97 protein-coding genes, 1 pseudogene and 1 CRISPR repeat array are annotated in these 115343 nt (G+C 66.5%); of the genes and pseudogenes, 50 read left to right on the forward strand and 48 right to left on the reverse strand.

Features of this window, described 5'->3' with window-relative positions:
• Positions 1 to 165 precede the first annotated feature (165 nt).
• The gene (locus E0E18_RS08945; protein ID WP_237559711.1) at positions 166 to 1323 is read left to right on the forward strand and encodes an ROK family transcriptional regulator; all 1158 of its coding nucleotides are present in this window, start codon (positions 166 to 168) and stop codon (positions 1321 to 1323) included.
• Between the two features lie 91 nt (positions 1324 to 1414).
• On the opposite strand, the gene E0E18_RS08950 is transcribed toward E0E18_RS08945, so the two are convergent.
• From E0E18_RS08950 to dnaA, 6 genes are all read right to left on the reverse strand, one after another.
• Positions 1415 to 2386 carry an alpha/beta fold hydrolase gene (locus tag E0E18_RS08950; protein ID WP_066587268.1) on the reverse strand — a complete coding sequence of 324 codons (972 nt, stop codon included), beginning with the start codon at positions 2384 to 2386 and terminating at the stop codon, positions 1415 to 1417.
• Positions 2379 to 4421 carry a DNA topoisomerase (ATP-hydrolyzing) subunit B gene (gene gyrB / locus E0E18_RS08955; protein WP_202616711.1) on the reverse strand — a complete coding sequence of 681 codons (2043 nt, stop codon included), beginning with the start codon at positions 4419 to 4421 and terminating at the stop codon, positions 2379 to 2381. Before gyrB ends, E0E18_RS08950 begins: the two co-directional genes overlap by 8 nt.
• Before the next feature lie 85 nt (positions 4422 to 4506).
• Positions 4507 to 5097 carry a DciA family protein gene (locus E0E18_RS08960; RefSeq protein WP_066587260.1) on the reverse strand — a complete coding sequence of 197 codons (591 nt, stop codon included), beginning with the start codon at positions 5095 to 5097 and terminating at the stop codon, positions 4507 to 4509.
• Entirely contained in the window at positions 5090 to 6376 is a 1287-nt protein-coding gene (gene recF, locus E0E18_RS08965; RefSeq protein ID WP_130840370.1) for a DNA replication/repair protein RecF, read from the reverse strand. The genes E0E18_RS08960 and recF overlap by 8 nt, the downstream gene beginning before the upstream one ends.
• A 16-nt stretch (positions 6377 to 6392) precedes the next feature.
• Positions 6393 to 7592, reverse strand: a complete 1200-nt coding sequence (gene dnaN, locus E0E18_RS08970; RefSeq protein ID WP_078057313.1) for a DNA polymerase III subunit beta — start codon at positions 7590 to 7592, stop codon at positions 6393 to 6395.
• 911 nt (positions 7593 to 8503) lie between these two features.
• Entirely contained in the window at positions 8504 to 10303 is a 1800-nt protein-coding gene (gene dnaA, locus E0E18_RS08975; RefSeq protein ID WP_130840372.1) for a chromosomal replication initiator protein DnaA, read from the reverse strand.
• Positions 10304 to 11265: 962 nt separating this feature from the next.
• On the opposite strand from dnaA, the gene rpmH reads away from it, so the two are divergent.
• The 8 genes from rpmH to E0E18_RS09015 all read left to right on the forward strand — a co-directional run bounded on the left by rpmH (position 11266) and on the right by E0E18_RS09015 (position 17680).
• Entirely contained in the window at positions 11266 to 11409 is a 144-nt protein-coding gene (gene rpmH, locus E0E18_RS08980) for a 50S ribosomal protein L34 (RefSeq protein ID WP_014011503.1), read from the forward strand.
• Positions 11410 to 11446: 37 nt separating this feature from the next.
• Positions 11447 to 11830 (forward strand): ribonuclease P protein component, encoded by a 384-nt coding sequence (gene rnpA, locus E0E18_RS08985; RefSeq protein ID WP_130840374.1) that lies wholly within the window; start codon positions 11447 to 11449, stop codon positions 11828 to 11830.
• Positions 11831 to 11888: 58 nt separating this feature from the next.
• Positions 11889 to 12113 (forward strand): membrane protein insertion efficiency factor YidD, encoded by a 225-nt coding sequence (gene yidD / locus E0E18_RS08990; RefSeq protein ID WP_078057474.1) that lies wholly within the window; start codon positions 11889 to 11891, stop codon positions 12111 to 12113.
• A gap of 89 nt (positions 12114 to 12202) precedes the next feature.
• A complete protein-coding gene (gene yidC, locus E0E18_RS08995; protein ID WP_066587250.1) occupies positions 12203 to 13522 on the forward strand; it encodes a membrane protein insertase YidC in 1320 nt (439 codons plus the stop codon).
• 125 nt (positions 13523 to 13647) lie between these two features.
• Positions 13648 to 14313: a 16S rRNA (guanine(527)-N(7))-methyltransferase RsmG gene (gene rsmG / locus E0E18_RS09000; RefSeq protein ID WP_066587248.1), complete on the forward strand. Its 666-nt coding sequence runs from the start codon at positions 13648 to 13650 to the stop codon at positions 14311 to 14313.
• Between the two features lie 252 nt (positions 14314 to 14565).
• Entirely contained in the window at positions 14566 to 15510 is a 945-nt protein-coding gene (locus E0E18_RS09005; RefSeq protein WP_066587246.1) for a ParA family protein, read from the forward strand.
• A 146-nt stretch (positions 15511 to 15656) separates the two neighbouring features.
• Positions 15657 to 16880 (forward strand): ParB/RepB/Spo0J family partition protein, encoded by a 1224-nt coding sequence (locus tag E0E18_RS09010; protein WP_237559805.1) that lies wholly within the window; start codon positions 15657 to 15659, stop codon positions 16878 to 16880.
• Between the two features lie 101 nt (positions 16881 to 16981).
• Positions 16982 to 17680 (forward strand): hypothetical protein, encoded by a 699-nt coding sequence (locus E0E18_RS09015; protein ID WP_130840379.1) that lies wholly within the window; start codon positions 16982 to 16984, stop codon positions 17678 to 17680.
• A 70-nt stretch (positions 17681 to 17750) separates the two neighbouring features.
• Here the strand turns inward: E0E18_RS09015 and E0E18_RS09020 are convergent, their stop codons facing one another.
• From E0E18_RS09020 to E0E18_RS09055, 8 genes and pseudogenes are all read right to left on the reverse strand, one after another.
• On the reverse strand, positions 17751 to 18941 hold the full coding sequence (locus tag E0E18_RS09020) for an N-acetylmuramoyl-L-alanine amidase (protein ID WP_066587240.1): 1191 nt from the start codon (positions 18939 to 18941) through the stop codon (positions 17751 to 17753).
• Positions 18942 to 18959: 18 nt separating this feature from the next.
• Positions 18960 to 19283, reverse strand: a complete 324-nt coding sequence (gene trxA, locus E0E18_RS09025) for a thioredoxin (protein WP_066587237.1) — start codon at positions 19281 to 19283, stop codon at positions 18960 to 18962.
• 157 nt (positions 19284 to 19440) lie between these two features.
• Positions 19441 to 20382, reverse strand: coding sequence for a thioredoxin-disulfide reductase (trxB, locus tag E0E18_RS09030; protein ID WP_066587233.1), 942 nt, complete (start codon positions 20380 to 20382; stop codon positions 19441 to 19443).
• A 56-nt stretch (positions 20383 to 20438) separates the two neighbouring features.
• Positions 20439 to 21170, reverse strand: coding sequence for an RNA polymerase sigma factor (locus tag E0E18_RS09035; protein WP_130840381.1), 732 nt, complete (start codon positions 21168 to 21170; stop codon positions 20439 to 20441).
• A gap of 580 nt (positions 21171 to 21750) precedes the next feature.
• Positions 21751 to 21972 carry a hypothetical protein gene (locus E0E18_RS09040; protein WP_130840383.1) on the reverse strand — a complete coding sequence of 74 codons (222 nt, stop codon included), beginning with the start codon at positions 21970 to 21972 and terminating at the stop codon, positions 21751 to 21753.
• Between the two features lie 264 nt (positions 21973 to 22236).
• The gene (gene murJ, locus E0E18_RS09045) at positions 22237 to 25821 is read right to left on the reverse strand and encodes a murein biosynthesis integral membrane protein MurJ (RefSeq protein WP_130840385.1); all 3585 of its coding nucleotides are present in this window, start codon (positions 25819 to 25821) and stop codon (positions 22237 to 22239) included.
• Positions 25805 to 28555, reverse strand: coding sequence for a hypothetical protein (locus E0E18_RS09050; RefSeq protein WP_202616712.1), 2751 nt, complete (start codon positions 28553 to 28555; stop codon positions 25805 to 25807). The genes murJ and E0E18_RS09050 overlap by 17 nt, the downstream gene beginning before the upstream one ends.
• Before the next feature lie 17 nt (positions 28556 to 28572).
• Positions 28573 to 29163: pseudogene (locus E0E18_RS09055) on the reverse strand (NUDIX hydrolase); the annotation flags it as partial.
• A gap of 53 nt (positions 29164 to 29216) precedes the next feature.
• Here E0E18_RS09055 and E0E18_RS09060 point away from each other — a divergent pair.
• Genes E0E18_RS09060 through E0E18_RS09070 form a run of 3 tightly spaced genes read left to right on the forward strand, consistent with a single transcriptional unit; the run spans position 29217 to position 31923 of the window.
• Positions 29217 to 30788, forward strand: a complete 1572-nt coding sequence (locus E0E18_RS09060) for a CCA tRNA nucleotidyltransferase (RefSeq protein WP_130840387.1) — start codon at positions 29217 to 29219, stop codon at positions 30786 to 30788.
• A 56-nt stretch (positions 30789 to 30844) separates the two neighbouring features.
• Complete coding sequence (locus E0E18_RS09065) at positions 30845 to 31531, forward strand: AzlC family ABC transporter permease (RefSeq protein ID WP_066589601.1); 687 nt, start codon at positions 30845 to 30847, stop codon at positions 31529 to 31531.
• The gene (locus E0E18_RS09070) at positions 31528 to 31923 is read left to right on the forward strand and encodes a branched-chain amino acid transporter permease (protein WP_237559712.1); all 396 of its coding nucleotides are present in this window, start codon (positions 31528 to 31530) and stop codon (positions 31921 to 31923) included. The genes E0E18_RS09065 and E0E18_RS09070 overlap by 4 nt, the downstream gene beginning before the upstream one ends.
• Positions 31924 to 31935: 12 nt before the next feature.
• Here E0E18_RS09070 and E0E18_RS09075 read toward each other — a convergent pair whose 3' ends face one another.
• The gene (locus E0E18_RS09075; RefSeq protein ID WP_130840389.1) at positions 31936 to 32943 is read right to left on the reverse strand and encodes an iron-siderophore ABC transporter substrate-binding protein; all 1008 of its coding nucleotides are present in this window, start codon (positions 32941 to 32943) and stop codon (positions 31936 to 31938) included.
• Between the two features lie 81 nt (positions 32944 to 33024).
• On the opposite strand from E0E18_RS09075, the gene E0E18_RS09080 reads away from it, so the two are divergent.
• A complete protein-coding gene (locus tag E0E18_RS09080) occupies positions 33025 to 33594 on the forward strand; it encodes an NUDIX hydrolase (protein ID WP_066587207.1) in 570 nt (189 codons plus the stop codon).
• 3 nt (positions 33595 to 33597) lie between these two features.
• A complete protein-coding gene (locus E0E18_RS09085) occupies positions 33598 to 35166 on the forward strand; it encodes an ATP-binding protein (protein WP_130840391.1) in 1569 nt (522 codons plus the stop codon).
• Between the two features lie 147 nt (positions 35167 to 35313).
• On the opposite strand, the gene E0E18_RS09090 is transcribed toward E0E18_RS09085, so the two are convergent.
• The 3 genes from E0E18_RS09090 to E0E18_RS09100 all read right to left on the reverse strand — a co-directional run bounded on the left by E0E18_RS09090 (position 35314) and on the right by E0E18_RS09100 (position 38048).
• On the reverse strand, positions 35314 to 36303 hold the full coding sequence (locus E0E18_RS09090) for a bile acid:sodium symporter family protein (RefSeq protein ID WP_110482351.1): 990 nt from the start codon (positions 36301 to 36303) through the stop codon (positions 35314 to 35316).
• 70 nt (positions 36304 to 36373) lie between these two features.
• Positions 36374 to 37429: a PfkB family carbohydrate kinase gene (locus E0E18_RS09095; RefSeq protein WP_130840393.1), complete on the reverse strand. Its 1056-nt coding sequence runs from the start codon at positions 37427 to 37429 to the stop codon at positions 36374 to 36376.
• Positions 37430 to 37442: 13 nt separating this feature from the next.
• Complete coding sequence (locus E0E18_RS09100; RefSeq protein WP_066587150.1) at positions 37443 to 38048, reverse strand: SdpI family protein; 606 nt, start codon at positions 38046 to 38048, stop codon at positions 37443 to 37445.
• Between the two features lie 28 nt (positions 38049 to 38076).
• On the opposite strand from E0E18_RS09100, the gene leuS reads away from it, so the two are divergent.
• Positions 38077 to 40944: a leucine--tRNA ligase gene (gene leuS / locus E0E18_RS09105; protein WP_130840395.1), complete on the forward strand. Its 2868-nt coding sequence runs from the start codon at positions 38077 to 38079 to the stop codon at positions 40942 to 40944.
• Between the two features lie 21 nt (positions 40945 to 40965).
• Here the strand turns inward: leuS and E0E18_RS09110 are convergent, their stop codons facing one another.
• From E0E18_RS09110 to E0E18_RS09125, 4 genes are all read right to left on the reverse strand, one after another.
• Positions 40966 to 41325, reverse strand: a complete 360-nt coding sequence (locus E0E18_RS09110) for a hypothetical protein (RefSeq protein WP_130840397.1) — start codon at positions 41323 to 41325, stop codon at positions 40966 to 40968.
• Between the two features lie 62 nt (positions 41326 to 41387).
• Entirely contained in the window at positions 41388 to 42359 is a 972-nt protein-coding gene (locus E0E18_RS09115) for a universal stress protein (protein WP_066589599.1), read from the reverse strand.
• Positions 42360 to 42369: 10 nt separating this feature from the next.
• Entirely contained in the window at positions 42370 to 42864 is a 495-nt protein-coding gene (locus tag E0E18_RS09120; RefSeq protein WP_066587140.1) for a MarR family winged helix-turn-helix transcriptional regulator, read from the reverse strand.
• Between the two features lie 72 nt (positions 42865 to 42936).
• Positions 42937 to 44154, reverse strand: a complete 1218-nt coding sequence (locus E0E18_RS09125) for an inositol-3-phosphate synthase (RefSeq protein ID WP_237559713.1) — start codon at positions 44152 to 44154, stop codon at positions 42937 to 42939.
• 223 nt (positions 44155 to 44377) lie between these two features.
• Between E0E18_RS09125 and E0E18_RS09130 the strand changes: the two genes are divergently transcribed.
• The 7 genes from E0E18_RS09130 (at position 44378) to dnaB (ending at position 51173) form a co-directional block, all read left to right on the forward strand.
• Positions 44378 to 44839 carry a DUF5318 family protein gene (locus E0E18_RS09130; RefSeq protein WP_066587137.1) on the forward strand — a complete coding sequence of 154 codons (462 nt, stop codon included), beginning with the start codon at positions 44378 to 44380 and terminating at the stop codon, positions 44837 to 44839.
• Positions 44832 to 47069, forward strand: a complete 2238-nt coding sequence (locus E0E18_RS09135) for a transglycosylase domain-containing protein (RefSeq protein ID WP_130840399.1) — start codon at positions 44832 to 44834, stop codon at positions 47067 to 47069. Before E0E18_RS09130 ends, E0E18_RS09135 begins: the two co-directional genes overlap by 8 nt.
• Positions 47070 to 47082: 13 nt before the next feature.
• The gene (locus tag E0E18_RS09140) at positions 47083 to 47265 is read left to right on the forward strand and encodes a hypothetical protein (RefSeq protein ID WP_066587131.1); all 183 of its coding nucleotides are present in this window, start codon (positions 47083 to 47085) and stop codon (positions 47263 to 47265) included.
• 85 nt (positions 47266 to 47350) lie between these two features.
• A complete protein-coding gene (gene rpsF, locus E0E18_RS09145; RefSeq protein ID WP_174217133.1) occupies positions 47351 to 47650 on the forward strand; it encodes a 30S ribosomal protein S6 in 300 nt (99 codons plus the stop codon).
• Positions 47651 to 47753: 103 nt separating this feature from the next.
• The gene (locus E0E18_RS09150) at positions 47754 to 48404 is read left to right on the forward strand and encodes a single-stranded DNA-binding protein (RefSeq protein ID WP_130840401.1); all 651 of its coding nucleotides are present in this window, start codon (positions 47754 to 47756) and stop codon (positions 48402 to 48404) included.
• 69 nt (positions 48405 to 48473) lie between these two features.
• A complete protein-coding gene (rplI, locus tag E0E18_RS09155; RefSeq protein WP_066587126.1) occupies positions 48474 to 48926 on the forward strand; it encodes a 50S ribosomal protein L9 in 453 nt (150 codons plus the stop codon).
• A gap of 669 nt (positions 48927 to 49595) precedes the next feature.
• On the forward strand, positions 49596 to 51173 hold the full coding sequence (gene dnaB / locus E0E18_RS09160) for a replicative DNA helicase (protein WP_237559714.1): 1578 nt from the start codon (positions 49596 to 49598) through the stop codon (positions 51171 to 51173).
• Positions 51174 to 51213: 40 nt separating this feature from the next.
• Here the strand turns inward: dnaB and E0E18_RS14190 are convergent, their stop codons facing one another.
• The gene (locus E0E18_RS14190; RefSeq protein ID WP_237559715.1) at positions 51214 to 51849 is read right to left on the reverse strand and encodes a MarR family winged helix-turn-helix transcriptional regulator; all 636 of its coding nucleotides are present in this window, start codon (positions 51847 to 51849) and stop codon (positions 51214 to 51216) included.
• 130 nt (positions 51850 to 51979) lie between these two features.
• On the opposite strand from E0E18_RS14190, the gene E0E18_RS09170 reads away from it, so the two are divergent.
• A complete protein-coding gene (locus E0E18_RS09170; protein ID WP_066587121.1) occupies positions 51980 to 52525 on the forward strand; it encodes a YceI family protein in 546 nt (181 codons plus the stop codon).
• A 31-nt stretch (positions 52526 to 52556) separates the two neighbouring features.
• Here E0E18_RS09170 and E0E18_RS09175 read toward each other — a convergent pair whose 3' ends face one another.
• The 3 genes from E0E18_RS09175 to E0E18_RS09185 form a co-directional block, all read right to left on the reverse strand.
• Entirely contained in the window at positions 52557 to 52958 is a 402-nt protein-coding gene (locus E0E18_RS09175; protein ID WP_130840403.1) for a fluoride efflux transporter FluC, read from the reverse strand.
• A complete protein-coding gene (locus tag E0E18_RS09180) occupies positions 52955 to 53359 on the reverse strand; it encodes a fluoride efflux transporter FluC (RefSeq protein ID WP_237559716.1) in 405 nt (134 codons plus the stop codon). The genes E0E18_RS09175 and E0E18_RS09180 overlap by 4 nt, the downstream gene beginning before the upstream one ends.
• Before the next feature lie 239 nt (positions 53360 to 53598).
• Complete coding sequence (locus E0E18_RS09185; protein ID WP_110482659.1) at positions 53599 to 54069, reverse strand: hotdog fold domain-containing protein; 471 nt, start codon at positions 54067 to 54069, stop codon at positions 53599 to 53601.
• 232 nt (positions 54070 to 54301) lie between these two features.
• Here E0E18_RS09185 and trxA (E0E18_RS09190) point away from each other — a divergent pair, with 232 nt between their 5' ends.
• From trxA (E0E18_RS09190) to E0E18_RS09200, 3 genes are all read left to right on the forward strand, one after another.
• A complete protein-coding gene (trxA, locus tag E0E18_RS09190) occupies positions 54302 to 54676 on the forward strand; it encodes a thioredoxin (RefSeq protein WP_066587105.1) in 375 nt (124 codons plus the stop codon).
• A gap of 71 nt (positions 54677 to 54747) precedes the next feature.
• Positions 54748 to 55656 carry a PspA/IM30 family protein gene (locus E0E18_RS09195; RefSeq protein WP_130840409.1) on the forward strand — a complete coding sequence of 303 codons (909 nt, stop codon included), beginning with the start codon at positions 54748 to 54750 and terminating at the stop codon, positions 55654 to 55656.
• Positions 55657 to 56005: 349 nt separating this feature from the next.
• Positions 56006 to 57568: an MDR family MFS transporter gene (locus E0E18_RS09200; protein ID WP_202616714.1), complete on the forward strand. Its 1563-nt coding sequence runs from the start codon at positions 56006 to 56008 to the stop codon at positions 57566 to 57568.
• Positions 57569 to 57590: 22 nt separating this feature from the next.
• On the opposite strand, the gene E0E18_RS09205 is transcribed toward E0E18_RS09200, so the two are convergent.
• The gene (locus tag E0E18_RS09205; RefSeq protein WP_130840412.1) at positions 57591 to 59348 is read right to left on the reverse strand and encodes an acyl-CoA dehydrogenase family protein; all 1758 of its coding nucleotides are present in this window, start codon (positions 59346 to 59348) and stop codon (positions 57591 to 57593) included.
• Positions 59349 to 59485: 137 nt separating this feature from the next.
• Between E0E18_RS09205 and E0E18_RS09210 the strand changes: the two genes are divergently transcribed.
• Positions 59486 to 61063 carry a class I adenylate-forming enzyme family protein gene (locus tag E0E18_RS09210; protein ID WP_130840414.1) on the forward strand — a complete coding sequence of 526 codons (1578 nt, stop codon included), beginning with the start codon at positions 59486 to 59488 and terminating at the stop codon, positions 61061 to 61063.
• A gap of 88 nt (positions 61064 to 61151) precedes the next feature.
• Here E0E18_RS09210 and E0E18_RS09215 read toward each other — a convergent pair whose 3' ends face one another.
• A complete protein-coding gene (locus E0E18_RS09215) occupies positions 61152 to 61421 on the reverse strand; it encodes a hypothetical protein (protein WP_130840416.1) in 270 nt (89 codons plus the stop codon).
• Between the two features lie 613 nt (positions 61422 to 62034).
• Between E0E18_RS09215 and E0E18_RS14195 the strand changes: the two genes are divergently transcribed.
• Positions 62035 to 62649 carry a hypothetical protein gene (locus E0E18_RS14195; protein ID WP_237559717.1) on the forward strand — a complete coding sequence of 205 codons (615 nt, stop codon included), beginning with the start codon at positions 62035 to 62037 and terminating at the stop codon, positions 62647 to 62649.
• Between the two features lie 823 nt (positions 62650 to 63472).
• Here E0E18_RS14195 and E0E18_RS09225 read toward each other — a convergent pair.
• Complete coding sequence (locus E0E18_RS09225) at positions 63473 to 64339, reverse strand: serine hydrolase domain-containing protein (RefSeq protein WP_161972264.1); 867 nt, start codon at positions 64337 to 64339, stop codon at positions 63473 to 63475.
• A gap of 448 nt (positions 64340 to 64787) precedes the next feature.
• Here E0E18_RS09225 and gad point away from each other — a divergent pair, with 448 nt between their 5' ends.
• The 9 genes from gad to cas2e all read left to right on the forward strand — a co-directional run bounded on the left by gad (position 64788) and on the right by cas2e (position 75581).
• On the forward strand, positions 64788 to 66188 hold the full coding sequence (gene gad, locus E0E18_RS09230) for a glutamate decarboxylase (protein ID WP_130840423.1): 1401 nt from the start codon (positions 64788 to 64790) through the stop codon (positions 66186 to 66188).
• 145 nt (positions 66189 to 66333) lie between these two features.
• Positions 66334 to 69081, forward strand: a complete 2748-nt coding sequence (gene cas3 / locus E0E18_RS09235; protein ID WP_237559718.1) for a CRISPR-associated helicase Cas3' — start codon at positions 66334 to 66336, stop codon at positions 69079 to 69081.
• A 344-nt stretch (positions 69082 to 69425) separates the two neighbouring features.
• Positions 69426 to 71102, forward strand: coding sequence for a type I-E CRISPR-associated protein Cse1/CasA (gene casA, locus E0E18_RS09240; protein ID WP_130840425.1), 1677 nt, complete (start codon positions 69426 to 69428; stop codon positions 71100 to 71102).
• The gene (casB, locus tag E0E18_RS09245; protein ID WP_130840427.1) at positions 71099 to 71752 is read left to right on the forward strand and encodes a type I-E CRISPR-associated protein Cse2/CasB; all 654 of its coding nucleotides are present in this window, start codon (positions 71099 to 71101) and stop codon (positions 71750 to 71752) included. The genes casA and casB overlap by 4 nt, the downstream gene beginning before the upstream one ends.
• A gap of 21 nt (positions 71753 to 71773) precedes the next feature.
• On the forward strand, positions 71774 to 72880 hold the full coding sequence (cas7e, locus tag E0E18_RS09250; protein WP_130840429.1) for a type I-E CRISPR-associated protein Cas7/Cse4/CasC: 1107 nt from the start codon (positions 71774 to 71776) through the stop codon (positions 72878 to 72880).
• A 10-nt stretch (positions 72881 to 72890) separates the two neighbouring features.
• On the forward strand, positions 72891 to 73595 hold the full coding sequence (cas5e, locus tag E0E18_RS09255) for a type I-E CRISPR-associated protein Cas5/CasD (protein WP_066587080.1): 705 nt from the start codon (positions 72891 to 72893) through the stop codon (positions 73593 to 73595).
• 2 nt (positions 73596 to 73597) lie between these two features.
• Positions 73598 to 74251: a type I-E CRISPR-associated protein Cas6/Cse3/CasE gene (gene cas6e, locus E0E18_RS09260; protein ID WP_130840431.1), complete on the forward strand. Its 654-nt coding sequence runs from the start codon at positions 73598 to 73600 to the stop codon at positions 74249 to 74251.
• 8 nt (positions 74252 to 74259) lie between these two features.
• Positions 74260 to 75234, forward strand: coding sequence for a type I-E CRISPR-associated endonuclease Cas1e (gene cas1e, locus E0E18_RS09265; protein WP_237559719.1), 975 nt, complete (start codon positions 74260 to 74262; stop codon positions 75232 to 75234).
• Positions 75231 to 75581 (forward strand): type I-E CRISPR-associated endoribonuclease Cas2e, encoded by a 351-nt coding sequence (cas2e, locus tag E0E18_RS09270; RefSeq protein WP_130840436.1) that lies wholly within the window; start codon positions 75231 to 75233, stop codon positions 75579 to 75581. The genes cas1e and cas2e overlap by 4 nt, the downstream gene beginning before the upstream one ends.
• 44 nt (positions 75582 to 75625) lie before the next feature.
• A CRISPR array of direct repeats spans positions 75626 to 79986; the repeat unit is 29 nt; unit sequence GTGCTCCCCGCGCGAGCGGGGATGATCCC.
• Between the two features lie 159 nt (positions 79987 to 80145).
• Here the strand turns inward: cas2e and E0E18_RS09275 are convergent.
• Genes E0E18_RS09275 through E0E18_RS09295 form a run of 5 tightly spaced genes read right to left on the reverse strand, consistent with a single transcriptional unit; the run spans position 80146 to position 85597 of the window.
• Positions 80146 to 81321 (reverse strand): adenosine deaminase family protein, encoded by a 1176-nt coding sequence (locus E0E18_RS09275; RefSeq protein ID WP_130840438.1) that lies wholly within the window; start codon positions 81319 to 81321, stop codon positions 80146 to 80148.
• Positions 81318 to 82016, reverse strand: a complete 699-nt coding sequence (deoD, locus tag E0E18_RS09280; protein ID WP_130840440.1) for a purine-nucleoside phosphorylase — start codon at positions 82014 to 82016, stop codon at positions 81318 to 81320. The genes E0E18_RS09275 and deoD overlap by 4 nt, the downstream gene beginning before the upstream one ends.
• Before the next feature lie 34 nt (positions 82017 to 82050).
• Positions 82051 to 83682, reverse strand: a complete 1632-nt coding sequence (locus E0E18_RS09285; RefSeq protein ID WP_130840442.1) for an ABC transporter permease — start codon at positions 83680 to 83682, stop codon at positions 82051 to 82053.
• Positions 83683 to 83708: 26 nt separating this feature from the next.
• Positions 83709 to 84557, reverse strand: coding sequence for an ABC transporter ATP-binding protein (locus E0E18_RS09290; protein WP_130840444.1), 849 nt, complete (start codon positions 84555 to 84557; stop codon positions 83709 to 83711).
• Positions 84554 to 85597 carry an ABC transporter substrate-binding protein gene (locus tag E0E18_RS09295; RefSeq protein ID WP_130840446.1) on the reverse strand — a complete coding sequence of 348 codons (1044 nt, stop codon included), beginning with the start codon at positions 85595 to 85597 and terminating at the stop codon, positions 84554 to 84556. The genes E0E18_RS09290 and E0E18_RS09295 overlap by 4 nt, the downstream gene beginning before the upstream one ends.
• 297 nt (positions 85598 to 85894) lie before the next feature.
• On the opposite strand from E0E18_RS09295, the gene E0E18_RS09300 reads away from it, so the two are divergent.
• Positions 85895 to 86899 carry a LacI family DNA-binding transcriptional regulator gene (locus E0E18_RS09300; protein WP_161972265.1) on the forward strand — a complete coding sequence of 335 codons (1005 nt, stop codon included), beginning with the start codon at positions 85895 to 85897 and terminating at the stop codon, positions 86897 to 86899.
• 78 nt (positions 86900 to 86977) lie between these two features.
• Here the strand turns inward: E0E18_RS09300 and E0E18_RS09305 are convergent, their stop codons facing one another.
• From E0E18_RS09305 to E0E18_RS09330, 6 genes are all read right to left on the reverse strand, one after another.
• Positions 86978 to 88231, reverse strand: a complete 1254-nt coding sequence (locus E0E18_RS09305) for a M20 family metallo-hydrolase (RefSeq protein WP_130840450.1) — start codon at positions 88229 to 88231, stop codon at positions 86978 to 86980.
• The gene (locus tag E0E18_RS09310; RefSeq protein WP_202616715.1) at positions 88228 to 89679 is read right to left on the reverse strand and encodes an amidase; all 1452 of its coding nucleotides are present in this window, start codon (positions 89677 to 89679) and stop codon (positions 88228 to 88230) included. Before E0E18_RS09310 ends, E0E18_RS09305 begins: the two co-directional genes overlap by 4 nt.
• Positions 89676 to 91463 (reverse strand): amidase, encoded by a 1788-nt coding sequence (locus E0E18_RS09315; protein WP_202616716.1) that lies wholly within the window; start codon positions 91461 to 91463, stop codon positions 89676 to 89678. The genes E0E18_RS09310 and E0E18_RS09315 overlap by 4 nt, the downstream gene beginning before the upstream one ends.
• A 105-nt stretch (positions 91464 to 91568) precedes the next feature.
• Positions 91569 to 93134, reverse strand: a complete 1566-nt coding sequence (locus E0E18_RS09320) for a sodium:solute symporter family protein (RefSeq protein ID WP_130840452.1) — start codon at positions 93132 to 93134, stop codon at positions 91569 to 91571.
• A complete protein-coding gene (locus tag E0E18_RS09325) occupies positions 93131 to 93385 on the reverse strand; it encodes a hypothetical protein (protein ID WP_066589585.1) in 255 nt (84 codons plus the stop codon). The genes E0E18_RS09320 and E0E18_RS09325 overlap by 4 nt, the downstream gene beginning before the upstream one ends.
• Positions 93386 to 93523: 138 nt before the next feature.
• Positions 93524 to 94378, reverse strand: a complete 855-nt coding sequence (locus E0E18_RS09330; RefSeq protein ID WP_161972266.1) for a GntR family transcriptional regulator — start codon at positions 94376 to 94378, stop codon at positions 93524 to 93526.
• Between the two features lie 145 nt (positions 94379 to 94523).
• Between E0E18_RS09330 and E0E18_RS09335 the strand changes: the two genes are divergently transcribed.
• The 6 genes from E0E18_RS09335 (at position 94524) to E0E18_RS09360 (ending at position 100934) form a co-directional block, all read left to right on the forward strand.
• Positions 94524 to 95315: an SDR family NAD(P)-dependent oxidoreductase gene (locus tag E0E18_RS09335; protein WP_130840457.1), complete on the forward strand. Its 792-nt coding sequence runs from the start codon at positions 94524 to 94526 to the stop codon at positions 95313 to 95315.
• Positions 95312 to 96799: an amidase family protein gene (locus tag E0E18_RS09340; protein ID WP_130840459.1), complete on the forward strand. Its 1488-nt coding sequence runs from the start codon at positions 95312 to 95314 to the stop codon at positions 96797 to 96799. The genes E0E18_RS09335 and E0E18_RS09340 overlap by 4 nt, the downstream gene beginning before the upstream one ends.
• Before the next feature lie 4 nt (positions 96800 to 96803).
• A complete protein-coding gene (locus tag E0E18_RS09345) occupies positions 96804 to 97745 on the forward strand; it encodes a phosphotransferase family protein (protein WP_110482307.1) in 942 nt (313 codons plus the stop codon).
• Entirely contained in the window at positions 97742 to 98842 is a 1101-nt protein-coding gene (locus E0E18_RS09350) for a choline/ethanolamine kinase family protein (protein ID WP_130840461.1), read from the forward strand. The genes E0E18_RS09345 and E0E18_RS09350 overlap by 4 nt, the downstream gene beginning before the upstream one ends.
• A gap of 74 nt (positions 98843 to 98916) precedes the next feature.
• Positions 98917 to 100269, forward strand: a complete 1353-nt coding sequence (locus E0E18_RS09355) for an aspartate aminotransferase family protein (protein WP_110482305.1) — start codon at positions 98917 to 98919, stop codon at positions 100267 to 100269.
• Positions 100270 to 100274: 5 nt separating this feature from the next.
• Complete coding sequence (locus E0E18_RS09360) at positions 100275 to 100934, forward strand: HAD family hydrolase (RefSeq protein WP_161972267.1); 660 nt, start codon at positions 100275 to 100277, stop codon at positions 100932 to 100934.
• Positions 100935 to 100997: 63 nt separating this feature from the next.
• Here the strand turns inward: E0E18_RS09360 and E0E18_RS09365 are convergent, their stop codons facing one another.
• The 8 genes from E0E18_RS09365 to E0E18_RS09400 all read right to left on the reverse strand — a co-directional run bounded on the left by E0E18_RS09365 (position 100998) and on the right by E0E18_RS09400 (position 109918).
• Positions 100998 to 102023, reverse strand: a complete 1026-nt coding sequence (locus E0E18_RS09365) for a collagen-like domain-containing protein (RefSeq protein WP_130840465.1) — start codon at positions 102021 to 102023, stop codon at positions 100998 to 101000.
• A gap of 113 nt (positions 102024 to 102136) precedes the next feature.
• A complete protein-coding gene (locus E0E18_RS09370; RefSeq protein ID WP_130840467.1) occupies positions 102137 to 103456 on the reverse strand; it encodes an SLC13 family permease in 1320 nt (439 codons plus the stop codon).
• A 260-nt stretch (positions 103457 to 103716) separates the two neighbouring features.
• Positions 103717 to 104397: a hypothetical protein gene (locus E0E18_RS09375; protein WP_066587029.1), complete on the reverse strand. Its 681-nt coding sequence runs from the start codon at positions 104395 to 104397 to the stop codon at positions 103717 to 103719.
• Positions 104394 to 105164, reverse strand: a complete 771-nt coding sequence (locus E0E18_RS09380) for a hypothetical protein (RefSeq protein ID WP_130840469.1) — start codon at positions 105162 to 105164, stop codon at positions 104394 to 104396. Before E0E18_RS09380 ends, E0E18_RS09375 begins: the two co-directional genes overlap by 4 nt.
• Complete coding sequence (locus E0E18_RS09385; RefSeq protein ID WP_130840472.1) at positions 105161 to 106006, reverse strand: ABC transporter ATP-binding protein; 846 nt, start codon at positions 106004 to 106006, stop codon at positions 105161 to 105163. The genes E0E18_RS09380 and E0E18_RS09385 overlap by 4 nt, the downstream gene beginning before the upstream one ends.
• Positions 106003 to 107124 carry a FecCD family ABC transporter permease gene (locus tag E0E18_RS09390; protein WP_130840474.1) on the reverse strand — a complete coding sequence of 374 codons (1122 nt, stop codon included), beginning with the start codon at positions 107122 to 107124 and terminating at the stop codon, positions 106003 to 106005. The genes E0E18_RS09385 and E0E18_RS09390 overlap by 4 nt, the downstream gene beginning before the upstream one ends.
• Positions 107105 to 108256 carry an ABC transporter substrate-binding protein gene (locus tag E0E18_RS09395; RefSeq protein WP_161972268.1) on the reverse strand — a complete coding sequence of 384 codons (1152 nt, stop codon included), beginning with the start codon at positions 108254 to 108256 and terminating at the stop codon, positions 107105 to 107107. Before E0E18_RS09395 ends, E0E18_RS09390 begins: the two co-directional genes overlap by 20 nt.
• 150 nt (positions 108257 to 108406) lie before the next feature.
• Positions 108407 to 109918: a PucR family transcriptional regulator ligand-binding domain-containing protein gene (locus tag E0E18_RS09400; RefSeq protein ID WP_130840476.1), complete on the reverse strand. Its 1512-nt coding sequence runs from the start codon at positions 109916 to 109918 to the stop codon at positions 108407 to 108409.
• Between the two features lie 136 nt (positions 109919 to 110054).
• On the opposite strand from E0E18_RS09400, the gene pxpA reads away from it, so the two are divergent.
• The 6 genes from pxpA (at position 110055) to E0E18_RS09430 (ending at position 115296) form a co-directional block, all read left to right on the forward strand.
• Positions 110055 to 110786 (forward strand): 5-oxoprolinase subunit PxpA, encoded by a 732-nt coding sequence (gene pxpA, locus E0E18_RS09405; protein ID WP_066587019.1) that lies wholly within the window; start codon positions 110055 to 110057, stop codon positions 110784 to 110786.
• A 36-nt stretch (positions 110787 to 110822) separates the two neighbouring features.
• Entirely contained in the window at positions 110823 to 111062 is a 240-nt protein-coding gene (locus E0E18_RS09410) for an acetyl-CoA carboxylase (protein ID WP_066587016.1), read from the forward strand.
• A gap of 9 nt (positions 111063 to 111071) precedes the next feature.
• Positions 111072 to 112469: an acetyl-CoA carboxylase biotin carboxylase subunit gene (locus E0E18_RS09415; protein ID WP_066587012.1), complete on the forward strand. Its 1398-nt coding sequence runs from the start codon at positions 111072 to 111074 to the stop codon at positions 112467 to 112469.
• Positions 112466 to 113386: a 5-oxoprolinase subunit B family protein gene (locus E0E18_RS09420; protein WP_066587009.1), complete on the forward strand. Its 921-nt coding sequence runs from the start codon at positions 112466 to 112468 to the stop codon at positions 113384 to 113386. The genes E0E18_RS09415 and E0E18_RS09420 overlap by 4 nt, the downstream gene beginning before the upstream one ends.
• Positions 113373 to 114338: a 5-oxoprolinase subunit C family protein gene (locus E0E18_RS09425; RefSeq protein WP_066587005.1), complete on the forward strand. Its 966-nt coding sequence runs from the start codon at positions 113373 to 113375 to the stop codon at positions 114336 to 114338. The genes E0E18_RS09420 and E0E18_RS09425 overlap by 14 nt, the downstream gene beginning before the upstream one ends.
• Positions 114339 to 114720: 382 nt before the next feature.
• The gene (locus tag E0E18_RS09430) at positions 114721 to 115296 is read left to right on the forward strand and encodes a MauE/DoxX family redox-associated membrane protein (RefSeq protein WP_066587002.1); all 576 of its coding nucleotides are present in this window, start codon (positions 114721 to 114723) and stop codon (positions 115294 to 115296) included.
• Positions 115297 to 115343 lie beyond the last annotated feature (47 nt).

Genomic DNA, 115343 nt, shown 5'->3' on the forward strand with positions numbered 1-115343 from the left:
CCCGCCAGTATGTGTAAAACACCCCCCCCCCCCACAGCCCCCCGCCCCACCGTGTACCGACAGACCACGTACCCCGCACCCTCCGGCCGTTCCCGGTCCCACGCCCCCACTCAGAACGGACCGGCAGGAACTGCAGAGCCCGCCGAACCTGCCGAGCCTGCCGTGGTGTCCACCGCACGTTTCGCCACCCCGGTGACCGGTCCCGCACGCGTACTCCACCAGATACGGACCTCACCCGGCATCACCCGGTCACGGCTCCACCAGGACCTGGACCTGTCACAGCCGACCGTGACCCGGCACGTCGCCGCCCTCATCGACGCCGGCCTCGTCGAACAGGCCTCCCCCGCCCAGAGCTCCGCAACCACGGTAGGACGCCCGGGAACCACCCTCCTTCCCGACGGACGCCACCTCACCGCCCTCGGAGCACACGTGGGACTACGCAGTACGCAACTTGTCGCGGTCGACGGCTCCGGACGCCCCCTGAGATCCCGGACCCTGAAACTACCTCTGCCGGACCTCCCACCCGAAGAAGCTCTCGAAGCCGTGCACCACGGCCTCACCTCCCTGGCCAGAGGCCTGCCGGACCCGGTGGGTCTGGGTGTCGCCTTCTCCTCCCCCGTCGACGCGACCGGGCATGTCTCCTCCCGTGCATACGGCTGGAACTCGGTCGATGTCGCCGGAATCCTCGGCAGGGCCGCCGCCGGCAGTGGACTTCCCGTGTCTCTGGCGACCGGTGTCGGTGCCATGGCAGGATCTGAGCTGACCAGCACCCCGTTGGGAACAGCTGACAGTGACATCCCCGGCGGCAGATCCACGCTCTACGTCTATGCCCGCGAACTTGTCGCCCACGCCTGGATCGTCGGGGACGCCGTCCACCAGCCGTTCACGGGAGTCTCCCCCGCCGCCTTCACCCGTATCGCCGAATCCGGGTCTTTCAGTGTCTCCCGGAACGGCTCCGGACATCCCCTGGGGACGACAGCAGTCCTCGAAGCCTCCCGGCGGCGCGGGATCAGGGTCTCATCAGTCAGCGAACTCGTCGCGCTGTCCTCGACGAACCCGGTGGCCAGGGAACTCCTCGACGAACGTGCCGAACTGCTCGGCCAGATCATTTCACTGGCTGTGGAAGTCGTGGACCCTGCGACAGTGGTCTTCGCGGGAGAGGCGTTCACCGCCGATCCCGGCGCCGTGAAAATCATCGCCCGTCACCTGCGCGGGGACGCCCCGAGGCGTCGTCTCAGCATCCAGCGGGCGGGTGACGGGATCCTGTCACGGGCTGCCGCGGTCACCGCCCTGCACCGGCTGTGGTCAGACCCCCTGTCATGATCCCCCTGGCCTGATCCCCCTGGCCTGATCACCGCCTGGTCACCCCGACCAGACCCCCGGACCGGTTCCGGTTGACACTGTCCGGTGCTGTCTAGCGAGGTTCGCCGGAGGCAGCGGCGGCACTGTCCGCGCCGGTACGGTCGGCACGGATCTGCCCGACGAACGCCTCCAGTCGGTCGGCCACGGGACCGGGCTCCCGGGCCCACCGGTTGTGGCCCAGGGTCTCGGGGAGCTCCTCGATCCTGGCAAAAGTCTTCGGCAGCAGTGACGCCAGTGCCCGGCAGGACTCGACCGTGCAGAAGTCATCGTCGACGAACCTGGTGAGCAGCACCGGTACGCTGACTTTCTGCATCGCGTCCATGTAGTCGATGTCCCGGCCCTTCAGGTCCTCCAGGGAGTTGGTACGACCGAACCGGGCCCATTCCCGCAGGTGCACGCCGGACTGTCGTCCGTAGTTCGCCACGTCCAGGGGCCCCGCCGGCCAGTAGCCGAGGACAGAGCTCACGGCCCGCATGACGATGCCGCCGATCCGCAGCCGACGCTTCTCGGGGTCAGGGAAAGCCCGGTGGTAGGGTGATCCGGTTCCCACACCCATCATGCCGACCACCCCGAGTTCCGCCGCCTCCGGTCGGGCGAGGAACAGTGCCCCGATCTGACCGCCCATCGAATGGGTGAGGAGGACGGTCGGGTGGTCCTCCTCCAAGTCGAACCAGGCCTTCGCGGCGCGGACAGTCCGGGGATAGTCCTGGGACGCCATGTCGTGGTACCCCCAGCGGGAGGACAGTGACGCCACCGCTGTGCTTGACCCCTGCCCGCGCAGTTCCCCGACAGCCACGGGAAAGCCACGTCGGGCCAGTTCTTCGGCCAACGGCCGGTAGTACCGGGCACCCATGCCGAATCCGGGCCACACCACGACGAGAGGCCGCGGGGACCCCGCAGCCGCGGAGGAGACCTGTGCTGCGGCAGGGTACAGCAGCACGGTGGAGACTGATCCGCCCGGCATGGACACGTACATCGATGACGGGGTGGTGGCTGACTGGCGGGGTGAGGGGGTGTCAGACATCGAGGAAACGGACATCCTTCGCATTTCTGGTGATGAAGCTGCGGCGGGCGACCACGTCGTCACCCATGAGGACGGCGAAGGTTTCGTCGGCGTCCGCGGCGTCCTCCAGGGTGACCTTCTTCAGGATCCTGTCGGCGGGGTCCATGGTCGTCTCCCACAGTTCCTTGGCGTTCATCTCGCCGAGGCCCTTGTAACGCTGGATGCCGTCGTCCTTGTTGATCTTGCGCCCGGCGGCGATACCTTCGGCGAGCTGGGAGTCCCGCTCTGCGTCGGAGTAGGCGAAACCGGGCTCACCCTTGGCCCACTTGAGCTTGTACAGCGGCGGCATGGCGAGGTACACGTGGCCTTCCTCGATCAGCGGGCGCATGAACCGGTACAGCAGGGTCAGCAGCAGGGTGGCGATGTGCTGGCCGTCGACATCGGCGTCCGCCATGAGGACGATCTTGTGGTAGCGGAGCTTCCTGATGTCGAACTCGTCGTGGATACCGGTGCCCAGAGCGGTGATGATCGCCTGCACCTCGGCGTTCTTCAGGACCTTGTCCAGGCGGGCCTTCTCCACGTTGAGGATCTTGCCGCGCAACGGGAGAATCGCCTGGAACATGGAGTCACGTCCGGACTTCGCCGACCCGCCTGCGGAGTCACCCTCCACAATGTAGATCTCGGAGCGCACCGGATCCTTCGACCGGCAGTCCGCGAGCTTGCCCGGGAGACCGCCGAGATCCGTGGCGGACTTCCGGCGCACCAGGTCACGGGCCTTACGCGCGGCGACGCGGGCCTGCGACGACGAGACCGCCTTGTTGACGATGGACTTGGCCTCGGCGGGGGTGGCGTCGAACCAGTCCGAGACATGCTCGTTGGTGGCCTTCTGGACGAACCCCTTGATCTCGGAGTTCCCCAGCTTGGTCTTCGTCTGCCCCTCGAACTGGGGGTCTCCGACGCGCACCGAGATCACCGCGGCAAGTCCCTCACGGCAGTCGTCACCGGTGAGGTTCGGCTCCTTGTCCTTCAGCAGCTTGTGGTCCCTGGCGTAGCGGTTCATCAACGAGGTCAGAGCGGCGCGGAACCCCTCCTCATGGGTGCCGCCTTCAACGGTGTTGATGGTGTTGGCGAAGGTGTGGACCGACTGGGAGTACCCGGAGTTCCACTGCAGGGCGATCTCGACCTCGTGGTCCTCCCCCTTCGCCTCCAGGTCGATGACGGTGGGGTGGACCGGGGTCTTGTTCTTGTTGAGGTGGTCGACGTAGTCCTTGAGACCGTCAGGATAGTGGAAGACTCTCGTCCGGACCTTCCGCCCGGACGACCCGCTGTCGTCGACCTCTCCGGCGGCCCGGGGTGCCGCTGCTTCGTCGGCTGCGGCGTCGGCAAGGTCCTCCTCCTGCTCGACAACGTGGTGACGCTCGTCGGTGAGGGTGATGGTCAGTCCCTTGTTGAGGAAGGCCATCTCCTGCAGCCGGCGGGAGACCGTGTCGAAGTTGTAGGTCGTGGTCTCGAAGATCTCCGGGTCAGCCCAGAAACGCTGCTTCGTGCCGGTTCCGCGAGCCTTCTTCACCTGCTCCAGCTCCTCGGGGACCGAGTGGTCGAAGACCTGGCGCCAGAGGTAGCCGTCCCTGCGGATCTCGGTCTCCACCCGGGTGGACAGGGCGTTGACGACGGAGATACCCACACCGTGGAGACCACCGGACACGGCGTACGCCTGGGAGTCGAACTTGCCGCCGGCGTGGAGTTCGGTCATGACGACCTGGACGGTGGGACGCCCCGTGGGGTGCATCTCCACGGGGATGCCGCGGCCGTTGTCGGTGACCTCCACCGAGCCGTCGTCCTTGAGGGTGACCTCGACCCGGTCGGCGTAACCCGCCATGGCCTCGTCGACGGAGTTGTCGACAACCTCCCAGATGAGGTGGTGCAGACCACGCTCACTGGTGGAACCGATGTACATGCCCGGACGCTTCCGGACCGCTTCGAGGCCCTCCAGGATGGTGATCTGGTCTGCGCCGTAGTCCTCGGATCCGTGGTGGGTTCCCTGTCCAGCGCTCATCTCAGCCTCAGCCACAGCCTTTTCCACTCCTTGATAATTACAGCTCCAACCACACCATCCTACCTGTTCGGGGACGGCTCCGGGATCATCCGTAGGTGTCCCGCGGTCCCCGACCCTTCACGTGGTAGCGGCCCTTCCTCCAGTTCGGGGGACGCGGACCGTAGATGCGCAGTTCAGCGACGACATCGGGCCCCACCTTCCGCGCGATGGTCTGCAGGATCATCGACTGCATGAGGCGCAGGTTCGTCGCCCAGGCGGTGGAGTCGCACTCGATGTGGAGCTGCCGCTCCTTCTCCTTGTACATCGCCACCGTGGTGTGTCTGGCGACGTCCTCGCCGACGATCCCCGCCCAGTTTCCCTTGAGTGTGCCGACGGCGAAGTTGCGGTTCCAGCCGTTGCGACGGATCTCCCGTTGCACCAGCTCCCCGAACACGCCGGGATCACGGTAGCTGCGGTCCGGACGACCGTCGTACCGGGTCTTCATGGTCCGGGGACGGTTCCCCCGCCGACGCCGCGGGTTGAAGGGCTGCCGTTGCGGAACCGGCGCCGGAGACAGGCCGTCCCCCTTCCCGGTGCCTGACGCCCCGGGCGCAGGCTTCGACAGTCGCCGGAGTTTCTCCCACTGCGCGGCGACCGGATCGTGTTCCGGGTACTCCCGGTCAAGACTGTCACTCACCGTCGACCCTCCCGTCTGCGCTGTCTGTGCCGGCTGTGCCGGCTGTGCTGTCTGTGCCGGCTGAGCCGTCCTCAGGATCTGAGGTGCCGGCCAGCCCCGGGGGCACGTCGAGCCCGGAGACCCGCCCCTCCTCCGTCACCTCCGCGCGCACCGTGTGGACCTGCGCGGACGTCAGAAGTCCGGCGGGGATGTCCTCGTCAACCGCTGCAGTGACGAGAACCTGCTCCGCCTCACCCGCCAGTTCGACGAGGGCCGCCCGCCTCGTCCGGTCGAGTTCGGCGAAGACGTCGTCGAGGATGACGACCGGTTCGGTACCGTCGGCACGCTGCATCCGGTGTGAGGCGAGACGGAGAGTGAGCGCGAATGACCAGGACTCGCCGTGGCTGGCGTACCCCTTCGCCGGCTGTGTACCGAGCACGAGCTGAAGATCGTCACGGTGCGGACCGGTGAGTGTGACGCCGCGGTCGATCTCGGCGTCCCTGCGCTCCGCCAGCCGTGCCAGCAGTACGGCCTCGGCGACACCGGGGTCGATGAGGTAGTGCGTGCCCGAGGAGGGCTCCGCACCGATCCCGATCTCTCCGAGATCGGCGTCCACGGTGGACGTGTAGGCGATGTGTGCCGGACGGGAACCGGGTGCGAGCCTGCCGTAGGTGTCGGCGACATGGGGTGCGAGATCGTGGACAACCTGGACCCGGGCGGACATGATCTCCCCGCCGAGCCGGGCAAGCTGTCCGTCCCAGACATCGAGGGTGTCCGACACCGCCGCCGGGGAGGACGCCGACTTCAACAGGGCGTTACGCTGCCGCAGCACCTTGTCGTAGTCCGCACGGACCCCGGCCAGCCGTGGATACCGCGCGGTCATCACCTCGTCGAGAAAGTGCCGACGCTGCTCCGGCTCCCCCCTGACCAGGGCCAGATCCTCAGGTGCGAACATGGTCGTCCTGACGATCCCGGTCAGTTCCCTCTGACTCCGGCAGGGCGTCCGGTTCACCGCCGCGCGGTTGGCACCGCGGGCGTTGATGACAAGGTGGGCCGTGAGTTCCCGGCCGTGGTTGACCGCGGTGGCCGAGATCCGGGCACGGTCCTGTCCTTCACGGACCAGGGCGGCGTCACCGCTGACCCGGTGGGACGACAGGTGTGCCAGGTAGCCCACCGCCTCGACGATGTTGGTCTTCCCGTTGCCGTTCGGTCCGACGAACACCGTGACACCGGGACCGAGCCCGAGGTCGAGTGACGCCCAGGACCGGAAGTCCCCGAGATGCAGTGAACGCAGGTACATGCAGGTGGCGGTGTCCCTAACCCGGAAGGCGGACCGGCATGAGCAGGTAGATGAACGGGGTTTCCGGGGTGGGGAACGCGCCGTCGGGCCCGGGCTGCGGAAGATCCTCGGGTTCGGGGAGGAGGATGGCGGGACGGGAAGGTTGGGTGAACCCGAACACCACCCGATCAGTGTGGATCGCCCCGAGACCGTCCTTGAGGTATCCGGGGTTGAACGCGATGACCAGAGGCTCACCCACGAATGCGCAGGGAAGCTGCTCCTCTGCGACACCGATATCGGAACCACCACCGGAGATGGTCAGCCCACCGTCCTCGAAGGCCATCCTGATCTGAGAGTTCCCCTCGGTCACGAGGGAGACGCGCCGGATGGCGTCGAGAAGCGGTGCGATCTCCACGGACGCCAGGGACGTGTTCTGCTTCGGCAGAAGGGGGCGGAACTTCGGGAAGTCGGCGTCGATGAGACGGGTGGTCGACCTCCGGTCGTTGGTGGCGATGCCCAGCAGCCGGCTGCCCCCGGAGGAGGGGTCGGTGTCCAGGGCGATCTCCACCGGCTCCCCGGTGGAATCGAGGGAACGGGCCGTGTCCGCCAGGGTCCGTGCCGGTATCAGCAGTTCGGCGGAGATGTCGGCACGGGCGGGGGCCCAGTCCACGGTGCGCACCGCGAGACGGAATCTGTCGGTGGCGGCGAGGACGAGGTGTTCACCGTCGATCTCCATGCGGATACCGGTGAGCATGGGAAGGGTGTCGTCGCGTCCGGCGGCGACCGCCACCTGGCTGATGACCTCGGAGAACAGGTAAGGGTCGAGTGTTCCGGCGACCGGAGGGAATTCCGGGAGCACCGGGTAGTCGTCGATGGTCATGGCGGGGAGCTCGAAGTGGGAGCTCCCGCAGTTGACGAGCACCTTGGTGCCGTCGAAATCGATGCGGACCGGCTTGTCCGGGAGTGCGCCGATGATGTTGGAGGCCAACCGGCCGGCGACGAGTATCCGGCCGGGTTCCGCGACGTCGGCGGACACCCGGACCTTCGTGGAGACCTCGCGGTCGAAGCCGGAGAGCTGGAGCCCTTCGTCCGTGGCCTCGATGAGAACTCCCCGCAGGATCGGCTGCGAGGCCTTGCTCGGGAGGCTGCGTGCCACCCAGGCCAGGGCCGAGGAGAGGTCGTCCTTGGCCACGGTGAAGCTGACGGACTGCTGGTCCCCCAGCTGGTCGGTGGTCACTCGTCGTCACCTTTCTGCAGGTCGCTCATGGTGTCACTCATTCGAACATGATTCGAACACCCGGGTTGCCGGCGTTCCCGGCACTCCCGGGCTGGGATGTGACCCTGCCCGGGGCAGGGAACACCTTCGGCTCTGTCGTCCCACAGTAGTCCACCGGGGTGGACTGCCGCGAGGCATCCCCTGAGATGGGACGGTGCGCGGGTCCCGGCCGTGCCGGTGACCGCGTCGCTGTATCCCCACCCCCTTTTTCTTCGTGATGATCTCCAGTAGATCGGTAGCAGTAGCAGTAGGGGGTGTGGAACGTGTGGACAACCACGGATCGGGCCTGTTCGTGGGCTTGACGGAGCTGTGGAGCTGAGGGGCACACAGTTGTGGATAACTCGGACCAATTGTGGACAACTCCCGTCGCCGCGCGGTTGTCCACAGGCGTTCCACCGAATTCTGCACTGGAGGACGCCAAGTTGTCCACAACCCTGCGGGTCTCTGACCTGCAGAAACAGTACTTTGTCAGAGGAAAGATCAGAGAACAGCTTCGGCTGAAGCACAGTCTTGTGATTCATCCACAGGCGGAGGGGTTTATCCACTGGCGGTGGATCTCCTGGACGGCTGATTCCGGCTCCACCGCTGAACAGGACGGAATCCCGGCGGATCACAGACTTGTAATTACATCGCTGTGGATAAACCTGTGGAGAGTGTGGACAGAGCGACCGGGTTGCCCGACTCCGGCCGTCGGAGGTTCTGTATGTGCCCGTTCTGCTCCGCCGGGAGTTCCTCTTCGTTCTGGGCGTCCTCCCCTCCCTCCCCGTTGTCCCTCCCCGGAAACCTCCCCCGGACACCTGACCCGGAAACCTGCCCGCAGCTTCCTGCCCGACTGCGCAGTCCCCTCCGACTGCCGGCCCCCGGCGCAGATGTCAGCGCTGCCGGGCTCGGGACTTGATCTTCTGGGTGAGCTCCTGGAACTGCTCGAAGATGACGGTGTTCTCCTGGATCGCCTTCCTCATCTTCTTTTCCGCGTGCATGACGGTGGTGTGGTCCCGGCCCCCGTACACCTCACCGATCTTCGTCGTCGACATCTCGCAGTATTCCCTGGTCAGGAACATTCCGAACTGTCGTGCCGTGACGATCTTGCGTACCTTCGACGGGCCGGTCAGCTGGTCGAGGGAGACGTTGAAATGCTCCGAGATCACCTCGATGACCATCTCCGAGGTGATCTTGACATCCTGCGGGAGAATGTCCTTGACCACGACCTCCGCAGCGGAGATGGTGATCGGTTCCCCGGTCATCGAGCAGTAGGCCACCACCCGTGTCAGTGCGCCTTCGAGTTCACGGATGGACGACTCGTTACGGCTGGCGATGAACTCCAGGACGTCCCTGGGAACTTCAGCGCCGTTGAGCTGGGACTTCTTCGCCAGAATCGCCATCCTGGTCTCGAGGTCCGGGGTCTTGACATCAGTGGTGAGTCCACCCTCGAAGCGGGTCCTGAGCCTGTCTTCGAGGGTGGTGAGCTGCGACGGGGGCCGGTCGGACGACAGGACTATCTGATGGTTCGCCTGGTAGAGGGCGTTGAAGGTGTGGAAGAACTCCTCCTGGGTCGATTCCTTGCCCTGAAGGAACTGGATGTCGTCGACGATCAGCAGATCAAGGTTGCGGTAGTTGCGTTTGAACTGGTCAAGGGCCAGTGGTCCGCCCTGAATCGCGTTGATGAACTCATTTGTCATCTCTTCGCTGGAGACGTACCGGACCCGGATGGTCGGCTTGAGCTCCCGGGCGTAATGGCCGATGGCGTGCAGAAGGTGGGTCTTGCCCAGACCAGGCTGCCCGTAGATGAACAGGGGGTTGTACGCCTTCCCCGGGTTCTCGGCCACCGCGCGGCAGGCCGCCGCCGGAAACTGGTTCGACGGACCGGTCACGAAAGTGTCGAAAGTGTACTTCGGGTTGAGCCGGTTCTCGTCGTCGGCGTGGGTCGCCGCCGCGGCCGGGGCAGTTGCCGCGGTGGTCACGGGAATTCCGGCGGTGACTGTGACCGGTTCCGCAACGGCGGAATGGTCCGTGAACGGTGACGGGGGTTCGGAGGAGGGCCGTACCGAAGGCTGGACACCGACCGCGCCACCTGCGGTGTCGACGGGTCCGGGGAACGTGGCGTCCGCCATGTTCTCCCACAGGTCAGGAGTGTGCACCGGTCCCGGGGGAACCGGTGGGAGTTCACTGAACACGGAGTGGCGGCGGTCCCCGTCTGCGCCGTCCTGACGGGCGGCGACGACCTGCGGCGGGGCGTCAACCCTGGTCACGGAGGGTTTTCCTGCGGGCGGGCGCAGTTCCTCCTGGCCGGTGGCCGTTTCGGAGTCCCGCTGAAGTCCCTGCTGGACGCCCTGCTGGACGCCCTGTTCGTGGGACTGTTCCGCAGCACGTTCGGCGGCGGGCTCCGGTGTCCTCTCTTTGACGCTGAGGGACAGGGTCACCGGATAGCCGAGTTCTCTCTCCAGGACTTCGCTGATGTCTCCGCTGATCTTCTTTTTTGTTTCATTGCACACCCAGTTCGACGGTGCGGTGAGCACAGCAATCCCGTCGACGACGACCACCGGGTCCAGCTGTTGCAGCAGGCTGCGGGAACGGGGGGTGATCTCGGGGAACTCAGCCGAATCCGCATCTGCGGTGACCCACCGGGTGACGAGGTTCGCCCAGACGGAGGGAAAGTCCTCTGGTGTGGTCATCGGGTCGGTCCTTTCGAAGGTCTGCGAATCGGGAGAGGGGTGAATCGGGGCCGGGACATGTCAGAGTAGCCCGTTCCGGGGTGACCCCGTAGGTCTACCCGTTCACGGACACGGCCGACGAAATAATACACAGGGGACACCGAGGGTTCACCGGAAGGAAACCCACCGGGATGTGGAAAACCCCGGGGCGGTGTGGCCTGCGCATCCACAGGTTTGTGCACACCTGTGGATAACTTTTCCGGCTGTGTTGTCAACAGGCTACTCCACTGCTGTGGACAACCCCAAGGAGCCTGTGGAAAACGGCTTGACCTGCACGTTAACGGGTTAAACAACACCTTGAAGGTTCGGGGGCGGACGAAGTTGTCCACAAGCTGTGTGCGGACAGTGCAACCTGTTCCCTGACCTGCGGCGCTCTGCTGTTCCACGGCGTCCGGGTGTTTTCCACGGCGCGGGGACATCCGTCCCCCCGGAAGGGTCGGTGGAACATCCCCCGGGTTTCCACCCGGGACTCCCCCGGCTGTCCGGGGCCTGTGGCCCGGCCTGTGGCCCGGATTGTGGCCCGCCGCCCGGACGCATTGGCGGTTCCGGCGGAGAAACAGCCGGTGCCGGGCCCCTGAGGACCGCGGTCGGAGGCTGGGTCGGGAGGGGGAACAGGCAGGTAAATGACAAGCGTGTGACGCGTGTCGGATTTTGCGCAACGCTCCGGAGCCTGTAAATTGTCCCTCGTCTTTGAGTGTCAACGGACCACGGGCCAGCGCCCTGACATCCCCGACCCTCCTCTCCGCCCGGAACGACTGGGGCGGACGGTCGACACCGTACGGGCCAGTCCCGGATAGTCGACCACACCAGCTATGACCGCAACACCGTGGTCGGCCGCCGGTCCGTAAGTGCCTCCCTGTCCGGGAGGCACGGAGCGGGTTCCGGTGGTCGACCACGGTCACACAGAACAAGGAGTGAGTACCGTGGCCAAGGGCAAGCGTACTTTCCAGCCGAACAACCGCCGTCGTGCCCACAAGCACGGTTTCCGTACCCGCATGCGCACCCGCGCAGGCCGCGCCATTGTCTCGGCGCGCCGCAGCAAGGGCCGCAAGTCCCTCACCGCGTGATTCTCAGCGCAACTGACTGAGACTGCACACCACCGCCGTGCTTCCCCCGGAACACCGCCTGCGTTCCACCTCCCTGTTCGGGGAGACTGTCCGCAGGGGCAGGAAGAAAGGGAGTCGCACGGCGGTGGTGTACGTGTATGAGCGCCAGTACGAGGGAACGGGCGCGGGATACCCGGCCACGGTCGGGGGACCACGGGTGGGCCTGGTGGTCTCGAAAGCCGTGGGCAATGCCGTGACCAGGCACGCCGTGTCCCGGAAACTGCGTCACACCGCCGGGCGGATCATCGCGGACGGCGTCCCTGCCGGTCTGCTGCGCCCTGAACACTCTGTCGTGCTCCGGGCCCTGCCCGCCGCCGCGGACGCGACCTCCGGGGAGCTGGAGCGGGATGTGCGCCATGCACTCCAACGCCTCCTCAGTTGAGAGCGCCCCGCTACAGGGCGGGGGACAGCCCGGTGACCTGTCCACCGGGCGTGCCCGCCTGCTCCGGTGGCTGATCCTCGGTTACCAGAACTACCTTTCACCCCTTAAACTGGGTCCGTCGTGCCGTTTTACGCCGTCGTGCAGCGCTTACGCCCTCACCGCCTTCGCCAGGTTCGGGGTGGTGAAGGGTTTTGTGCTCAGTGCTGCCCGACTGGCGAAATGCGGCCCCTGGCACCCCGGCGGTTGGGATCCTGTCCCTCCTGCGGGGAGTCGGCGTCACTGACGGCAGTTCCCGGGTCCTGAGCGGGGCTCCGTCTCTTTTACCGACGCCCGCAGCCCACCATCAAGGAGAGCAAGGAGAGTCCGAGAGCAGTGCTCAATTTCATCTACTACCCCATCTCGTGGGTGCTCTGGTTCTGGCACAAAGCCTGGAGCCTCATCCTCGATCCGGATTCCGGGATCACCTGGGCTTTGTCGATCATCTTCCTGGTGGTGACGATCCGTCTGATCCTGGTCCGACCGATGATCAACCAGCTGCGTTCCAGCCGCAAGATGCAGGACATGCAGCCGCGGATGCAGGAGATCAAGAGGAAGTACCCCAACGACCAGCAGACTCAGGCTCTGGAGATGAGGAAGCTCCAGAAGGAGATGGGGGTCAACCCGCTGGCGTCCTGCCTCCCGATGCTGGTCCAGATCCCGATCTTCATCGGACTGTTCCACGTGCTCCGGTCGTTCAACCGGACCGGTACGGGCCACGGCCAGATCGGTATGACGATCGAGGAGACCAGGAACACCGCCAACTACGGGTTCGGTGTCGACGAGGTCCGGTCCTTCCTCGATGCACGTCTCTTCGGTGCCCCGCTCTCGTCCTATATCTCCATGCCACAGGACACCTTCGGGGCGTTCACCGCGGACGGGTCGATCGACTTCACCCGGACGAACATCATGCTGGTCGTCATCCCGATCATGCTCATCGCCGCAGTGATCATGCACTTCAACGCCAAGCACTCACTGGCACGGCAGGCGCGGAAGAAGGCCGAGCAGCCGAAGAAGAAGGGAGCGACGACCCCGCAGCAGGACATGATGGAATCCCAGATGGCCATGATGCAGAAGCTCATGGTCTGGGTGATGCCGGTGCTGTCCCTGCTCGGTGCGTACTTCTGGCATGTCGGCCTGGCCGTCTACATGCTCACCAACACCACCTGGACTTTCGCCCAGCAGGTTCTGGTCTACCGGAAGATGGACCGTGAGGAGGCCGAGGAGAAGGAGGCGAAACTGGCCGCGAAGCGGACCAATGCTCCCCGACCCGGCAAGAAGCCGAAGCAGCAGACATCTGGTGAATCCCAGGCGACCTCGACTGCTGTCCTGGAGGACACCTCCCGATCCGCCGAGGCGCAGGATCCGGCCGTGCAGGACGCCGGGAACGCGGCGGCCGTCGCCGGTCCGGAGGTGGACTCCGGTGACGCTGCCACCGCAGGTGCCGGTACTCCTGCCGGCCCGCCTCTGACCGAAGCCCAGGTGAAGTCGATCCGCGGTGAGGCGGCACACTGGACCCCTGCTGAGCTGGACGCCGAGATCGCCGGTATCGAGGCCCAGATCGCAGACCCCGCCACCCGGAAGAAGTCCAAGAAGCAGAAGAGGCTTGCGGTGCTCAAGGAGTACCGGGCCGAGCAGCAGAACGGTATCGGCTGAACAGTCGGTCTCTGCCGGCCGGACCGCGAAGGCCGGCCGGCGGCAGTCCCCGGTGACACCCCCGGATGAGCGACCCCGTGGTCGCCGCCGGGGGTGTCGTCTGTCTGCAGGGCTGACCTGCTAGAATGAGGCCCGTGACTGACTCTGTGACCCCCTCCCCCGACGGCCCGCCGGAGACCGCTGCCCGTGTCTTCGGTGACCGCCTCCGACTTGCCGTGCGGTATGCGGAATGGCTCGCCGATGCAGGCGTGGTCCGGGGGCTCATCGGTCCCCGTGAGGTATCGCGGCTGTGGGAGCGTCATATCCTCAACAGTGCAGTGGTCGGTGAGGTCATCGGAGACGGTGCGAGGGTCGTTGACGTAGGGTCCGGGGCCGGTCTGCCGGGGATACCCCTGGCGATCGCACGACCTGATCTCACGGTCCAGCTGGTGGAGCCGCTGCTGCGCCGGGTGACGTTCCTCAACGAGGTTGTCGACGATCTGGGGCTGGCGAATGTCGAGGTGTACCGGGGGCGTGCGGAGGACAGGAGTGTCGTGGACGCCGTGGGTGGCGCCGATGTGGTGACGTCGAGAGCTGTGGCTCCGGTCGGCAGGCTCATGGGTTGGTCGCTGCCGTTGGCGGCGGTCGGCGGTTCGGTGCGGGCACTCAAAGGATCGAGTGTCGGCGAGGAGCTGGAGCGGGATGCCGCGGAGATCCGGCAGGCCGGGGGTTCGGCGGGCAGGGTTCTGACTGTGGGCGAGGGCGTCCTCGAGCAGCCGACCTATGTTGCAGTCGTGGATCGGCTCAACTGACAGGAGTCCGGTCAGGCTGTCCGGTCACACAACCCGGCTGAGGGGTGCCGCAGCTGCGTTTCACGTGAAACCGGATGCTGCGGCGGAGGGTGTTCCGAGGTCCGGTTCAGAGGGCCGGTTGGCGTTGTCGCCGGAATGGCGGAGGACTAGGCTTGGGGCGGAAGCCGAGGGGAAAGCCGCCCATGTTTCACGTGAAACCGGTCACCGGCAAGAACGGATGACATCGGCGCAGATGCAAGAGATAGGAACTCCATGAGTCCAGCTGACTGGGATGAGACCCCGATCGCTGAAGCAGCACGACGTGCGTCGATCATTCAGAATCCCGCCAAACTGACTCTCCCCCGCCCCGGGCGTTGTCGCCGCATCACAGTCGCCAACCAGAAAGGCGGCGTCGGCAAGACCACCTCCACCGTGAACTTCGCCTGGACCCTGGCCCTGCACGGGATGAAGGTCCTCGTCGTGGATCTCGATCCGCAGGGCAATGCGTCCACGGCGTGCAATGCGGAACACCGGATGGGAACCCCGTCCAGCTATGAGCTCCTCATCGGGCAGAAGAAGGCCGAGGAGACCATCCAGCAGAACGCCGACAACCCCAACCTCTACTGCATTCCCGCCACCATCGACCTCGCCGGGGCGGAGATCGAGCTCGTGTCGATGGTACGTCGCGAGTACCGCCTGCATGACGCCCTGAACGACGACTTCCTCTCGGACGCCGGATTCGACTACGTCTTCATCGACTGCCCTCCTTCCCTCGGACTGTTGACCATCAACGCGATGAACACCGCCACGGAGGTCCTCATCCCGATCCAGTGCGAGTATTACGCCCTGGAGGGGGTGGGGCAGCTCCTCAGCAACATCAACATGATCCGCATGCACCTCAACCCGGAGATCCATGTTTCCGCGGTGCTGCTGACCATGTACGACGCCCGCACCAAGCTCGCCGAGCAGGTGGCTGAAGAGGTCCGCTCCCACTTCGGGTCAGTTGTGCTCCGTAACCTCATTCCGCGCAGTGTGAAGGTCTCGGAAGCCCCCGGGTACAGCCAGACAGTCCTGCAGTATGATCCCGGCTCCCGGGGTGCCATGGCCTACTTCGACGCCGCGGTAGAGTTTGCTGAACGTGGCGACTACCTGCCGACAGAGAGCACCGCGCCTATCGGTGTCGCTCCTGAACTCCGACTGGAGGCGGAACGGTCATGACCGCGAAGAAGAGTGACAAGGCCACCAAGAACACCGGGACAGCCGGGGCCGGTAAGACCGCTAAATCCGGCAGAACCTCAACGGCAGGTGAGGCAGGGACGCCCGGTGGCCGGAACCGCAGGAACGGACACCCGCAGCTACCGCGCATGGACACCCACCGGGGAGGGCTCGGTCGTGGACTCTCGGCGCTGATCCCCACCGCTCCCCCGGGCCCCAGGCTCGGCGACAGTGCCGCGGACGTCATCCTCGGACCGTCAGGTCGTGGAGGTGGCTCCTCCGCAGCAGCACAGGGCAGCGCAAAGCGGTCCACAGGTCCGGGCGGGGCCCTGGGCGCCCTGGGACTCGGAGGAGACTCCCCCTCCTACCCGGCAGCCGACGCCGGAGCAGCAGGGACCGGGGCAGCCGGGACCGGGGGACGTCCGTCCTCGACCGGAACGGCAGGAACGCTGCCGTCCGGCCGCGCGGTCCGGGACGCCCGCAGCGGGGCCGACCCGGAGACCGGCTCCACGGTCCGGAACCCCGCCGAGATGCCCGCTGAACCGGTCAACGAGTTCGGTGCAACCTACCGGGAGATCCCTCTCACCGAGATCCGCACCAACCCGAAGAACCCCCGTCAGGTCTTCGAGGAAGACGCCCTCGACGAACTCGTCCACTCGATCCGGGAGTTCGGGCTCCTCCAGCCTGTCATCGTCCGACCCCTCCCCCGCGGCGACGAGGTCGCCTTCGAGCTCATCATGGGCGAGCGGCGACTGCGCGCGACGAAGCTCGCCGGTCTGGAGGTCATTCCCGCCATCGTCCGGGAAACCGACGACCAGGACATGCTGCGCGACGCGCTCCTGGAGAACATTCACCGGGTTCAGCTCAACCCGTTGGAGGAAGCCAGCGCCTACCAGCAGCTGCTGGAGGAGTTCGGCGTCTCACAGGCGGAACTGGCACGCCGGATAGGGCGGTCACGTCCGTTGATCACCAACATGATCCGCCTGCTGCAGCTTCCGGTACCCGTACAGCGCAAGGTTGCCGCCGGGGTCCTCAGCGCAGGACATGCCAGGGCGATCCTCGGGGTGAAGACCGGTGCGGCCGAGCAGGAGAAGCTCGCCGAGCGGATCATCGCCGAGGGCCTCAGTGTGCGTGCCACCGAAGAGGCTGTGGTCCTGATCAACCGGGGGGACACCGAGGACGCACCGAAGAAGAAGCGCGAGCCCAGGGAACAGCCCGAAATGGTCCGGGAGTGGGCCAGCTCGGCGGCGGACGCCCTGGACACCCGTGTCACGGTCCAGATGGGTGCGAAGAAGGGGCGGATCGTCGTGGAGTTCGGGGACACCGACGACTTCGAGCGGATCACCGAACTGCTGAAACTGCCCCGGGACTGAGCCTCGGAACGGGGGGACCGGGGATCGTCCGGCTCCTGCGGCCGGGATTCCCGGTGGGTACACTTTCGGTGGTGACGACACACAGCTGACGAGGAGTTCGGGTGGAGATCAGGTACAGCGCGCTGAGCCACGCCGGTGCAGGAATGCTGGAGGCCAGGGCGTCCCGGGACACCTTCTGGGAACTCCCGCCGGGGACGCGGACGGACGACCCCGAGTTCGACCGGCAGATGTGGATACAGTCCGTGCTGTACCGCTGGGGTATCTGCGGGTACACCGCTTACGTAGGTACCGGGGAGAGCGGCAGTGTGGAGCGCCCGGCAGCGACCGTGTTCTTCGCTCCCTCCGGGTACTTCCCGGGGGCGGATGCCATGCCCTCCGGCCCGGCGTCCTCGGATGCGGTACTGATCTCGAATGTCTTCGTCGACCAGCCCTACATGGGGCTGTATCTTGAGCACAGTCTCATCGAGACGGTCCTGACCGAAGCGGAGCGCCGGGGTGTGAAAGCGGTGGAGGCGTTCGGCAGGAATGATTCCGGGGAAGCTCCCGACGTGTACATTCCCGAGGGCTACCATGGCTGGGAGGAGCGTCCCACCGGCGAAGACCTCGAGAGCGCGCCGGTGCTTTCGGCGGACATCCTGGTGCAGGAGGGCTTCTACGTCATCGGTCCGCACCGACGCTTCCCCCGCTACCGTCGGGACCTCCACAGCAGGTCAAACCTGTTCTCCACGTTCGGGACGGACGCCCACGAGCTTCTCAACGACCGGGAACCTCTCAGCACCGTCCTCGGTGGAGGACGCTGACAGCGTCCACCCGGGGCGGCTACCCCGGGTGTTGACCGCTGCGGGCTCACCATCAGGACCCACCCCGGGGTCAGAGGCGTCCTTCCTCGGCCAGCAGTTCGCTGAACGAGTACTGGCCGGTCTCGGCGACGTCCTTGTCCATCATGTACAGACGCTTCACCGCGACCACCAGTGCTTCGGCAATGGTGTCACGGACCTCCGGGTCGGTCAGTTTTGCGACATCGCCGGGGTTGGTGATGTACCCGGCGTTGAGCTGGACGGTGGGCATCTTGGTCATGCGGAGAACATCCCAGGTGCGCCCGTGGGTGTGGTTGTCACCCAGCCCTGTCCGGGCGGTGACCTCCCGCTGGATCAGACCGGCGAGACGCTCACCGGTCACTGACGTCGCCCCCGTCTCCGAGCCGTAGTAGAAGGACGCCGCGCCATTCCCCTTCTCATTGTGGTACCAGTCGCAGCGCAGGGAGATCATGAGGTCCGCGCCGAAGGCGTTGGCGATGGACGCCCGGTCCAGATTGGTGGGATTGTCGGTACGGGGCCGTGAACAGATGGTCTCCACGCCTGCGGAGATCATGCGCCCTTCCGTGCGTGTGGCGAGATCCCAGAGGATCTCCTCCTCGGTGATGTCGCCGTAGGGGCCGGGTACGATGCTCCCGGTCTTCTGTCCGCCGAAACCCGGGTCCAGGACGATACGTTTCCCGGCAAGGTGTGTGCCGGCCGACCGCAGCTGTTCCTGTTCCCTGGCAGCCTGCGGTGAGCCGCCGGTGATCCTGCGGCCCAGACGTGACAGGGACCTGAGGGTCGCCGGGCCGACGATACCGTCAGGGGTGAGACCTGCGTTGAGCTGGTAGTCCGTGACCGCGGCGTAGGTCACGGGGCCGAAGTGCCCGTCGATGCGGGACTTGAGGAAACCGAGGTCGTGGAGATGGGTCTGCAGTTCGGCGACGTCGTCACCGACGAGGTAGTGGCCGGGTGCCTGCAGGTCCAGGACCCGCGCACCCAGGGAGTAGGACGCCTCACGTAACGCCCGGAGCGTCCCGTCGGTGATGTGGCCGTCGGCGACGATGCCGCGTTTCTGCTGGAAGGCTCGGAGGGCGGATTCCAGTCCGGCGTCGAAGTACTCGTCCTCGGGACGCCGCTTCTGGTTTCCTCCGCCCGTGGCGTCCCCGCTGAATCCGTCAAGGAAACCCAGCCGGGCAAGGGTGCCGCGGACCTCCGCCACGCGCGGGGACCGGTCACCGAGTTTATGGACTTCGCCGTACACTGCTGCAGTACCTGCCGGTCAGACCAGGGCGTCGAGAGTTTCGGCGAGCGCGGCCCGGGACTGCTTTCCGTGGAGTTCGGCCACCTTGTGGCCGTCCTTGAAGACGAGCAGGGCAGGGATACTCATGATCTGGTACATCGAAGCCAGAAGGCGCTCTTCGTCGACGTTGACCTTCGCCACGGTCACGCGACCGTCGTAGTCCTCGGCGATGGAGTCGAGTACGGGTTCCATCTGCCGGCAGGGGCCGCACCAGGAGGCCCAGAAATCGACGATGACCGGACGCCCGGCGTCTATGACGGAGGAGCGGAACGTGTCCTGGGTGACGGTCACTGATTCTGCCATTGTGGATCCTCCCGGGTTAGAGGGACAGTTAAGGGGTTCACACAAGGATACCCGTGCAGTGCCCGGGACAGGTCATTGACGAGCGTGCGCCCGGGTTGACGGCGGTGGTGCACGGTAACGGTGGGGTCCCGGCCGGGGGGTGTGAGAGGTCGCCGGGTCAGGCGTCGAGGGCGGCGAGATAGGCTTCGGCGTCGAGAGCGGCGCGGCAGCCCGACCCTGCGGCCGTGACCGCCTGCTGGTAGCGGGAGTCCACCAGGTCTCCGGCGGCGAAGACCCCGGGAACTGATGTCGCCGTGGACGGCTCCGCGACCTTGACGTAGCCGTTGTCCTGCAATTCGACCTGGCCTGCGAAGACCTCGGTGCGGGGATCGTGGCCGATGGCGACGAACATCGCGTCCATGGGGATCTCGCGGGTCTCTCCGGTGACGGTGTCCTGCAGTCTGAGCCCCTGGACGGTCCCCTCCCCCAGGACCTCGACGACGGTGGCGTTCATGATCATGTCGATCTTGGGGTTGTTGCGGGCCCTTTCCTCCATGATCTTCGAGGCCCGGAACTCGTCACGGCGGTGGATGAGGGTGACTTTCTCGCCGAACCGGGTGAGGAAGTCTGCTTCCTCCATGGCCGAGTCACCGCCGCCGATGACGGCGATCTGACGGTCCTTGAAGAAGAAGCCGTCGCAGGTCGCACAGGCGGAGACGCCGTGTCCGAGCAGCTTCTCCTCACCGGGGACGCCGAGGTACCTGGGCGCGGCGCCGGTCACGAGGATGACGGTCCTGGCGTGGAACTCCTCGTCGTCGGTGAAGACTTTCTTGATGTCTCCGTCGAGTTCCACCCGGACGACATCTTCCATCCTCAGGTCGGCGCCGAAGCGTTCGGCCTGGTTGCGCATGTTCTCCATGAGGGTCGGGCCCATGATTCCCTCCGGGAAACCGGGGAAATTCTCCACTTCGGTGGTCTGCATGAGCAGGCCGCCGAAGTCCATCCCCTCGAACACGAGGGGGTTGAGCTCCGCCCGGGCCGCGTACACGGCCGCCGTGTAGCCGGCCGGGCCGGAGCCGATGATGATGACGTCGTGGATGGTGGGGGTCTGCTCGCTCATGACGCCCGATCTTAGCCCCCGCACCGGGTTGGCGTGGCAGCCGGTGGCAGGGTCCCTCAGGCGGTCACCGCCGGCACTGTGTCACGGGCGACGGTCGGTGTGAGCCCCGCCTCTGACAGGGAGGAACGTAACTGCCTGCGGGCCCGGCTGAGCCGTGATTTGACGGTCCCGACCGGTACACCGGTGCGTGCGGAGACGTCCTCCATCGACAGTCCGTGGACATCGGAGAGAACGACCGTGACCCGTAGGCCGGGACGAAGTGAGCGGACGGCGTCCTGCAGGAGCAGGCGCTGGACGGTCCGGCCTGCGTCGACAGCACGGGTGTCGGGAGTTCTGCGCAGGCGGTCCAGTATCCCGTCCTCACTGGCGTCCACCTCTTCGTGGCGTCGGCGTGTGGACCTGATGTGGGTCAGGGCGGTGTTGGTGACGATGGTGCGGAGCCAGGCTGCCGCACAGTCGGTGCCACGGAAGCTGTCCGCCTGACGGTGGACTTTCAGCAGTGCCTCCTGGAGAATGTCGGCGCGATCCTCCGGCGCGATGTGGAGACGGTGCAGCGTCCACATCAGGAGCCTTTCGTGCCGACTGACGAGTACACCGTAGGAGCGGTCACATCCGTCACGGTGACGCTTCAGCAGCTGGGCGTCTGTCAGGTCGTCGTAGTCCCATCGCGGCCCTGTGGTTCGCGGTCGTTGCGCTGCCGGTCCTGCCGTTCCTGCCTGCCCCGGCGTCCCTGCAGGCGCTGTCGTTCCTGCGGCGTGCGGAGTTTCCCCCGGAAGTGCAGTTTTCACTGGTGTTTCCCCTCGTGTTGTCCCCTCTCCACCTCCCCCGGTGGAGCAACTACCCGTGCAGTGTAGCTGCTGGATCCGGTGTGTGGGGAGACTGCGGAGTCACGGACCTGTTCCTGTGGATGTCGTATCCACAGGGTGGGGTCGGCTCGGCGGACTTCAGGGCAGGGTGAGTACCCCGGACTACGGCGGACTGCTGTGACCCCTGGCGGTATGACACATCCGAAGGTGGCCTTCGTGGCGGCTCTGACCGCCGTTTCGGGGCGCGGACGCCCGTGAACAGTAATGGATGATGTGTTTGAATGGTGCCGTTTCCCGCCGTCCCCGGAACCGGGCGTCCGGACCTCGTGACGTCACCGGGTCGAAGGACATCGCCGCAGTTGACTGCCCGTCTGATCCACTGTCTTTCCGGAACGGTTTCACGTGAAACATGGCCGGTGTCTGCGCCTGTGGTCCGAGTCTGCTCCCGCGAAGGTGCGTGGATTTGGGGTGTATCCGGCAGTACCGGGGCGGCACGGGGCAGTACAGGACGGAGCCTGAGGTACCGGCGACCGGCACGAAGGTGGCCGGCAGCCCCCGGGGATCAGTCTGCGAGGAGACCGCGGATCTTCGCGGCGATCAACCGGGCTCTTTCTGCGGAAACAGGGGCGCCGCGCTGTGACCCCAAGGCGAGGGTGTCCGCAAGGATTCCGGCCTGCCGGACGGTGAGACCACTGAACGCATCGGGATAGGTTGTCCGGAACTCCTCGGTACGGTCGGTACGGTCGGTACGGTCGATCTGAGGGTCGCTGACGATAAATCCCACTGTGTTCCTCTCCCGCCGGTGCCGGCCGCGTCCGTACCACGGACCGTGGCCCCCGAGCTGACCCGGAGTGTGTTCCGGGCAGAGCGCTGGGCCGGCCCGGATGACAGTGCAGACGGTATCACGGACGCCGCACCGCCTGCCTGTCAACACCCCTCCATTCGAACAGGTGTGCCAACAACTGACCGGTCCAACACTATCCCCGGAACCGGAGGGTGTCCAGTGCCTGCCACCGGTTCCCCCGTGCAGGCACCCGGACCGGGAGCCTTACTCCGTCGGAGCCGGTGCCACTGCAGAACCGGTACGGTCCCCCGTGACCACCGGCGCCCCGTGGACGGTGATCTCCCCCACCGTTGCGGCGTCCGGCATGGGCAGTCCGGTGATCCACACCAGAACCCGGTCCGCCGGCTTCGGGAGATCCCGGGAAACCCCCTGCTTCCCGTCCTCCGGCACCGTCGTCTCCGGGGACAGTACCAGTGAGTTTCCCTCGGAGGTCGCGGTGGCCAGCAGTGTCGTCTGGTCCAGTGAGGTCACGTCCCCGTCACCCGTACGCAGCTCCACGGTCATGCCCGGCCTCACCCCCGTCAGCTCAACCTGGGTCACCGCCACGGGCTCCGGCAGAGTGAGCAGAAGACCGATACCGTCCTTCACCGACGACGACGTCGGACCGAACTGGGCCTGGTACTGGGCGCTCGACCAGGTGCTGGACGGGTCTCCGTCGATGGTGAGCGGGGCGTCCTCCGGATTGTCCGGAGTTCCACGGCCGTCCTCCGGAGCCCACTCCCCCACCCCGGTCGGGCGGGAGACCCCGATGGTCCCCAGCCCGTCGCCGCCGAGAATCGAATCCGTCGTCAGCGGGGAATCCTTCCGCCCGCCACCCAGCACGGCCAGAGCCACCGCGATCACGGCGACCACGGCGACGACCCCTGCGACAGTGGCCACCCCGATCACCGTCAACCGACCCCGGTTCTCCGGTGCAGCACCGAAACCGGCACGGTCGGTGACCTCCGGGGCCACGTCCGCGGTGGTACGCAGATGCGGGCCCGTCGACTGGTCGTTGTCCGGGTGCGTCGCCTCACGCAGGACACGGGCCAGCTCGTGACCGTCACTGAACCTGCCCGCCCGCGCATCATCGGCGATCCTGGTGAGGTTGTCCGGTACCGCCCCGGGAACCCCCGACAACAGGAGTGACAGAGACACCCCGATGGAGTGCAGGTCGGCGACAGAACCCGCCCCTGCCGAAGACCCTGCAGAAGACCCTGCCGACTCCCCTGCAGAAGACCCGGCCGCACCTGCCGGACCCTGCGGTATGACGCCTGGGAAAGCGAGCACGGCCCGACCGTCCGTGCTGATCCTGATCCGGTTCCGGTGGTCGATACCCAGTGAGCATCCCGACCCTGCGGCGTCCGCGAGACCGACCATCGCCCACGCCGCGGCATAGGGGTCGGGGCCGGACTCGGCGACCCGTGTCAGCGGCGTCCCCTCCGTCCAGTCCGCGACGACCACGACCAGGGTCCGCGCGTCACAGATCTCCCGGACCAGAGCCACCGCCGGGGACGTCGCCGTCGCCTCCGCCAGCTTCGCCGTGGCATCGATGATCTCCCGGGTGGACCGTCCCGACCTGAGAGCGTCAATGACCGTCAACGCGACAAGATCACCGTCGGAATTGTCCCGGGCCTGCCACAGTCGGGCCGTCGGCGATCCGCCGTGGTCCGCGAGGAGGCGGTAACGGCCCTGCAGGATCGGCGCACCAGGCACCAGCCGCGGGCCCCGGACCCTGCCCGCGGACAGCGGAGGCAGTGCCCCGACCATGCCGGTGGGCATCATGCCGGCACCCGAATCGCCGAAGGACAGGGCGGTGATCTTCGTGCCCGGGGGTGCGACGGTGGCCGCGCCGTCGCCCTGCTCCTCCTCCGCCACCGCTGCCCGGCGGAACAGGCGGCCGACGACCGGCAGCCGGGACAGGGCAGCCCCGACAGTGACGACCTCCGGCAGCCTGGAGAAGGACAGCAGACCGATGACCACAGCGAGGAAGATGACCCCTGTCACCAGCAGACGGACGATGAAGCCGACCGACGTGTCCGCCCCCACCACGAACGTGGTCAGTAGGACATCCACCCGCCACGCCACCAGAGCCCCCACCGCGGACGCCGCGAACGCCCACAGCCCGGTCTTCAGGACACTGCGCATCCCCAGATGTCCCAGGGACCGTTTCAGCAGCCTGTGACCGATGATCGCACCGGTGACGAACCCCATTCCGTTCGCCGCTCCGAGCAGGACCACCACGAGCCGGGGCTCACTGGCCACGTGCGGGGCGAGATAGGCGAGCACCAGCTTCGTCACCGTGATCCCCGCGATGATGAAGGTCGGCGTCCACACCTCCTCACGGGCGTAGAAGACGCGCAGGTGCAGCAGGACCATCGCATAGGGGATCAGCGTGAACGCCGAGAAACTTATGGTCCAGCCGAGGACGTTCGCGGCGTCCTTCGAGTAGTCCCCGTAGGCGAACAGTGCCGGGCCGATGACCGTGCCGAAAGCGGTCATGTAGACGATCACCGGGACCATGGCCAGCATCGTCAGACGGGTCGCCGTCGACAGGTCCTTCACCACCGCCTTGTCGTCACCGTCGGCGGCGTTCCGGGACAGCCGGGGCATGAACGCGGTGAGCAAGGTGACGCCGATGATCCCGTAAGGCATCTGCAGCAGCTGCCACGCCTGCGTGTAGATCGTCGGGGCGCCACCGTCCGCACTCGAGGCGATACGGTTGTTGAGCACGTAGCCGGTCTGGGAGATCAGCACGTAGACGACGATCGCCACGGCCATTCCGCCGAACTGCTTCAGACGGCTGTCCAGGCCCCACAGCGGGCGCAGGTCGATTCCCGCCTTACGCAGGAAGGGGACCATGATCAGCGCCTGCACCACCACGCCGGCGGTGGTGCCCAGGCCCAGCAGCATGATGTGCGGGTCGGTGAGCGTCACCGAATCCGTCGGCGACAGTTTCGAGTCCTCCGGCAGCAGCCAGTACAGGCCGAGGATCGCGATGGTCACCAGGTTGTTCACCACCGGGGCCCACGCACCGGGTCTGAAGTAGCCCTTCGTGTTCAGGACCGCCATCATCACCGAGAACAGTGCGTAGAAGACGATCTGCGGCAGCACCAGGTAGGCGAAGGCCGTGGACATGCCGACGTTGACCTTGCCGTCCGCGTCGAGGGACATCCGCGTCAGCAACGGTGCGGCGAACACCGCCAGGACAGTGACCGCCATCATCAACGTGAAGGTGAGGGTGAACAGTCTGCGGATGAACGCCGCACCCCGGTCCGGGTCCTCCTTCTCCGCACGCACCAGCAGCGGGATGACCAGACTGGACAGCACCGCACCGAGCACCAGTTCGGTGATGAGGTTCGGGAGGGTGTTCGCCGTGTTGAAGGCTGACCCGACCTCCACGCCGAGCGCGGACCCGATGAGGACCGTCCTCAGGAACCCGGTGATCCGGCTGAGGAGGGTGGCGAAGGCCATGGAACCCGTGTTCTGCACGACCTCGGCGTCACTGGGAGTGCCGTCGGTGGTCACGGTGCCGGAGTCCGCACCCGCCGGGACGTCGGGGTTCTCCACGGTCATCGTCGCACCGGCCCCTGACGCGGGGAACCGGTCCAGGTGGGAGAGGTCACCCCCGTCCGGGGTCGCCGTCCGGGGATGACGCGCCGGGGAGGGTTTCGGCGCGGGCGTCACCGAAGGGGAGCCGGACGCCACGAACCGGTGACGCTGCCCCCGCGGGCCGGGTTGTCCCGCTCGGTGTCCCGGATGGCCCGGCTGTTGGTCGGGGTCCTCGTACGAATCAGTCACGTGCACCATCATCGTGCACGTGGGCCGTACTTGGCGAACTGCGGCGTGGAGTACGTCGCGATGACCGCCGTGATCTACTTCGTGGATCACCCGGTGCGGGGTCGGACAGGCTGTGCGCTGCGGCCGTCCGGGCGTTACGCCGCCGGCGGAGGCCACGGCCCACGAAGAAGACCAGGACCAGGGCCCCCAGGACAGCTGCCGCGGTGCGCCAGCCGAGACCCGGCGCGGACGCGACCCGGATCTCCACGTCCTCCGAGATCCGTACGTTGTCCGGGGTGGAGAGGTACATCGTCAGGTCCGAGGGGGCACCGGTGTCCGGGATGGACGAGGTCATCTGCAGGGTCACACTGCCGCGCGCGGGAATCCGCTGCACACCCGGAGTGTTCAGTGTCACCTCGGGGGCTGCCGTGTAGTTCACCCGGACAGACACCGGCAACGGCAGTCCGTTGCGGGCCACGACGATGAGCGGGGACGAGTCACTGGTCCGGGTGAAGACATTGCCCGGGGGCAGCAGGGTCACCGCGTTGCGCAGGGCGTACGCCAGGCCCGTGACCCGGCCCGTCCTGTCGGAGGCGCCGATGCGTACCCGGGCGGAGTCCTTTTCGGAGCGACGCCCCGTATCGGACACGGACCGCAGCAGGTCGTCGAACATCGGGCGGGTGAACACCCGCCGGGTCAGCGCGATGTTCGAGACATCGTCCATCATCATCGTGATATTGCGGATGTGTCCGGCGATCTGTGCGACATTGCGGGCCTCCCCGTCATTGACGGCGGCCGGGTCTCCGTCCAGGGTAGTGTCCTGCGCAGCCTGGTTCCCGGCCTGGTTCCCGGTCTGGTTCCCGGCCTGGGTGGCGGACAGGGTCGCGGTCCCGGCCGGTGCGGAGAGCGCGGAGCCGAAGGACACCGCCCTGGCTGAACCGTCGGTGAGGTGGCGGGTCACCGCCGACAGGAACGTCGCCGCGTCCGTCGCGTCGACCGACCATGCTGCGGGCGGTACGGCGAGGATGTTCCGGGACCGTGCGGTGCCTGAACTGACGGCGGCGATCTCCAGGTCCAGCACGCTGACTGCCGCGGACATCCGGGACGCCGCCCCGTCGCCGGAGAGATGACGCCGGGAGGACGCCGGGGTGTAGGCCACGGTCTCCGGCCGTTCACCGGTGGCGGCCAGGGCGGCGCCGAGATCAGCGGGGAACTGCAGAGCCCTGACCGTGCCGGACCCGGTGTCGAGGGTGTCCACGGCACTTCCTCCGGCGGGGCCCGGGTCCCGCCGTGCACTGTCGCCCGTGCCCGGTCCCCCGCCTGTGCCGTCACTGCCGCCGGAACCGGTGTCGGTGACCGTCGAGTCCGCGACCACGGCGGTGACCGGCCCCGTCGAGGTGGACTGCACCAGCGGCAGTGCGTCGGCGTCGAGGTATCCGGATCCGGGGATCTGCACCCCGGTCGCCGGAGTGACGCCGAGGATCTCCTCGACGGTCGACGTCCCCCGGTCCGTCAGACCTTCGGCGAGCCACGGGTCGCCGCCGGCGGCCACGGCGTTGACGTCCGCATTGGCGAAGGGCAGCGGGACCACGCAGGAGTCGGTGACGGCGTCACGAAGGTCACCGAGCCAGGTGGCGGCGGCGTCCGCACCCGTGCCGTCCACCGCGTCCCCGGCGGCGTCCCTCCGGTTCCAGCTGTCACGCAGCCGGGTCGGTTCCTCGACCGGTGACGGCACGGCGCTGCCCACCTTGTACCCGCCGGCCATCCGTTCGACGGTCTCCAGCAGGTCAGGATCCACCGCCAGGCACGTCGCCGTGCGTACGGAGCTGCCGTCGGGCCCGTTGACGGCGTCACGCCAGACGTCGAGGAGACCGCGGAGCCGCCCGCCCTCGGACAGCTCGCCGGCGAGAGTTTCGTCGGGGAGATACAGTTCGGCGGGGTCCGGGGCGTCCCCCACCTGGCCGGCCACGGCAACTGAGCTGGAGGACAGGGGCCAGAGCACGGTGAGCCCGGCGCGGGTTCCGTCACCGGTGTCTGTCGTGCCGTCTGTGCTGTCGCTGTCGCCGGTGACGGTGAGTGTGGTGCGGGCCGCGGCGAGGTACGCGGTGCCGGACTCCCCGTAGTCTCCGTTGAAGTTGAACAGCAGGGGATGGACCCCCGCGCCGGTGATCCCGAGGCCGGGCAGGGTCACACCGCCTCCCTCCGCGTCCGCGGCGTCGCCACCGGAGGTCTCCCCGGCGGAGGTGCCGTCGTCGGATCCGCCGACGGGGACGGAGACCTCGACCGTCCGGGTACTCCCGGCCTCGACCGTGCCCTCCACGGGCACGAACGTTCCCACCCACGGGTACTCGCCCTGGTTCGCCAGCAGTGATGTCGCCACCCCTGCGGGGGTGTCCACCGGGTCGGCGCGCTGGGCCCGCAGCTCCAGTGCGCTGAGATCCTGGTCGGAGGAGTTCGTGATCTCCACCGTGACCTGAAGGACATCGGCGGTCGGCGCTGTCGTCGTGGGCTGTCCGGGGACTTTCGCCGTCACCCCCGTGTCCGGGGCCGCGGACCGTGCCTCCGGATTCGCCCACAGCAGGTCGTCGGTGGTGGTGGTTCCCGTACCCCCGGCACCGGTGGAACCGTCGTCCTGGGCCGCGGCACCGGACACCCCGGTGAGACCGGCCGTGACCCCGAGGGCGGCCGCGAGGGTGAAGGACGCCACCCGCGACCGGACGGCCGTGCGGACACGGGCCCGGACGGCGGCGGAAATTCGGGACACTCGCACGTCGACAGTCCTTACCGCAGGGTGCGGCGCCCGGCCTTCGCTTCGGCGCGTGCCAGGTCGGGCAGCCTGTCGAGAGCCTGGCGGGCGAGCTTGCGTTCGTCGGCGTAGGCGAGCTTCTCGACCAGGTGGCTCACCGGGAGCCATGCCACCTCCGTGACCTCGGGGTCCTCGTCGTTGAGCTGGCCGTCGACGATGCGCAGCAGGTGGTGGTGGACCGTCTTGTGGATCCTCCGGCCCTCGGAGACGAACCAGTAGTCGATCGTGCCGAGTTCGGAGAAAACCTTCCCGTGCACCCCTGTCTCCTCCCACACCTCACGCTCGGCGGTGGTGTGGGCGTCCTCCGGCTCCTCGATGTGCCCTTTGGGGATCGACCAGAGGAGGCGGCCGCGCCGGTCGAGACGCCCGATGAGTGCGACGTACATTTTCGACAGGTCCACTGAACCGTCACCGCGGACGGATTCAGCCAGCCCGGACAGCACCAGGCCGCCCGCGCTGGTTTCGACGGAGGTCGGCAGCTCATGGTGGTCCCGCTGGTGGACCGGGCGCGCCGGAGACCGACGGGGGTCCGGAATGCTGCGACGACGCCTCTGACTCATGGTTGCCCAGACTAGTGCCTCCACCTGAGAAAGGGTGAGCCGGCTGTATCATTGTGGGAATGCAACGATCCACCGGAACCATGCTCGCGACCGCGCGGGACGCCGTGAAAACCCACGACCGTACCCTCACCTCCCTCGCCGCCGCTTTCGCCACCCGTGGACACTCCCTGTACCTCGTCGGCGGTTCCGTACGGGACGCCCTCCTCGGCCGCCTCTCCCACGACCTCGACTTCACCACCGACGCCCGCCCGGATGTTGTCACGGAGATCCTCGCCGGGGTCACCTCCACCGTGTGGGACACCGGTATCGCCTACGGCACCGTTTCCGGCATGGTCCACGGAATGACCGTGGAGATCACCACCTTCCGCGCGGACCAGTATGACGGGGAGTCCCGCAACCCCGAGGTCACCTACGGCGACACGCTGGAGGACGACCTGGTCCGACGGGACTTCCGCTGCAATGCGGTGGCCCTGCGGCTCACCGCCGACGGGGAGCATGAACTGTGCGACCCGCTCGACGGGCTCGCGGACCTGGCCGCCGGGATTCTCGACACGCCCGCCGCCCCGGAGAAGTCCTTCCACGATGATCCGCTGCGCATGCTCCGGGCCTGCCGATTCACCTCCCAGCTCGGCTTCTCGGTCGCCCCCCGGGTGCAGGACGCCATGACTGCGATGGCGGCGGAGATCGACCGCATCACCGTCGAGCGGGTCGCCGCGGAACTGGACAAGCTCATCCTCGGCGCCGAACCGTGGACCGGCCTGGACCTGATGGTGGCCACGGGCATCGCCGCCCATGTCCTGCCGGAGCTGCCGGCCCTGCAGCTCACTCAGGACGAGCATCGGCAGCACAAGGACGTGTACGCGCACTCCCTGCAGGTGCTGCGCAACGTCACCGGGCTGGAGGACCGGCTCGCGGCGTCCTCCCCGGGCACCGGAGGTGACGGGGACGCCGAGTCCCCGGAGCAGTCCCCGGGGCAGTCCCTGGAGCACCGTCGGCTCGTACTGCGCTGGGCGGCGCTCATGCATGACTGCGGCAAACCCGCCACCAGGGCCTTCACCGGGTCCGGGACGGTGACCTTCCACCACCACGAGGTGGTGGGTGCGCGCATGGTGCGCCGGCGGCTGAAGGCGCTGAAGTACCCCAAGAAGACTGTCGAGGAGATCGGCCAGCTGGTCTTCCTCCACATGCGTTTCCACGGGTACGGGGAAGGGGCGTGGACGGACTCCGCCGTACGCCGGTACGTCAACGATGCCGGGGTCCTGCTTCCCGAACTCCAGCTTCTCGTCCGGGCCGACTGCACCACCCGTAACCGCCGGAAGGCCGAGCGTCTCCACCGGATCTGCGACGACCTGGACGCCAGGATCGTGGAGTTGAAGGAGAAGGAGGACCTCGCCGCCGTCCGTCCGGAACTCGACGGCAACGAGATCATGGAGGTGCTCGGTATCGCGCCGGGGCCGCTCGTCGGGGAGGCCTGGGCATTCCTGAAGGAACTCCGGCTGGACCGGGGACCGGTGGACCATGACGTGGCCGTCGCCGAGCTGCGGTCGTGGTGGGCAGACAGGGAGGCTCAGCGCGCACAGCAGGACGTGCACGAGGACGTGCACGAGGATATGGAGGATACTGACAGGTGAGACGCGCGGACCTCCCCGTCGACGGCACCGTCGGGGAGCCCGGGAACCTCGACAGGATCCGGGACGGGATCCGGGACGGACTCCGGACGTCGTGGACGGTGGCCCTGGGACTGCTGCCCCTCGGTCTCGCATTCGGGCTGCTCGTCAGCCAGGCGGGCTTCGCCTGGTGGTGGACCCCGGTCTTCAGTGTCGTCATCTACGCGGGTTCCATGGAGTTCCTGGCGGTGTCCCTGGTCACGGCCGGGGTGGCACCCCTGTCGGCGGCACTGACCGCTTTCCTGGTGAACTTCCGGCACGTCTTCTACGGGCTGAGCTACCCGGTCGGGGCTGTCCACTCCCCGCCGGCGAGAGCGTACGGGATCTATGCGCTGACCGACGAGACCTACGCCGTCCTCTCCTCCCGGCCGCGGGCGGACTGGACGCAGGTGAAGGTCCTGACGGTGCAGGTCTTCTGCCAGTTGTCGTGGGTGCTCCCGGGCATCGCCGGCGCACTCGTCGGGGCGGCGCTGCCGGTGGACCTCGAAGGCCTGGATTTCGCACTGACCGCGTTGTTCGTCGTGCTGGCGGTGGAGGCGGCCGATGCCCGCCGGGACCCTGTCCTCCCGGTCGTCGCAGCCGCTGCCGGGCTGGTGGGACTGCTCCTGGGACGGGACCGGATGCTGTTCACCGCGCTGACGTTGTACTTCGTCTTCCTGGTCGGGAAGTTCCTCCTGCAGCGCAGGACAGGAGGTGGGCCGCGGTGACGTCCACCGTGACCGGGACAGCTCCCCACCCTGGGACCGTTGATCTGGCCGTGGCAGGACTGCCCGAGGGGGTCGACCTGCAGAACACCCTGCTCATCCTCGGCGGAATCTGCGTGGTCACGGTCGTCCTGCGGGCACTGCCGTTCGCGGCGGTGAAGTTCTTCCTCGAGAACGCCCTGGTCGGATGGCTGGGGACAGCCATGCCCGTGGGGGGGATGGTGGTTCTGGTGATGTACACGCTGGGTGACAGCACCGGACGCCCGGGCGGGGTGTGGGCCGCGCTGGCGGCCGTCGCGGTCACCGTGGCACTGCACCTGTGGAGACGTTCGGCGACATGGTCCGTGCTGCTCGGCACGGCGCTCTACGTCGTCCTGGTCAACTGGGTCCTCTGAACCGGGGTCCTGCTACGCCGTCGCCTTCTCGAGCAGGGGGACGAGCAGATCCAGGGCGTGCAGCATCGAGGCGGGGGTGCCCAGGGAGATGGCGTTGGCGAGTTCCTCGTCGGTGACGATGGAGTGGCCCTCCTTCACCGCGGTGAGCTGCTTCCATGAGGCGTCCGCGGTGAACTCCTCGGCGCTGAGACCGATGGGGAATCCGATGACGACATCGGAGTCTGCCTTGTCCACGTTCTCCTCGGACAGGGAGACGTAGAATGTGTCCTTCGCCAGGTCGGTGATCTCCGGGTTCGGCTGGAAGCCGAGGTCTTCGACCAGGTCGGCACGCGCGTCCCCGGCGACGTAGGCGCCCCATTCCACGGTGGTCTTCGCGAGGACCGTGGCGGTCTTGTCCGCCCACTGCGGGTGGGCGTCCTTCACTTCGGTGATCCGGTCCTTGACCTGCGTGACCAGTTCCTCGCCTTTCGCCTTCTCGCCGAGGGCGGTGGAGATCATGCTGACCTGGGAGTCCCAGGGGGTCATCCAGTTGTCCGCGCCGTCGGGGACGGAGACCGTGGTGGCGATCTTGCTGAGCCTGTCGTAGGTCTCCTGGCTGCCGTCGGCACGCACGTTGAGGATGAGGTCAGGTTCCAGGGCGGCGATCTTCTCGTAGTCGGGTTCCATGGTGCCCAGCTGCTCCGGTGCCTCGTCGTAGGTGGCTGTCGCCCAGGGGCTCAGGCCGTCGCCGCCGAAGTCGAGCCAGTCGGACACCCCCACCGGCTGGACCCCCAGCTCGGTGGCGATTTCGGCGTCCCCCCAACCCAGGGCGACGACCCGCTCGGGCTGGTCCTTCACCTCGACGTCGCCGAACTTCGTGGCGACGGTGACGGGGAAGGAGTCGGTGGCGGTGGAGGCGGCCGTGTCGTCGGCACCGCCGGAGGAGTCGTCGGAACCGGAGTCCGGCGAGCAGGCGGCCAGGGCGACGGCCGTGGCCAGGGACAGTGCAGCCGCGGTGATGCGCGTGATCCGTGAAGTCATGGAGGTGAGCCTACAGTTACCTCGGGGGACGGCGCAGCACCCCCGCCCGACTGTCCGACCGGCTGGCTAGACTCGGGCCCCATGGGAACACCTCAGTTCATCGTTGAACTCCGCGAACAGATCGGCCACGCACCACTGTGGTTGCCGGGGGTCACAGCGGTCGTCGTCCGGGACGTCGCCCCGGACGCACCCGCGTTCGCGACACCGGAGGTGCTGCTGGTCAGGCGGGCCGACGACGGCAGGTGGACGCCGGTCTGCGGCATCGTCGAACCCGGGGAGGAACCCCACGCCGCCGCGGTGCGGGAAGTTGCCGAAGAGACCGGGTTGACCGTCGAGGTGGACGCGCTCATCGGGGTCGGCGCGGTCGGACCGGTGACCTACCCCAACGGCGACGAGTGCCGGTACATGGACACCACCGTCCGTTGTGTCGTCGTCGAGGGCGGTGGAGGCGGGACAGGTGAGGACGCCTGGACACCCCGCGTCAACGACGACGAGTCCACCGAGGTCGGATGGTTCGAGGTGGCACAGCTCCCTGCACTGGACCCCCGGTTCCGTCTCGTCATCGCCGACGCCGTGGCCCAGCTCCGGCACCCGGCAGGTTTCCGCCCGCGGATGGGGTACACCCGGCGCGACCGGCCGGCGTGGCACTGACACATGAGTCGGAAGCGGGCGCTGCCCAACATCGTCGCCGACGCCCTGGAACGCATCTGGGAGGGTGCGACAGCCGACGACCTCGAGTCAGCGGTCCTCGACTTCAAGGAGGACCCCGCCCACACCCCCACCGCCCACGTCACGGCGAAGACGGCCGACATGCTGGTACGGACGGCGGCATGTTTCGCCAACGGGTCCGCAGGGCGGGCGTTCATCGTCTTCGGGATCGCCGACCGCACCCCCGGCCCGGCGGCGTTCAACGGGACCGGGAGGGACCCTGCGGACATCGCCCACACCATCTTCGCCAACACCCGACCTCACCTTGCCGTGGACGCCTGGTCGACGCAGGTGCACGGTGCCCGGCTCGTCATCATCCGGGTCGCCGCGGGAATGGCGGTCTACACGGGGTTCGACGGGGTGGTCAAGCACAGGGTCGGTGATTCCTGCCTCCCCCTCGACGGTGCCGAGCTCGCAGAGATGACCCGGGCGCGCAGGAACCCGGACCCGACGGCGCAGCCGGTCGCACTGCCGGCGTCCGCGCTGGACCGTAACGCCCTGGCGGTGGCGCGGGGCCTGCTGGCCGAGCACAGGGACCGTACCGGGCAGACCCCGGACCAGACCCCGGACCAGAGTCCGGTCAGGGTCCCGGGGAACTCCACGGTGCGGGCCGGCTTCTCCGACGACCCCGCCGCCCTCTTCGACGCCCTTGACCTGCTCACCGATGACGGCTCGCCCACTGTTGCGGCGAAGATCCTGTTCGGTATGGCGGATCCGGAGCACCCGGTGGCCCGCCACATCTTCCGGGACGCCGGGGGCGAGATCGTCGCGGAAACCGAGCTGCATGATCCGCTGGTTCTCGCCGCACGCTCCCTGCACCGGCTCGTGCGTTCCCATTCAGATGCCGGGATACCGCCGACGGCGCAGACTGAGGCACTGAACAATGCGTTGCTGCACCGGGACTGGTCCCGGCCGGACCCGGTGGTGGTCTACCAGTCCGCGGACATGCTCCGCGTCAGTTCTCCGGGGGGACTGCCGCCCGGGGCGTCCGCCGAGAGGCTGCTGTCCGGACCGTCCCAGCCGCGGAACCCGGCACTGGTCAACGCGGTGCAGCAGTTGGGGATGGTGGAGTGGTCCTCCCGTGGTTTCGACCGGATGTGGGTCTCCATGCTCAGCGCCGGTTTCGAACCGCCGACGGTTGACGTGCGCGCCGACTCGGTGGACGTGGTGCTCTTTGACGGGGTGGCTGACCTCGGGTTCGTTGCCGCACTGTCGGCGGTGCGGGCCGAGTTCGGCCGCGGCATCACCAGGGACGCCGCGACGTTGGTCGTGCTGCGCTACCTGCTCGGCAGTTCCAGTGGTGCAGGTCCGCGCAGCGCCGGGGCGGCGGTGATCACGCTGGAACGGGTCGCGGCCCTGCAGCAGGCGACCGAGGCGGACGCCAGGACGCTGATGACCTGGCTGTCACAGCGTGGACTGCTGCACCGCACCTCCAGGCGTCGCGACGAGTGGCGCCTGTCGGACCGGACTCTCGCCGTGGTGTCGGGGTCGGGACGGTCATTCTCAGCGGAGTAGATCGGCTGGTGACGGTGGAGACCACGGGCACCCGGACCGGGTACCTCATTTCTGGGAGTGAGGAGGATGAGGTCAACAGCGTCAGTCGGTCGCTGTCGGGCGAAGAGGTCGCCCTGTATCCCGTCGAGGACTGGGTCTGCGGACCACCTACCAGGTGTTCTCCGGACGCTCACGGTCATATTTCGCGGCGCGGACAGAACACATCATCAGCTGTACCTGGTGGAAGATCATCAGCGGCACGATGACCAGTCCTGCTCCCCCGGTGAACATCACCGTCGCCATCGGCAGCCCGGAGGCGAGGGACTTCTTCGTCCCGCAGAACTGGATCGCCACCTGGTCTGCGTAACTGAATCCCAGTTTCCGGGCGACGAAGGAGGTCAGGGTCAGCATGATCCACACCAGGGCCACCGACCCGAGGACGATCCCGACCACCGCGACCCAGCTGACGGAACTCCACACGCCCATGACGATGCCCTCGGAGAACGCCGAGTAGACGACCAGCCCGATGGAGATCTTGTCGACGTACCCGGTCGGTTTCGCCTTGGCGAAGGTCTGTACGGCGGGGAACACGGCGCGGGCGACCTGTCCGAGGATGAACGGGGCGAGCAGCTGCAGGGCGATGTCGAGGAACACGGAGGTGTCGATGTGCAGGCCCGTCCCGGAGCTCATCAGCAGAAGAACCAGCAGCGGGGTGGCGAAGACCCCGATGAGGTTGGACGCTGATGCGCTGATAATCGCGCCGGGGACGTTGCCGTGCGCGATCGAGGTGAAGTTCACCGAGGACTGCACTGTGGAGGGAACGAGGCAGAGGAAGAGTATCCCCTGGTAGAGGTCGTCACCGATGACGTCCCTGAGCGGCATGAGGGCCAGACCGATGAGGGGGAAGAGCACGAAGGTGAAGGCGAGGATCAGCAGGTGGAGCCGCCAGTGCGTCAGTCCGTTGAGGGCTTCCCGGGTCGACAGCCGGGCACCGTAGAGGAAAAACAGGACGGCGATGACGATCTTGACTGTCCCGTCCACAGCCACGGCGAATCCGCCCTCGGCGGGGAAGGCGAGTGCGAGAAGCACCCCGACGACGATGAGGACGATGAGAAGGTCCGGCCGGTATCCCAGGATGCGGGAAATGAAGTTCCTCATGTCGGGCACTGTATCCGACGCCGGGGGCCGGAGCGGGCACTGGTAGAAACATACTGCATGGACCGGAAGGTCAACTGAGCTGACTGCCCGCCCGCTCACGCACCGCCGCCCCGTCGGCACAGGACGCCGAGGCGCCCGGGGACTCCACGGCGAGACTGCCGGCCGCGACGGCGAAGCGGGTGGCTTCGCGCAGACCTGACCCTGTCGCCAGTGCGGTGGCCAGAGTGCCGCAGAAGGCGTCTCCGGCGCCCGTGGTGTCCACGACCTGTGCCGGTGCCGGTGACTCCACCTCCACCGTCCCACGCGGGTCGATGACAAGGGCACCCCGGGCCCCGAGCGTCACCACCGCGGAACGGCACAGTCCCCGGCCCACTGCAGCTGCCAGGCCGTCGAGCACCTCGTCGAGACCTGTTTCCCGCGGCACCCCCAGGACATCCGCGGCCTCGGTCTCGTTGACGATGAGAGGATCCGCCGTGGACACGAGTTCCTGCAGGTCATGGCCGTGCACTGTCACCGGCGCAAGATTGAGGACGAACCGTGCCCCGTGCCGTTCGGCGAGGTCGGGCAGACCTGCGGAATGCCCGGGGGTGAGTTCCCCCTGGGCCAGGAGAACATCGGCGGCAGGGGTGGCGTCCTCCCCTGTCGGGTCCCCGGGGCCGGGCACCTGCGCCGGATCGGTGAGGGTGTTCGCCCCCGAGGTCACGATGATGATGTTCTCCCCCTCGGCGTCACCCATGATGAACGCCGAACCGGTCGGGGTGTCCTGCGACCGGGCCACCCGGGAGACGTCCACGCCGGCGGCACGCAGGGTGTCGAGGGCGGCTGCACCCGCGGCGTCCTCCCCCACCGTGGCCACCAGGTACACCGTCGCCGCCCTGTCGTCCACGGTGCCGTCCCCGGCACAGCAGGCGGAACCTGCCGCGAACCGTGCCGCCGCGACCGCCTGGTTCGCCCCTTTCCCTCCGAGCACAGGCCCGCCGCCCACTGTTCCCGCAGGCTCGGCGATGACCGTCTCCCCGGGGGCGGGAAACGCCCGGACGCGGACGAAAGTGTCCGTGTTGACGCTGCCGCAGACAATGACGGCAGGACGCGGACCGTCCGCGGGACGGGACTGTCTGTGCTGCACCGCGCGGGCCCGGCTACCGTGCGCTGTGGCTGTCCCGGGCAGCCACAGCGCGCCGGGCCGCCTCCAGGTCGAGGACCGGGTTGCTCAGCGTGGTGGTCGTTCCGGAGAGGTCGGCGTCCGCGTGGTCGCAGGCCCCGCAGTCGTCGCAGGAGCCGCCGCAGGAGTCCGCTGCGGCGGACCCGGTGGTGCGGGAACCGGCCGCAGAAGACCCGGAGGAGGACGCCGCGGCACCCCCGCCCGAGGAGCAGCAGCCCGCCGCCGCGCGACGGGCCTCGACCTCCTGGCCCTTGCGCAGGTCGATGCGGGCCACGATGTGGGCGGCGTTCGCCGCGCCGACACCGATGAGGCCGAGCGCGCCGACGGTCAGCAGGACCGCGACCGCCCACATCCAGCCTCCGCGCAGGCTGACCAGCCCGCCGACGATGACGGCGGCTCCGGCGCCGGTCCAGAACGGGCCGACGATACGGTGCGCGGTGGTCCACATCTCACGGCTCTTGCGGACCTCCGGGACGTGCAGTCCGACCCACCTGTTTCCGGGGAGCGTCCCCGTCAGTCCCATAATGCCGGTGACCAGCACCGCAACGCCGAGGATGAACAGCAGGACAGAGAGAACGGTCATGACCGGCAGTCTATTACAATGACCAGCCATGAGTAATTCCAGCGAGACCACCCCCTTCCGCTACACCCCGGAGCTCGCCGGCGACATCGAGGCCCGCTGGCAGAACACCTGGCGGGAGCAGGGCACCTTCAACGCCCCGAACCCCGTCGGGGACCTCGCTGAACCCGGCCGGGAACTCCCGGAGGACAAGCTCTTCGTCCAGGACATGTTCCCCTACCCGTCAGGCGTCGGCCTGCACGTCGGCCACCCCCTGGGGTACATCGCCACCGACGTGTACGCCCGCTACAACCGGATGCTGGGGCGCAACGTCCTCCACACCCTCGGGTACGACGCCTTCGGCCTGCCCGCCGAGCAGTACGCCGTACAGACCGGCACCCACCCTCGCACCACGACCCGGGCGAACATCGAGAACATGGAACGTCAGCTGGGACGTCTCGGCCTGGGGCACGACCGGCGTCGGGTCATCGCCACGACGGACACCGACTTCTACCGGTGGACGCAGTGGATCTTCCTGAAGATCTACAACTCCTGGTTCGACCCGGAGCTGAAGAAGGCCCGGCCCATCTCCGAGCTGGAGGAGAAGTTCGCCGCCGACGGCGTCGACGGGACGCCGTGGTCCTCCCTCTCCCCCGCCGAACAGCAGGCGGAGCTGGACGCGCACCGTCTGGTCTACCGGGCGAACTCCACGGTGAACTGGTGCCCGGGGCTGGGCACCGTGCTGGCCAACGAGGAGGTCACCGCGGAAGGCCGGTCGGAGCGCGGCAACTTCCCGGTGTTCCGCAAGAGGCTGTCCCAGTGGATGATGCGTATCACCGCCTACGCGGACCGTCTCATCGACGACCTCGAGGACCTGGACTGGCCCGAGAAGGTCAAGGCGATGCAGCGCAACTGGATCGGCCGGTCCCGCGGCGCCGAGGTCGACTTCGCCACGGACCTTCCCGACGGTCAGGGCATCAGGGTGTTCACCACCCGGCCGGACACCCTGTTCGGGGCGTCCTACATGGTGCTCGCCCCCGAACATGAGCTGGTGGACCCGCTGGTGGAACTGTCCGCGGGGGCCGACTACCCGGCGGGCACCGACCCGAGGTGGACCAACGGCGAACAGTCCCCGGCTGCGGCGGTGGCCGCCTACCGGCGGTCCATCGCCGCGAAGTCGGACCTGGAACGGCAGGAGAACAAGGAGAAGACCGGAGTCTTCACCGGCGCCTACGCCACCAACCCGGTCAACGGTGAACGGGTGCCCGTGTTCATCGCCGACTACGTCCTCACCGGCTACGGCACCGGCGCGATCATGGCCGTCCCCGCACACGACACCCGTGACCACGAGTTCGCGACCGTCTTCGGCCTGCCGGTCCGTGAGGTCGTCGCCGCCCCCGGCACCGAAGTGGACGTGCAGGAGGAGGCTTTCACCGGTGACGGTGTCCTCGTCAACTCCGCCAACGGTGACGGCCTGGACCTCAACGGCAGGAACAAGGCGGAGGCCGTCGCCACGGTCATCGCCTGGCTCGAGGAACGGGGCCTGGGTGAACAGAAGATCCAGTACAAGCTGAGGGACTGGCTCTTCGCCCGCCAGCGGTACTGGGGTGAGCCCTTCCCGATCGTGTACGACTCTGACGGAGTGGCGCACGCCCTGCCGGAGTCCATGCTCCCCGTGGAACTCCCCGAGGTCGAGGACTACCGCCCGGTGAGCTTCGACCCGGACGACGCCTCCTCGGAACCGCACCCCCCGCTGGCGAAGGCGAAGGAGTGGGTCGAGGTCACACTGGACCTCGGTGACGGCGAGAAGGTCTACCGGCGTGACACCAACGTCATGCCGCAGTGGGCGGGGTCCTCCTGGTACCAGCTGCGGTACATCGACCCGACGAACCAGGAGAAGTTCGTCGACATCGACAATGAGCGCTACTGGACCGGTCCCCGGGAGGGCATGCCCTCCGGCGGTGTCGACCTGTACGTCGGTGGAGTGGAGCACGCGGTGCTCCACCTGCTCTACAGCAGGTTCTGGCACAAGGTCCTCTTCGACCTGGGGTACGTCAGCTCCTACGAGCCCTACCACCGGCTCTACAACCAGGGCTACATCCAGGCCTACGCCTACACGGACTCGCGTGGTGTGTACGTGCCCGCCGCCGAGGTCGAGGAGAAGGACGGCAGGTTCTTCTACAACGGTGAGGAGGTCAACCGGGAGTACGGCAAGATGGGCAAGTCCCTGAAGAACGCCGTCTCCCCCGACGAGATCTGCGACGCCTACGGGGCGGACACCCTCCGGGTCTACGAGATGTCCATGGGCCCGCTGGACACCTCCCGCCCGTGGGCGACCAAGGACGTCGTCGGTGCCCAGCGTTTCCTGCAGCGCGCCTGGCGTCTCGCGGTCGACGAGCAGACCGGGGACGCCGTGGTCTCCGACGCCGGCCTCACCGACGAGGATCTCCGCACCCTGCACCGTACGGTCGCCGGGGTCCGGGACGACTACGCGAACCTGCGGGACAACACCGCTGTCGCGAAGCTGATCGAGTACGTCAACTACCTGACGAGAACCTACGCGGGCGGGGCGTCCGGCTCTGCGCCGCGCGCCGCCGTGGAACCCCTGGTCCTCATGCTGGCTCCGGTGGCCCCGCACATCGCCGAGGAGATGTGGGGCCGTCTGGGGCACGGGGAATCCCTGGCACACGAGGACTTCCCCACCTTCGACGAGAAATGGCTGGTCGACGATTCCGTCGAGCTGCCGGTCCAGGTCATGGGCAAGGTCCGCGGCCACATCACCGTTGCCGTGGACGCATCCCGTGACGCAGTGGAGGCCGCGGCCCTGGCGGAGCCGAACGTCCGGGCTCACACCGACGGGAAGAATATCGTGAAGATCATCGTGGTCCCCGGCAGGATGGTCAACATCGTCGCGAAGTAGCCGGCCGGCCCCGCAGGGGGTCTACTCCCCCAGGATCAGCTTCTGCAGCAGGGTGGTCGCGACCAGCAGGAACCACGGGATCAGCGCCCACACCGCCCCCATCAGCGGCGCCCAGGCGTGGTAACGGCTCCACCGCCGGCTGGTCACCACGCACACGCCCACGGCCCCGGCGAGGGAGACGATGACCGGTACCGCGTGGGTGAGCGTGGAATCCCCGGTGAGTGCCCGCAGCACGAGATAGACGGCCACGGTCAGTACCGGGACCCCCAGCCCCCACTGCCACGCCATTTTCACCGCCGCGCGACGGTCCTCCTGCTCCAGGTGTCCGATGACGTCGTCCCTGTTTCTTCTGCCGGCTGTGCCGCCTGTCCCGTCATCCATGACACCCAAGGGTAGTCAGGGTGCGGACACCGGGGGCGGGGCCGGGCGTCCGAACCGGACGGCTACACCGCGCTGACGAGAACAGGTGCAGGCGAATGCCTGAGAATCTGGTTCGTCGACGGTCCGATGAAGACCTTGTTGAACGTCCCCAGAACCGAGGAACCCACCACCAGCAGGTCACCCTTCTTCCAGCGCAGGTCGCCGACGGAGGTCTCCCAGTCCCCGCCGGTGCCCACCCCGGTCTGCACCTCAAGCTCCGGGTGACGTTCCAGTGCACGCCGGCGCCCCCGGTCGATGATCTCCTCGGCGCGGGCGGTCCACCTGGCCAGGATCCGGGCGTCCTTCCCCTCCGGCAGGGGGACACGGGTCGGGTACATTGTCGCCCCGGTCGGGCTGAACACGACCAGCCGCAGCGGGACCCTGTGACGGGCGGCGAGGTCCGAGGCGTGGCGCAGGGCCTGCTGCGACTGCTCGGTGTCCACGTACGCGCAGCTCACCCTCGTTATCCCGTGGCCGGACAGTACGGGCGCGTGCGGTGCCGTGAGCACGGGCAGCGGCGAACAGTGCAGCAGTGCGTCGGCGGTGGCGCCGGCGCGGAAGCGGCCGTCGGGGGCACCGTTGCGTGGCCCGATGAGGATACAGTCCGCCCCGAAGTCCGTGGCGGCGTCAATCAGCGCCGTCGTCTCGGAGTGGCTGAGCAGCACGTCCCCGCCGTCTGTCGGGGTGCCGGGCACGGAACTGCCTGCCCGGTACGTGGTGTCGATGCTGTCCTCGGGAAGACCTGCGTCACGCAGTGCGGTGACCGCGTCTTCCAGGCAGGCCGCTGATTCGGCGGCGGCCCAGTCCCCGAACGCCCTGCCGAGGTGGTCCTCGCCGTCGCCTTCCGGCCAGACCCGGGGAATGACGCTGACCGGCCGGACGAGGACCGGTCCGCTGCGGGCGAGCCAGGCGGCCGTGGCGGCGGCGTCCGCTCCGGCGGTGTCCGGCGCACCGTCTCCGGGACGCCAGGCGAGCAGTATCCGTGTGGTGTTCACGCTGGGCACATTACCGGGCGGAGTCGTCGGAGGCGGATTCCCCGTCTTTCTCGGTGGCGGTCCCCGACACATGGGGCCCGAAGGTCGCGAGCACCCTGTCGAACAGGGGCATGGCGTCCTGGATCTGGGTGAGCTCATCCTCGGTGAGCCCGTCGAGCAGTGTGGCGAGCTGCTCGACGCGTTCCTCGCTGATCTTCCCGAGCTGGCGGACGCCTTCCTCGGTGAGGCGCACCCGTACTCCGCGACGGTCGCTGACGTCGCGGACCCGGGAGACCAGCCCCATCTGTTCGAGGTGGTTCACCGCGTTGGATGCGGTGGGCATCCGGATGGCCTCGAGGTCGGCGATCTGGCTGATGCGCAGAGGGCCGTTGTCCTGGAGGTTCATCATGATGGACAGCTGGGCCATGCTGATGGCGGAAGTCGCGGTCTGGCGGAAGTACAGCAGGTACAGGCGCGTGAGCACCGGCCGGAGCTGCTTCGCGACGCCGATTGATGAGACGGTCATGTCACCGAATCTACCTGTTCCACGGAGGAACTGTTCACCCGGAGGGAATATTCTGGATAAATATGCTCGGCGTCACAGTCTGGCGAGACTGTCGGCCACGTCCTGCTCTTGGCCGGAGCTGTCCGCGGCCACGGCGGCCACGGCTGCTCCGGTGTCCCCGGCGTCCCCGGCAGGGCGGGTCGCGTCCTCTCCGGCGATGAAGACCTCGAGATCCCGGCGTCCCTGGTCGTCGTTGACCTGGTGGCGCGGAGACTTCATGAGGTATGTGGAGGCCGGGTCGACCGAACCGCCGATACCCCGGTCCAGGGCGATCTTGGCGGCGCGGACAGCGTCGATGATGACCCCGGCCGAGTTCGGCGAGTCCCAGACCTCGAGCTTGTACTCCAGGTTCAGGGGCACGTCACCGAAGGCGCGGCCTTCCAGCCGGATGAAGGCCCACTTGCGGTCCTCGAGCCATTCGACGTGGTCGGAGGGGCCGATGTGGACGTTGCGGTCGGAGATCTTCCCCGCCAGTTCACCGTGGAGGTTGGAGGTCACCGCCCGGGTCTTGGAGACCTTCTTGGATTCCAGGCGGTCACGCTCGAGCATGTTCTTGAAGTCCATGTTCCCGCCGACGTTGAGCTGGTACGTGCGGTCGACGGTGACGCCGCGGTCCTCGAAGAGCTTCGCGAGGACGCGATGGGTGATCGTCGCACCGACCTGGCTCTTGATGTCGTCGCCGACGATCGGCACGCCGGCGTCCGCGAACTTCTTCTCCCACTCGGGGTCGGAGGCGATGAAGACCGGCAGGGCGTTGACGAAGGCGACTCCGGCGTCGATGGCGCACTGCGCGTAGAACTTGTCGGCCTGTTCGGACCCGACGGGGAGGTAGCAGACGAGGACGTTTGCGCCGGTCTCCCTGAGCGCCGCGACGATGTCGTCGTGGGTGGCGTCCGGCTCGGCGGATTCCTCGATGGTCTCCCGGTAGTACTTTCCGAGGCCGTCGAGGGTGTTGCCCTTCCGGACCGTCACCCCGGTCTCCGGTACGTCGCAGATCTTGATGGTGCAGTTCTGGCCGGACTCTATGGCTTCGCTGACGTCCTTGCCGACCTTGTCGGCGTCGACGTCGAAGGCGGCGACGACCTTGATGTCCCGGACATGGTAGTCACCGAAGCGGACGTGCATGAGGCCGGGGACGGTGGCGTCGTCAGGGGTGTCGCGGTAGTACTCGAGGCCCTGGACGAGGGAGGCGGCACAGTTGCCGAGTCCGACGATGGCCAGTCTGATCGTGGAGCTGTCGTTTGCGGTCATGGGTGGGACCATAACCCCGCTGCGGGAGGAAAAGCGCACGTCCGGGGCTGTTTGCGGGGTCTTGACCGGTTCACCGGCGAGCTTGACCGATACAGCAGGACGCCCTGACGCTCCGGCGCCCTGACGCCCCGACGCCCTGACGCTCCGGGCTCCCGTGCAGCGCCGCCGGCCGGCCACACCGGCGTCACGGGTGATGCACGCAGGAGTTACCTAGGATGGTGACATGAGCGGTGACATGAGGTCGGTACCAGTCCCCTGCCGCACCGTGGACCACGAGCTGAGCCGCCGACGGACACTGCGTGCCCTCGCGCGCGGGGAGATCAGCCGGAAAAGTGTCTGCGACGCAGGTCGTGAGGTCCTGGCCAGTGCCGAGGTGCTGGGTGTGAACACCGGCCGGGCATGCCCGGTGTGCGGCGACGACCTGCGGGAAACTCAGTGGATCCACGGAACGGCGATGGGGGAAAAGTCAGGGACAGCGCGTAGTCTCTCGGAGGTGAGACAGCTCCTGTCCACCCTTGGGACGGATGAGGAACTCACGGTGCACACCGTGGAGGTCTGCCTGCGGTGCGGGTGGAACCATCTGATCCGCGAAGAGGGCTACCGGGGTGTTGTCGGTAGTATTCTGCCAGAATCCGGGTCCGCGACGGGGCCCGGCCGTCGACGGGAAGACCAGCTAGGTGAGTAACGAGAACAGCTCGAACGAGGGCGCTAACCGGACGCCGGGAGACGGCGGGGACAACCTGCGTATCCGCACGCGACGTCGCCGGCCGCCGTGGCGCCGGGTCATCACGACGGTCTGCTCGGTCATCGCCGTCCTCATCATCGTCCCGCTCGTCGCCTTCTTCGCCGCCTACGCGGTGACCAAGGTGCCGCAGCCGGAGGAGCTGCAGAACAACCAGATCTCCAACATCTACGCCGCGGACGGCACCAGTGAGATCGCCCGCATCGTGCCTCCCGAGGGCAACCGCCAGAACATCAGCATCAGTGAGGTTCCCGAGCACGTGCGCAGTGCCGTCCTCTCCGCCGAGGACCGGGACTTCTACTCCAACAGCGGCTTCTCCGTCACCGGTTTCGGTCGTGCCGCGCTCGGTCAGCTGACGGGGAACTCCTCCGCCGGCGGCGGTTCGACGATCACCCAGCAGTACGTGAAGAACGCTGTCGTCGGTGACGAACGCTCCCTGGTCCGCAAGGGCAAGGAGCTGGTGATCTCCGCGAAGATGACCCGTGAATGGTCCAAGGACCAGATCCTCGAGGCCTACCTGAACACGATCTACTTCGGCCGCAACGCCTACGGCATCGACGCCGCGGCCAAGGCGTACTTCAACAAGCCGGTGAAGGACCTCACTGTCGAGGAGGGGGCGGTGCTCGCGGCGTCGATCCAGCGGCCCAGCCAGCTCGACCCGTGGACCAACCGTCCGGAGGCGGAGGAACGCTGGAACTACGTCATGGACGGCATGGTCGGGCTCGGCGCGATCACCCCGGAGCAGCGCGCCGCCGCCGTGTACCCGGAGACGGTGGACCCGGCGACGACCGCGGAATCCTCGTTCGCCGAGGGCACCAACGGTCTGATCCGCACCCAGGTGCTCAATGAGCTCGCCGCGAACGGCATCTCCGAGGACGCCGTCAACACCGGCGGACTGAAGATCACCACCACGATCGACTGGAACAAACAGCAGGACATGGTGGACTCGGTCCACGCCAAACTGGACTCCTACGATGACACCGTCCGCGCCGCCGGGGTGGCCGTGAACCCGAAGACGGGCGGCATCGAGGCCTACTACGGCGGCGACGACCCCAACGGTTACGACTGGGCCAACGCGGGCCTGCAGACCGGTTCGACGTTCAAGATCATCACCCTGGCCGCGGCCGTGGAGCAGGGCATCCCCACCAGTGCGCTCTACGACTCCTCACCGGTGGTCTCCGGGGACAACACCGTCACCAACGACTCCGGTGAGACCTGCGGCACGTGTTCGCTGGCCCAGGCCCTGAAGATGTCCCTGAACACCTCTTTCATCCGCCTGACACAGAGTCTCGACAACGGGCCGCAGGATGTCGCCGACATGGCCCACCGCCTCGGTGTGGCCACCTCGATCCCGGGCATCGACAAGACCCTCACCGAGAACGGCGGGGTCCCCTACGAGGGCATCACGCTGGGCCAGTACCAGTCCCGTCCGCTGGACATGGCCTCCGTCCTGGCGACCCTGTCCAACCAGGGAAAGTACTTCCCGGCCCACTTCGTGCAGAAGGTCGAGACGCAGTCCGGCGAAGTCCTGCTGGACAACTCCGGTATGCAGCCGACCCAGGTCATCAGCCCGGAGACCGCGGACGCCGTCATCGCCGCGATGGCGCCGATCGCCGCCTACTCCAACGGGCACTCTCTCGCCGGCGGTCGGGTGTCGGCGGCGAAGACCGGTACCTCCCAGCTGGGTGACACCGGTGCCAACAAGGACGCCTGGATGATCGGGTCCACCCCCCAGCTCGCCACCGCGGTGTGGATGGGCAACGTGGACGGTCAGCCGCTGGTCGACCTGACCTACGGCGGCCCGATGTACGGGTCCCGGTCACCGGCGGACATCTGGAAGAACTTCATGGACGCCGCGCTCGCCGATGACCCGGTGGAGTACTTCGGTGGTGAGTCCGGCTCCGCGTCTGCTGCGGCCGCGGGATCTGCCGGGTCCTCCGGGTCCGGGTACTCCTCCGGCTACGGCACGGGGGGTTCCACCTCCACGGGCGGCGGTGGCGGTGGCGGTGACTCCACGACGGACGACGGCGGCCAGGAGGCTCCGGCCCCCGATCCGGGCGGTACCGGTGGCGGTGCGCCGGCCCCCGGTGACGGCACCGGCGGCGGTGGCGGCGGAACCGGTCAGCTGCCGGACGTCGGCGCGATCATCGACGACCTGCTCAACGGCCGGTAGCGGGGGCCGGGACGTGTCTGACGTCGGCGTCATAGTCACGATGGTCAGCGTGGGCATCGGGTTCGTCCTCTTCGGGGCGTCCTTCAAGGGGTTCATGGACAGGCGGGGGCCGAAGGTGGTGTGGGGCCTGTTCACCGCGGCGGTTGTCTTCATCACGCTGGTGCCCGTGGGGATTGCGGTGTTCTGGGCCGCGTAGCGTATGCTGGACCGGTTGCTGACGCAACGAACCCTCCTGCCGTGCCCAACAGGGGTACGGCCGAAACACTAGACCACAGGAGGTGATGAGGTCCGTGCGTCAATACGAGATGATGATCATCATCGACCCGTCCCAGGATGAACGCACCGTTGCCCCGTCGCTGGACAAGTTCCTCGAGACGGTCCGCAAGGAAAACGGTACGGTTGACAACGTCGACATCTGGGGCAAGCGTCGCCTGGAGTACCCGATCAACAAGCAGGCCGAGGGCATCTACGCCGTCGTCGACCTGCACTGTGAGTCGGCCACCGTCCAGGAGCTCGACCGTCTGCTGAACCTGAACGACACGATCATGCGCACCAAGGTTCTGCGCAAGGACGCCCACTAGGGCTCCTCACGGCACAGGACTGCAGGGCCTCCGGGTCCCGCACCCCCACCACCGTCAGTAGAGACCGGGCAGAGAGCCGGCAGAAGACATAGGGAGAGACCACATGGCACAGGGAGACACCCCGATCACTGTGGTCGGCAACCTCGTTGCCGACCCGGAACTCCGTTACACGCCCAGCGGGGCTGCCGTGGCGAACTTCCGCGTCGCGTCCACACCCCGACGTTTCGACTCCCAGTCGAACCAGTGGGTCGACGGCGAGGCTCTCTTCCTCACCTGCAACGTGTGGCGTCAGGCAGCCGAGAATGTCGCGAACTCGCTCACCAAGGGTGACCGGGTCATCGTGACCGGCCGTCTGCGCCAGCGCAGCTTCGACACCCGCGAGGGCGAGAAGCGGACCGTGTTCGAGGTGGAGGTCGACGAGGTCGGCCCGTCCCTGCGGTACGCGACCGCGCAGGTCGCCAAGACTCCCCGGCAGGGTGGTCAGGGCGGCTGGAGCGGTGGTCAGCAGGGCGGTGGTGGCCAGGGCGGGTACTCCGGTGGACCGCAGGGTAACGCGGGCCAGGGATTCGGCGGAGGCTACCAGGGCGGCAACGCCGGTGGTGGCCAGGGTGGTTCCGGCAACCAGAGCCGGTCCTCCGCTCCGCGCGGCAACCAGGGCGGATTCGGCGGGCGTAACGCCTCCACCGATGACGACCCGTGGAATTCCGCTCCCCAGCAGTCCGGGTTCGACGGTGGCGAGGAGCCCCCGTTCTGATCTGCCGTGTGACCGTTCCCCAGCAGAAACACCCCCAGAAGTCCCAGCACAACGAAAGGCACCGGATCAATGAAGCTGATCCTCACCGCTGCCGTTGACAACCTCGGTGTCCCGGGCGACATCGTCGAGGTCAAGGCCGGCTACGGCCGTAACTACCTGCTCCCCCGTGGCCTGGCGATCACCGCCACCAAGGGTGCCGAGGCACAGGTCGAGAACATCCGTCGGGCCCAGGCTGACAAGGTCATCCGTGACCTTGACCACGCTCACGAGGTCAAGAAGGAGATCGACCACCTCCAGGGTGTGACCGTCAAGGTCCGCACCTCTGAGAAGGGTAAGCTCTTCGGCTCCATCAACGCCGCGGACATCGCCGCCGCCGTCAAGGAGGCGGGTGGACACGAGCTTGACAAGCGGTCCATCCTCCTCGACCAGGGCGACATCAAGGCCACCGGCTCCTACAACGTCGACGTGAAGCTGCACCCGCAGGTCGTCGCGTCCCTCAACTTCAAGGTCGTCGCCAAGTAACTGGCGTCGCCCCGTCAACCGCCTTCCGGGCGGAGCGCTGACAGTGCTCCGTCACACCTACGACGGCCCCGGCCCAGACACCCGGGGTGTGCCGGCCCAGACACCCGGCCCCGTCGACTGCCGTGAACCCGGCCAGGCGATCCGAAGAACATACTTCAGACAACAGCACACCGCACGGACCTTTCCGGCCATCGGCCGGGACAGGTCCGTGTGGTGTCTCCGGACGCTTTTCGGCGGGGGTTTCCGGTCAGATGACCCACCTCCGGGACCGTTGTGGACAACGTGCGCACCACCGGGTGAATAGCATGTGCATAGTATGCGCATATTCGACCTGCGTCGATATAAACAGATACAGTCCTACCTGCGGTCGCGCAGGTGAGGAAACAGTTGTCCACCCGGCATTTCCATGCACTCCACAGGTTGTCATCGCTCTGACCTGCGTTAACAAGGGTCACCTGGCTCTCGCGGCCGAAGTTGTCCACAGTTTGTCCACAACGCGACCTGCACTGATCGTCGATATGCACTGAATGTCCACAAGTTGTCCACAATTCCCTGTGGACAACTCTGTGCACGACCGGCTGTCTGCCGTCCGCCGGGAGTGGTGGACGGCAGACCCTCGGCCGGCGTGACCGACTTGGGACGGGGCGTGAACCGGTCTACAGTGGGCCCATGAGTGCACAGGACAATGCGGTGTCAGGGGAGCCGTTCGGAAGTTCCGGTGTGCCGGGGGAGAATTTCGCGGCAGACCAGGGTGGTGTACCCCTGCCTCCCGAGCCCTCCGCATGGGACGAGGGGCCCACTTCGGCGCCCTTCACGGGCGGCGGCAACGGTGACGGACGTCGCCGGGGTGGCAGGGGAGGCCGGGGAGACGGTCGGGGCAGGCCCGGCGACGGGCCCGGGTTCACCGGACTCGGGGAACCGATGCGCCAGATGCCGCAGAATGTGGAGGCCGAACAGGGCGTCCTCGGCGGCATGATGCTGAGCAAGGACGCCATCGCCGATGTCGTCGAGAGGCTCAAACCGGACGACTTCTACCGTCCGGCCCACCGGACCATCTACGACACCATGCTCGAGCTCTACGGCGAGGGGATGGAGGTCGACCCTGTCATCCTCGGCGGTCGCCTGGACAACAACGGTCTCATCGATGAAGTCGGCGGGCTGCCCTACCTCCACGAACTGTCGAGCAAGGTCCCGACCGCGGCGAACGCCGGCTACTATGCGGACCTTGTCGCGGAGAAGGCGGTGCTGCGTCGGCTGGTAAGCGCGGGTACGCGCATCGTCCAGTACGGGTACTCGGGACTGGAGGGTGCGGAACTCGAGAGCGTCGTCGACCGTGCCCAGCAGGAGATGTTCAACATCACCAACGAGTCCTCCAGTGAGGACTACATGGTGCTGGCCGACCTCCTGGAGTCGACGATGGACGAGCTTGACGACCTCTCCGCCGGCGCCGGGGGTGAAGGTGGCGTCATGTCGGGATTCCGTGACCTCGACGAACTCACCAACGGATTCCGTGGCGGTCAGATGATCATCGTCGCCGCCCGTCCCGGTGTCGGCAAGTCCACCCTGGCGCTGGACTTCATGCGTTCCTGCTCGGTCCAGCAGAACAAGGCGTCCGTGCTGTTCTCCCTGGAGATGAGCAAGTCCGAGGTGATGATGCGCATTTTCTCCGCGGAAGCGTCGGTGCCGTTGGCGGCGATGCGCGGCGGGAAGATGGACGACGCCCAGTGGGACAAGCTCACCCGGAGGGTCACCGAGATCGAGAAGGCGCCGATCTTCATCGACGATTCGCCGAACCTCACGATGACCGAGATCCGGGCGAAGGCCCGGCGGCTGAAGCAGAAGCACGATCTCGGTCTCATTGTCGTGGACTACCTGCAGCTGATGAGCTCAGGCAAGAAGGTCGAGTCCCGTCAGCAGGAGGTCTCGGAGTTCTCACGCCAGCTCAAGCTGCTGGCGAAGGAGGTCGACGTACCCCTCATCGCGATCTCGCAGCTGAACCGTGGTGTCGAGGCACGTGGCGACGACGCCCTGCCGCGGGTGTCGGACCTGCGTGAGTCCGGTTCGCTGGAGCAGGACGCCGACATCGTCATCCTCATCAACCGACCGGACTCCCAGAACCGGGACCACGAGCGTGCCGGCGAGGCGGACCTCATCCTCGCCAAGCACCGTGGTGGTCCCATCGGAACAGTTCGGGTCGCGCACCAGCTGCACTACTCGCGTTTCTCGGAGCTCAGTCCGGGGGCGTGACGGGGGGCCGGGTCAGGCGGTGTCAGCCGGTGCCAGGCTGTCAGTCGGCGTTCTCGAACTGGGCGATGAGACACTCCAGGATCGAGGACAGGTCACGGGCCTGGGTGGGGGAGAGGCGGTCGACGAAGAGGCGTCGGACGGTGTCGACGTGTCCGGGGGCGGCTGCGACGGTCGCGGCGAGACCGGCGGGCGTCAGCACGATGAAGGCGCCTCTTCCGTCAGAGTCGCACATCTCCCGGTCCACGAGGTTGCGCTTGCGCATGCGGGTGATCTGGTGGGAGAGGCGGGAGCGGTCCCACTGCAGCTTGTCCGCGAGTGCGGCGATGCGCATGCGTTGCCGGGGGGATTCGGACGGGTTGACCGGGACCTCGTGGTCGGCGATGGAGATGCCGTTGTCCCGGAGCATCGGGCGGGGGGGGTTGGCCTGGATCCGTGCCCCGCCCTCCAGCCCCCGCCGCCACAACAGCTGCTCCTCCGCGGTGAGCCAGTTTCCTGCGGGGGTGGCCGAAGAGGGTGACGCCGCGGTGGCCGCTGCGGGCGCGGTGAACGTGCCCTGTGCAGGTGAGGCGGATGCGGTAGCGTCGGCCGTGTCCGCAGCTGGGCGGGGGGCGGGGCCGGAAACGTTGCCGGCGTTCCGGTCGGTGGGGCGGTCGATGTCGAGGTCCGGGGCTTTCATACCTCTGATTGAACCACATTCCGGAACTAGATGACATATCAACTACATAACGTGTACAGTGGTCCGTGTCGTCGCGGTCCAGTCTCCGCGGAGACGGACAAGCAACCATCCCCGAAAGGAACTCCACATCATGAGCACTGTCAACGACTTCGCCGGCACCTTCACCATCGATCCGGCCCACACCGAAATCGGCTTCATCGCCCGCCACGCCATGGTCACCAAGGTCCGCGGCGCCTTCAGCTCCTTCACCGGCACGGCCACCACCGGCGAGAACCTGGAGGGTGCCTCGATCAACGTCGAGATCGACGCCGCCTCCGTCGACACCCGCAACGCCGACCGCGACGGTCACGTCCGGTCCGCCGACTTCTTCGACGTGGAGAAGTTCCCGAAGATCACCTTCACCTCCACCGAGGTCAAGGCCAAGGGTGATGACGTGCTCGAGGTCACCGGCGACCTCACCATCAAGGACGTCACGAAGTCGATCACCATCGACTTCGACTTCGACGGTGAAGCCACCGACCCGTGGGGCCAGACCCGCGTCGGTTTCGAGGGCCAGGTCACCATCCAGCGTTCCGACTTCGGTCTGAACTGGAACACCGCCCTGGACGCCGGCGGCGTCCTCGTCTCGGACAAGATCACCCTCAGCTTCGACGTCTCCGCAGTCAAGAACGCCTGACCGGGCTGTTCCGGTTTCCGGCGCGGATGTCTCACACCGCGGCGGAACCGGCCCACAGTCCGACTGCGGCGGCCAGCACCGTCACTGACAGTGTCCCCGCCGCGTAGACCAGCCCGGCCGTCTTCCTGCCGTGCCGCAGCAGGTCCACAGTCTCCACGCTCGCCGTGGAAAATGTGGTGTACCCACCGAGAAAGCCGACCCCGGCCAGTTGTTGCCACTCAGGGGCAAGAATACCGGTGCTGACAAACCCCGTGAGCAACCCCATTAGCAGGGAGCCGCTGGCGTTGATCAGGAATGTTGCCCACGGCAGCCTACCCGCGGAGCCGGGGAACCGTGTCACCACGTGATCTTTGACCACGCCGTCAATGACGAATCTGCAGCTTGCGCCTACACCGCCGGCCAGCGACAATGCGCAGAACAGAATCGGTGTCACCGGGCGTCATCTCCGTCCGTCACCTCGTGATGGGGAGCACTCCGGACGCCCCTGGCTGCTATCATGCCTGCGCCTGCGGCCACAATGCCTGAAACGACGGACACGACGGCATAGCTGATTCCGTCGGCTGTCAAACCCTCAGCGGAGAGGCGGGCAGTGTCCGTGGCCAAAGCACTGTAGGTGGTAAAACCCCCTATGACCCCCGTTCCTGCAAAGAGTCTGAAAGCACAGCGTCCTCCGGTGTCGTCACCGAAACGGGGAAGCAGTTCCAGAATGAGACCCAGGAGGAACGCGCCGATGATGTTGATCACGGCGATCAGCCAGGGGATGCCGCTGTAGGGGAACGCGAGCACCAGCCCCTCCCTGACAGCAACTCCTATGGTGCCACCGACCAGGACCAATGCAATGAGTCGAGGTTGCAGATACACAGCTATCCCACCTTCAGATACACGTAATGTACAGATGGTAGGGACTGTTGTCGGGGGTAAATCGCACATGATGCGAACCGAGGTTGGGTACGGCAAGCCCCACTGCCGGTGTCTCCGAGGGAGACACCTCAGAAACTGATCGTCATCCTACCTTCATCCTCATCGTCCCGGACGTCGGACAGAGTCGCGATACTTCGTATCAACAACCTGGTTTAGGAGGCTCTCTTAGCGGAGATCCACACGTCGATCTCCGCGGTGACAGGTTCGACACCCGCGTCGTCGACGAAAGTGACCTTCACCGTGTGCAGTGAGCCGCCGGTCTCCCGGGTGATCGTGGAGAAGTCGGGCAGGTCGAGGGTGGCGGTGACGGTCAGCCCCCCGGTGGACTTCGCCGGGTAGTCCGCCCGCATGCTGCGCGGGATCCACCGGTGGGTGGTCGGAACCGAGGCCTCGCAGACCAGGCCCATCGCCGCCTCGGCACCATTAAGTGCGGCTATGACGTGGAAGGTGCCGATGTGGTTGGTGACGCCCCACCATTTCCCGATCCGGACGACCGCACGCCCGGGTTCGATGACCCGCACCCGGGGGGCGACGGTGCGGAAGTACGGGGCCTTGAGCGCGTATCCGAGGGAGAACAGTCCGCGCAGCGGGGCAGAGGAGTTCAGCCGTCCCCAGAACTTCATCAGGGGAGTGGGTCCGGAGGGGTACGACTGGGGGGTCATGTGCGCAGAGCGTACCGGGCAGGCGAGGGCGGTGTCCGGCAAACGGTCAAAAATGGCGGTACGCTGGTCCGAAACCCCCTGCGCCAGCGGTACCCGGGGAAGAGGCCCGGGAATACCTCCGACCGTGAGCCTGTTGCAGGCACTGTAACGGACCCAGACACTGAACAGACATGGATCTCCGAAAGGACCAGACATGAGCACCCAGACGATCACCTCCGAGAACTTCAGGGACACCATCGACAAGGACGGGATCGTCCTCCTGGACTTCTGGGCCGACTGGTGCGGCCCCTGCAAGCGCTTCAGCCCGGTGTACGAGCAGGTTTCCGAGGAGTACCCCGACCACGTCTTCGGCAAGATCGACACCGAGGCCAACCAGGAGCTCGCCGCGGGACTGCAGATCCAGTCCATCCCCACCCTCATGGCCTTCCGTGACGGCATCCTCGTCTACCGCGATGCCGGAGCCCTTCCCCCCAAGGCGTTGAAGGACCTCATCGCCCAGGTCGAGGGTCTGGACATGGACGAGGTACGCCAGAAGGTCGCCGAGCAGCAGGGTGCCCAGGGAGAGTAACCCCCACCCCCGGCGGGCGGTAAGTGTTTATCCTGGACAGCACACATACCCTCCGACCATCGGGAGCTACCATGGCGAATCCTTTTTCCAAGGGCTGGAAGTACCTCATGCAGTCCCTGGACATGAAGATCGACGAGAACGCCGACCCCAAGGTGCAGATCCAGCAGGCCACCGAGGCGGCGAGGAAGCAGCACCAGCAGATCACGGATTCCGCCGCGAAGATCATCGGCAACCGTAACCAGCTGGAGATGCAGCTCGACAGGCTGGTCAAGGACCGTGAAGCTCTGGAGAGCAACACCCGCACCGCGATCAGTCAGGCGGATGCGGCGACCTCCGCCGGTGACACTGCGAAGGCGACGGAGCTGGCGAACACGGCGGAGATCTTCGCCACCCAGCTCGTCACGGTTGAGCAGCAGATCGAACAGACCAAGCAGCTGCACGCACAGGCTGTCCAGGCCGCCGAGCAGGCGAGGCAGCAGCAGGAGCAGTCGGCGACCCGTCTCCAGGAGCAGCTCGCGCAGATCGACCAGCTGCGCGCCCAGGTCGACCAGGCGAAGATGCAGGAGGCGTCCAGCCAGGCCATGCAGTCGATGCAGGGGATCCAGGCGGATGACTCGGTTCCCACGCTCGACGGCGTCCGCGCCCGTATCGAGGCCCGGTACGCCAACGCCCTCGGTGCGCAGGAACTCTTCGAGAACAGTGCGGCCAGCCGGATGGCGGAGATCGAGCAGTCCGGCCGTGATTCTGCCGCCGCCAGCCGGCTGGAGCAGATCCGCGCGGAGATGGCGGGGACCGCAGAATCCGCGGCGTCCGGCCGGTCCGCCGTGACAGGGGGAGAGACCCGGGCTGCCGTTGAGGCGGCGCCGGAGGCAACGGGCCCCGGTGTCGTCGACGCTGAGGCGGAGGACGCCGCGGGTGAGGACGCGCCGGGTGCGGACACCGCGGCCACGGACGCTCCGGGGGAGAAGACCACCCGCTGACCACCCCGCCGGGAGAACTGTCGCCTGAGGGTTTTCCTGAGGGGTCCGCACGGTGTTTCTCGGTGTTCACCTGTGTTTCGGCGTCCCAGTGCAGGTGAGTGGCAGGTGTGCCACCACGGCAGCCGGCTTTCCACAGTTCTGCACCTGTTAACCTGCGGTTTCACTGTCGGCGTCCGATTTGTGCACCCCCGGACGGGTGTTATACTGGATGCTCGTGTCTGCCGCTCCGCCCGGCCCGGAGCCGGCACGCCCGGCAGGTTCCCGTGAGTTTCCCGGGGGCCTCCCCACACTGACGCACCGCAGTACACGGTGCCCAGGCCGAGCATGGAAAGCGTGACCCTTCCAGACCATGTCTGAAATCCCCGACCCCTCCGCGAAGAAAGTATCCGTCTCCTCTCCGTCGTCTGCTTCACCGGCATCACCGGAGCAGTCCACCACCGCCCGGGACAGGCCCGGTCGCCCGGGACTGCTCATCGGCATCCTCGTGATGGCCGCGTTCGTGATGATCCTCAACGAGACGACCCTGTCCAACGCCCTCCCGGACCTCATGATGGAGTTCGAGGTCGGCGCGGACACCGCCCAGTGGCTCACCACCGCGTTCATGCTGACCATGGCCGTGGTCATCCCCATGACCGGGTACCTCATGGCCCGGATCCCCGGGCGGGTCCTCTACATCACCGCTGTCGCACTGTTCGTGATCGGCAGCATCATCGCCACGTTCGCCCCGGTCTTCTGGGCCCTTCTGCTCGCCCGGGTGGTGCAGGCGGCCGGTACCGCGCTGATCACCCCGATGCTGATGACCACGATCATGGTGCTCGTCCCGATCGAGCGCCGTGGTTCGATGATGGGGCTTGTCGGCATTGTCATGGCCGTGGGCCCGGCCGTCGGACCGACCTACGCCGGTTTCGTCCTGGAGATCGCGACCTGGCGGTGGATCTTCGCCACGATGATCGCCCTGGGTGTGGTGGCGCTGGTCGTCGGCGGCTGGCAGATGCGCAGTTTCCAGCCGACCTCCAACCCGCCCTTCGACGGCGTGTCTGCGGTCCTGTCCGGTATCGGCTTTGCCGCGACCGTGTACGGCCTGTCGAAGCTGTCTGAGATGGCCGACGGGTTCCCGACCCAGTCGCTGGTGTTCCTGGTTGTCGGTGCCCTCGTGCTGACGGTGTTCTTCCGGCGTCAGGGCAGCCTGATGGCTGCCGAGGCGCGCGGTGAGCATGTCGCCCCGCTGATGAACACGACCCCCCTGCGCAACCGCCAGTACGTGCTTTCCATGACGATGATGCTCATCAGTTTCTGCACCCTGTTCGGGTTCATCATCCTCATGCCCATCTTCGCCCAGAGTGTTCTCGGCCTGTCCGCCCTGCAGACCGGCCTGGTGACCCTGCCCGGCGGCATCATCATGGGTGTGCTCGGTCCGATCGCCGGCCGTGCCTACGATGCCCGTGGTACCCGGCCGCTGATCATCCCCGGTTCCGCTCTGCTGGTGTTCGCCATGTACCTGATGACCACTCTCGACGAGAGCAAGAGTGTCTGGTTCCTGGTGGGTTGTGCAGTCGTGCTGAACATCGGCCTGGCCTGCCTGATGACCCCGCTGATGTCCAATGCCCTGGCGGCGGTTCCGACGAATCTCTCCGCCCACGGTTCCTCGATCCTCAACACGCTGCAGCAGCTCGCCGGCGCCGCCGGTACCGCCCTGTTCGTCGCGGTCATGGGTGTGGGCCAGTCCCATTCCGACCAGGTCGACCAGAATCCGGTCGCCGCGATGATCGACGGTGTGCAGATGGCGTTCTGGATGGGCTTCGCGATCGCCGCGGTCGTGCTGGTCATGGCACTGGTGCTGAAGATCGACTCTCCGCGGGGGCGTAGTGAGGTCGTCTCCGACCGCGGGGACGCCACCGCCGCGGTGAAGTAGGGTCCGCCGGCCGCCGGTGCCTTCAGGCCCGGTCGACCAGGGCGCCGAGGTCCACCTCCGCCGGGAGGGTGCCGTACTCCATGCCACGGGTCGTGGGGTCGAGGCGTCCCGCCAGGAATGCGGTGGCCACGGGTGCCGGGGCGTGGGTCAGCAGGACCTGGGCCTGCAGCGTCAGGGCCAGGGCCTCGATGAGCTGCCGGGCGAGCCCCGCCGCCGACCCCGGATCGGAGGACGCCGCCTCCAGCAGGGCGTGCATGCGGCGGAACTGGGCGTCATACCGTTCGTCGGTGCCGAGGGTGGTGGACATCTCGGCGAGGAAGGCCTCGGCGGCCGCCGGCTGCTTCGCCAGGGCGCGCAGCACGTCCAGGGCGATGACGTTGCCGGAGCCCTCCCACACCGCGTTGACCGGGGCTTCGCGCAGGCGGCGGGCCATGGGGAACAGTTCGGTGTAGCCGTTGCCGCCGAGACACTCCAGCGACTCGTAGGCGTGGTGGGGACCGCGTTTGCACACCCAGTACTTCGCCACGGCGGTGGCGAGGCGCCGGAAGTCGGCCTCGTGGCCGGTGTCGGGGGCGTCATGGGCGGACGCCAGACGCACGGCCGTCCACGTCGCCGCCTCGCTCTCGAGCTGCAGGTCGGCGATGACGTTGACCATCGCCGGCTGGTCGATGAGGGTGGCGCCGAACGCCGCACGGTGCCGGGCGTGCCACGCGGCTTCGGCGACCCCCTGGCGCAGTCCGGCGGCGGAGCCGATGATGCAGTCCAGTCGGGTGCGGTTGACCATCTCGATGATGGTCGGGACGCCGCGGCCCTGCTCGCCGACGAGCCAGCCGACGGTGGCGTCGAGTTCGATCTCGGAGGAGGAGTTCGACCGGTTGCCGAGCTTGTCCTTGAGGCGCTGGACGTAGAAGGGGTTGCGCTCGCCGCCGGGGAGGATGCGGGGCACGAGGAAGCAGCTCAGGGCGTCCCGGCGGGAGTCCGGGTCGAGGGGGTCGGAGGTCTGGGCGAGGACGAGGAAGGCGTCGGACTGCGGTGCCGAGCAGAACCACTTGTGGCCGGTGAGGGACCAGGTGCCGTCGGAGTTGGGGACGGCGCGTGTGGTGTTCGCCCGGACATCTGACCCGCCCTGCTTCTCGGTCATGGCCATACCGAAGATCGCGGACTGTTTGGTCGCCGGGTCCCGGAGTTCGGGGTCGTAGACCGTGGAGAGGAGTTTCGGTTCCCAGAATTCCGCGAGCTCCGGGCTTCTGCGCAGGGCGGGGACCACGGCGTGGGTCATGGACACCGGGCATCCGTGACCTGCCTCGATCTGGCTGACGAGCATGAAGCCGGCGGCGCGCAGGACGTTGGCGCCGGGTCCGGGATTCGCCCAGGCGGAGGTGTGGAGTCCCTGGCCCACCGAGTAGCCCATGATGCGGTGGTAGGCGGGGTGGAACTCGATGTGGTCGACCCGGTTGCCCCAGCGGTCGTGGGAGTGGTGGACCGGGCTGATCCGGTTGGCCAGGTCGGCGTCGTGCTGGTAGGAGGCGGTCGCGACCTCGGCGCCGATGCGGGTGAGGGCTGCGTGCGCGGCCGTGGACTCTGCTGCGGTGCCGGCGGTACTGCCGGAGCTGCCGGAGCTGCCGGGGCTGCCGGGTCCGAAGGTGGTGACGGCTTCGACGAGGGCGGTGTCGGAGGTGTACTCGTTGACGTCCACCCGGGGGGCGGACTGGTTGACCACCCGGTGGTTCACCCGGGCGGGACCGGGGCGGGTGCTGGTGTCGGGAAGGAAAGTGGTCATGGTGCTCCCTGTATCGCGTGCGGGCTGTGCGTGCTGTGAGTGCGGGACGGGTTCCTGTCCGGGGGTACTTCCCACGAACAGTGAACTGTGGTTCACTGTGATACAGATTACATCACACAACGAAAGAGAGCCAGACCATGCACCTCTTCGACGTTCTCGAAGCCAGCACCCGACGCCGACCGGACCACCCCGCCGTCGAATGGGCAGGGACACCCGCCGCACCGGACACCGGGGACCGGCCCCCGGTCAGGACCATGACCTACCGGGAACTGAAGGACGCCGCGGAACGCGCCGCGACCGTGTTCACACACCACGGCGTCCTCCCCGGGGACAGGGTCATGGTCATGACCCTCAACGACCCCGGATTCCTCGTCGCCATGTACGGGATCTGGCGCTGCGGAGCCGTCCTCGTCCCCGTGAACCACAAAATGACCCCTCCCGAGATCACCCACATCGCCGCACACTCCAGGGCCGTACTCGGGGTGGCCAGCGACCGCCTCGCCGACACCGCCCGCCAGGGCGCCCCCGGAGTGGACTGGCTCGTCACCTCCGGCGACCCCGTCAGCGCGCCGGGAAGCTTCGATGACGCCGTCACCGCCGCCGAACCGTGGACCGGGCCGCTCGTCGGGGACACCGACTACGCGCAGGTGCTCTACACCTCCGGATCGACCGGGAGCCCCAAAGGCTGCGTCCTCACCCACCGGGCTGTGAGCGCCATCGCCCCCAACATCTGCTCCAACATGCCCTTCGCCGCCGATGAACGCATGCTCGTGTGCATGCCGGTCTGGCACGCCTCACCACTGAACAACTGGACCCTCACCACCCTGTTCGTCGGCGGCACCGTGGTCCTGATGAGAGAATATGACCCCACCCGGTTCCTCGGGGTACTCGAATCAGCGAGGATCACCTCCGTCTTCGGAGCACCGATCGCCTACATCGCCCCCGTGCAGCTCGCGAAAGCCGGCGCGGACAGTGGCACAGGTACACGGCAACCCGGCGACCACGACCTCACGAGCGTGCGGATGCTCATCTACGGGGCGGCACCCCTGGGGGAGGAGATGGCACGCATGCTCATCACCGCCTACGGGACGGAGAACTTCTACCAGGTCTACGGCATGACCGAGACCGGGCCCGCCGGCTCCGTCCTCGTCCCCGCCGACCAGGTACGCAAGGCAGGCTCCATCGGCAGAGGCATGCTGGGGGTGGACCTCAAGGTCGTCGCCGACGACGGTACCGACGTGACCGCCTCCGGAGAAGGAGAGATCTGGATGAGGTGCGACTCCATGATGTCCGTGTACCTGTCCAACCCGGAGGCGACAGCCGAAGCCTTCATGGACGGCTGGTACCGCACCGGGGACGTGGGGAAAGTGGACGCCGACGGCTACATCTACATCGCCGACAGGAAGAAAGACGTCATCATCACCGGCGGTGAGAACGTGTATTCCACCGAGGTGGAGGAGGCGATCAGGGACATGCCGGAGGTCCGGGACGTCGCCGTCGTCGGCAGGATCCACCCCGAGTGGGGGGAGACCGTGGTCGCAGTGGTCGTCACCGACGAGGGACAGCTGCTCAGTGTCGACGAGGTGCGCGCCCACCTGTCCGGAAAGCTCGCGAAGTACAAGATCCCCCGCGAGGTCGTGGTCGCCCGCGGACTGCCGCGCAACCCCTCCGGGAAACTGCTCAAGCACGTTATCCGGGCGGAGGTGAACGCGTGAGGAGCGGGTGGGGTGTGTGAGGTGGGGCGGTCACCGGGTGGGACGGCCACCGGGTGGTCAACTCCCGCGAGTTGGAGAAGTCGGCTGGCTACTGCCGGATCTTCCCGGCCCTGAGCAGCCCGGTGCCGATCCTGCTGACAACGACGAGAATCATCCCCAGCGTGGCGAAGGCCAGGCCGCAGCAAGCAACAGCCAGTGTCCCGTCCGTGTCGAGCGCCATGACCAGACCTGACACCGCTCCCAGAATTCCGATACCCGTGGTCAGCCACCCCATGAACTCAGGGAGCATGAACGGGTCACGCTTGCGCGGTCCAGCCGGAGTGTCGTGGGCTGGTGTCCAAGGCTGTCCGTTGCTCATATTCCTGTCTCCCTGCTTCCTGTGAGGTGAACTTTTCTGTGGCCCGAGATCTTTCACGGGGAAGGTCTCCTCGCTCCGGCAGCGGGTCACATGACGCTGAATCGCGCGTAACCCTACCGGCGGCGCGCGACACCTCCGGTCACTGTTCGAATCAGGGACGCGACCCGGGGCACGGGAGCTGGCCGCCAGGGGGCGGAAGATCAAGACGGCAGGAAAAGACGGGGGGACAACAGGGCGCGGGCCCCGGGCGCAGCAGGCAGCGCCGGATTACGGGACGCCTGGTGCAGCCCGGAGGTGCTGGGCGTGACAGTCCAGAGTAACGGGCTGACCAGTGGTGTCCGACACTGGATTCCCTGCTTCATCGCTGCTGGTCACCGCACCGTCTGGTGGGGGAGGGGGCAGACAACCATGGTAGGGCGGCTGTCTAGTTCAGTGCCGGTATGATCTTCCCATGAATCTTACGCGGGTCACACTTTATACTGTTCCTAAACTTACTTTACTCACACTTGCACTCACGCTCGCAGGATGCGGTGGCAAAATTGGAGATGATTTATCTGCAACAGCAGAGGCTACCATTTCTCCTGCGTCGGAGAGGTGGGGTACGCCCGTCAGAATGCGTGACTGGATCAGTGCCATCGGTGGGACATGTGACTCTTTCGACCTGCTCAATGACGAGATAGCCAGTTGCGGAAACGACGTGGACGGGTACTATTTTCTCGCACAGAACTCCACAGGAAATCCGACTGCCGCGGATGGAAACCGTGGTGCATTTATGGCTGAAGGGAATCCCCTGGATGCTGAGATGGTGTGGGGCGATGACTGGTCGATAGTCTGCTACGGCGGAAGAGTCGTGGAGAACTGCGCCAGAGTGAAGGCCAGTCTGGGGATGGAATACAGCTCCCACCGAGTCGGTGCGTCTGCGGATGAGTGGCCTGTCGATCCAAGTACTTCTCCAGTTCCTACAGCATCGTCTTCATCCGGAACGCCGGAGAGCACGATGGACGGCATTTACGCGGACGTGCTTCAGGGCGAGGGAATCGATGTGGCTGCCGGTGACATTGCTCGAGCTTCCACTGCTGCGTGCGATGCTCTCTATGCTGGTGCCGGACAGGACGAGGAGCTCGATACCGTGGAGGAGGCCACCGGCAGATCGGGGTGGCAGGCTACCCGGATCCTGCAGGCGGGCGTCCTGTCCAGGTGTTCGCAGTATGTGGACAGTACGTACTGAGAAGAACCAGGTCCACCGTCTCTCACCCCTGTGGTGGGAGCTGGCATAGCCCATGGTGTGCTGGCGGTGAGTATGTGCCACTAGTCTCCGTTTGGAATGCGGGTTGCAGCGTGGCGAGGTGTCCGACGCGCACGGGGCCTACCGTGCACATCGGCCACCGGGACGCCACACCGCCCGCACCTCGACCCCCGGAGAAACCCTGAGCACTCACACTGACCCCAACGACGCCGATCTCCTGTGTGAAAGGGATGCCTAGTACACCGACGATCTTCGGCGGACTTTCAGTCGCACCGCAGGGATCAACCACATGTTCCGGAGACTTTTCGCCAACTACCTGCGCGTCCTCACCCGGTAACATCAGGCGAAAGTCGGTGAAACCCGGACAACCAGACCCATGCCCCCAGCACAAATTGTCGGGACCGGATCTCTGCGCGATGTACAGGACAGCAGAATACCACCCGCCACGACAGCGGGGATTCAACCATTGGCGGTCGCCGCCACGCTGATCCGTTCTACGGCACGACGTCGGAGGATTCGGCAGGTCACCCCGCCGGGTGAGTTTTGCCCCGTCGCCAGGGCACGGCGGTGGGGTCCGGAGAATCTTCCTGCTGCAGGTGCCGGTAGGGTGCTGGTTCGCCTGAGATGACGGCTTCGCAACTCTCATCTTGTACCTGCCGGAGCTTCTGGATGTTGAGCCGTCCCCGGCCCCACCTTCGCGTCAGCTGCACACTCCTAACCGCGAAAAGACTCTAATTCAAGACTCCCTGGTCGTTCTGTATTGATGCTTTCTGGAAATGCCGGATATCTATCCTCAGGCTCCCGTTCAGCGCGCCGCACGGTTGAGTCGCGCAGCGGTCCTGTTGACTCGCCCGGCGTTGTATCCCAGCGTATGCACAGTTATTACCCGCGATCCGTCATGGGAAACCCCGACGAATGTGCCCTGGTCCAGGGTTCCTCCGTCATGCCAGTACAGATCCCCGTCATCGAGCCATCCGAAGGGCTTTTCTCCCGGCGTGCGCTGTGTTCTGGTGATGGCGTAACGTTCGAGTGCATCGTGAGTGCCGTGAAGGCCACCGACCCCGACGAAAGGACCGGCGAACTTCCACTGCCTGCATATGTGACCTGTCCAGGAACGTAGTACGGGTACGCGTTGCTGCTCTGGGCATATCGAGACATTCGCGACACCGAGAGGCGTGAACACGTGGCGCTTCGCGAGTGTCCACCAGTCATCTCCAGTGGCGACCTCGAGCAGGCGAGTGAGTACCGCGTACCCCAGATTGGAGTAGAGGGTCGATCCCGGGTGCCCGCACAGTTGCTCTGACAAATCGGGCAGGACTTCCTCGTCAAAGTACCCGGAGGTGAACTTCGCGTAAGGATCCTGTGCATCAGCCCTAGTCCGGATGATGTTCCTGGGGAGCCGCGGCAAACCAGAAGTGTGTTCTACCAGGCTGCGGACGTCTACCGCCTCCGGCAGCCCAGTCTCCGGAAGGTATTCGCTAACGGGTGTTGACAACTCCACCGATCCTGCACGGTCCAGCTCTTCCGCGATCATTGCAGTGACGGTCTTCGTCACGGATCCCCACTCGAGCATGGGCTCTCCCTGATGCAGTGGACCGGTCCGCTCAACCTCGATGCGCCCGGAGACCCGGAGTCTGTAGGTCTCACTCTTCTTTCGCACCAGCCAGCTCATGCGGTCGAGCATATCCGTGGCGCACCCGGGCAGTCGAAAATGCGCGCGCCGAACTTGACGCGCCTTGCGCCCTCGGAGAGCTCGACTGAGGGTGAAGAGTGTGTCCGTTGCAGAGAGTACAGGCGAGGTTCGTGAACCTGGATCTGGGTCGGGTCGCCAGGTCGGCGTCACAGGATAGACCGAGTTGGGAAGACGAACGGGTTTCATGTTCTCCTCAGCCCTACGCAGGAATATGCCGGCCGTTCGGCGAATGACGTTTACGTGGGCTGTTGTCCACCCCGGCGAATCCGCCTGACCGTGCCCTCCGGGTCAGGCGCTGGCGGAAAGAACACCGGTGGTACGGCCCCCGCACCCGCCGCGGGTAGTCTCGACGGCACTGTGTTCCGACGACCACGGCGTCCTGATCCTCGGGGCGTTTCGGGACCCCGTACGCGAACGGAGACCACTCATGAGTGACCTCGAACTCAACCCGCTGTTCGCCCGCGCCGATGAAGTGACCAGCTTCCCGCGTCACCGTATGCCGGAGGTCGGCAGTCTTCCGGAGACCGCCTACCAGCTGATCCATGACGAAGCGATGCTCGACGGCAACGCCCGGATGAACCTCGCCACCTTCGTCGGCACATGGATGGACGACTATGCGGACCGGCTGTACAGCGAGGCCTTCGACAAGAACATGATCGACAAGGACGAGTACCCCGCCACGGCGGAGATCGAGGACCGCTGCTGGCGGATGATCGCCAGGTTGTGGAACGCTCCCGATCCGGACCACACCTTGGGGACCTCCACCGTCGGCTCCTCGGAGGCGTGCATGCTCGGTGGCCTGGCGCTGAAGCGACGCTGGCAGCACGGGCGCCGGGAGGCGGGGAAATCCACCGAGCGGCCGAATATCGTGCTCTCCTCGGCAGTGCAGGTGTGCTGGGAGAAATTCTGCAACTACTTCGAGGTCGAGCCCCGGTACGTGCCGGTCAGCGAGGAACACCGCGTACTCGACGGTCATGACCTGGACAGTTACGTCGACGAGAACACCATCGGCGTGGTCGTGATCATGGGGGTGACCTACACCGGCATGTACGAGCCGGTGGCGGAGATCGCCGAGGCACTCGACGAGATCCAGTCCCGTCGTGGCCTGGACATCCGGATTCACGTGGACGCCGCATCCGGCGGGATGATCGCCCCGTTCCTCCAGCCGGATCTGGAGTGGGACTTCCGGCTGCCTCGGGTGGCCTCCATCAACACCTCGGGGCACAAGTACGGACTGGTCTACCCCGGGCTGGGCTGGATCGTGTGGCGTACGCGGGAAGATCTGCCGGAGGACCTGATCTTCCGCGTCAACTACCTCGGCGGGGACATGCCGACCCTTGCACTGAACTTCTCGCGCCCAGGCGCGCAGGTACTGCTGCAGTACTACCTGTTCCTGCAGCTGGGAATGGACGGCTACCGGCGGGTGCAGGGAGCCACCATGGACGTTGCCAGGTACCTGGCCGGCGAGATCGGGAAAATGCCGGACTTCGAGTTGTGGAGTGACGACCCGGACATACCGGTGTTCGCGTGGCGGCTGGCGGGGGAGGACGCCAGGACCGGTGGCGGCGTGCGCCGGGAGCGGAAGTGGACGCTCTACGACCTGTCCGACCGGCTGCGGATGCACGGCTGGCAGGTGCCGGCCTATCCGATGCCCGACAACCTCAGTGACATGACGGTGCAGCGCATCGTGGTACGCAACGGGATGAGCCATGACCTGGCCACGCTCTTTGTCAGAGACCTGCGCACCTGCGTGCACTACCTTGACGGGTTGGACGCCCCGCTGCCGTCCTCTGCCGTGGGCGGACACGGGACGGGGTTCCATCACTGAGGGGTGCGGGGCTTCCACGATTGCGGTGGAAGTGAGCTGTGGGATCGCCTCGGAGGGAGGGAGCCGGAACAAGAATTCGAACGGTCTTGCGCAATTGCTCGTTGCTGCAGGCGCCCTGTCCTGTGCGCTTGTTTAGCTTGTCGGCATGAATGAAACGGAAACCTTGAGTCTGGACGTGTTCTGGGCCAAGTTTGACCGCAAGACTTCGGGATCACTGTCCCTGCGGCAGCACCTCACCGACGTGAGTGGAGTGGCACTTCCGGTGGCAAAGCATCTCCTGCCCCCTGCTCGTCTCCGGATGCTCGAGGAACGGTGCGGAGGAGATCTGGGGAAGATCCTCCGGTTCGTGGCGTGGGGTCACGATGTCGGCAAGGCATCCCCCTGGTTCCAGGGGAAGGTGCCCGAGCTGAACGAACGGGTCCTGAATGCCGGCTACCCGGCTATACTCGCCTCTCCCCAGGAAGTTCGCGCGATGGCTCATGGCCTGGTCAGTGCTTATACCGTTGTCGACTGGCTCGCTGCACGGGCGACGAGAAAGCCCAGTGTCCGGGTGAAGCGGGCCTGGTTCTCCATCCTCGGTGGACACCACGGTGCCTTCCCCTCCATGGAGAAGAAGCCCGCCCCTCTCGTCAATGAACCGGCGGAATGGAAGGACGCCAGGTTCCGGCTCCTTGACCTGGGCGTCCGGCATCTCGGACTGACCCAGGCAGACATCGATACCTTCGCACAACTGTCCTGGGAGATCCCGGACCAGGCAGTGGTCACCGGTCTGCTCGTCGCCGCGGACTGGGTGGGTTCCAGTACGTGGAACTTCCCGTACAGCTGTGATTCCGGCACTGACCAGGAGCGCCGCGCCATTGAAGGTCAGCGCAGGATGAACCTGGGTGGACGGTGGACGCCGTCGCCGGTCGATTCTGAAGCCTTCCAGCAACGTTTCAGTCTCCCCTCGGGTTCGACGATGCGTCCTGTGCAGGAAGCGGTGGTGGAGACGGTCCGAACGATGGACGGTCCGGGTCTGATCCTCGTGGAGGACGCCACCGGCGGAGGGAAGACGGAGGCGGCTCTGATGGCCGCTGACGTGTGGGCCGACCGGCTGGGCATGGACGGCGTCTTCTTCGGACAGCCGACCCGTGTCACCAGCGACGCGATGTTCAATCGGGTACTGACCTGGCTGGAGCACTCCCCGGAGACCGGAGAAGTGTCGACGATCCTCGCCCACGGAAAGTCACAGTTCAACAAGGACTATCTCTCCCTCTTCGGGCAGGGACGACCGACGAACGTCTACAGTTCCGACGGCAGTGACGAAGGGCTGTCTCCGGAAGCGAACGCATGGTTCCGGGGGCGTAAGACCGGACTGCTGGCCTCAGTGGTCATCGGCACCATAGACCAGCTTCTTTTCGCGGCCCTGAAGTCGAAGCATGTGGTGCTCCGGCATCTCGGGTTGTTCGGGAAGGTCGTCATCCTCGACGAGATCCACGCGGCAGATGACTTCATGACCGTCTACCTGACCAGGATCCTGGAATGGCTCGGGGTCTACGGCGTCCCGGTGATCGCACTGTCCGCCACCCTGCCTCCGGCGCGTCGGCAGGAACTGGTGGACGCCTACGCCACAGGCGCCAGCGCATTCGACACCGACCACATCGCGCTGGAGGACTCCAGTGCCTATCCGCGGATCACCTGGGTCACCGGAGCCTCCGCCGGTGTCGTTGTTCCGGCCGCCGGTGACCGGACCCGTCGGACCCGGGTCGAGTTCCTCCCCGGTGACCTGGAGGAGATGGCGGACGCCGTTGCAGCGGCGGCACGTACCGGGGGATGCATCGCCGCGATCTGCAACACGGTCAGCAGAGCGCAACAGCTTTTCGACCTGCTCGACGGGACAGTGGAGAATCTCTCGCTGCTGCACTCCAGATTCCTCACTGATCACCGTGCTGCCCTGGAGGAGGAGCTGGTGACAGCTCTCGGCCGGGATGGTGAGGCGTCACGTCGGCCCGGTCGGGTGGTTATCTCCACCCAGGTCATTGAACAGGGTCTTGACCTCGACTTCGACCTCATGTTCAGCGATGCTGCCCCGGTCGACCTGCTGATTCAGCGGATGGGCCGACTGCACCGGCACGACTTCGCGCCAGGTGTTCGGCCGCAGGACAAGAAGGACGCGAAATTTGTCATCACCGGGTGTTCGGAATTCGGGGACGAGGTCGCACCGGAGTTCCCCCGCGGCATTGAGGCTGTCTACCGGCGGTCCCGTCTGCTCCGGTCCGTGCTCACGCTGAATCGGCACCTGGCGGATTCCGGAGGAGTCGTGGATTCGCCACAGGATGTCGCCGGCCTGGTAGCTACCGCGTACTCGGAGAATCTTGTTCCTCCGGTGACGTGGGACGAGGTGTGGTCAGCGGCGGAACGGCGTGAAGAGGAGTTCCGGGCCGGGCAACGGCAGAAAGCGGAGCAGTTCCGTCTGCCTCAGGCAGACAACGGGAATCTGTCCACCTGGAACGTGGCAGCGACCAGTGACGCAGAGATCGAGGGCCTTGCCCAGGTCAGGGATGCTGACGACAGTGTCGAGGTTGTGGTGGCCCAGCGTGTTGACGGTCGGATTGTCGCTCTTCCCCATGTCCGTGAGCTGGCCGGGGTATTCCTCGACGAGCTTGTGGGGATCGATGACGGGTACGCCCGCCGACTGGCCCAGTGCACAGTCCGACTGCCGGCGTGGGTGATGCGCACCGATGCTCAGTTCGATGAGCTGGAGAAGGACGGACAGGAGTCCTGGCAGAGTTCACCGTGGTTGAAGGGGGTTCTCCCCCTGGTCCTTGACGAGTCCGGTGAGAAGCGCGTCGGGGACTGGCTGCTGCGGTACGACGACCGTCTCGGGTTGCTCTGTGAGCGGGTGAAGGGTTGATCCCCTGTCCTGGAGGCACTGTTAACCTCGGTGCAGACTGCCCCAGGTCCCCGCGTGAGTGGGGATGGCCCGGTGTCATTGTCAGGGCAGTCGTGATCCCCGCCTAGGCGGGGACTGTCGCCGTCTCCTGCCTCTGCTGGTCATCTGCCAGAGAGCTCGCAGGGGGCGGCGTCATGCATCCGGGTGTTCGACAGGAGGGGGAACTCCACGGATGTCGTCCGGCAGGACTGCTATACCTACCGGAAGAGGTTAGGGGGTGGCAATCAACTACCCCTGGTGGCAGGCATCTCGATTTGGCGCTACCTTACAGACAATGACACGTTAGGTTTAAGAGAGGGTGGACGGTGGAACACTACAACCTCCTGGATGAGGCCTGGATCGATGTCGTCGATCATCAGGGCGTCGAGTCCAGGGTCGGCATCCGGGCACTGTTGCGGGATGCGTCCGACTACCGGGCGTTCGCCGCGCCTCTGGGTACCGTGAATTTTGCGGTTCTCCGCATGGTGGAGGCGATCCTGTACCGGGCGTGGGACAGCAGGAAGTGGCGCAACCTCGACAATGCGCTCGAACACTGGCAGGAGAAGTGGGACCAGGGCACTCTGCTCGACGACGCCGTCGCCGGATACCTCGATCAGTGGCAGGACAGGTTCGACATCCGGGACGCGGAGCATCCTTTCTTCCAGGTGGCCGGCCTGCATACGTCGAAAGGGGAGTGGAGGTCCCTGGACATCCTCTTCCCGGACGTCGGGGATACCGGCGATCTCTACACGATGCGCTCCGGACTGGCTTCTGTCGATGCGGCTGAAGCCGCCCAGATGCTGGTCCACTGCATGGCTTTCGATTTCTCCGGCATCAAGTCCGGTGCTGTCGGAGATGACCGGGTCAAAGGCGGCAGAGGCTATCCGATCGGGATCGGCTGGTGCGGCTGGCTCGGCGGCACAATGGTGGAGGGAAGAGATCTCCGCGAGACACTCCTGCTCAACTACGTGCCGAATCGGGAACAGGCGGGAACCGAGGACCAGCCGCTCTGGGAGATCGACGGGGTTGGTCCCGGCCCCCGTGACGATCCCCGCTACCGGATTGAACCGCAGACCGAGAACGGGACAACCGGACCGGTGGAACTGCTGACTTGGCCGCAGCGTCGTCTGTTGCTGCGGTGGGAGGAGGACGCCGTGACCGGCGTCCTCATCACCAACGGCGACCCGGTCGGCTACACCACCAAGCGAGGTATCGAGACGATGACCCCGTGGCGGTTCAGCGAGCCACAGTCCAGGAAGGCGAAGCTGATCAGGTACATGCCGCAGACCCTGGACGCCGGCCGCACCATGTGGCGGTCACTGGGCGGGATTCTTCCCAACAATGATGTGCCGAAGACCACTTTCAAGGTTGACGGAACCAAGGTCGATGTGGACAAGTCGATTCCCGCCGGAAATGTCCGATGGGTGGGCCAACTGGTCGGTGCGGAGGTGCTCCCCGATGACCGGGACATCCGGATCCGCATGGTCTCCATGGAGTACGGCCCTCAGCAGTCGAGCTTCGCCGGCATCGTCGAAGACGCGATCACCGTGCAGTCGCCGATGCTCGCGCTGGACAACGACCAGCTCCGGGCTACCGCGCGCCGGGCCGTCGAGTTTGCGGACGGCGCCGCCAGATGCCTGTGGATGTTCGCCAGGAACATTGCGTTTGCCGTGTCCGGGAACCAGGATGACGCGGACACCGACCGGATACAGGCGGAGTTCTACACCCGGGTGGACGCCGAATTCCGCGTCTGGCTTCGACGCCTCGGCCCGGACACGGACAGGGACGCTGCCCTCTCCGGCTGGGCCGGGAAAACCCGCTCCACGGCGACAGACCTGGCCAATGACCTGTTGACGGCTCAGGGTCCTGCTGTCTGGGCGGGACGCTGGGACGGCACCCGTCGGGTGACCGGAGCTGTAGCGGTTGACTGGCTGCGGAAGAACCTCAATGACTGCCTCGGGAAAGAACCCCGCAGGAACACGGAGAACGGAGAGAACGCATGACGGGACAGACAACGTCATCGACGGGTAAGGCGACGGAACTCGCCAGATACGTCGTGGGAAAGGTCGAGCGGATCCAGGCCGGTCTTGTCGACCAGCAGTCCTCTGCGGCGAAAGCGACGGCGGCGAGACTTCGTCGGGCCCTGACCAGACAGGCAGGATCGGTCCCTGAGGTCTGGGAGATCACCCTCGGCGGGCTTCCGGAGAACCTCATCGGACACGGTGATGTGCCGAGTCCTGCGGAACAGGCGGCGCACACCGCACTCTGCCTTTTCGCTGTCCACCAGCAGTCCCGGAGCGAGCGGATGCACCAGTCCGGGTGGGGCCTCGGACGGTCGCTCCGGATCCTGCACCAGCGGACCGGGGGCTCCGATGCCCTGGACAGTGGGCCGTTGATCCGGCGCTTCAATGCACTGAGCACTGCAGATTCGCTTGAGGAGATGCTCTGGCACCTCCGCGGTCTTATCACCCAGCTCCGGGCGGAGGGGATTCCCCTGGACTACGGCCGACTGGTCCGGGACCTCTACAGCTATCCGGTGCCCGAGTACCGGGACGCTGTCCGGCTGCGGTGGGGACGTGACTTCTACACCTACCGACCCGAGGCCCCCGGGGCCTCCGATGTCACCGACAACAACCCATCCTCCGAAAACTGACATACGTAAGGAAACAGACCCATGACGACCTACCTTGACCTCCACATTCTCCAGCTCGTCCCTCCGTCCTGCATCAACCGCGACGACACCGGATCACCGAAGAGCGCCCGGTTCGGTGGCGTCGAACGGCACCGCGTCTCCAGCCAGGCCTGGAAGCGGGCAGCCCGTAAGGGGTTCGCCGATCTGCTCGACGCAGAACAGCTCGGCGAGCGGACGAAGTACGGTGCGCTCCGTGTCGCTGAGAAGCTCCGGGGACTGCGTTCGGAGCTCTCCGAGGAAGAGGCGCTGGAGTTCGCGGGTGAGGTTCTCAAGGCCGCCGGTATCACCATGGACAAGAAGCACACCGACCAGACCTCCTACCTGGTCTTCCTGTCCCGCCAGGAGATCGAGCGTTTCGCCGAACTGGCGGCCGGTCTCGCGGACGGCAACGAGAAGCTGTCGAAGAAGGACGCCCGTGCAGCACTGGTGGGAACCACCGCTGTGGATATCGCTTTGTTCGGTCGGATGCTCGCGGACGCCCCCGAGCTGAACGTCGACGCTGCCTGCCAGGTGGAGCACGCCCTGAGTGTCCACAAGGCAACCACGGAGTTCGACTACTTCACCGCTGTCGACGACAACGCGCCGGAGGACAATGCCGGCGCCGGCATGATCGGGACCGTGGAATTCGTCTCTTCCACCCTCTACCGGTACGCCACCGTCGACATTGACACGTTGGCTGCGAACCTCGGCGACCGTACCGCTGCCGCTCGGGCGGTAGAGGCATTCATCCAGGCATTCAGCCTGTCAATGCCGACCGGTAAGCAGAACACTTTCGCCAACAGGACGCGCCCGGACTTCATCCTCGCGGAGGTCCGTACCGATCAGCCCGTGTCCCTGGTGAATGCCTTCGAGAAGCCGGTCGCCAACGACGGCACGGCACTTGCCTCCGCAGCAGTTGAGCTCGCCAGGTACGCCGTTGACGGAGACCGCGATTTCGGAACAAAGCCGGCAACGTCCCTGTTCCTCGTGAACGAGCGGGCATCAACCCCTGAACTGCTGTCTGCGCTGGACGGACGTTCCACCGCAGCATCCTTCCCCGATCTGATCAGCGCGGTCGGCGCAGCTGTCAGCGAAGAGTCCGGCAAGTAGGCGGAGAACGATGCCGACACTTGTCCTGGCCCTTGACGGGCCACTCCAGTCCTGGGGTGTGACCGGGAGATTCGTCACCCGGTCCACGCAGAAGATCCCTACGAAGAGCGGCGTTCTCGGAATGATCGCTGCCGCCCAGGGCCGTTACCGGACCGATTCAGTTGCTGATCTGCTAGATCTGTCTTTCGCCGTCCGGACCGACCAACAGGGAAGTCTGCTGCGGGACTTCCAGACGGAGATCGACTGGCGTCCGAAAGCCCCGAAGTCCAAGCCTCTGACGAACCGCTGGTACCTGCAGGACTTCAAGTTCACGGTCGCCGTCGGCGGGGACCGTGAACTCCTTGAGACACTCGATGCTGCGCTGCGGACACCCGAGTTCCCGCTCTATCTCGGACGCCGCTCCTGCCCACCTGCCGGCCGGATACCCCGGGGAATCGTGGACGCGGAACCGGTCGATGCGTTGAAGCAGGCTCCATGGCTTGCAGCTGCCTGGTACCGGAAAAAGCAGCCGAAAACCCTCGACCTACCGGTCAGCCGGGATGTCCGTGCCGGGGAGGTCCCCGATGAACAGATCCGGGATGCTCCCGTGAGTTTCGATCCCCGTGACCGTCGCTATGAGCTGCGTGGCGTCCGGCATGAATGGGTCAGCATGGATAACCCCGACGGCTATGACCTTGATCAGCATGACCCGTTCACACTCCTTGGAGGAATCTGACGATGTACCTGTCTCGGATGTACCTGAATCCGCAGCGGCGGCACTGCCGTGCCCTGCTGGCGAATCCGGAGATGATGCATGCGGCCGTGCTGTCTTCATTCCCCCCGGGTACTGATGCTGTGTCAGACGATGGTCGGGTCCTGTGGAGCATCGACCGTAGCGATGAGAAGACCGCCTTGTGGATGCTGAGCCCCGCTGTCCCGTCCTTCGAACACCTTCAGGAGCAGGCTGGGTGGTCGCAACAGCAGACCTGGGAGACCCGGGACTACTCCCGGCTGACCGGTCAGCTGATGAAGGGGCAGCAGTACGCATTCCGCCTTGTCGCCAATCCCGTCCACATCGTCACTGAAGGCGGGGTGAAGAAACGTCGCGTTCACCAGAAGCCCGAGTACCAGTTGCAGTGGCTGCTCGACAGGCAGGAAGCCATGGGTGTGAGGTTCCTCGGTGAGGAGGACGCGGTAGCCGCGACCGTCACCGGGAGTGAGCACCTGGTCTTTGACCGGAAAGGCAGGAAAGTCACCCTGGTCCGTGTTTCGTACCAGGGGCTTCTGGAGGTCACTGACCGTGATCTGCTGGAGAAGACCCTGACCTCCGGTATCGGTAAAGCGAAGGCGTACGGCTGTGGCCTGCTGACCCTGGCGAAGGTCGGCACGTGAACGGCGGAATGCTCCCGTCTACACCCCGACAACTTGCCAGGGTCACTGACCGGGTCAGTTTCCTTTACCTGGAACACTGCACCCTGGGACGCGACGGGGGCGCACTGACCGCAACTGACGACACCGGCGTCATCCATGTCCCGGTGGCCTCGCTCAGCGTACTGTTGCTCGGTCCGGGTACCAGACTGACCCATCAGGCGGTGACCGTGGTGGCTGATGCCGGATGTTCGCTGGTCTGGGTCGGTGAGGAAGGCGTCCGTTATTACGCCCACGGACGGTCGATCGCTCGTTCCACGAAACTGCTGGAAGCACAGGCGAAGAAAGTCTCGAATACCAGGAGCAGGCTGGCCGTCGCCCGGGAAATGTACGCTATGAGGTTCCCGGGCGAGGACACTTCTGGTCTGACAATGCAGCAACTCCGAGGTAAAGAAGGCGCCAGGGTCAGGAAGATCTACCGGGAATGTGCCGATTCCACTGGTGTGGAATGGACTCGTCGGACCTATGACCCGAATGATTTCAGTACCGGTGATCCTATTAATCAGGCATTGTCTGCAGCCCATGCTGCGCTCTACGGTCTGTCCCACGCCGTGATCACTGCTCTCGGATGCAGTCCGGGGCTGGGATTTGTGCACACGGGACATGACAGGGCCTTCGTATATGACGTCGCAGACCTCTACAAAGCTGAATGTACGATCCCGGTTGCCTTTGACATCGTGAAAAAGCTGCAGGATGATGGCGCAGCTGATTTCGCAGACATTGCCGGCGTCACTCGTCGGGCCGTCCGGGACAGGATCAAGGAACTCCGCCTTTCGGAGCGTATCGCCCACGATATCGCGGTGCTGCTCGTGGATGAGAAGAACGAAGCGGGTGAGGAGGATCTGTGGGCGGATGTCGTCAATCTCTGGGACGACCGGACCCGCAACGTTGTGGGCGGCATGAACTACGGCGAGGGCCCAGAGGATGAGGAGGCATCTCGGTCATGATGACCCTTGTGCTGTCCGCATCTCCAGCGAAACTCCGTGGCCATCTCACTCGGTGGCTGATGGAGGTGAGCCCAGGGGTGTATGTCGGACGTGTCAGTGCACGCGTCCGTGACGAATTATGGCTGCTCGTGATCAGCGAGATGGAATCGGGACGGGCGGTCTTGACATATCCGACATCGAAAAATGAGCAGGGGTTCATCGTGAAGGTCCACCGCGGTGAGTGGGTGCCGACGGACATTGAGGGACTGACACTGATGAAACGTCCAGTCACGACGGAGAAGAGTGCGATGAAAGCTGGGTGGTCCAGGGCGTCGCGTATGCGCAAGGCCGGCCGTCGACGCAAGTGATGTAAAATCGCTGACAGGGATCGAAAACGTGCTGATCAGCGAGTGTGCTCCCCGCGCGAGCGGGGATGATCCCGCCCTGTCGAACTCCCGATCCGCAGACTGGAAGTGCTCCCCGCGCGAGCGGGGATGATCCGAACGCGCTGATCAGGGTGAACAGGGCGGTCCGGTGCTCCCCGCGCGAGCGGGGATGATCCCGCTCCGAGGCGGTCAGCACCTCCAGCCGTGCCGTGCTCCCCGCGCGAGCGGGGATGATCCCATCGTCCCGAACCGCGACCCGGATACCACTCAGTGCTCCCCGCGCGAGCGGGGATGATCCCCTGGGGCACATTTGCCACCGGTGCCACGACCAGTGCTCCCCGCGCGAGCGGGGATGATCCCGGACCATCACACCCGGAAGTCTTTAACAGCTTGTGCTCCCCGCGCGAGCGGGGATGATCCCACTCGAGCACGGAACAAGGGCCGTGGCAGTTCGTGCTCCCCGCGCGAGCGGGGATGATCCCTTGTCGTACTCGTCGTCACCCATCCATGCCCGGTGCTCCCCGCGCGAGCGGGGATGATCCCTGGAAGCACTCGACCCGGAAACAATGCTGTTCGTGCTCCCCGCGCGAGCGGGGATGATCCCCGCCCGAAGCCACAGAGTCCCCGAGGAGGACAGTGCTCCCCGCGCGAGCGGGGATGATCCCTCGCCGCGCACCTCACCCGCCGCCGTGCCAGCGTGCTCCCCGCGCGAGCGGGGATGATCCCCGTGGGTCAGAGGTGGCGAAAGTGCTCGAAGAGTGCTCCCCGCGCGAGCGGGGATGATCCCAATGTGATCAAGCCGGCGTGGGATGCTCTCTCGTGCTCCCCGCGCGAGCGGGGATGATCCCGTCACCCGCTGCAGCTTCTTCTTGTCCACCATGTGCTCCCCGCGCGAGCGGGGATGATCCCTCGGGGATCTGGTCGACCGACAGGTCTTCCAGGTGCTCCCCGCGCGAGCGGGGATGATCCGTCGGGATCGACCGGGTAGCGGATACCACCACGGGTGCTCCCCGCGCGAGCGGGGATGATCCGTCCCGTGGGTCACCGGGTGGGAGGATCGGATCGTGCTCCCCGCGCGAGCGGGGATGATCCCTGGGCAGCAACCGACCGGACCAGGAGGTCACGGTGCTCCCCGCGCGAGCGGGGATGATCCCTGAATCCTGGAACTCCGGTGAGAGATACGGGGGTGCTCCCCGCGCGAGCGGGGATGATCCCGGCTGGCCGCGGTGCTCCAACTCGCGCATTGCGTGCTCCCCGCGCGAGCGGGGATGATCCCACCGGGTGCCCGGCGAGGCCGACGGCCTGCAGGTGCTCCCCGCGCGAGCGGGGATGATCCGGTCGGCACCGCTACTGCCGATGATCACGCGGTGTGCTCCCCGCGCGAGCGGGGATGATCCCAGCTCGGTTCGCTGGTTCTTCGACAGGCCAGCGTGCTCCCCGCGCGAGCGGGGATGATCCCGGGTGGTTGGTGCATGGGTGGGATGTGCCGGTGTGCTCCCCGCGCGAGCGGGGATGATCCCGCATACACCGCTGCCCGTGTCATCCTCGCCACGTGCTCCCCGCGCGAGCGGGGATGATCCCACCCTCCGTCCCAGACGTCGATGACGTGGAAAGTGCTCCCCGCGCGAGCGGGGATGATCCCGGGTCCACCCCGGCGATGATCCACGCATTCACGTGCTCCCCGCGCGAGCGGGGATGATCCCCCCTTGATGACACCGGAGAGGATCGGGGCCAGGTGCTCCCCGCGCGAGCGGGGATGATCCCTACGAATACGTACGCCGTTGTGTGACCGACGAGTGCTCCCCGCGCGAGCGGGGATGATCCCCGCCCGAAGCCACAGAGTCCAGGAGGACGACAGTGCTCCCCGCGCGAGCGGGGATGATCCCTCCGATCTATCCGCGACGACCTCAAAGAAATGGTGCTCCCCGCGCGAGCGGGGATGATCCCGCCCACACGAACGCGATCGGGTAGTTGTTCCCGTGCTCCCCGCGCGAGCGGGGATGATCCCGTCTTCCCAGTCAGTGCGGCAAGTTCTTGCCCGTGCTCCCCGCGCGAGCGGGGATGATCCCGCCCGGACATTCTTCCAGACACTTTCGGAGGTGTGCTCCCCGCGCGAGCGGGGATGATCCCCCACCCCCCTCACGTGACGGGCACACCACCCGTGCTCCCCGCGCGAGCGGGGATGATCCCCCTTCATGCTGGCGAGCACGGGCACCCAGACAGTGCTCCCCGCGCGAGCGGGGATGATCCCAACGGCATCCTGAAGGCCTGGAACACGATCGCGTGCTCCCCGCGCGAGCGGGGATGATCCCCCAAGGCCCGGAAGTTCGTGCCGTACTCGTTGGTGCTCCCCGCGCGAGCGGGGATGATCCCCGCACCACCATCTGCTCATTCGTCCGCAGGAAGTGCTCCCCGCGCGAGCGGGGATGATCCTCACATTGCTCATCGCTGCGACCTCCTCAGATTGTGCTCCCCGCGCGAGCGGGGATGATCCCGCGACGGCTGCAAGCGCTTCAAACGTCATCACGTGCTCCCCGCGCGAGCGGGGATGATCCCGCCACGGACTACGAGAAGCCGGTCGCCGGCAAGTGCTCCCCGCGCGAGCGGGGATGATCCCGCACTGGTCGCACGCGTGACCGCTCTCGAAACGTGCTCCCCGCGCGAGCGGGGATGATCCGGGCACGGGCCGGTAGGTGACGCTGTCCCAATCCGTGCTCCCCGCGCGAGCGGGGATGATCCCGCAAGCTCCGCGACATCCTCCGCATCCTGCTCGTGCTCCCCGCGCGAGCGGGGATGATCCCAGGGCGAGGACGGACGCGACGATCCCGGACACGTGCTCCCCGCGCGAGCGGGGATGATCCGGGTGACAAGGGTGATCGGGGGGACACTGGTCTGTGCTCCCCGCGCGAGCGGGGATGATCCCCTGAGCGTCGGCATGTACCGCTCAGTCCTCGCGTGCTCCCCGCGCGAGCGGGGATGATCCGCAGGTGGTCACTGAGGTGGGGGTGAAGATCACGTGCTCCCCGCGCGAGCGGGGATGATCCCACCAGGCGCACCAACAACCTCCGCCGAACGCGGTGCTCCCCGCGCGAGCGGGGATGATCCCCGCGGCGGGTGGGAGGACGACCCCCTGCCATCGTGCTCCCCGCGCGAGCGGGGATGATCCCAGTCTGCGGGATTTGCGGAGAAGTGGTGGACAGTGCTCCCCGCGCGAGCGGGGATCATCCGCAAACGCGTTGCAGTCTGGGGGGCTTTGCTTAGTGCTCCCCGCGCGAGCGGGGATGATCCCCGGCGGGGGTCCATCGACACGCGGAGTCCACGGTGCTCCCCGCGCGAGCGGGGATGATCCCCCGGGGCGAAGAGGGGGAAACCCCGGGCACTCGTGCTCCCCGCGCGAGCGGGGATGATCCCGGGAGGATGAGGGTATCCGGCTCGAAAATGAGGTGCTCCCCGCGCGAGCGGGGATGATCCCATCACCCCGTTCGACTTCCGTGGCCACCAGGTGTGCTCCCCGCGCGAGCGGGGATGATCCCGCGTCACCGGCGTACATGCCCCCGGAAATGTAGTGCTCCCCGCGCGAGCGGGGATGATCCGCCCATCTGCTGGCCGACGTTGCGGAGGTACGCGTGCTCCCCGCGCGAGCGGGGATGATCCCGCGCAGCAGGATGAAGACCCGTGGATGTCCGGGTGCTCCCCGCGCGAGCGGGGATGATCCCTTCGGGGACAGAGACTGCACAACAGACTGCGCGTGCTCCCCGCGCGAGCGGGGATGATCCCACCACCGGGTTCACCACCCTCGCGGTGATCGCGTGCTCCCCGCGCGAGCGGGGATGATCCCCCGGTCCGCGCCCTCCAAGAGCTCGGAATGGTGTGCTCCCCGCGCGAGCGGGGATGATCCCCACCCGACCCGAACAATCGAACACCATAATCGGTGCTCCCCGCGCGAGCGGGGATGATCCCCAGCACATTCTCGTCACCCCGGTGGGCACACTGTGCTCCCCGCGCGAGCGGGGATGATCCCCAGTTCCGGCGTGATCTTCCGTCGCTGTATTCGTGCTCCCCGCGCGAGCGGGGATGATCCTAGGGGTCGTCGATGAGGCCAGGGAGGACGCGGGTGCTCCCCGCGCGAGCGGGGATGATCCCGCCATCAAGTATCTGTGGCGCGCCGGGCGTAAGTGCTCCCCGCGCGAGCGGGGATGATCCCAGCTACAACTCGACAGCGTTCCGCACCACCGAGTGCTCCCCGCGCGAGCGGGGATGATCCCTCGAGCGCCTTCGCCAACCGATCCGCGTGCCGGTGCTCCCCGCGCGAGCGGGGATGATCCCAAGGTCGAGGGGTTCCGGAACTTCTGGAAGGCGTGCTCCCCGCGCGAGCGGGGATGACTCCAATGGGGAAGGCCCGACGGCGACGTCGGCCGGTTGCTCCTCTTCGTGCACGGAAAGACATCTGGCGTTGTACTCGGTTTGCAGACCAGATCCCCGGAATCAGCCCTTGAAAGGCTTTGAGTGCTCGGTGCGTCCACGGAGCATAAGCGCAGCTTCGGCCTCAGGGTAGAGAGAACTCTCGGATCCTCTGCAGTACATCTTCACGCAGCTGATCTTTCTCCGCCCTGCTCAGGAATGCTGCCTCTACGGCATTGAGCTCCGCCCACGTGAATTCTTCGATGCCCCATCCGAAAGCTTCCGCGATCCGTCGGAATTCCACGCTGATGTTTGTCTGGGACATACCTCGGTTGTCTGGATTCACGGTGAGGGTGAACCCGAGTTCCCGTAGAAGGTCAATAGGGTGGTCGGGGATACCGTCTACAACGGTTCCTTTCGAGTTCGATGACACACACATCTCCAACGGGATCCCTCGGTCCACCACCCACTGTGCTGTTCTTCCCAGTTGCAGGACGGCATCGCCGGCTTCCCGGGCGGCTGCCACCTCACGTACGGCGGTGCGGGTGTTGAGCGGCCGACCGTTGAGGGTGACGTCTTCGATGATTCGGGCACCGTGGCCCAGTCGCTGGGCATGCGCCAGGTGGACGGTCTCCCATACGCTGTGCGGCCCCTCGTGTTCGCCGGTGTGGACGGTCACCGGTATCTCCTCCCGGTCGAGAAGGGTCGTTGCGTCCAGGTGATCCCTGATCGGGAAGCCGTCCTCCGGGCCTGCGATGTCGAATCCTGCAATGCTGTCACCCCAGGACCGGTAGACCTTGACGAGGGTACGGGCGATCTCAAAGCTCAGCGTAGATGACCGCATTCCGCACAGGAGCTGACGTGCACGGATTCTCCCCCCTGCGGCTGAGACCTCGTCCTCACCCTGACGGAGTCCGGTGGCGACCGCTCCTATCGCGACAGTAAGTGGTAGACCACCGAGAGTGTGCTTCTCCGGGGCCCAGCGCACTTCGCCGTAGAGGACGCCGTCAGCGGCAGCCTCAAGGACCCACTCGCGAGCGATTCTCGCGATGTTCTCCTCCGTCTGCATCACTGAAGTGGTGAGAGCGAACTTGTCGTCCCAGTGTTTCACCGGTGGTTCGGTGATCTCACCGGAGAGCCAACCGTAGAGCATCCCGGGGTCGGTGTACGGCAGTTCAGCACCGGTGCTCTCAGAGAGTTCGATCAGGGTTTCCGGGCGAAGCGAACCGTCCAAATGGTCGTGGAGCGAAACCTTGGGAAACGCGCCCCAGGGTTCGTTGTCACCGGACCAACGGGGATAGCCGTTGAGAGTGGAGTTCATGCCAGAGCCTCCAGTGCGAAGTTGACGACGTCAGCGAAAATGGTCTCCCGCTCGTGGGCGGTCATGTCGTTTCCGGGCTTGTCACTGATGGTGCCGAGCATCAGCGCTTCAATGTGTTCCCGCATGGCGACGGTGTAAAGGCCGGCGGCTTCCATCTCCACCCCGAGAGTCCCGATCTCCAGGAGCCCGGGAATCACGTCGGTGCCGCCGCCGTAGAAGAGGTCGGAGGTGAACACCGGGCCTACCTTGATGGGTTTCCCGGAACGGTCGCCGTATTCGACGGCTCTGCGCAGCAGTGAGAAGCTCGGCGCCGAGCTCAGCGTGACACCGGGTACCACAGAGGAACTCAGTGATGAGTTCGTGTGGGCACTCGACGCAGCGACGACGTCGCCGATCTGCAGGTCTGGGTCGATGGCTCCGACTGTGCCTACCCGGATGATGCGCTTCACCGCGTAAAAGCGGGCCAGTTCAGTGGCATAGATCGTGATGGAAGGGATACCCATCCCAGAGGCCATGACGGAGACTGGTCGACCCTGGTAGGTGCCGGTGTAGCCGAGTATGCCGCGGACTTCGGTGACGAGTTCGGCGTCGTCGAAGAAGGTTTCGGCGATATGCCGTGCCCGGTACGGGTCGCCGGGCATGAGAACGTCAGGCGCAAAGTCGCCGGGTTCGGCGGATATGTGGGGTGTGGCCACGGGAAGTTCCTTTCATTGGGTGATGGGGGCGCAACTAGCTGGTGCGGCCGGGAGAGAACCGGTCCAGGACCAGACGCTCTGCGGCGGAGACCAGGGCGTAGAAGACAAGTGACGCGCAGGTGAGTACTGCGGCTGCGGCCCACAGCCCCGTGTAGTCGGTGTGTGACCGGGAAATGACGATGAAATGGCCGAGCCCGTCACCGGTGGCGAGCCATTCGGCGAGAGTCGCTGCCAGAATGGCGTTGGGTGCTGCGATTCTTGCGGAGGCAAAGATCGAGGGAAGCGATGAGGGCAGCTGCAGCCGGAACAACCGGGTCATTACCGATGCGTTGTAGCTGCGCATCAGGGTCATACCGTCGTCGGACACCTGCTGGAGCCCGGTCTGGGTGTTCGCCATGGTCGGGAAGAACGTGACGATCGCGGTGATGACGACCACGCCCCACATTCCGCGACCGAAGGCGAGGATGAGAATCGGAATGAGGACGATGATGGGGACAGAGCGCAGTGCCAGGGCAACCGGGGTGAAGACCCGTTCCACTATCGGATAGGTGACGAAGAGTGTGGCGGCAACGACCCCGGAAATCAGACCAGTGACATAGCCGACCCCTGCATGAACCGCGGTTGTCCCCAGTGCAGTGAAGACTTCGGAGCGCTGAACAGCGGCGTCCGGACTGGTGAAAAGGTACTCGACAACATCTCCGGCGTTCTTTCCGACGAACGGGGAGACCTGGAAGACTGCCAGATAGAGATACCAGGCGGCGATGATGACAGCCAGCGATGCCAGAGTCCACAGGGCGCCGACAGTCCACCTCGTGCCCCGGGAACCTGCGGTGGAACGCGGTGCCGGTGGAGAAGAGGACATCGACGTCGACCAAGGTGTCATCTTCCTGCGGGCCCAACCGAGGAGGACATAGGGGATCACCGAGACCACAGTCACGATGACAGCGACGCTCCACACCTGTGGCAGGTTCTGGGACATCAGTCCGTTGACCAGCAGGACGCCGAGGCCCGACTTCGCTCCGATGAACTCGGAGAAGATCGCACCGAGAACTGCCGCGGGAACGCCGACCTGGAGTCCGGTGAGTATCGCAGGCGTTCCGGACGGGATCCGGACGTAACGCAGGGCAGACAGGCGTCCACCGCCCCAGGCCGAGATCATCGTCATCGGGTTCCCGTCAGCGGAACGGAGTCCCAGCATCGTTCCGACAAGTGTGGTGAAGAAGACCGCCAGGGCGGCCAGGATGACCCGTGCAGTGTCAAGGTCGAATGTGAGCTGGAGGATCGGGTTGACCGCGACGAGTGGAAGGCAGAACAACGTCACAGCCAGGCGCATGAAGAGTGACTCCAGCACGGGTACCTGGACAAAGAGAACGGCGACAACAATTGCGGCGAGGTTGCCCCACAGCCAGCCCAGTAGAGCGACAGTGACGGTGAGCCGGGCATTGCGCAGGTAGAGCGACGAATTCTGCATGATCTCGGAGATAATCTCCGTCGGGGAGGCAATCACACCGAGGTCAGAGAGCCCGAACTGGGCAGCCATCTGCCAGATGACGAGGCAGAGTACGGAGACCAGGGCAGTGACACCCCATCCCGAGAGCGTCTCACGGCGGGCATGTCTGCGCTGCAGGTCCAGGTCCCGCTGCAGGGCGGGGGAGATTGACGTCATTGTTTCTGGAGAGTTGATTACGGCTGTCACGGCGTATCCCCTGCAGCTGTCCCGTCTGAGTCAGTGCCCGAGTACAGCACCGCACTGAGGTGGTCACAGATCGCGTGGAAATCCGGGGTGCTGAGCATCTCCCGCGTCCTCGGGCGCGGAAGCTCCACCGGAATGTCACCGATGATCCGACCGGGTCGAGGGGACATGATTATCACCCGGTCAGCCAGAAAAGCGGCCTCCGAGACTGAATGGGTCACCAGCAGCGCTGTCGCCCCGGTATCTGACCAGAGTCGCTGCAACTCAATGTTCATCCGCTGTCGTGTGATCTCGTCGAGAGCGCCGAAGGGCTCGTCGAGCAGCAGGATCTCAGGGTGGGTGACAATGGCCCGTGCGATAGCGACGCGCTGTCGCATTCCGCCGGACAACTCTCCGGGGCGGGCCTTCTCGAAACCCTTCAGCCCGATCATCTCGATGAGTCCGTCGACCCTGTCAGAGGGGACGGGCATGTGCATGACCTGGCCGGGAAGCCGGATATTGTCACGGACGGACCGCCAGGGCAGCAGGGAAGGATCCTGCAGTGCCAGACCCAGCTGGTGTGAACGGCGAATGTCTCCGGGGGGTTCTCCGTGAATGGTGACGGTGCCTGAGCTGGGTTGGTCCAGGTCCGCCAGAATGCGGAGGATTGTCGATTTCCCGCAACCGGAAGGCCCCAGAAGTGCTGTGAACGATCCACGGTCGGCGGTCAAGGTCACCTCGTCGAGGGCGTGAACAGCTTTGTGCGCGTCACCGTACACCTTGGAGACGCCGTGAAGGTCTATGCCGGTGGCTACGTTCCGCGTGCCTCTGTCGGCGGTGCGCTCCACTGCTTCTGCGGCGGGGGTCATGAGGGATCTGTTTCTGTGCCGTCGGCACTGTCCGCCACCGTCGCTCCCCCGTCGGCGTACACGTCTTTGAGCACGGAGGTGTCGAACATGTCTGAGGAAACACCGTCGATGCCGAGTGCCGTCAGCGAAGTGACGTTCTTGGCAATTCCCTCGTCAGTCATCTGCAGCAGTCCAAGTTTCCTGGTGTCTGGTGTGACGAGGAGGTCCATCTGACGTTTCGCCTGCTCAGTCTGGTTCTCCACCGAAAGACCACTGTCCTTGGCGTAGTCGTTGACCGTGAGGTCAACGGCTTCTGCAGGGTCATTGACGTAGTCCTGCCAGCCCTGTATCTCCCCTTTGAGGAAACCGGTGATGGCCTCGCGCTTCGCCTGGTCGGTGAGGCTGTCACGTTTGACGGCGTACACCTGTGAATACACGTCGAAACCGAAGTCTGAGGTCATCATCACGGTGCCCTCGTGGCCGGTCGCTTCCAGGTAGGAGACCGGTTGTTCAGCGTAGAAGACCCACAGACCGTCCACTTCGCCGGAGGTCAGTGGAGCGATATCGAAACTGGCAGGGACTGTGGTGACTTTCGAGGCATCCACTCCGTTGCGAGCTATAAGAGCTTCCTGTGCGGTCTCGTCACCGGACGGGACTCCGATCCTCTTGCCCTCCATGTCCTTGGGGGTGGTTATCGGATTGTCAGGGGAGGACAACAGTGACAACGGATTCTTCTGGAATCCTGCAGCGACAATGACCAGGTCAGCACCCTCAGCGTTGGCATGCGCGACGGTATCTGCATTGCCCATACCGATGTCTGCTTGCCCTGAGACTACTGCTGACATGGCGTCCACGTCGGGGCCGCCCGGGCGGATGTCGACGTCTACTCCGTTGTCCTCGTAATAGCCTTTGTTGTCTGCGATGTAGCTGCCGCCGAACTGGACGAGCGGTACCCAGGAGGTCTGGAGCGTGATCTTCTCGACGTCAGGGTCGGATGATCCGTCGTCATCGGATACGGAACAGCCGACAAGTGCCAGTGACGTTGACACAGCTGCTGCCATGAGGGCGTTGACCCGCAGTACGTGGTTGCTTCTGGGTCGGTAACTGAAGTGGGACACGGGAACTCCTGAGGTGTGTTCTTGCGGTGTGCTGAAGTCCGTCCATCGATTAGACAAACCGTTTTGCACCTTGAGCTCACGACGCTATGGACTGTAGGTTTCTCGACTGTTTCATCCCTCTACCGCACGTGTAACAGATGCTTAGGGCTCTTTTCGCTCCTGCCTGCTGGAGGTACCGGACGACACTGCGGAGGCATGCGCAAATCGGTTGGCAAACAGTGTCAGGGTATGGTGTCACCTATGGACAGGAGCTGGGGACGGCAGTGGACAATGCAGGACATCGCCAGGGTGGCCGGCGTCAGCGTGACGACCGTGTCCCATACTCTCTCCGGGAAGCGGGCGGTGCGACCGGAGACTGCTGCGCGCATCATGCGCATCGTCGAAGAACTCGGGTACGTACCCGATTCCGCGGGACGCCGTCTGAAGTCCGGTCGCAGCAGAATCCTCGCGCTCGCGGTGCCGGATATCTCCCAGTCCTACTTCGGCAGTATCGCCCGTGGAGCAGAAGAGGAGGCGGATCGGCGTGGATACGGGCTTCTCGTCAGCAGTACCGCGGACTCTGATCCCAGACGAGAATCCCGGTACTTCTCTCTGGTGAGGGCTCGGGCGGTCGACGGGCTCCTGTACACCGGATCACGTGACATGATCCCGGGACAGGACCTCACCCGGCTGGTGAATGAAGGCCCTGTGGTCCTTGTTGACGAGCAGATGCCCACCCTGCCGGTGCCCTCGGTTGTTTCCGACAACCTCCGGGCCGGGCAGATCGCCGGTGAACACCTCGCCGCCCTGGGACATACCCGCCCTATCGTCATTGCCGGTCCACAGGGCCTGAAGTCCCAGGTGGAACGGGTGCAGGGCTTTCGGCAGTCGTTCAACAACGCGATTGTCTTCTACGGGAGCTTCGACATCGAATCGGGGTACCGTCTGACTGCAGATGCACTGGCGAACGGTATTGATTTCACCTCGGTCTTCGCAGCGAACGACAGTCTGGCCGTCGGTGCTGTCCGGTGTCTCCGGGACCACGGGAAGAGTATCCCTGCCGAGGTGTCGGTCATCGGCGTCGACGACATCGAGTTGGCGGAACTGGTCACCCCGGGGCTGACAACCATCCGACAGAATACGGAGGAGATGGGGAAGGTAGCGGTCACCTCGCTTCTCGACTGGCTGGAGACCGGTGAGATGCCGACTTCTACCGTACTGCCTGTTGAGCTTGTCGAACGGGAGTCGACGGGGGTCTGCCGCTGACGCTCCGGGAGAGGATGTACAGAGGAGATACTCAGTGTTGCCGCAGGTCACCGTCCCGCCGCCGCACCAGATCCACCGTCACCGCTCACCCGCCACAAGTGCACCCACCACAAGTGTCCCCACCACCCGAGTCAGCACATCCAACCCCGTCACCAGGTCCGCGTCCTCGGTGAACTCGCCCTCGCAGTGGGAGACCCCGCCCACCGACGGAACAAAGAGAAGCACTGTCGGGACGATGCGGTTCATGGAGACGGCGTCATGACCTGCCATGGTCTTCAGACGGAGGCAGCTGACCCCGGCGTCCGCGGCGGCTTTCTCCGTCAGCTCCACCCCGGCCCCGGGGAAGGGCACCGCCTCCCGCAGGTCGAAGTCCTCGATCTCCACCCCCACATCGTGGCGTTCTGCCGTGGTGACCAGCAACGGTCTGAGAGTCTCCCAGGCCCGGACCAGCCGTTGCGGGTCAGGGGAGCGAAGGTCCACGCTCATCGTCACCTGCCGGGGCACCACCCCCGGCACGTTGGGCTCCACGGTGAAGCGTCCCACCGAGGTGACCATCGACCCCTCCGGAGCGTCGGCGGCGATCTTCCGTACCGAGAGCACCATCTCGGACGCCGCGGTCAGGGCGTCATGGCGGTCCCCCATCAGCGTGGCCCCGGTGTGGGACTGTTCGCCGTTGACGGTCACCCGGATCTTCCGGGTGCACCAGTTGCCCGTGACCGCGCCGACGGTCACGCCGGACCGTTCGAGGCGACGCCCCTGCTCAATATGCAGTTCCGCGTAGGCGACGGCCGGCGGCATGACGTCTGAGCCACGGCACCCGGTGGCGTCGAGCGCTTCAGCCACGCTGACACCGTCCCGGTCCGTCACCGCGAGCATCTCCTCCAGCGACCGCTGGCCGACCGCCACGGAACTGCCCATGAGAGAGGGCTCGAAGCGTGACCCTTCCTCGTTGAACCAGTCCACCACCGTGAGGTTGTGCACCGGTGCGGTGAGGCCGGCGGTGACACGCGAATGCACCGCGGCGGCGGCATGGAGGGACGCCACGACCCCGTACGTCCCGTCAAACCGTCCGGCCAGGGGCTGACTGTCCAGGTGGGAACCGGTGAGCACGTGCCGTGCGCCGGGAACCCACCGGTAGGACGCGAACTGGTTCCCGATGGCGTCCACGGTGACGGTCATCCCCATCTCCGCGGCCCGTCGCCGGAACCATTCCCGCACCGCACCATGCTCCGGGGTGCCGGCCTGACGGTCGATCCCGCCCCCTGCCGTCGCACCGAAGGAGGCGGTGTGGTGGAAGTCCGAAAGGAACGTCGGTGAAGGTCCGCCCGTCACTGTGCCTGCACCCCGCCGAGATCCGGTGTGGTGCCCGCCCACGGTCGGACCGATTCATACGCCCGGGCAGCGGCCAGGACCTCGACATCCCCCCGGTGCCGTGCGGCGATCTGGAGACCGACCGGAAGCCCTGATGCCGTGAACCCGGCCGGCACGGTGATCGCCGGCGTGGTCGTCATGTTGAACGGGTAGGTGAACAACCAGCGCAGCAGCTGCGCCTGCAGGGGTTCGCCCTCCAGCCAGGAGGGGGCGAACTGGTCCAGCGGGAACGCCGCAGAAGCGAGGGTCGGGGAGACCAGGAGATCGAAGTCCGCCATGAAGCTGCAGAAGATGTCGTACATCCTGGACCTGGCCACCTGGGCGCGGATGGCGTCCACCGCCGGCAGTGACCGGGCCGCCGCGATGATCTCCAGGTAGTTGGCGTCCACCTTCCCCTCCCACTGCCCCCAGTCACACAGGTCGGTGTCCAGGCCGATGCCGGGCACCCAGATCCCGTCCCACATCGCCTGCTCCGGACAGTCCCATTCCGGGGTCGCCTCCGTGACCGTCGCACCGAGCTGCGTGAACGCCTTCACCGCCTCCCGGCACACCGCATCCACCTCAGGGTCGACGTAGCCCACGTGCAGGTCCGGTGAATAGGCGACCGTCATACCCGTCATGTCGGAACCCGCGGCGCTGACCGCCCCGGGGTAGCTGGCCGTCTCCTTCGGCAGGCTCATGGGGTCGGAGGGGTCGAATCCGTTCATCACGTCGAACATGACCGTGGCGTCCTCCACCGTCCGGGCTATGGGGCCGTGGAAGACGTAGGTGGAGAACTTCCCCGCGACAAGGGTCTGCGGGATCCGCCCGAGAGAAGGTTTGAAACCCCCCACCCCGCACAACGCGGACGGGATGCGGACCGAGCCCGCCCCGTCCGCGCCCTCCGCCAGGGGCACCATCCCCGCGGCGACGGCGGCGGCGGAACCGCCGGAGGAACCGCCCGCGGAGTAGCCGTGCTTCCAGGGATTGTGCGTGGCGCCGAACAGGTGACCGTCCGTGCCGCCGTAGTACCCGCACTCCGGGGCGTTCGTCAGACCGGTGAACAGTCCACCCGCCGCTCTGAGCCGGGCGACGACGGTGGCGTCCTTCTCCCCGACATTGTCGGCGAAGGGGACGAGGGCATGGGTGTGCGGCAGTCCCGCGACCTCGGTGAGACACTTCACGGCGAAGGGGACGCCGTGGAGCGGGCCGAGCGGGGCGCCGGAGGCCTGCCTCCTGTCGAGCTCGGCAGCGTCCTTCAGGACGGTCTCGCGGTCGAAGCAGACGTAGGCGTTGATGTCCGGGTTGAGTCTTCCGATACGGTCGCAGGCGGCCTCCGCCACCTCCAGGCAGGTCAGACTGCCGGAGGCGATGAGGTCACGCAGTTCAGTCGCCGTCGTGCCGGCGTAGTCGTCGGGGTTCACTGTCATCCTCCACAGGTCAGGATCGGGGTGGTGCGGCGGGTGCCGTGCGGTGCGGTCGCTTCCACGGCCGCTGCCAGGCTGAGCAGCCGGGAATCGTCCCAGGCCCGCCCTGCCAGCGTTGCGCCCACCGGCATGTTGTTGTGTTCCATGGCGCCCATCGGGACGGTCACGGTGGGAATGCCCAGGTGACGTATCACCACGTTTCCGTTGGCGACCCAGATTCCGTTGCGCCAGGCGGTGTCGGCGGACCGGGGGTTCACGTCCGCGTCCGCCGGCGCAACCCCCGCCATGGCGGGAAAGATCAGGGCGTCGAGTCCGAGGGAGTCCATCCAGTCCTCGAGATCCACCCGCCGGGTCTCCTCGAGCCCCGCCAGACCGGCGGGCAGGGAAGGGTCAAGCTCCGGAAGCGAGGGAAGCTCGGGATGGCCAGAGAGCAGGGACCCGATGACCGCCGGATAGTCGGCGACGTCATGCTCCTGGCCGGTGTAGCGGTCCGGGAGCGCCCCCCGGGGCGGCGGGAAGATGTCCCTGCCGTCGACCCGGGTGAGAGAGTGCAGGGAGGGGTCACCGTTGGCCCTGAGGAAGTCCTCCCACGACCAGGCGGAGAGAACCCCGGTCTCCGCGAGCAGGAACTCGCGGGACACCAGCCCCCGGGAACTGACGGTCGGTGCTCCCGGGCGGTCCCCCTCGTACCTGGTCACGGCAGGGAAGTCCACCTCCACGACCTCGGCCCCTGCAGTTTCGATGTCCGCGCGAAGCTGCTCCCACAGCGCCGTCACGTCCGGTGAGGTGACGACGCGCTGTCCCATCGACCCGCAGATGCCGACCTCGTCCCGGTGGTCCGGGCCGGTCCCGGCCAGGGGATCGGTGTTGACGTACATCCGGGGGACGCCGAGCCTGGCTCCCTCCAGCGGGGTCGTGGACCGGTCGAGATCCGGGTAGCGGGCCGGACGCACCCGGGAGGCGGGGGGAATGTCGATCCACGGCTGGACCCGCCAGAAATCTCCCCGGGCGGTGGTGTCGTCGGCGACGAGGACGTCCAGTATCTCCAGCAGGTCGCCCATGCAGCGGGCATGGGGGACCACCACGTCCTTGGTCGGTACGAGCGGCCAGTTGCCGCGGACGGAGATCACCCCCCGTGACGGCGTGTAGGCGCACAGGGAGTTGCAGGACGCCGGTGCGCGGCCGGAAGACCAGGTCTCCTCCCCGAGGCCGAAGACGGCGAACCCGGCGGCGGTCGCGCTGCCGGACCCGTTGGAGGAACCCGAGGCGAAGGCGCTGGTCAGCCACGCCGGATTGTAGGGGCTTTCCGCGCGCCCGTACAGGCCGCGCTGCATGCCGCCGTTGGCCATCGGAGGCATGTTCGTCAGACCGAGGAGGACGGCCCCGGACGCGCGGAGACGTTCGACAGCGAAGGAGTCCCACTGAGCGACGAGGTCCCGGAACGCCGGGGACCCGGCGGCGACGGTGAGACCACGGACCATGTACGAGTCCTTGGCCGTGTACGGGATACCGTCGAGCGGGCCCAGGATGCGGCCCTCGGCCCTCCTCCTGTCGGAGGCCTCCGCCTCCGCGAGAGCGTCCGGGTTGTCGACCACGACCGCGTTGAGCGGGACCGTTCCCTCCGGGGTGAGGGTGGCGTCCTCCGGGCCTGACGCAGTCCCGGCAGGTCTGTCGAAACGTCGGATTCGGTCGAGGAAGGCCGACACCAGTCCGACAGAGGTCAGTGATCCGTCGTCGAGGGCGCGGCGCAGGTCCGCGATCGGCAGCTGGGTGGGGTCGGAGATCACACGGGGGTCCTTTCTTCAGGGCGGACGGTTGAGGGGCAGGGAAAGGAAGGTGCGGGGAAGGGAAAACCCGCCGGGAACAGACCTGGCGGGTGTCTCCTGTGAGGATCAGGCAGTCGGCTCAGCGGCCGCCACCGGTGCACCGGCCCGGGCCGGGGTCCCGGCGGCCGAACCCGCCACCGGTGGCGGGGTACGCTCGCCACGTGCCACGGCGAAGAACTCCTCGACACGGGCCCTGTCCGCCTCGGTACGACCGGTGACAGCGGAGACCACCAGGAAGACCACGAGGTTCACGATCAGGCCGATGATGCCGCCGGTGACCGACCCCAGAGCAGGAATGTCGTCCGGGTAGATCCAGGTCAGTGCTGCGGCGATGACGAAACCGACGAGCATGCCGGAGATCGCGCCGTACTTGTTGCCGCCCCGCCAGAAGATGCCGAGGAACAGCGGCACGCTGAGCTGGACGATGCCCTGGTAACTCATCTGCGCCAGCAGCTGCATGCGCTCCATGTCCTTCGTCGCGAACGCGAGGACGGCGGCGAGGATCATCGCCAGGACCATGCAGATCTTCGAGACGTACGTCAGCTGCCTGTCCGTCATCCTCGTCGTCGTCCCGAACAGGTCATTGGCGATCTGCAGGCCACTGACCTGCACAGAACCGTCGATATGGCCCATCGACGCGGCGAAGACGATGACCACTCCCAGACCGAGCAGCCAGGTTCCGCCGTAGTCGTTCATGAGCGTGAACCAGCCGTCCTGCGGGGCTTCGATGATTCCCGCCATCCCGGCTGCCGCGATGCCCACGAGCATCAGCAGTGTGTAGAAGATCCCCGAGATGAAGATCGTGATCAGGGTTCCTTTCTTCACCGACCGGACCGAAGAGGCGGTGTAGATGCGCTGGAAGCTCGTCGGCCAGCACAGTGACCCGACGACACCGGTGAGGACAAGGCTGAACACGTACCAGGGACCGTAGGCGTCCCCGTCACCGGGGACGCGCAGGTACTGCTGTGCCACATGGCCGAGATCACCGAAGGACACCGGGGTATCACCGATGCCCGCGAGCATCAGCACACAGATCAGGGAGGCTCCGCCGTAGGCGACCGCACCCTGGAAGACGTCGGTCATGATCAGACCACGCATACCCATCTGGACCGTCCAGATCTGCCGGACGACGATGGCCGCCAGGCCGATCATCAACGACGTCGTGTACCCCCAGTGACCGTTGCCGGCGACATCGAACAGTGCGGCGAGCGCCTGCATGCCCGTGATGATCCAGGGGAACAGGGAGACCACCCCGATGACACTGGCGATACGGCGGACCCAGACGGAATTGAACCTCTTGCCCATCAGGTCGGGCTGGGTCCGCAGACCGTACTTCGCACCCCACCGCCAGGCGCGGGTCGCCATGAAGTACATGAACGCGACACCGAGGGTGGAGTACGCCAGACCGTAGAAACCGAAGACCCCGAGCCCGGTCGCCAGGCCGAAGAAGGCGATGAACGTGGACCCCGGCCACCAGGAGTTGATGTAGGACCAGGCGATGTACCAGGGGCCGTAACTCCTGCCGCCGACCGCGTACTCGTTGAAGTCCGGTTCCCGGGACTTTCGTGTGGTGTAGAGGATGCCGACGACGACCGCGTAGAACGCGGCGAGCATTCCGATCATCACGATCATGCCGCGATCACCTCGTCCAGCTCACCGCGGGCGTCCTCGTACATGTAGAGGAAGCACAGGGACACGGCGACGAGAAGTGCGTCGAAGATCCAGTAGACGATGGACAGCGGCAACCCGAGGAACAGGGTCTCGTTCCCGCTGAAAGAGAAGTAGAGGGGAGGGACGACGGCAAGTGCCAGAGCGAAGATGTAGATACCGACGAGGGTGCTCTTCACCGGCGTCGGGGGCAGAGAAGCTAAAGCGTTCTTCATGATGGATGACCTCGATGCGTCAGATGTGGTGTGACGTCCCTCCGCAACCGCTGACGGTTCAGGAGGGAACGTGGACATCAGCATCAGCGCCAACCATTACTGGCCTCCGGCCAACCGGGTAAAGATGCGTTAATTGGGTCAGTGTGGACCAGCGGGAAATGGGTGGTGCAGTTTCGCGCCGGGCCGGTCACTGCGCACCGTCAGACTGGTCCTGTCCGCCCTGAACAGGTCCACCGAGAACTCCACCGGAGCGGCGTCCCCGCTGACTTCCCCGACGGCGTCCCCGGTGGCGTCCCCGCTGGCGTCCCCGGTGACATCCTCAGCCCAGGCGCGCCGGGTGACCTTCAGCAACGGTGCACCGGGACTGACATGCAGGATCCCCGACACCGGTGTGGTCGCCGCCGTCGCCTCGATGATCTCCTCGGTCCGGCCGACCACGGTCCCGTACTCGCTCGCCAACAGCGCATACAGGGACGTCAGAGGATGGTTCAGCAGTCCGGGGAAGCGCGGGGCAGGCAGGTAGGCATGCTCGAGGGACAGGGCCTCACCGTCGGCGAACCGGACCCTGAGCAGAGACACCACCGGACCGGAACTTCCGAAGCACCCGGCGACCGCGGGGGAAGGAGCCTCCAGTGCCGCCCGCACGACCTGCGTCCCGTCCCGGTAGCCCTGTTCGGACAGCATCTGGGGAATCCCCTTGACCTGGTTGAGGTCACGGAGCACCTTGCGGCGTCCCTCCCCGGACCCCGGCACATCCTCCGGAACCGGGGGCCCGGTGGACACACCGGTGAGAAACGCCCCACCGGCACGACCCCTGACCCGGTACAGTGCCCCGTCAGCCTGCATCGCGTCCAACACCCGGCGCACCGTACTCCGGGACGCCCCGAGCCGGAGGGCGAGATCCCGTTCAGACGGAAGCTTCGCCGTCCCGCCCGCACGCATTTCCTCGCACAGACGCGTCAGCGACTTCTCCACCTCATGTTGTGAGCTCATGGGACGACAGTAACGGCGGACCATACCTTTTGCCGGCCCATTTCGGGGTCCTGACCGGACCTTTACCGCCCTTTCACACGGGGAACCTGCACCAGAAATGGTCCCCGCCGATTCTGGTGTCAGCACTCACCAAGGAGGACACCACATGATCACTCTCAGCGGCAGGACAGCCCTCGTCACCGGGGGCTCCCGCGGCATCGGGCGGGCCACGGCCCTCGTGCTCGCCGAGGCGGGCGCACGGGTCGTCATCGCCGACCGGACCGACTGCTTCGCCGACCCGGACACCGCCACCTGGGCGGAGATCGTCAGACGCGGTGGCCAGGCAGAATCCCGCTACCTGGACGTATCGGACAGTGCGGCGGTGGACACCCTTCTGGCCGATGTCAGTGCCAGCCACGGACTGGACATCCTGGTGAACAACGCCGGAATACTGCAGTCCGGGGAAATCGCCGAAACGAGTGACGAAACCTGGAGAGAGCAGTTCCGGGTGAACGTCGACGGAACCTTCTACTGCATGCGGGCGGCAGTCAGGGCAATGCTCGCAGGCGGCGCCGGGACCGGAGGAAAACCCCGGGGAAAGATCGTCAACATCAGCTCCATCAGCGGTCTCCGCGGCAACCCCGGATTCGCCGCCTACTGCGCCGCGAAAGCGGCGGTGGTGAACCTGACCAGGCAGGCGGCCATCGACTACTCGCCGAGAGGGATCAACATCAACTCGGTCGCGCCGGGCTTCGTGGAGACCGACATGACGGCCCTGTACGATGCGCCGACCCGCGAAGCACTGGAGGGCCAGACCCCGAACGGCCGGTGGGCTGACCCACGCCAGATCGCGGAGGCCGTGCTCTTCCTCGCCTCTGACCTGTCCGACCACGTCGTCGGCGACATCCTCGCCGTCGACGGCGGCTGGCTCATCGGCACACCGGTGGTGACACGATGAACACAGAGACAGTCCGTGCGGCCTACCGGGACGGAAGCCTCACCCCGGTCGACGTCCTGGAACAGACGCTCACCAGGATCGACGAGGTCAACGACAGCATCAACGCCATCGTCTTCAGGGATGACGTGAACGCCCTCGCCCAGGCCGAGGCGTCCACGGCACGGTGGAAGGCCGGCACCCCGCTCAGCGTGCTCGACGGCGTCCCCGTCTCGGTCAAGGACAGTGTCCGCGCCGCCGGGATGCCCTGGCGTCACGGCACTCTGCCCAACCGGGGTCTCGACGCGGACACCGTGGACTCACCCCCTGCGGCGCGGCTCCGCGAAGCCGGTGCAGTCATCTTCGGCAAATGCGCCATGCCGGACTTCGGAATGCTCGGGGCAGGCGTGAGTTCCCTCTACGGCATCGTCCGGAACCCGTGGAACCTTGCGATGAACACCGGAGGTTCCAGTGCCGGGGCCGGTGCCTCGCTGGCGGCCGGCATCGGGTCGATGTCCGTGGGAAGTGACATCGCAGGATCCGTCCGCCTGCCCGCCGCGCACTGCGGTCTCGCGGCACTGAAACCGACCCAGGGAAGGATTCCGCATCTCGCACCCAGCACCACCCGTTCCGCAGGACCGCTGGCACGCAGTGTCCGTGAGGTCGCTGAACTGTTCAGCGTCATTTCCGGGCCGGACGCCCGGGACCTGCTCAGTCTGCCCGGAGGGCCACTGACACCGGAACCGGTCGACACCTCGGACCGGACTGTCGCCGGGCTCAGGATCGGGCTCATCCTCGACATGGGGTACGGGTACGGGGTCCACCCGGAGGTCGAGGCGGTGGTCCGTGCCGCAGCCCGGACACTCCAGGACGCCGGCGCGGTCGTCACCGAGGTTCCTCCCGTGTTCAGCGCCGACCCCTGGCCGGCCCTGGACCGGTTGTTCCAGGTCAGGGCTCTGGCGGAATGGCTGCCCTATGACGGGCAGGGCCGTTCCGAGGTCCTGCCGCAGATCACGGACTGGTGTGCCGCAGCCTCCGGCCTTGCCGCGGCGGACCACGAGAACGACCTCAATGCTGTCGCCGCCAGCGCCGCCCACTTCGCTTCGGTGGTGGACAGTTTCGACCTCATTGTGTCCCCCGTCATCCCCGGGCTCGGCTTCGCCGCCGGAATGGTCGGACTCAGTCAGGATTCCCCGCTGGAGCACTGCTCGTTCACCTGCTGGTTCAACCAGTCGGGACAACCCGCCGCCACGGTCGGCTTCGGTATGAGCCACGGGGTTCCCGTCGGTGTGCAGGTAGGCGGTCCGAGGTTCGCGGACCTGCGTGTCCTCGCGGTCGCGGAATGGCTCGAATCCCGGCGTCCCGCCCCGTTCGACTGGCCGACCGTCCCCCGCGACCTGCCGGCCCTGACCCCGGACCTGTACGCCGCCGGCTACCGGGACGCCACGGTCACCGCTTACCCGGCCGACGCCAACCCGGCCACTGCCGGAGACACGCAGAGGAGCTGACCCGGTGGACACCACAGAAAACACGGACGCCACGGAGAACACCGTGCACCTGACCGTTGACCCCGCTCTCACCGCCCCGGCGCCGACATCCGCCAGCCCGCAGTGGTGGGGAGCGGACTCGGTACGTGCCCGGCTGCGGGACGTGGACACCGGCCGCACCGTCTTCCTCAAGACCATGACCCCGGCAGCATCCACCTGCATCGACATTCCCGGGAGCTTCGCGGTCGCCACCGCGGCCGGGGACGCGGGGATCGGCCCCCGCGTGCTCGACGCCGACCCCGGACGCGGTGAACTCGCGATGGAGGACCTCACCGACAGTTACCGCACCGCCTCCGTACGTGACTTCAACGACCCGGACGTCACCGGACGTTTCGTGGAGAAACGCCGGGCCATGTGGGACCTGCACGTCCCCGGGGCACGCCGGGCGGGGATCTTCGACGACATCCGCGCCCTCCTCGGCAGATGCACCGCGGCCGGTGTCGCCCTGCCCACCGACCTGCCGTGGATGCTCTCCGTACTCGACGACGTCGAATCACGGATCACCGCGGCAGGAACAGACACAGTTCTGGTCCACGGGGACGCCAACGCCTCGAACCTGGCGGTCAACCGGGTCACCGGGGAAGCGAAACTGCTCGACTACGACTGGGCCGCCTACACCGACCCGCTGCAGGACATCGGCTCAGTACTGCTGGAGATGTCCAGCAACGACCTCAGACCCGAGGAGATATTCGAACTCTACTGGGGGTCCTTCGACCTCGGCCTGTACAGCAGGGCCATGTGCTACCGGGCGGCGGACGCCGTCCGCGGCGGCCTCATCGGAGCCTGGGTGGACCACTGTGACCCCGGAACCTACGAGTACTCGAAATTCTCGGACTGGATGTTCCTCTGGGCACGCGAAACCCTGGGGGAACGCCGGTACGACGACTTCCTGGAGGAGATGTCATGACCATCATCATCGACAGGCCGGACAGCCGGCAGGACCGTTTCCCCGGTGCCCCCGGTGCCCCCGGTGCCCCGGGCGCTTCCGCGGACAGTGGTCCGACGGGTGACCCGACGGGTGCTCCGACGGTGGAGACCGCGGAGCGCACGGGAGTCCCCGAGGGGGCGAAACCGGTCGGCACCGCTGTCTCCCCGGCGGAGACGAAGGTGGAGTCCTGTATCGGCGATGTCGCCGAATGGCAGGGCCGGGAGATCCGGTACTCCCCGGTCACCGGCGGACTGCAGAACAGCAACTGGAGGATCGACGTCACCGGCGACCCCGTCGCCTACTTCCTCAAAGTCCCCGGGGAAGGGACCGAGGACTTCATCGACAGGGGAAACTCCCATGTCGCCGCCCGACGTGCGGGAGACCTCGGGATCAGTCCACGGATCGTGCACTTCGACCCCGCCACCGGGGTGGAGGTCATCGAGTTCCTGGAAGGCTACCGGGCGTGCACCAACTCCGACATGAAACGGTGGGAGATCGCCGAGAACGTCCTCCACCTCCAGAACCAGTTCCACACCGTGGATGCCCTGCCGTTGACGAAGACGATCTTCGACCTCATCGACGAGCACCTGGACCAGGTACGCGAACACAATGTCCCGCTCCCCGGGTTCGCGACCTCGCTGCTCCGGGAGTACGCGAATGCCCGGGAGGCGTTCCGCGCCTCCGGACTGGACATCGTCCCCTGCCACAACGACCCGATGCCCGGGAACTTCCTCATCCGGGACGGACAGCCGATGAAGCTCGTCGACTTCGAGTTCGCCTCCAACAATGAACGCGCCTATGACCTGGCGGTGACCTTCACCGAGTTCTTCTTCGATGAACCGACCGTCATCCGGTGCATCGAGGAGGTCTACGGGGCAGCCACCCGTGACGTCCTGTCACGGTGTTTTGTCGCCTCTGCGCTCGCGGACCTGAAGTGGGGACTGTGGGGCTGTGTGAACCACTCGCTCAACACCGAATGGGACTTCGACTACCACAAGTACGGTGTCTGGAAACTTGCCCGGGCCCGTGACCGGACGGCAGACCGGCGGTGGGGCCGCTGGCTCCACGCACTGTGACGACCCCCCCGACCGGGCCACGACAACCGGGCCACGACGACCGGGCCACGACAACCAATGAAAGGCCGAACGCCATGAGCGGTTCCACAATCATCGAAGGAAACTCCTTCCGCCAGGACAGCCCCGAAGCCCTCGCCGGCCTCTCCCCGGAGGACCGGACGCTGGTCGAACGCAGGAAGAAGAACCTCGGCCCGAGTTACCGGTTGTTCTACCGCAACCCGGTCCATGTCGTCGACAGCAGCGGAAGCTACCTCTACGGGCCGGAAGGGGAAGAGTTTCTCGACGCCTACAACAACGTCGCCAGCATCGGCCACGCCCACCCCGCCGTCGTCGAAGCGGTCCGTGAACAGATGTCCCGGCTGTCCACCCACTCCCGGTATCTCCAGGACGGGATCCTGGACTTCTCCGACCAGCTTCTCGCGACTTTCCCGGAGGAACTCGACCAGGTGATGTTCACCAACTCCGGGTCAGAGGCCAATGATCTGGCACTCCGGGTGGCCGCCGCCTGTACCGGCGGGACCGGGGTCGTGGTGACCTCGGAGGCGTACCACGGGACCACCGCCGCCGTCTCCGCGGTGTCCCCGTCCGCAGGCGGTGAGGGGACCGGGCCCCATGTGCGCGCGGTACCTGCCCCGGACTCCTTCCGCTACCGGCCGGAGGACCATGACGGCAGAAGCCTCGCGGAATGGTTCGCGGACAACGTCCGGGCGGCTTTCACCGACCTGGCGTCCGAAGGCTACCCGCCGTCGGCGCTCCTGGTGGACACCATCTTCTCCTCCGACGGCGTCTTTCCTGACACCTCGGTCCTCGGCCCGGCGGCTGAGGTCGCCAGGGAACTCGGGGCGGTGTTCATCGCCGACGAGGTGCAGCCCGGTTTCGGCCGTGTCGGCCGGGATTTCTGGGGCTTCGCCCGGCACGGGGTCGTCCCCGACATCGTCACCCTCGGCAAACCCATGGGCAACGGGGTGCCTGTCGCGGCAATGGTAGCCCGCAGCGGTGTACTCGCCACCTTCGGCTCCGACATCCCCTACTTCAACACTTTCGGCGGATCGTCGGTTCCGGTCGCAGCCGCCCGGGCGGTCCTCACGGTGATCCAGAAGGAGGGCCTGGCGGAGAAGGCGTCCGTCCTGGGGGACCGGATCGCCGGTCAGCTGCAGGAACTCCGGCAGTCCGCGCCGGGAGTCGGTGACGTCCGTGGAACGGGCCTGTTCTTCGGGGTGGAGATCGTGGAACCGGGAACAACGACCCCTGATTCCGCAAGGGCTCTCGACATCATCAACACCATGCGTGACATGGGCGTCCTCGTGTCCGTGGCGGGACCGTACAATTCCACGCTGAAGATCAGGCCGCTGCTGAGCTACACCGCAGTGGAGGCGGACAAGCTCGTGGGAGCACTGTCTGCCGCCGTCTCTGCGACCGGGAGGTGACGGCGGTGCCACTTCCTGAGGCAGTCTTCTTCGACTTCGACGGCACCCTCATCGACACCGAGCACCTCTACGCCATCGCCGGCGGGGAACTGGTGACGGCGTCCGGACATGAGTGGACCCAGGCGCACATCGACGCCGCGGTCGGCACCGCGCTGGACGACTTCGCCGTCCAGCTGCAGGACGCGGGGGTCCGGAAACGGGAGGAGGAGATCATCGGGCATGTCGTCGACCGGGTCAACGACATGATCGTCACCGAGGATGTGTGGAGGCAGGGTGCCGTTGAACTGCTGCAGTCGGTCGCCGGATCCGGGGTGCCTTTCGGACTGGTCACCATGGGATACCGGGAGACGGTCGACCGGGTGCTGGACCGGCCGGGGGTGCCGGAATTCCCGGTCATTGTCACCGGAGACACGGTGACCAGGGGCAAGCCCCACCCGGAGGCGTATCTGCGGGCGGCGGAGGCACTGGGTGTGGACCCTGCCGCATCGGTGGCGTTGGAGGATTCCGTTCTCGGACTCACCGCCGCCGGGGCCGCGGGCATGCGCCGGATCGCCGTTCCTCCGACAGGGGGTCTGCCGGAGGAACTCTTCGACGTCTGGTGGCCTTCACTGGTCGGGCGGAGCATGGAGGATGTGACGGAGGCGTTTCTCCGAGGGCGGGGCTGACAGTCCCGACCGGGCTCGTGCCGGGTCTGCAACGGGCCCGTGACTGTGCCCGCCCTGCCAGTCTCAGTCGTCGTCCGGGAGGTACGGGTTGCTGCTGTCTCTTCCGGAGTCATTGTCCGCGGGGCTGATGTGGGCGCCCGGATTCTTTTCGAGGTACGCGTCATCTCCCGCGCTGGTCAGCCCTATCCCCAGCAGAAGGGGGACGCCGGCGGCGATGCAGACCCGCTTCCAGTGCCGTGGTACCGGCTCCGGAGGTGGCGTGGGGGAGAGGGCTGCGGCGATCCCGGCGTCCTCCTCGGTGAGGTGGGAGACAAGTTCACGGTTGGTTGCCTGCTCCTTTTCCCAGGCTTCGTAGGCCTTCCGGTCCCTGCGGCGGCACACCAGCGGCCAGGCGCAGGGGACCAGCAGGGCCAGGCAGGACAGCATCTGCCCGAGACCGTAGAGGACAGAGTCCGAGAGAGCGGAGATGCCGCCGATGAACCCGAACGCCCACATCGCGGTCAGGACCGCGAGCACCATCGTGGAGAAGGAGTTGTTCGTCGGGCGGACAGGCACCGGCGGCTGGGCGGGCCGGACCGCCGGCGGGCGGGCCGGAACCCGGTTGCGGGCGGCGGCACCGACCCTGTCGGCTGCGGCACGGGCGACGTTGAGCGTGGCGTCCTTCGCGATGCCTGCGAGCTGGTCCTGGAAGGACGCCTGCCCCGGCTGCCTGACCTGCCGCGGAACCGTCCCGTACGGCGGTGGCGCGGGGTAGGCGGGAACTCCCGGCTGCCCCGGGTAGCCCTGCTGCCCCGGGTAGCCCGGCTGCCCCGGGTAGCCCTGTGGCCCGGGGGTGCCCTGTGGAGCCTGGTAGCCCTGTGGCGCCTGCGGGCCGGGAACGCCCGGAGCTGCAGGATATCCGGGATAGCTCTGGTACCCCGGCTGCCCCGGCTGCCCCGGGTACCCCGGCTGCCCCGGGTGGCCCTGCATCCCCGGGGGAACCTGTCCTCCCGGTGGAGGCGTCAGTGGCCGTCCCGGGCGGGGGGCTCCCCGGCCCGGAACCTGGCCCGGAACCCGGTACGGGTTCTCCGGACGCTTGCGTTCGTCCATCACATCTCCGTCTCTCCCGCGGTCAGGTACTTTCCTGGTGCTGACAGTATCCGTCGTACGGACGTGGATGTCACGGGGGCAGTACTGTTCGAACACCCCGGTCACCGGCCCGCCTACGCCGGGATGAACACCATCAGCCAGGCCAGGAGCGGCCCGACCGCCACCACGACCCCGGAGTACACGAGCATCTGCCGGAAGAAGGCGTCACGGTGCGCGGCGTCGACGTTGGCCAGCACCATCGCACCGTTCGTGGAGAACGGGGAGACGTCCACCACTGTCGCGGCCACGGCGATCGCCGCCGCCGCTCCCGCCACCGGCAGGTCACCGTTGAGCAGGAACGGTGTCGCCATCGTCACGGCGATACCGATCGTCGCGATGGAGGACGCCAGGGCCGAGACCACCCCCGACAGGTAGCACAGCAGCAGCAGACCGAGCACCGGGGCGCCCATCGACGCCATCTTCCCCGAGATCCAGTCCACGGTCCCCGCCGCCTGCAGGACCTCGATATAGGTCACCATCCCGCCGACCAGCACAATCGTCGCCCAGGAGACCTTGTCCAGTGCCCTGCGGGACTCGACCGGGCGCATGACGGCCAGCACCCCTCCGACGGTCAGGGAGACCACCCCGATGTCGAGTGCGAAGATGCCCGCCCCGATGACAAGGGCGGCGAGTCCGGCGAGGGTCGCCCACTGGTAACCGGTCACACGGGAGGAGGCCGTGACAGTCGTTGACCCGGTGGGGTTCCCGCCCGCGGCGTCCTCCACGACGGCGGCGTCCTCCCGTATCTCCTCCATCTCGGCGCGGGCACGGGCGCCGAGCAGGTGGCGTCCACCGAGGAAGATGAACACGACCAGGCCCATGACCACGTTGAACCCCAGTGCCATGAGGAACAGTGTCCAGGTGTGGTCGCCCAGCCCGTGGCTGCCGAGGAAGTCGTTGACGTAGATGCCGTACACACTCAGCGGGCTGAGCAGTCCGGCCATGCCCCCGTGGACGACCATCATGCCCATCATCAGCTGGTTGATGCGGTACCGGCGGGCGAAGGGCACCGCCAGGGGAGCGATGACGCCGATGGCGAAGATCGCCCCGATGGACATGAAGAAGCCGGTGAGTGCGAAGAAGATCCACGGCATCACCGCCCGGTTGCCCCGGACCAGGCGCATCGACCAGTGGAGGATGAGGTCGATGGTGCCGTTGTTCTGCGCGAAACCGAAGAGATAGGTCAGCCCCATCAGCGCGATCATGAGGTCGACGGGGAAGCCGGCAAAGACTTCGCCGAAGACGGCGTCGGTGCCGCCACCGTCCGCGGTGAACTCAGGGACGGCGAGACCGACGAGGAACGCGCCGATGAGACCGAGGATCCCCAGGTTGATGCCGCGCAGGGTTCCGACGAGGAAAATGAGGACGAGGACGCCGATAGTCAGGGCATGCATGCCTGCTGGTACTCCGTGATAGATGCGGGGCCGGCAGATCAACGGGATCACCGTATGAGACCGGTGGTTCCGGGCGGTGTCCGGTCCCTGTGAGGACCGTGGTCCCTGGGGTGGGGGACGGGGAGGACGCCGCGGGCGAGACCGACTCCAGATCGTAGCGGCCGCCGGTGGACGGGCGTGACCCGGGTGGTCGAACGGTCAGGGAACTGTGGCCGGTGCTGGGACCGCTGCTGTGGCCGGTGCTGGGCGGGCCGGTGGCGTCACCGTGTCGCCCACCGGACACAGGCGTAGAGGAGCTGTGTCGCACCGGGCATGAACCCTGAGCCGTGGTGGTAGACGGGATCCATGCTCGTGACCAGCAGCCGTCCCGGACCACTGTCGTCGACCAGCAGCACTGACCCGTCGACCCGGTTCTCGTCGGCCTCCCCGGGGAACACAGGGTTGTCCCCGACGAGCTTGTCGACCAGGCTGACCGCGGTGTCCGGACCGTGCAGGACCGCATGGTAGTGCCAGATCACCGCGCGCTCGGGGAACTCGTCCCAGATCGGGTCGTCCGGGACTCTCCGTCGGAGCAGGCTGTCCTCGCCGGTCCTCCACCACCAGAACACGGTGGGTCGTTCCTCCTCCCGGTACCCGGGCAACCAGGAACCGACATCGTTGATCCCGAACACGACGACTGTGCCTCCACGCTGCCGGACCGCGAGGATGTCGTCGCCGAGTGGCCGGAGCTGGTCGGGGCGGAGGCGGTCGGCGACGATGACGGTGTCCGGTCCTCCGAGACCTGCCAGCACCTCCTGCGCCGCAGGGGTGTCGCGGATGTGGACCGGGCGGATCCGGTAGCCCGCCAGTGCAGGGTCGCGGAGGGCGGCGAGCTGGAATGCTGTACCGCCGTGCAGGACGACGGTGGTTCCACCGTGGTAGGTGGACGGTGAGGAGGTCATTCGGAATCCTTCCGTGTGTCGGTCACGCACCCTGGGACCTGCCCCGGAATCTGCCCCGGCGCCTGCCCCGGAATCTGTCCTGCAGTCTGTCCGTCACGGTCCCGCAGCCAGTCGGTGAGCTGGTCCCACATATGTGCCGTACCGCGCGCGGGTCTCATGAACATCTGCAGGTCATTGCCACTGTGGACGAGCACCCGGCCCCGACCGAGGGGGTACTCCACGTCGACGGGCGCCTGCCACGGTCCGATCCCGTTCACGACCACGGCGTCCACGGGAAGTGGGGAGAGGTAGCCGCGTCCGTAGAACCCGGCGACCCCGTGCCGCCGGAGTTCGTCGAGGGAGGGCAGGTCACCGGTGGCGGAGATGCCGTCGGTACCGCCCATCATGTAGAGCAGGCGTTCCAGATCGGCACCGCGCCACACGGGGTGATCGGTGACGCGGGTGAGCACCAGGTCCGCCGGTCCGTGGAACTCCAGTTTGCGCCAGGTCCCCAGTCCGCTGAGGAAGGGGACCTGTACATGGCCGTTGACGAGTATGCGGCCTCCGGAGGTGACGAAGCTGTCGAGAATCTCCCGGTGCTCAGCCAGGGACACCTGGTCCACACCACCGCTGACGATGATCCCGGACACCGGCGACAGGTCGATGTCGGGGAGTGTCAGGGCGTCCACGGGAAGGACGCCGTGTCCGTCGGCTTCGGGCGGCCACGGCCGGGCCGAACCGGACAGGACGATGACCGCCTCTGCCGGAAGCTGGTAGGTGCCGGTCACAGGGGTGAACCTCCGGGTTCAGGTTGTGCGTTGTCGGACGCCGGGGATGGGCCGGTGCCGCTGTCTGACCGACCGCTGTCTGACCGGTCGTTGACCGACCGGCCGAAGTCGGGGACGGTGATGGTGCGTCCGTACCCGGGCAGGGGGATGTCGGCGATGTACACCGGCATCCGGTACAGCTCGCTGAGGGTCTCCCGGGTGAGCAGCTGCGGGGTCGGCCCGGTCCGGATGTCGTCGGCGTTCTCCAGCAGGAGGCAACGTTCTGCGACCTGCAGTGCGTGGTCGGGGTGGTGGGTGGTCATGACCACGGACATTCCTTCGTCGGCCAGTGTCCGCAGTGCCGTGAGCACCTGCCGTTGGTTGCGCAGGTCCAGGGCGGAGGCAGGTTCGTCGAGGACGATGGTCTGTGAGCCTCCGGCGAGTGCGCGGGCGATGAGGACCATCTGGCGTTCGCCACCGCTCATGGAACCGAAGCGACGGTCAGCCAGGTGTGCGATCCCTATCCTCTCCAGCGCATCCATGGCGATCTCGCGGTCCTTCTTCCCCGGAACACGGAGGACGCCGACATGCCGGGCCCTGCCCATCAGGACAAGGTCGACGGCGGGGAACGCTGATCCGGCACCCTGTCCCTGGGGAACGTAGGCCACATGGCCGTCGGAGCTCACTGTCCCCGAGGTCGGTTCCAGCAGTCCGCTGAGGCATTTCAGCAGCGTGGTCTTGCCCCGGGCGTTGGGGCCGAGGACCGCCAGAATCTCCCCGGGGGAGGTGGAGACGGTCAGGTCGGAGACGATCCACCGGGAGCGGCGTCCGTAACGGAAGCTCAGGTTGTGTGCCTCTATCACTGCTGGTCACCTCCCCAGATCTGCTTCCGGTCGCGGATGAGCAGGATGATGAAGAACGGTGCCCCGATGACCGCGGTGAGGATGCCGATGGGCAGTTCGGTGGGGCTGATGGTGCGGGACAGGGTGTCCACGACCGTCAGGTACAGTCCGCCGAGCAGTGCGCTGGCGGGGATGATGAAGCGGTTGTCACTGGTGCCCAGCAGCATCCGTGCCAGGTGGGGGACCACCAGGCCCACCCAGCCGATGACGCCGGCGACGGCGACGGCCCCGGCCGTGGTGAGTGCCACGGCGGTGAGGAGCACGGTCCGCAGGGTGCGGGGGTCCACGCCGAGGGAACGGGCGTCATCGTCACCCATCGACAGGATGTTCAGCCGCCACCGCAGTGCGGTGATCACGGTCACTCCGACGGCGACAGGGACAAGTGCGGTGAGCACCTTGCCGTAGTCCGCGGACGCCAGGGAGCCCATCAGCCAGAACACGATGGTGGGGAGGGTGTCGTCAGGATCGGCGATGTAGGTGATGAAGGACACGAAAGCGTTGAACATCGCGCCGACAACCGTTCCCGCCAGGATGATCACGAGCAGGGGCAGACCCCTCGCGGTCCGCGCGATGGCGAGGACGAGGACGAGTGCGGCCACACCGCCGAGGAAACTGCCCGCCACCAGGGCGGTGGAGCCGAGGCCGAGAAGCAGGACCAGGGCCCCGCCGAAGGACGCCCCGGACGAGATTCCCAGGATGTGTTCGCTGGCCAGCGGGTTCTGGAACACGCCCTGACAGGCGGCACCGGTGACTGCGAGGCCGGCGCCGATGAGGAGGCTGAGCAGGACACGGGGCAGGCGGACGTCGAGCACCACGCTCTTCTCCTGCGGATACCAGGTGGTTTCGAGGGGGAGCACCTGGCCCAGGAGCATGCGGACGATCTCGTTGACGGGCACGGTGTAGCGTCCGGCGGCCAGTGCCGCGAACACGGCCACGACGCACAGGAGGGCGAGGACCCCGATGGTGGCTCTCTGCCGCCGGTGGGGCCTGTGGTGTGAAGTGTCGCCGCTGCCCGCGTAGTGGTCGGCACTGCTGCCGGCACTGCTGCCGGCATCCAGGTCAGCTGGCGAACTGGTCATAGTCCGCGGACCCCGTGTTGACGTCGAACCTCAGGACATCGTCGATCTCCCGGTCACTGATGTCGTAGTTGTACAGGTCGGAGAAGGCGCTCTTCATGCGGTCCCGCAGGTCGGTGTCGGGGTCGGGGTACAGCACCTCGTTAAGCCACTGCCAGTACAGGGGGGATTCCGCACTGGGGACCTGCCAGCGGTAGGCGCCCAGCGGGTTCTTGTAGACCCGCTTGTTCTTCACGGCACTGACCTCGGAGAGACGTGGATCGGAGTAGATGTCCTCCGGGGTGGACTCGTCGAATCCGCTGAGGAGGATCACTTCGGGATCCCACTTGAGGATCTGCTCCACACTGACCGACGCCTGCTGGTTGTCCGAGCTGAATCCGCGGGTGACCTGGTCCGCGCCGACGAGGTCGTACTGGAAGCCGTCGTATCCGGCGTCGCTGGTGGTGGTGAAGGCGTCATTGGCCAGTGACAGCTGCATCGCCCGAGGGCGGGGCTTGTCCAGACCGGCGACCTTCTCCTCGATCTCCTGTCTGCGGGTCTGCTGCCACTCGACGAGTTCCTTGCCCCGCTCCTCTTTACCGAGGAGCTGGGAGAACACGGTGATCCAGGTCTCCAGGTCCTCCTGGGTGCCGTACTCGAGTCCGATGACCTTCATGCCGGAGTTCTCGATGGGGTCGATGACGTCCGGGCCGCGGTCACCCCACTGGATGACGACGTCCGGGTGGAGGTTGAGCAGGGTGTCGACGTTGGGGACGAAGTCCGGCCCGGCGACGACGGGGGAGGACGCCGACTGGGGGAAGATCGTGGAGAACAGGCCCTGCTGGTTCGCCGAGAGCGTGGACTGGTTCACCCCGACGATGCGGTCGTAGCTGCCGTCGACGGCGGCGAAGATGGACGGTGCCGGGATGACGGCGAAAGCGGCGGATTCGATGGGACTGTCGAACTCGACCGTCTTTCCACGCTGGTCGACGACGGAGAAGGCCCCGGAGCTGTCCGACGGGGTCTCCTCGGTGCCGGACCGGGACGAACAGGAGGCGGTGACGCCGACTGCTGCTGCGAGGACGACCGCCGCTGTGCTGCGGAGGAGGGTTGCGGGGATGCCCCGGCGCCGGGCGCGGGAGGTGGGCTGTGACATGGACATGAAAGCCTGACTTCAGTGATGAACGGTGTTTCACCGGACTATAGTGCAGGCTAACCTAAATGCGAAACAGGCTAAATGACGTGCAGTTTCTGACAGGTGACACGTCAACTTCGTGCACGGCGTGTCGGCTACACGGCGTCATCTCTACGCAGCAGGGCCAGAGCCATCTCTGCGCAGCAGGGCCAGAGCCACGGTGCACACGACCCGGTTCCCGGCGTCCCCGAGGTCCATGGCGAGACGCCGCTCGAGCCGCCTCCGGTCGGACAGGAAGGTGTTCCGGTGGACCCCCGCCACCTCTGCCGCCGCGGTCGTCGTCGACGTGGAGAGCAGCGCGGACAGGGTGGCCAGCATCCGGGCGCTCTCCGGTGAACTGAGTACCGGATCCAGGACCGCGGTGGCCAGCGCCTCCTGCAGGGCGGCGGGAACGAGGTCGACGATGTCGTCGGTGTCCGGGCGACCCACCACCCAGACACCGGGCTCCGACCGTCGGCCCAGCAACCTGCGGATCTCCAGCACCAGATGACCGGTTCCGCGGACCGGCTCGCTGACGAGGACGGCGTCCCCGGCCCTGGCGTCGACAGCTCCACCGTCCCGGAGAAGGCGGGACAGGTCGGAGACGGAGACGGAGACGGCCCCGGACTCGGGGGACTGCCCCGGTCCCCGACCGTCGGCGACGAGGACGAACACCGCGTCCGTCACCGGAAGTGTCAGTGTCCGGTGGTCGGGCTGCAGGAAGGAACCGACCCGGTGGGCCAGGAGGTTGCGCCGCACCGGGGACCGGGAGGACACGCGCAGCACCACCGAGCCCCGCAGGGTGGGGACACCGCGTTCGGTGATCTCCCCGGCCAACCGGTTGAACCCCTGCACGGTGGGGTTGCCGACCACCTCGTCGAGCAGGGGCCAGACCACCGGAGCCGGATTCTCGAACTGTCGGGACAACGCCATGCTCAGGATCGCCGTCGCCGGAGTGAGCAGGGTCCGCAGGTCCCGGGACTCCTCTTCCCGGACACAGAGCTGCCAGGTCGCCTCCCCGCTGACGGGCAGCGGGATACCGACCGTGGCGCGGGCTCCGCCACGGTCACCGGCACGCTGACGGGCATCCGGGGACGCGGTCCCGGCGAACCGGTGCCCGGAATCGTCGAGAACCACCACGTCCACCCCGGCACGGTCCTCGATGAGGTGGACGAGCTCGTCGACGCCGGCACCGCGTCCGGCGGCCCGGGTGCAGTGTGCTGCGAGATCCCAGGCCTGGCGCGAGAGGTAGTAACGCTCGCTGGCGATCGACTGGTTCACCGAGTGCTGCAGCTGGAGGAAGGGGACGTCGGTCGGCACGGTGAGGACCGGCAGGCCGGCAGCATGTGCTGCCGCGGTGAGTCCTGCCGGAACCTTCCGGTGGGGCTGGCCGATGCCCAATGCCACGGCGGAGACCCGGCCGGTGACCAGACGTTCGACGTAGGCCTCCCAGATCCTGGCGTCCTCGAAGTTCATCCCTATGCCGGTGGTCAGCAGGAGGGTGTCAGGTTCGAGGTAGGCGGTCGGGGTCATCGACTCGGTCACCACGGCGGCACGTACCGGTTTCTCAAGGTCCCTGATCGGCGACGGGGTGGCCAGCTCCAGGTGGAGTTCCGGGTCGGTGATGAGGTCGGCGACGAGCAAAGTTCACATCCTGGAGGCGGATCGGGGGGACATCGGTGTGCAGTGTGCACAATACTCTGTGGTGAATAAGTGCACTTTTCCCGTACCGGCGGGAAAACCCGACTGTTACTGTCTCTCGTGAAAGGAGATTCAGTCAATGGCGACAACTGTAAATGCGGATGTAGGTGAAGGAATAGGACTGCATCAATTCGGCAATGATGAAGAGCTGATGACTCTCATCGACGTGGCGAATGTAGCATGCGGATTCCACGCATCCGACCCCCAGGTCATGGAGAAGACGGTACGGCTGGCATCCGATAACGGAGTGGCGGTGGGAGCACACCCCGGACTTCCGGATATCGCGGGATTCGGACGCCGTGCCATGACTCTCAACCGGGATGAAGTGGAGAATCTCGTCCGCTACCAGGTCGGGGCTCTGACAGGATTCCTGAAGAAATACGGCACCGAACTCAACCACATAAAACCCCACGGCGCCCTCTACGGGATGGTGGGACGCGACCCCGAACTGATGCGGGGAGTGGCCAGGGTGGCGTCCGACTACGGTGTGGCGGTCCTCGGCCTGGCCAACACCGAACACCGGAGAATCTGCGAGGAGACAGGCGTCCCCTTTATCGCCGAGATCTACGTCGACCTCAACTACGCCCCTGACGGAACCCTGATCATCGAGCGCTCCCCGGCTCCGGCCGATCCGGCAGCGGCCGCCGACCGGGTACGGACCGCACTCAGTGAGGGATGGACGGAGGCCGTCGACGGGACCCGCCTCCCCGTCACGTTCGGCAGCGTGTGCGTGCACTCCGACCCTGCCAATGCCCCGGACGTCGTCCGCGCGGTGAGGTCCGCGATAGACGACATCGAACACGGTCAGTGACCGACAGTCACACATAACAGACGGAGAAACAAGAGAATGTTTGAGATCGAATCACCTATCCCCGGCGTCTTCTACCGCAAACCCGCCCCGGACAAAGACAACTTCGTCGAAGAGGGAGACCATGTCGAAAACGGTCAGACCATAGGAATAATCGAAATAATGAAACAGTTCAGTGAGGTGAAGTCGGGAGCTTCAGGAACAGTCAGGGAATTCAAGGTCCCTAATGAGGGAACCGTCAATCCCGGTGACGTCATCGCCGTCATTGACGAAGGTTAGGCCAGAGTCGTGAGAAAACTCCTTGTGGCCAACCGTGGAGAAATTGCGGCGAGGATCATCCGCAGTGCCCGGGACGCCGGAATCCGCACCGTACTCACTGTCAGTGAACCTGACCGGGACTCGGTCGCGGCGACCATGGCCGACGAGACCGTGGTCATCGGCCCGGCCCCCGTGACCGGCTCATATCTCAACATCGACGCGGTGCTCGATGCGGTGCGCTCCTCCGGAGCAGACGCAGTCCACCCCGGATTCGGATTCCTGTCCGAGAACGCGGACTTCGCCCGCGCCGTCCTCGACGCCGGCGTGACATGGGTGGGGCCCTCGCCGGAGACCATCGAGCTCATGGGCAACAAGTCCGCTGCCAGGGAAGCCGCCGAAGCTGCAGGCGTCCCCACCCTCCCCGGGACCAGAGGTGCCCTGGACCCCGGGGCCGACGCTGAGACAACGGCAGCCGGCATCGGTTACCCGCTGGTCGTCAAAGCGTCCGCAGGAGGAGGCGGACGGGGAATACGCCTGGTGGAGAAACCCGGCGAACTGCTGTCCACCATCGAACTCGCCAGGGCGGAGGCCCGCGCCGCCTTCGGGGACCCCTCCGTCTACCTGGAACGTTTCATCGAGAACGCCAGACACGTCGAAGTCCAGATTCTCGCCGACGACACCCGGGTCATCCATCTCGGCGACCGGGACTGTTCGATGCAGAGACGCCACCAGAAACTCCTCGAGGAGGCGCCCGCCCCGGCACTGCCCGACCACGTGAGAGAGACGATCCGGTCCTCCTCGGTGGAACTCGCCCGCAACTGCGGGTACCGGGGAGCCGGCACCGTCGAATTCCTCTACGACCCGGTGCGGCAGGAAGCGTCCTTCATCGAGATGAACACCAGGATCCAGGTGGAGCATCCGGTCACGGAGATGATCACCGGCGTCGACATCGTCGCAGAACAGCTCCGGGTCGCCGACGGGCTGCCCCTGTCCGTCAGCCAGGGGGACATCGTCTTCGACGGGCACGCCTTCGAGGCGAGAATCAACGCGGAAGACCCCGCCAACAGCTTCATGCCCTCCCCGGGGACGCTCACCACCGTCATCTGGCCCACCACCGGGGAGGTCCGGGTGGACACCGGTTTCGAGGAAGGGTCAGCCGTCCTTCCCTTCTACGACTCCATGATCGCCAAGATCATCGTCCACGCCGCAACCCGGGACCTGGCCCTCGAGGCGCTGCGGACCGCACTCGACGAACTGCACATCGAAGGAGTCGCGACCACCCGTCCGCTGCTCGCAGCCCTCGCCGCCACCCCGGAACTGCGGGAGGTGCGGCACCACTCGACATTCGTCGAGCACAGCGGAGAGCTCTACACGGCCCACCACGGGGAGAGCCTTCCCGGCGCCCACCATCAGAAAGGACTGTCATGACCGGTAGTTCCAGGATCACCGCACCTGCACGCTACAGCTTCGGCGGGGACGAATTCCTCTTCGTCGAGGTCTCTGAGGCCATGAGCCTGGCGGCGAACTTCAGGGTCACCCGCATAGCGGGCAAGATCAGCGAACTCGTGGCAGACGGGGAGCTCCCCGGAATCATCGAACTGTGCCCCGCGAACGCCTCGCTGCTCATCCGGTACAACCCTGACACTGTCAGCCCCACGGACCTCGAGCGCCGGATACGGGAGGTCGAAGCGGATGTCTCCGCCACCGAGGCGGTACCCGTCCGCACACGGGTCATCGAGATCCCCGTCTGGTACGACGACCCCGTCACAGCAGAGGTCGCCTCGCGGTTCCGCGAGGGGTACCACCAGGAACCCGGGGGACGTGACCTGGACTTCGCCGCCCGGGTCAACAACCTCCGTGGCGCCGACGAGTTCATCCGCAGGCACCACAGCTCACCGTGGCTGGTGACCATGGTCGGATTCGTCGCAGGACTGCCGTTCATGTACCAGCTGGTCGACCGGACGCATCAGCTCGAGGTCCCGAAGTACCTGTCCCCACGCACCGACACCGCCGAACTGACCGTGGGACACGGAGGTTGTTTCGGCGTCATATACTCCGTCCCCGGAGCCGGCGGATACCAGATGTTCGGACTGGCAGCGGCACCGATCTACTCCCCGGAACTGCAGGGGACCGACCGGGAGGAAGAGATGATCCTCTTCCGCCCCGGAGACATCGTGAAGTTCCGGCCCGTCGGAGAAGCGGAGTTCCATGACATCCGCCGCCGGGTCGACGAAGGTACCTGGCGGTACCGCCAGGTACCGGTGACCTTCGACATGAACCGGGCCCTGGACGAAGGCGAAAGCTACAACCGAGAACTGCTGGAGGTGCTCGATGCCGACCATTGAGGTGATTGAACCCGGCCTGTCGACGACAGTCCAGGACCGGGGACGTTTCGGGTACTACCACCTGGGGATCCCCCAGGGAGGAGCGATGGACGCCCTGTCCGCGACCGCAGGGAACGCACTGGTGGGCAACACCCCTGACGATGCGGTGCTGGAATGCACGTACATGGGGCCGAAACTCCGCTTCTCCCACGACACTGTCGTGGCGGTGACAGGTGCACCGGTCGGTGTGAGTGTCGACGGCACCGAAGTCGCACAGTGGACCCGGTTCGAGGTCCCGGCCGGGGCGACACTGTCCTTCGGCATCATCGCAGGCGGATCCCGGTTCTACATCGCCGTGCGCGGCGGCGTCGACGTCCCTGTCGTCCTCGGGTCCCGGTCCACCTACCCCGCCGGACGGATAGGCGGACATGAAGGACGCCAGCTGCGCGCCGGTGACGCCCTCCCGGTCGGCGATGCCGGAAACCCGTTGCCGGAGCGTGCGTCAACCCCGGACAACCTACGACCGGAGTTCGGACGTTCGCAGGACGTGCGGGTGGTCATGGGCCTCTACGACCAGAAACTCACCGACACCGGACGGGAGAACATCACCCACGGGGAATGGACTCTCACACCCGTGGCGGACCGGGCCGGGCTGCGCTTCAAAGGCCCGGGAGTGGAGTGGAGGGACCGGCCCCAGCCGTTCGGTGCCGGGGCGGACCCCTCGAACATCGTCGACGCCGGCTACGCCGTGGGCTCCATACAGATCCCAGGTGGCACGCAACCCATTGTCCTGCACCGCGACGCGGTCTCCGGCGGCGGTTACGCCATGGTCGGCACCGTGGTCAGCGCCGACATGGACCTGGTCGCCAGGCTCGCGCCGGGTGCCGCCGTGCACTTCGTCGAGGTGACGGTCGAGGAGGCGCTGGAGGCCCGGGCGGAGTACCGGGACCGGATCGCCGACCTGTGGGGGTAGCACGGGTCGGTCTGTGGGGGTAGCACCGGTCGGCCGGTGAGACTGCGGGGAGGGGGTCTGCCCCGGGGCCCCGGGGCCGNCAGCTGTTCTCCCGGCGTACCCGGATCCCCCGCCCCCACAGGCACACCGGCCCCGGGGCCGGTGTGCCTGTGGGGGCGGGGGATCCGGGTACGCCGGGAGAACAGCTGTTTCAGAGCAGGCCGGTCAGGGGTGCCGGTTCAGTCCGGGTGTACTGCGGATTATCCGGACGGAAACAATTGATGAGTCATCTTTTAACCTTCCATACCCGGGCAGGGAAACTCTCCAGAAACTATTGCTCTTTAGATTCGGTTTCTGTGGCGGTCATGACGTCCGCCCGGAGAAGAGAAGAGGTGCAGAGCGCATGGTGAGTGCAATTGTCTCGTCATTGCTGGGACTTACCCTCCTGGTGGCAGGACTAGGTAAATTCAGAGATCCGGAAGCACATGCCCGGGTAGTGGTCGGCTACAAAGTGATGCCTGACCCCGCAGCCCGGGTCGTCGGCCGGGTCCTGCCGTTCACCGAGACGCTCCTCGGCGCAGCGCTCCTGTTCAGGGTCGGCTTTCCCTGGGCCGGTTACGCTGCGGCTCTCCTCTTCGTCAGCTACGCGACCGGACTGGTGGTGAACCTGGCCCGGGGCCGTACCGAGCTGGCCTGCGGATGCTTCGCCTTCGGTGAGGAGGATGCGCCTCGCATCGGTTGGTTCCACCCGTTCAGAGCCCTCTTCTTCGCTTCACTGGGTGTTGCCTCCGCCCTCTTGCCGGCACCGTCGTCCGCCGGAGTCACCGTGGCGGGGACGGCGGTCGCGCTTCTTGTCACTGCCCTGGCGTTCGCCACCTCCTCCCTCCTCGCGGTGCGCAGGCCGGGGCACCAGGCGGTGGACGACTACCTGGCCCCCGCTCGTGAGGAACTGCTGCGCCGTCGCGCGGCTCTCGGCTGAGTCAGCTAGCTGAGCGGCTGCGTCGCCGAACCCCTGCAAGGTGATTC

Source organism: Corynebacterium neomassiliense, assembly GCF_900626215.1.
Lineage (GTDB): Bacteria > Actinomycetota > Actinomycetes > Mycobacteriales > Mycobacteriaceae > Corynebacterium > Corynebacterium neomassiliense.

Coding starts and splice junctions, on each gene's coding strand:
- rplI (WP_066587126.1), top strand. CDS start 48,474: ATGAAGCTGATCCTCACCGCTGCCGTTGACAACCTCGGTGTCCCGGGC.
- E0E18_RS09080 (WP_066587207.1), top strand. CDS start 33,025: ATGGGAACACCTCAGTTCATCGTTGAACTCCGCGAACAGATCGGCCAC.
- E0E18_RS09320 (WP_130840452.1), bottom strand. CDS start 93,134: ATGATCGTGATGATCGGAATGCTCGCCGCGTTCTACGCGGTCGTCGTC.
- E0E18_RS09100 (WP_066587150.1), bottom strand. CDS start 38,048: ATGACCGTTCTCTCTGTCCTGCTGTTCATCCTCGGCGTTGCGGTGCTG.
- cas2e (WP_130840436.1), top strand. CDS start 75,231: ATGATGACCCTTGTGCTGTCCGCATCTCCAGCGAAACTCCGTGGCCAT.
- E0E18_RS09185 (WP_110482659.1), bottom strand. CDS start 54,069: ATGAAGTTCTGGGGACGGCTGAACTCCTCTGCCCCGCTGCGCGGACTG.
- E0E18_RS09375 (WP_066587029.1), bottom strand. CDS start 104,397: ATGACCTCCTCACCGTCCACCTACCACGGTGGAACCACCGTCGTCCTG.
- E0E18_RS09335 (WP_130840457.1), top strand. CDS start 94,524: ATGATCACTCTCAGCGGCAGGACAGCCCTCGTCACCGGGGGCTCCCGC.
- dnaB (WP_237559714.1), top strand. CDS start 49,596: ATGAGTGCACAGGACAATGCGGTGTCAGGGGAGCCGTTCGGAAGTTCC.
- E0E18_RS09225 (WP_161972264.1), bottom strand. CDS start 64,339: ATGAGCTGGCTGGTGCGAAAGAAGAGTGAGACCTACAGACTCCGGGTC.
- gad (WP_130840423.1), top strand. CDS start 64,788: ATGAGTGACCTCGAACTCAACCCGCTGTTCGCCCGCGCCGATGAAGTG.
- E0E18_RS09425 (WP_066587005.1), top strand. CDS start 113,373: ATGCCGACCATTGAGGTGATTGAACCCGGCCTGTCGACGACAGTCCAG.
- E0E18_RS09430 (WP_066587002.1), top strand. CDS start 114,721: ATGGTGAGTGCAATTGTCTCGTCATTGCTGGGACTTACCCTCCTGGTG.
- E0E18_RS09300 (WP_161972265.1), top strand. CDS start 85,895: ATGGACAGGAGCTGGGGACGGCAGTGGACAATGCAGGACATCGCCAGG.
- E0E18_RS08950 (WP_066587268.1), bottom strand. CDS start 2,386: ATGTCTGACACCCCCTCACCCCGCCAGTCAGCCACCACCCCGTCATCG.
- E0E18_RS09010 (WP_237559805.1), top strand. CDS start 15,657: ATGGACACCCACCGGGGAGGGCTCGGTCGTGGACTCTCGGCGCTGATC.
- E0E18_RS09130 (WP_066587137.1), top strand. CDS start 44,378: ATGAGCGGTGACATGAGGTCGGTACCAGTCCCCTGCCGCACCGTGGAC.
- E0E18_RS09120 (WP_066587140.1), bottom strand. CDS start 42,864: ATGACCGTCTCATCAATCGGCGTCGCGAAGCAGCTCCGGCCGGTGCTC.
- cas5e (WP_066587080.1), top strand. CDS start 72,891: ATGCCGACACTTGTCCTGGCCCTTGACGGGCCACTCCAGTCCTGGGGT.
- E0E18_RS09365 (WP_130840465.1), bottom strand. CDS start 102,023: ATGGACGAACGCAAGCGTCCGGAGAACCCGTACCGGGTTCCGGGCCAG.
- E0E18_RS09215 (WP_130840416.1), bottom strand. CDS start 61,421: ATGAGCAACGGACAGCCTTGGACACCAGCCCACGACACTCCGGCTGGA.
- E0E18_RS09125 (WP_237559713.1), bottom strand. CDS start 44,154: ATGACCGCAAACGACAGCTCCACGATCAGACTGGCCATCGTCGGACTC.
- trxA (WP_066587237.1), bottom strand. CDS start 19,283: ATGGCAGAATCAGTGACCGTCACCCAGGACACGTTCCGCTCCTCCGTC.
- E0E18_RS14195 (WP_237559717.1), top strand. CDS start 62,035: ATGCGTGACTGGATCAGTGCCATCGGTGGGACATGTGACTCTTTCGAC.
- rpsF (WP_174217133.1), top strand. CDS start 47,351: ATGAGGTCCGTGCGTCAATACGAGATGATGATCATCATCGACCCGTCC.
- E0E18_RS09285 (WP_130840442.1), bottom strand. CDS start 83,682: ATGACGTCAATCTCCCCCGCCCTGCAGCGGGACCTGGACCTGCAGCGC.
- E0E18_RS14190 (WP_237559715.1), bottom strand. CDS start 51,849: ATGAAAGCCCCGGACCTCGACATCGACCGCCCCACCGACCGGAACGCC.
- E0E18_RS09085 (WP_130840391.1), top strand. CDS start 33,598: ATGAGTCGGAAGCGGGCGCTGCCCAACATCGTCGCCGACGCCCTGGAA.
- trxA (WP_066587105.1), top strand. CDS start 54,302: ATGAGCACCCAGACGATCACCTCCGAGAACTTCAGGGACACCATCGAC.
- E0E18_RS09355 (WP_110482305.1), top strand. CDS start 98,917: ATGAGCGGTTCCACAATCATCGAAGGAAACTCCTTCCGCCAGGACAGC.
- casB (WP_130840427.1), top strand. CDS start 71,099: ATGACGGGACAGACAACGTCATCGACGGGTAAGGCGACGGAACTCGCC.
- E0E18_RS09350 (WP_130840461.1), top strand. CDS start 97,742: ATGACCATCATCATCGACAGGCCGGACAGCCGGCAGGACCGTTTCCCC.
- leuS (WP_130840395.1), top strand. CDS start 38,077: ATGAGTAATTCCAGCGAGACCACCCCCTTCCGCTACACCCCGGAGCTC.
- E0E18_RS09330 (WP_161972266.1), bottom strand. CDS start 94,378: ATGAGCTCACAACATGAGGTGGAGAAGTCGCTGACGCGTCTGTGCGAG.
- E0E18_RS09150 (WP_130840401.1), top strand. CDS start 47,754: ATGGCACAGGGAGACACCCCGATCACTGTGGTCGGCAACCTCGTTGCC.
- recF (WP_130840370.1), bottom strand. CDS start 6,376: ATGTACCTGCGTTCACTGCATCTCGGGGACTTCCGGTCCTGGGCGTCA.
- E0E18_RS09275 (WP_130840438.1), bottom strand. CDS start 81,321: ATGAACTCCACTCTCAACGGCTATCCCCGTTGGTCCGGTGACAACGAA.
- E0E18_RS09090 (WP_110482351.1), bottom strand. CDS start 36,303: ATGAGGAACTTCATTTCCCGCATCCTGGGATACCGGCCGGACCTTCTC.
- E0E18_RS09210 (WP_130840414.1), top strand. CDS start 59,486: ATGCACCTCTTCGACGTTCTCGAAGCCAGCACCCGACGCCGACCGGAC.
- E0E18_RS09410 (WP_066587016.1), top strand. CDS start 110,823: ATGTTTGAGATCGAATCACCTATCCCCGGCGTCTTCTACCGCAAACCC.
- E0E18_RS09390 (WP_130840474.1), bottom strand. CDS start 107,124: ATGACCAGTTCGCCAGCTGACCTGGATGCCGGCAGCAGTGCCGGCAGC.
- dnaA (WP_130840372.1), bottom strand. CDS start 10,303: ATGACCACACCAGAGGACTTTCCCTCCGTCTGGGCGAACCTCGTCACC.
- E0E18_RS09110 (WP_130840397.1), bottom strand. CDS start 41,325: ATGGATGACGGGACAGGCGGCACAGCCGGCAGAAGAAACAGGGACGAC.
- E0E18_RS09075 (WP_130840389.1), bottom strand. CDS start 32,943: ATGACTTCACGGATCACGCGCATCACCGCGGCTGCACTGTCCCTGGCC.
- E0E18_RS09170 (WP_066587121.1), top strand. CDS start 51,980: ATGAGCACTGTCAACGACTTCGCCGGCACCTTCACCATCGATCCGGCC.
- E0E18_RS09290 (WP_130840444.1), bottom strand. CDS start 84,557: ATGACCCCCGCCGCAGAAGCAGTGGAGCGCACCGCCGACAGAGGCACG.
- cas7e (WP_130840429.1), top strand. CDS start 71,774: ATGACGACCTACCTTGACCTCCACATTCTCCAGCTCGTCCCTCCGTCC.
- gyrB (WP_202616711.1), bottom strand. CDS start 4,421: ATGAGCGCTGGACAGGGAACCCACCACGGATCCGAGGACTACGGCGCA.
- E0E18_RS09395 (WP_161972268.1), bottom strand. CDS start 108,256: ATGTCACAGCCCACCTCCCGCGCCCGGCGCCGGGGCATCCCCGCAACC.
- E0E18_RS09205 (WP_130840412.1), bottom strand. CDS start 59,348: ATGACCACTTTCCTTCCCGACACCAGCACCCGCCCCGGTCCCGCCCGG.
- E0E18_RS09340 (WP_130840459.1), top strand. CDS start 95,312: ATGAACACAGAGACAGTCCGTGCGGCCTACCGGGACGGAAGCCTCACC.
- E0E18_RS09005 (WP_066587246.1), top strand. CDS start 14,566: ATGAGTCCAGCTGACTGGGATGAGACCCCGATCGCTGAAGCAGCACGA.
- rsmG (WP_066587248.1), top strand. CDS start 13,648: ATGAGGCCCGTGACTGACTCTGTGACCCCCTCCCCCGACGGCCCGCCG.
- pxpA (WP_066587019.1), top strand. CDS start 110,055: ATGGCGACAACTGTAAATGCGGATGTAGGTGAAGGAATAGGACTGCAT.
- E0E18_RS09195 (WP_130840409.1), top strand. CDS start 54,748: ATGGCGAATCCTTTTTCCAAGGGCTGGAAGTACCTCATGCAGTCCCTG.
- cas3 (WP_237559718.1), top strand. CDS start 66,334: ATGAATGAAACGGAAACCTTGAGTCTGGACGTGTTCTGGGCCAAGTTT.
- cas1e (WP_237559719.1), top strand. CDS start 74,260: ATGCTCCCGTCTACACCCCGACAACTTGCCAGGGTCACTGACCGGGTC.
- E0E18_RS09420 (WP_066587009.1), top strand. CDS start 112,466: ATGACCGGTAGTTCCAGGATCACCGCACCTGCACGCTACAGCTTCGGC.
- murJ (WP_130840385.1), bottom strand. CDS start 25,821: ATGGTGCACGTGACTGATTCGTACGAGGACCCCGACCAACAGCCGGGC.
- E0E18_RS09295 (WP_130840446.1), bottom strand. CDS start 85,597: ATGGCAGCAGCTGTGTCAACGTCACTGGCACTTGTCGGCTGTTCCGTA.
- E0E18_RS09325 (WP_066589585.1), bottom strand. CDS start 93,385: ATGAAGAACGCTTTAGCTTCTCTGCCCCCGACGCCGGTGAAGAGCACC.
- cas6e (WP_130840431.1), top strand. CDS start 73,598: ATGTACCTGTCTCGGATGTACCTGAATCCGCAGCGGCGGCACTGCCGT.
- E0E18_RS09060 (WP_130840387.1), top strand. CDS start 29,217: ATGCAACGATCCACCGGAACCATGCTCGCGACCGCGCGGGACGCCGTG.
- E0E18_RS09200 (WP_202616714.1), top strand. CDS start 56,006: ATGTCTGAAATCCCCGACCCCTCCGCGAAGAAAGTATCCGTCTCCTCT.
- E0E18_RS09370 (WP_130840467.1), bottom strand. CDS start 103,456: ATGCATGCCCTGACTATCGGCGTCCTCGTCCTCATTTTCCTCGTCGGA.
- E0E18_RS09310 (WP_202616715.1), bottom strand. CDS start 89,679: ATGACAGTGAACCCCGACGACTACGCCGGCACGACGGCGACTGAACTG.
- trxB (WP_066587233.1), bottom strand. CDS start 20,382: ATGAGCGAGCAGACCCCCACCATCCACGACGTCATCATCATCGGCTCC.